Origin of the sequence: Campylobacter sp. CNRCH_2013_0671h (assembly GCF_025773055.1) — a bacterium.
GTDB lineage: Bacteria > Campylobacterota > Campylobacteria > Campylobacterales > Campylobacteraceae > Campylobacter_D > Campylobacter_D lari_D.
The window spans coordinates 1-115,343 of sequence record NZ_JAKMTG010000002.1 but is presented as its reverse complement, the minus strand read 5'-3'; the positions used below and the strand labels follow the sequence as shown (position 1 = coordinate 115,343).

122 protein-coding genes, 1 pseudogene and 1 riboswitch (1 of these 124 running past the window's edge) are annotated in these 115,343 nt (G+C 29.5%); of the genes and pseudogenes, 49 read left to right on the top strand and 74 right to left on the bottom strand.

Annotated elements, in window-relative coordinates; genetic code table 11:
* From L8X97_RS02215 to L8X97_RS02205, 3 genes are all read left to right on the top strand, one after another.
* Nucleotides 1–1,366 carry the 3' portion of a bifunctional anthranilate synthase component I family protein/class IV aminotransferase gene (locus L8X97_RS02215; RefSeq protein WP_263662521.1) on the top strand. 383 nt of this gene lie to the left of the window's left edge, so 1,366 of the gene's 1,749 nt are visible here — the last part of the coding sequence; the start codon falls outside the window, past its left edge; it ends in the stop codon at nucleotides 1,364–1,366.
* Nucleotides 1,363–1,929, top strand: a complete 567-nt coding sequence (locus L8X97_RS02210; protein WP_263662520.1) for an anthranilate synthase component II — start codon at nucleotides 1,363–1,365, stop codon at nucleotides 1,927–1,929. The genes L8X97_RS02215 and L8X97_RS02210 overlap by 4 nt, the downstream gene beginning before the upstream one ends.
* A gap of 93 nt (nucleotides 1,930–2,022) precedes the next feature.
* The gene (locus L8X97_RS02205; RefSeq protein ID WP_263662519.1) at nucleotides 2,023–4,335 is read left to right on the top strand and encodes an autotransporter outer membrane beta-barrel domain-containing protein; all 2,313 of its coding nucleotides are present in this window, start codon (nucleotides 2,023–2,025) and stop codon (nucleotides 4,333–4,335) included.
* A 52-nt stretch (nucleotides 4,336–4,387) separates the two neighbouring features.
* On the opposite strand, the gene L8X97_RS02200 is transcribed toward L8X97_RS02205, so the two are convergent.
* The 18 genes from L8X97_RS02200 to L8X97_RS02115 form a co-directional block, all read right to left on the bottom strand.
* The gene (locus tag L8X97_RS02200) at nucleotides 4,388–4,717 is read right to left on the bottom strand and encodes an ArsC/Spx/MgsR family protein (RefSeq protein WP_263660983.1); all 330 of its coding nucleotides are present in this window, start codon (nucleotides 4,715–4,717) and stop codon (nucleotides 4,388–4,390) included.
* The gene (locus L8X97_RS02195; protein WP_263662518.1) at nucleotides 4,711–6,051 is read right to left on the bottom strand and encodes a class II 3-deoxy-7-phosphoheptulonate synthase; all 1,341 of its coding nucleotides are present in this window, start codon (nucleotides 6,049–6,051) and stop codon (nucleotides 4,711–4,713) included. Before L8X97_RS02195 ends, L8X97_RS02200 begins: the two co-directional genes overlap by 7 nt.
* Nucleotides 6,052–6,104: 53 nt before the next feature.
* Nucleotides 6,105–6,458, bottom strand: coding sequence for a cupin domain-containing protein (locus L8X97_RS02190; protein ID WP_243705616.1), 354 nt, complete (start codon nucleotides 6,456–6,458; stop codon nucleotides 6,105–6,107).
* Nucleotide 6,459: 1 nt separating this feature from the next.
* Nucleotides 6,460–6,816, bottom strand: coding sequence for a 50S ribosomal protein L19 (gene rplS, locus L8X97_RS02185; protein ID WP_012661698.1), 357 nt, complete (start codon nucleotides 6,814–6,816; stop codon nucleotides 6,460–6,462).
* 11 nt (nucleotides 6,817–6,827) lie between these two features.
* Nucleotides 6,828–7,532 carry a tRNA (guanosine(37)-N1)-methyltransferase TrmD gene (gene trmD / locus L8X97_RS02180; RefSeq protein ID WP_133318752.1) on the bottom strand — a complete coding sequence of 235 codons (705 nt, stop codon included), beginning with the start codon at nucleotides 7,530–7,532 and terminating at the stop codon, nucleotides 6,828–6,830.
* Nucleotides 7,529–8,053, bottom strand: coding sequence for a ribosome maturation factor RimM (gene rimM / locus L8X97_RS02175; RefSeq protein WP_263659062.1), 525 nt, complete (start codon nucleotides 8,051–8,053; stop codon nucleotides 7,529–7,531). Before rimM ends, trmD begins: the two co-directional genes overlap by 4 nt.
* Entirely contained in the window at nucleotides 8,043–8,288 is a 246-nt protein-coding gene (locus L8X97_RS02170; protein ID WP_043019956.1) for a KH domain-containing protein, read from the bottom strand. Before L8X97_RS02170 ends, rimM begins: the two co-directional genes overlap by 11 nt.
* 2 nt (nucleotides 8,289–8,290) lie before the next feature.
* Nucleotides 8,291–8,518 (bottom strand): 30S ribosomal protein S16, encoded by a 228-nt coding sequence (gene rpsP, locus L8X97_RS02165; protein ID WP_012661702.1) that lies wholly within the window; start codon nucleotides 8,516–8,518, stop codon nucleotides 8,291–8,293.
* Nucleotides 8,519–8,589: 71 nt separating this feature from the next.
* Nucleotides 8,590–9,927 carry a signal recognition particle protein gene (gene ffh / locus L8X97_RS02160; RefSeq protein WP_220566836.1) on the bottom strand — a complete coding sequence of 446 codons (1,338 nt, stop codon included), beginning with the start codon at nucleotides 9,925–9,927 and terminating at the stop codon, nucleotides 8,590–8,592.
* Between the two features lie 64 nt (nucleotides 9,928–9,991).
* Nucleotides 9,992–10,744, bottom strand: coding sequence for a pseudouridine synthase family protein (locus L8X97_RS02155; protein WP_263662517.1), 753 nt, complete (start codon nucleotides 10,742–10,744; stop codon nucleotides 9,992–9,994).
* Entirely contained in the window at nucleotides 10,725–11,909 is a 1,185-nt protein-coding gene (waaA, locus tag L8X97_RS02150; protein ID WP_263662516.1) for a lipid IV(A) 3-deoxy-D-manno-octulosonic acid transferase, read from the bottom strand. The genes L8X97_RS02155 and waaA overlap by 20 nt, the downstream gene beginning before the upstream one ends.
* The gene (locus L8X97_RS02145; RefSeq protein ID WP_263662514.1) at nucleotides 11,906–12,625 is read right to left on the bottom strand and encodes a zinc ribbon domain-containing protein; all 720 of its coding nucleotides are present in this window, start codon (nucleotides 12,623–12,625) and stop codon (nucleotides 11,906–11,908) included. The genes waaA and L8X97_RS02145 overlap by 4 nt, the downstream gene beginning before the upstream one ends.
* Before the next feature lie 11 nt (nucleotides 12,626–12,636).
* Nucleotides 12,637–13,362 (bottom strand): Nif3-like dinuclear metal center hexameric protein, encoded by a 726-nt coding sequence (locus tag L8X97_RS02140; protein WP_263662513.1) that lies wholly within the window; start codon nucleotides 13,360–13,362, stop codon nucleotides 12,637–12,639.
* The gene (glyQ, locus tag L8X97_RS02135; protein ID WP_258107574.1) at nucleotides 13,352–14,212 is read right to left on the bottom strand and encodes a glycine--tRNA ligase subunit alpha; all 861 of its coding nucleotides are present in this window, start codon (nucleotides 14,210–14,212) and stop codon (nucleotides 13,352–13,354) included. Before glyQ ends, L8X97_RS02140 begins: the two co-directional genes overlap by 11 nt.
* On the bottom strand, nucleotides 14,209–14,715 hold the full coding sequence (locus L8X97_RS02130) for a DUF3972 domain-containing protein (protein WP_220566839.1): 507 nt from the start codon (nucleotides 14,713–14,715) through the stop codon (nucleotides 14,209–14,211). Before L8X97_RS02130 ends, glyQ begins: the two co-directional genes overlap by 4 nt.
* A 9-nt stretch (nucleotides 14,716–14,724) precedes the next feature.
* A complete protein-coding gene (purE, locus tag L8X97_RS02125; RefSeq protein ID WP_133318743.1) occupies nucleotides 14,725–15,219 on the bottom strand; it encodes a 5-(carboxyamino)imidazole ribonucleotide mutase in 495 nt (164 codons plus the stop codon).
* Nucleotides 15,216–16,472, bottom strand: coding sequence for a peptidase U32 family protein (locus tag L8X97_RS02120; RefSeq protein WP_263662512.1), 1,257 nt, complete (start codon nucleotides 16,470–16,472; stop codon nucleotides 15,216–15,218). Before L8X97_RS02120 ends, purE begins: the two co-directional genes overlap by 4 nt.
* The gene (locus L8X97_RS02115) at nucleotides 16,469–17,176 is read right to left on the bottom strand and encodes a protein phosphatase CheZ (RefSeq protein ID WP_263659057.1); all 708 of its coding nucleotides are present in this window, start codon (nucleotides 17,174–17,176) and stop codon (nucleotides 16,469–16,471) included. The genes L8X97_RS02120 and L8X97_RS02115 overlap by 4 nt, the downstream gene beginning before the upstream one ends.
* Before the next feature lie 215 nt (nucleotides 17,177–17,391).
* Here L8X97_RS02115 and glnA point away from each other — a divergent pair, with 215 nt between their 5' ends.
* Nucleotides 17,392–18,822 (top strand): type I glutamate--ammonia ligase, encoded by a 1,431-nt coding sequence (gene glnA, locus L8X97_RS02110; RefSeq protein ID WP_263660992.1) that lies wholly within the window; start codon nucleotides 17,392–17,394, stop codon nucleotides 18,820–18,822.
* 24 nt (nucleotides 18,823–18,846) lie between these two features.
* Here the strand turns inward: glnA and purU are convergent, their stop codons facing one another.
* The 14 genes from purU to L8X97_RS02040 form a co-directional block, all read right to left on the bottom strand.
* Entirely contained in the window at nucleotides 18,847–19,674 is an 828-nt protein-coding gene (purU, locus tag L8X97_RS02105; RefSeq protein WP_133318739.1) for a formyltetrahydrofolate deformylase, read from the bottom strand.
* A gap of 2 nt (nucleotides 19,675–19,676) precedes the next feature.
* Nucleotides 19,677–20,780: a CCA tRNA nucleotidyltransferase gene (locus L8X97_RS02100; RefSeq protein ID WP_263662510.1), complete on the bottom strand. Its 1,104-nt coding sequence runs from the start codon at nucleotides 20,778–20,780 to the stop codon at nucleotides 19,677–19,679.
* Entirely contained in the window at nucleotides 20,749–21,186 is a 438-nt protein-coding gene (gene ciaD, locus L8X97_RS02095; RefSeq protein ID WP_263661821.1) for an effector protein CiaD, read from the bottom strand. Before ciaD ends, L8X97_RS02100 begins: the two co-directional genes overlap by 32 nt.
* Entirely contained in the window at nucleotides 21,183–21,431 is a 249-nt protein-coding gene (locus L8X97_RS02090) for a hypothetical protein (protein ID WP_087691144.1), read from the bottom strand. Before L8X97_RS02090 ends, ciaD begins: the two co-directional genes overlap by 4 nt.
* Before the next feature lie 61 nt (nucleotides 21,432–21,492).
* Nucleotides 21,493–22,665, bottom strand: a complete 1,173-nt coding sequence (locus tag L8X97_RS02085) for an MFS transporter (protein WP_263660995.1) — start codon at nucleotides 22,663–22,665, stop codon at nucleotides 21,493–21,495.
* Nucleotides 22,666–22,667: 2 nt separating this feature from the next.
* The gene (locus tag L8X97_RS02080; protein ID WP_087699327.1) at nucleotides 22,668–22,835 is read right to left on the bottom strand and encodes a hypothetical protein; all 168 of its coding nucleotides are present in this window, start codon (nucleotides 22,833–22,835) and stop codon (nucleotides 22,668–22,670) included.
* A gap of 2 nt (nucleotides 22,836–22,837) precedes the next feature.
* A complete protein-coding gene (locus tag L8X97_RS02075) occupies nucleotides 22,838–23,173 on the bottom strand; it encodes a chaperone NapD (protein ID WP_263662509.1) in 336 nt (111 codons plus the stop codon).
* Nucleotides 23,160–24,086, bottom strand: coding sequence for a WD40 repeat domain-containing protein (locus L8X97_RS02070; RefSeq protein WP_263661823.1), 927 nt, complete (start codon nucleotides 24,084–24,086; stop codon nucleotides 23,160–23,162). Before L8X97_RS02070 ends, L8X97_RS02075 begins: the two co-directional genes overlap by 14 nt.
* 4 nt (nucleotides 24,087–24,090) lie before the next feature.
* Nucleotides 24,091–24,609, bottom strand: a complete 519-nt coding sequence (locus L8X97_RS02065) for a nitrate reductase cytochrome c-type subunit (protein WP_133318733.1) — start codon at nucleotides 24,607–24,609, stop codon at nucleotides 24,091–24,093.
* The gene (gene napH / locus L8X97_RS02060) at nucleotides 24,599–25,390 is read right to left on the bottom strand and encodes a quinol dehydrogenase ferredoxin subunit NapH (protein WP_263662508.1); all 792 of its coding nucleotides are present in this window, start codon (nucleotides 25,388–25,390) and stop codon (nucleotides 24,599–24,601) included. The genes L8X97_RS02065 and napH overlap by 11 nt, the downstream gene beginning before the upstream one ends.
* Nucleotides 25,387–26,136, bottom strand: coding sequence for a ferredoxin-type protein NapG (napG, locus tag L8X97_RS02055; protein WP_133318731.1), 750 nt, complete (start codon nucleotides 26,134–26,136; stop codon nucleotides 25,387–25,389). The genes napH and napG overlap by 4 nt, the downstream gene beginning before the upstream one ends.
* Nucleotides 26,137–26,138: 2 nt before the next feature.
* Complete coding sequence (napA, locus tag L8X97_RS02050) at nucleotides 26,139–28,913, bottom strand: periplasmic nitrate reductase subunit alpha (RefSeq protein WP_263662507.1); 2,775 nt, start codon at nucleotides 28,911–28,913, stop codon at nucleotides 26,139–26,141.
* Nucleotides 28,914–29,081: 168 nt separating this feature from the next.
* On the bottom strand, nucleotides 29,082–29,876 hold the full coding sequence (flgG, locus tag L8X97_RS02045; RefSeq protein WP_133318729.1) for a flagellar basal-body rod protein FlgG: 795 nt from the start codon (nucleotides 29,874–29,876) through the stop codon (nucleotides 29,082–29,084).
* A 17-nt stretch (nucleotides 29,877–29,893) separates the two neighbouring features.
* On the bottom strand, nucleotides 29,894–30,706 hold the full coding sequence (locus tag L8X97_RS02040) for a flagellar hook-basal body protein (RefSeq protein WP_133318728.1): 813 nt from the start codon (nucleotides 30,704–30,706) through the stop codon (nucleotides 29,894–29,896).
* Between the two features lie 134 nt (nucleotides 30,707–30,840).
* Here L8X97_RS02040 and rpoD point away from each other — a divergent pair, with 134 nt between their 5' ends.
* Complete coding sequence (gene rpoD, locus L8X97_RS02035) at nucleotides 30,841–32,718, top strand: RNA polymerase sigma factor RpoD (RefSeq protein ID WP_263662506.1); 1,878 nt, start codon at nucleotides 30,841–30,843, stop codon at nucleotides 32,716–32,718.
* 21 nt (nucleotides 32,719–32,739) lie between these two features.
* On the opposite strand, the gene L8X97_RS02030 is transcribed toward rpoD, so the two are convergent.
* Complete coding sequence (locus L8X97_RS02030; protein ID WP_263662505.1) at nucleotides 32,740–34,830, bottom strand: RNA degradosome polyphosphate kinase; 2,091 nt, start codon at nucleotides 34,828–34,830, stop codon at nucleotides 32,740–32,742.
* A 227-nt stretch (nucleotides 34,831–35,057) separates the two neighbouring features.
* Between L8X97_RS02030 and nrfH the strand changes: the two genes are divergently transcribed.
* Together nrfH and L8X97_RS02020 are read left to right on the top strand one after the other, a co-directional pair.
* A complete protein-coding gene (nrfH, locus tag L8X97_RS02025; RefSeq protein WP_039618639.1) occupies nucleotides 35,058–35,552 on the top strand; it encodes a cytochrome c nitrite reductase small subunit in 495 nt (164 codons plus the stop codon).
* A gap of 16 nt (nucleotides 35,553–35,568) precedes the next feature.
* A complete protein-coding gene (locus L8X97_RS02020) occupies nucleotides 35,569–37,386 on the top strand; it encodes an ammonia-forming cytochrome c nitrite reductase subunit c552 (protein WP_263662504.1) in 1,818 nt (605 codons plus the stop codon).
* Between the two features lie 27 nt (nucleotides 37,387–37,413).
* Here L8X97_RS02020 and thiC read toward each other — a convergent pair whose 3' ends face one another.
* The 3 genes from thiC to rpe all read right to left on the bottom strand — a co-directional run bounded on the left by thiC (nucleotide 37,414) and on the right by rpe (nucleotide 40,301).
* The gene (thiC, locus tag L8X97_RS02015) at nucleotides 37,414–38,712 is read right to left on the bottom strand and encodes a phosphomethylpyrimidine synthase ThiC (RefSeq protein WP_263660121.1); all 1,299 of its coding nucleotides are present in this window, start codon (nucleotides 38,710–38,712) and stop codon (nucleotides 37,414–37,416) included.
* A 43-nt stretch (nucleotides 38,713–38,755) separates the two neighbouring features.
* Nucleotides 38,756–38,860, bottom strand: a riboswitch (TPP riboswitch).
* A 32-nt stretch (nucleotides 38,861–38,892) separates the two neighbouring features.
* Nucleotides 38,893–39,657 (bottom strand): 3'-5' exonuclease, encoded by a 765-nt coding sequence (locus tag L8X97_RS02010; protein WP_263662503.1) that lies wholly within the window; start codon nucleotides 39,655–39,657, stop codon nucleotides 38,893–38,895.
* Nucleotides 39,654–40,301: a ribulose-phosphate 3-epimerase gene (gene rpe, locus L8X97_RS02005; protein WP_220566854.1), complete on the bottom strand. Its 648-nt coding sequence runs from the start codon at nucleotides 40,299–40,301 to the stop codon at nucleotides 39,654–39,656. The genes L8X97_RS02010 and rpe overlap by 4 nt, the downstream gene beginning before the upstream one ends.
* Nucleotides 40,302–40,443: 142 nt before the next feature.
* Between rpe and rpmB the strand changes: the two genes are divergently transcribed.
* From rpmB to L8X97_RS08370, 5 genes and pseudogenes are all read left to right on the top strand, one after another.
* Nucleotides 40,444–40,638: a 50S ribosomal protein L28 gene (gene rpmB, locus L8X97_RS02000; protein ID WP_012661734.1), complete on the top strand. Its 195-nt coding sequence runs from the start codon at nucleotides 40,444–40,446 to the stop codon at nucleotides 40,636–40,638.
* Nucleotides 40,639–40,663: 25 nt separating this feature from the next.
* Nucleotides 40,664–41,791, top strand: a complete 1,128-nt coding sequence (locus L8X97_RS01995; RefSeq protein WP_220566855.1) for a potassium channel family protein — start codon at nucleotides 40,664–40,666, stop codon at nucleotides 41,789–41,791.
* A 52-nt stretch (nucleotides 41,792–41,843) separates the two neighbouring features.
* On the top strand, nucleotides 41,844–42,059 hold the full coding sequence (locus L8X97_RS01990) for a YdcH family protein (RefSeq protein WP_133318720.1): 216 nt from the start codon (nucleotides 41,844–41,846) through the stop codon (nucleotides 42,057–42,059).
* A 431-nt stretch (nucleotides 42,060–42,490) separates the two neighbouring features.
* Nucleotides 42,491–42,775: pseudogene (locus tag L8X97_RS08375) on the top strand (methyl-accepting chemotaxis protein); the annotation flags it as partial.
* Nucleotides 42,761–43,222, top strand: a complete 462-nt coding sequence (locus L8X97_RS08370) for a CZB domain-containing protein (RefSeq protein ID WP_412175450.1) — start codon at nucleotides 42,761–42,763, stop codon at nucleotides 43,220–43,222. The pseudogene L8X97_RS08375 and the gene L8X97_RS08370, both read left to right, overlap by 15 nt.
* Before the next feature lie 12 nt (nucleotides 43,223–43,234).
* On the opposite strand, the gene L8X97_RS01980 is transcribed toward L8X97_RS08370, so the two are convergent.
* From L8X97_RS01980 to groES, 3 genes are all read right to left on the bottom strand, one after another.
* The gene (locus L8X97_RS01980; RefSeq protein WP_263662502.1) at nucleotides 43,235–43,804 is read right to left on the bottom strand and encodes an NUDIX domain-containing protein; all 570 of its coding nucleotides are present in this window, start codon (nucleotides 43,802–43,804) and stop codon (nucleotides 43,235–43,237) included.
* Nucleotides 43,805–43,932: 128 nt separating this feature from the next.
* Nucleotides 43,933–45,570, bottom strand: a complete 1,638-nt coding sequence (gene groL / locus L8X97_RS01975) for a chaperonin GroEL (protein WP_263659042.1) — start codon at nucleotides 45,568–45,570, stop codon at nucleotides 43,933–43,935.
* Between the two features lie 13 nt (nucleotides 45,571–45,583).
* Complete coding sequence (gene groES, locus L8X97_RS01970) at nucleotides 45,584–45,844, bottom strand: co-chaperone GroES (protein WP_039626536.1); 261 nt, start codon at nucleotides 45,842–45,844, stop codon at nucleotides 45,584–45,586.
* A 162-nt stretch (nucleotides 45,845–46,006) separates the two neighbouring features.
* On the opposite strand from groES, the gene L8X97_RS01965 reads away from it, so the two are divergent.
* A complete protein-coding gene (locus L8X97_RS01965; protein WP_263662501.1) occupies nucleotides 46,007–48,550 on the top strand; it encodes a hypothetical protein in 2,544 nt (847 codons plus the stop codon).
* A 34-nt stretch (nucleotides 48,551–48,584) separates the two neighbouring features.
* Here the strand turns inward: L8X97_RS01965 and hpf are convergent, their stop codons facing one another.
* The 13 genes from hpf to yajC all read right to left on the bottom strand — a co-directional run bounded on the left by hpf (nucleotide 48,585) and on the right by yajC (nucleotide 62,653).
* Nucleotides 48,585–49,103 carry a ribosome hibernation-promoting factor, HPF/YfiA family gene (gene hpf, locus L8X97_RS01960; protein ID WP_133318716.1) on the bottom strand — a complete coding sequence of 173 codons (519 nt, stop codon included), beginning with the start codon at nucleotides 49,101–49,103 and terminating at the stop codon, nucleotides 48,585–48,587.
* Between the two features lie 79 nt (nucleotides 49,104–49,182).
* Nucleotides 49,183–49,863: an endonuclease III domain-containing protein gene (locus tag L8X97_RS01955; RefSeq protein WP_263662500.1), complete on the bottom strand. Its 681-nt coding sequence runs from the start codon at nucleotides 49,861–49,863 to the stop codon at nucleotides 49,183–49,185.
* On the bottom strand, nucleotides 49,860–52,799 hold the full coding sequence (locus tag L8X97_RS01950; RefSeq protein WP_263662499.1) for a DEAD/DEAH box helicase: 2,940 nt from the start codon (nucleotides 52,797–52,799) through the stop codon (nucleotides 49,860–49,862). Before L8X97_RS01950 ends, L8X97_RS01955 begins: the two co-directional genes overlap by 4 nt.
* Nucleotides 52,789–53,193, bottom strand: coding sequence for a bactofilin family protein (locus tag L8X97_RS01945; RefSeq protein ID WP_263660127.1), 405 nt, complete (start codon nucleotides 53,191–53,193; stop codon nucleotides 52,789–52,791). Before L8X97_RS01945 ends, L8X97_RS01950 begins: the two co-directional genes overlap by 11 nt.
* Complete coding sequence (locus L8X97_RS01940; RefSeq protein WP_243705623.1) at nucleotides 53,121–54,032, bottom strand: M23 family metallopeptidase; 912 nt, start codon at nucleotides 54,030–54,032, stop codon at nucleotides 53,121–53,123. Before L8X97_RS01940 ends, L8X97_RS01945 begins: the two co-directional genes overlap by 73 nt.
* Nucleotides 54,019–55,188: a Mur ligase family protein gene (locus L8X97_RS01935; protein ID WP_263661012.1), complete on the bottom strand. Its 1,170-nt coding sequence runs from the start codon at nucleotides 55,186–55,188 to the stop codon at nucleotides 54,019–54,021. The genes L8X97_RS01940 and L8X97_RS01935 overlap by 14 nt, the downstream gene beginning before the upstream one ends.
* Nucleotide 55,189: 1 nt before the next feature.
* On the bottom strand, nucleotides 55,190–56,557 hold the full coding sequence (locus L8X97_RS01930) for a hypothetical protein (protein ID WP_263662498.1): 1,368 nt from the start codon (nucleotides 56,555–56,557) through the stop codon (nucleotides 55,190–55,192).
* Nucleotides 56,558–57,055 (bottom strand): LPS assembly lipoprotein LptE, encoded by a 498-nt coding sequence (gene lptE, locus L8X97_RS01925; protein ID WP_133318709.1) that lies wholly within the window; start codon nucleotides 57,053–57,055, stop codon nucleotides 56,558–56,560. It lies immediately after the preceding gene.
* Nucleotides 57,052–59,481: a leucine--tRNA ligase gene (gene leuS, locus L8X97_RS01920; protein WP_263662497.1), complete on the bottom strand. Its 2,430-nt coding sequence runs from the start codon at nucleotides 59,479–59,481 to the stop codon at nucleotides 57,052–57,054. The genes lptE and leuS overlap by 4 nt, the downstream gene beginning before the upstream one ends.
* Before the next feature lie 8 nt (nucleotides 59,482–59,489).
* The gene (locus L8X97_RS01915) at nucleotides 59,490–59,831 is read right to left on the bottom strand and encodes a DUF6394 family protein (protein ID WP_133318707.1); all 342 of its coding nucleotides are present in this window, start codon (nucleotides 59,829–59,831) and stop codon (nucleotides 59,490–59,492) included.
* A gap of 2 nt (nucleotides 59,832–59,833) precedes the next feature.
* Entirely contained in the window at nucleotides 59,834–60,805 is a 972-nt protein-coding gene (secF, locus tag L8X97_RS01910; RefSeq protein WP_133318706.1) for a protein translocase subunit SecF, read from the bottom strand.
* Complete coding sequence (gene secD, locus L8X97_RS01905) at nucleotides 60,805–62,385, bottom strand: protein translocase subunit SecD (RefSeq protein ID WP_039628546.1); 1,581 nt, start codon at nucleotides 62,383–62,385, stop codon at nucleotides 60,805–60,807. The genes secF and secD overlap by 1 nt, the downstream gene beginning before the upstream one ends.
* Nucleotides 62,378–62,653, bottom strand: a complete 276-nt coding sequence (yajC, locus tag L8X97_RS01900) for a preprotein translocase subunit YajC (RefSeq protein WP_039618686.1) — start codon at nucleotides 62,651–62,653, stop codon at nucleotides 62,378–62,380. Before yajC ends, secD begins: the two co-directional genes overlap by 8 nt.
* Between yajC and L8X97_RS01895 the strand changes: the two genes are divergently transcribed.
* Nucleotides 62,623–63,945 (top strand): apolipoprotein N-acyltransferase, encoded by a 1,323-nt coding sequence (locus L8X97_RS01895; RefSeq protein WP_263659037.1) that lies wholly within the window; start codon nucleotides 62,623–62,625, stop codon nucleotides 63,943–63,945. The genes yajC and L8X97_RS01895 overlap by 31 nt on opposite strands.
* A 10-nt stretch (nucleotides 63,946–63,955) precedes the next feature.
* Here the strand turns inward: L8X97_RS01895 and metK are convergent, their stop codons facing one another.
* Entirely contained in the window at nucleotides 63,956–65,149 is a 1,194-nt protein-coding gene (metK, locus tag L8X97_RS01890) for a methionine adenosyltransferase (protein WP_133318704.1), read from the bottom strand.
* A 129-nt stretch (nucleotides 65,150–65,278) separates the two neighbouring features.
* Between metK and sstT the strand changes: the two genes are divergently transcribed.
* The 18 genes from sstT to L8X97_RS01800 all read left to right on the top strand — a co-directional run bounded on the left by sstT (nucleotide 65,279) and on the right by L8X97_RS01800 (nucleotide 81,223).
* A complete protein-coding gene (gene sstT / locus L8X97_RS01885; RefSeq protein ID WP_263659036.1) occupies nucleotides 65,279–66,505 on the top strand; it encodes a serine/threonine transporter SstT in 1,227 nt (408 codons plus the stop codon).
* Nucleotides 66,506–66,514: 9 nt separating this feature from the next.
* The gene (locus tag L8X97_RS01880; protein WP_263662496.1) at nucleotides 66,515–67,393 is read left to right on the top strand and encodes an aspartate carbamoyltransferase catalytic subunit; all 879 of its coding nucleotides are present in this window, start codon (nucleotides 66,515–66,517) and stop codon (nucleotides 67,391–67,393) included.
* A 4-nt stretch (nucleotides 67,394–67,397) separates the two neighbouring features.
* The gene (locus tag L8X97_RS01875) at nucleotides 67,398–69,119 is read left to right on the top strand and encodes a M3 family oligoendopeptidase (RefSeq protein ID WP_263662495.1); all 1,722 of its coding nucleotides are present in this window, start codon (nucleotides 67,398–67,400) and stop codon (nucleotides 69,117–69,119) included.
* A complete protein-coding gene (locus L8X97_RS01870) occupies nucleotides 69,112–69,558 on the top strand; it encodes a hypothetical protein (RefSeq protein WP_133318700.1) in 447 nt (148 codons plus the stop codon). Before L8X97_RS01875 ends, L8X97_RS01870 begins: the two co-directional genes overlap by 8 nt.
* On the top strand, nucleotides 69,555–71,618 hold the full coding sequence (locus L8X97_RS01865; protein WP_263662494.1) for an ATP-dependent helicase: 2,064 nt from the start codon (nucleotides 69,555–69,557) through the stop codon (nucleotides 71,616–71,618). The genes L8X97_RS01870 and L8X97_RS01865 overlap by 4 nt, the downstream gene beginning before the upstream one ends.
* Nucleotides 71,615–72,433, top strand: coding sequence for a tRNA pseudouridine(55) synthase TruB (truB, locus tag L8X97_RS01860; protein WP_263662493.1), 819 nt, complete (start codon nucleotides 71,615–71,617; stop codon nucleotides 72,431–72,433). Before L8X97_RS01865 ends, truB begins: the two co-directional genes overlap by 4 nt.
* A complete protein-coding gene (gene csrA / locus L8X97_RS01855) occupies nucleotides 72,427–72,654 on the top strand; it encodes a carbon storage regulator CsrA (RefSeq protein WP_012661763.1) in 228 nt (75 codons plus the stop codon). Before truB ends, csrA begins: the two co-directional genes overlap by 7 nt.
* Nucleotides 72,651–73,406 carry a 4-(cytidine 5'-diphospho)-2-C-methyl-D-erythritol kinase gene (locus L8X97_RS01850; RefSeq protein ID WP_263659032.1) on the top strand — a complete coding sequence of 252 codons (756 nt, stop codon included), beginning with the start codon at nucleotides 72,651–72,653 and terminating at the stop codon, nucleotides 73,404–73,406. Before csrA ends, L8X97_RS01850 begins: the two co-directional genes overlap by 4 nt.
* Nucleotides 73,406–73,861: an SsrA-binding protein SmpB gene (smpB, locus tag L8X97_RS01845; RefSeq protein ID WP_257399249.1), complete on the top strand. Its 456-nt coding sequence runs from the start codon at nucleotides 73,406–73,408 to the stop codon at nucleotides 73,859–73,861. The genes L8X97_RS01850 and smpB overlap by 1 nt, the downstream gene beginning before the upstream one ends.
* A gap of 12 nt (nucleotides 73,862–73,873) precedes the next feature.
* Complete coding sequence (locus L8X97_RS01840; RefSeq protein ID WP_220566879.1) at nucleotides 73,874–74,491, top strand: TlpA family protein disulfide reductase; 618 nt, start codon at nucleotides 73,874–73,876, stop codon at nucleotides 74,489–74,491.
* A complete protein-coding gene (locus tag L8X97_RS01835) occupies nucleotides 74,475–74,768 on the top strand; it encodes an ATP-dependent Clp protease adaptor ClpS (RefSeq protein ID WP_220566880.1) in 294 nt (97 codons plus the stop codon). The genes L8X97_RS01840 and L8X97_RS01835 overlap by 17 nt, the downstream gene beginning before the upstream one ends.
* Nucleotides 74,765–76,894, top strand: a complete 2,130-nt coding sequence (locus tag L8X97_RS01830) for an AAA family ATPase (protein ID WP_133318694.1) — start codon at nucleotides 74,765–74,767, stop codon at nucleotides 76,892–76,894. The genes L8X97_RS01835 and L8X97_RS01830 overlap by 4 nt, the downstream gene beginning before the upstream one ends.
* Nucleotides 76,869–77,510 (top strand): leucyl/phenylalanyl-tRNA--protein transferase, encoded by a 642-nt coding sequence (aat, locus tag L8X97_RS01825; protein ID WP_263660139.1) that lies wholly within the window; start codon nucleotides 76,869–76,871, stop codon nucleotides 77,508–77,510. The genes L8X97_RS01830 and aat overlap by 26 nt, the downstream gene beginning before the upstream one ends.
* A 92-nt stretch (nucleotides 77,511–77,602) precedes the next feature.
* Nucleotides 77,603–78,034 (top strand): flagellar basal body rod protein FlgB, encoded by a 432-nt coding sequence (gene flgB / locus L8X97_RS01820; protein WP_263659028.1) that lies wholly within the window; start codon nucleotides 77,603–77,605, stop codon nucleotides 78,032–78,034.
* Nucleotides 78,035–78,044: 10 nt separating this feature from the next.
* Complete coding sequence (flgC, locus tag L8X97_RS01815) at nucleotides 78,045–78,539, top strand: flagellar basal body rod protein FlgC (RefSeq protein WP_133318691.1); 495 nt, start codon at nucleotides 78,045–78,047, stop codon at nucleotides 78,537–78,539.
* Between the two features lie 3 nt (nucleotides 78,540–78,542).
* Entirely contained in the window at nucleotides 78,543–78,839 is a 297-nt protein-coding gene (gene fliE / locus L8X97_RS01810) for a flagellar hook-basal body complex protein FliE (protein WP_133318690.1), read from the top strand.
* 3 nt (nucleotides 78,840–78,842) lie between these two features.
* Complete coding sequence (locus tag L8X97_RS01805; RefSeq protein WP_220566884.1) at nucleotides 78,843–80,651, top strand: peptidoglycan D,D-transpeptidase FtsI family protein; 1,809 nt, start codon at nucleotides 78,843–78,845, stop codon at nucleotides 80,649–80,651.
* A 263-nt stretch (nucleotides 80,652–80,914) separates the two neighbouring features.
* Entirely contained in the window at nucleotides 80,915–81,223 is a 309-nt protein-coding gene (locus L8X97_RS01800; protein WP_318529405.1) for a BspA family leucine-rich repeat surface protein, read from the top strand.
* Here L8X97_RS01800 and hemH read toward each other — a convergent pair.
* From hemH to L8X97_RS01785, 3 genes are read right to left on the bottom strand one after another with little or no spacing between them, the layout of a single operon-like run.
* Entirely contained in the window at nucleotides 81,198–82,103 is a 906-nt protein-coding gene (gene hemH, locus L8X97_RS01795; RefSeq protein WP_263660142.1) for a ferrochelatase, read from the bottom strand. The two genes, L8X97_RS01800 and hemH, sit on opposite strands and share 26 nt — an antisense overlap.
* A gap of 2 nt (nucleotides 82,104–82,105) precedes the next feature.
* Nucleotides 82,106–82,963, bottom strand: a complete 858-nt coding sequence (locus L8X97_RS01790; protein ID WP_263662492.1) for a Gfo/Idh/MocA family protein — start codon at nucleotides 82,961–82,963, stop codon at nucleotides 82,106–82,108.
* The gene (locus L8X97_RS01785; RefSeq protein WP_263662566.1) at nucleotides 82,960–84,036 is read right to left on the bottom strand and encodes a DegT/DnrJ/EryC1/StrS family aminotransferase; all 1,077 of its coding nucleotides are present in this window, start codon (nucleotides 84,034–84,036) and stop codon (nucleotides 82,960–82,962) included. The genes L8X97_RS01790 and L8X97_RS01785 overlap by 4 nt, the downstream gene beginning before the upstream one ends.
* 108 nt (nucleotides 84,037–84,144) lie before the next feature.
* Between L8X97_RS01785 and alaS the strand changes: the two genes are divergently transcribed.
* The 5 genes from alaS (at nucleotide 84,145) to L8X97_RS01760 (ending at nucleotide 90,681) form a co-directional block, all read left to right on the top strand.
* Nucleotides 84,145–86,682, top strand: coding sequence for an alanine--tRNA ligase (gene alaS, locus L8X97_RS01780; RefSeq protein WP_263659027.1), 2,538 nt, complete (start codon nucleotides 84,145–84,147; stop codon nucleotides 86,680–86,682).
* Nucleotides 86,682–87,224 carry a septum formation inhibitor Maf gene (maf, locus tag L8X97_RS01775; protein WP_263659026.1) on the top strand — a complete coding sequence of 181 codons (543 nt, stop codon included), beginning with the start codon at nucleotides 86,682–86,684 and terminating at the stop codon, nucleotides 87,222–87,224. Before alaS ends, maf begins: the two co-directional genes overlap by 1 nt.
* Complete coding sequence (locus tag L8X97_RS01770) at nucleotides 87,224–89,155, top strand: PBP1A family penicillin-binding protein (RefSeq protein ID WP_263660161.1); 1,932 nt, start codon at nucleotides 87,224–87,226, stop codon at nucleotides 89,153–89,155. Before maf ends, L8X97_RS01770 begins: the two co-directional genes overlap by 1 nt.
* A gap of 84 nt (nucleotides 89,156–89,239) precedes the next feature.
* Nucleotides 89,240–90,133, top strand: a complete 894-nt coding sequence (gene msrP / locus L8X97_RS01765) for a protein-methionine-sulfoxide reductase catalytic subunit MsrP (protein ID WP_263662491.1) — start codon at nucleotides 89,240–89,242, stop codon at nucleotides 90,131–90,133.
* Complete coding sequence (locus L8X97_RS01760) at nucleotides 90,133–90,681, top strand: sulfite oxidase heme-binding subunit YedZ (RefSeq protein ID WP_263662490.1); 549 nt, start codon at nucleotides 90,133–90,135, stop codon at nucleotides 90,679–90,681. The genes msrP and L8X97_RS01760 overlap by 1 nt, the downstream gene beginning before the upstream one ends.
* 70 nt (nucleotides 90,682–90,751) lie before the next feature.
* Here the strand turns inward: L8X97_RS01760 and L8X97_RS01755 are convergent, their stop codons facing one another.
* From L8X97_RS01755 to L8X97_RS01740, 4 genes are all read right to left on the bottom strand, one after another.
* Complete coding sequence (locus tag L8X97_RS01755) at nucleotides 90,752–91,276, bottom strand: DUF2165 family protein (RefSeq protein ID WP_263659025.1); 525 nt, start codon at nucleotides 91,274–91,276, stop codon at nucleotides 90,752–90,754.
* Nucleotides 91,277–91,342: 66 nt separating this feature from the next.
* On the bottom strand, nucleotides 91,343–93,463 hold the full coding sequence (locus tag L8X97_RS01750; protein ID WP_263662489.1) for a heavy metal translocating P-type ATPase: 2,121 nt from the start codon (nucleotides 93,461–93,463) through the stop codon (nucleotides 91,343–91,345).
* Complete coding sequence (locus L8X97_RS01745) at nucleotides 93,453–93,644, bottom strand: heavy metal transport/detoxification protein (protein ID WP_263662488.1); 192 nt, start codon at nucleotides 93,642–93,644, stop codon at nucleotides 93,453–93,455. The genes L8X97_RS01750 and L8X97_RS01745 overlap by 11 nt, the downstream gene beginning before the upstream one ends.
* On the bottom strand, nucleotides 93,645–94,190 hold the full coding sequence (locus tag L8X97_RS01740) for a GNAT family N-acetyltransferase (protein ID WP_263662487.1): 546 nt from the start codon (nucleotides 94,188–94,190) through the stop codon (nucleotides 93,645–93,647).
* Between the two features lie 80 nt (nucleotides 94,191–94,270).
* Here L8X97_RS01740 and L8X97_RS01735 point away from each other — a divergent pair, with 80 nt between their 5' ends.
* From L8X97_RS01735 to L8X97_RS01710, 6 genes are all read left to right on the top strand, one after another.
* Nucleotides 94,271–94,978 carry a YebC/PmpR family DNA-binding transcriptional regulator gene (locus tag L8X97_RS01735; protein ID WP_263659021.1) on the top strand — a complete coding sequence of 236 codons (708 nt, stop codon included), beginning with the start codon at nucleotides 94,271–94,273 and terminating at the stop codon, nucleotides 94,976–94,978.
* 9 nt (nucleotides 94,979–94,987) lie between these two features.
* Complete coding sequence (locus L8X97_RS01730) at nucleotides 94,988–95,470, top strand: peptidylprolyl isomerase (RefSeq protein WP_133318677.1); 483 nt, start codon at nucleotides 94,988–94,990, stop codon at nucleotides 95,468–95,470.
* Between the two features lie 48 nt (nucleotides 95,471–95,518).
* Nucleotides 95,519–95,947: a trehalose-6-phosphate synthase gene (locus tag L8X97_RS01725; protein ID WP_263659020.1), complete on the top strand. Its 429-nt coding sequence runs from the start codon at nucleotides 95,519–95,521 to the stop codon at nucleotides 95,945–95,947.
* A 50-nt stretch (nucleotides 95,948–95,997) separates the two neighbouring features.
* Nucleotides 95,998–96,603 carry a DedA family protein gene (locus L8X97_RS01720; RefSeq protein ID WP_263659019.1) on the top strand — a complete coding sequence of 202 codons (606 nt, stop codon included), beginning with the start codon at nucleotides 95,998–96,000 and terminating at the stop codon, nucleotides 96,601–96,603.
* 127 nt (nucleotides 96,604–96,730) lie between these two features.
* Nucleotides 96,731–97,507, top strand: coding sequence for a threonine/serine ThrE exporter family protein (locus L8X97_RS01715; protein ID WP_220566900.1), 777 nt, complete (start codon nucleotides 96,731–96,733; stop codon nucleotides 97,505–97,507).
* A complete protein-coding gene (locus tag L8X97_RS01710) occupies nucleotides 97,504–98,022 on the top strand; it encodes a threonine/serine exporter family protein (protein WP_133318673.1) in 519 nt (172 codons plus the stop codon). Before L8X97_RS01715 ends, L8X97_RS01710 begins: the two co-directional genes overlap by 4 nt.
* Here L8X97_RS01710 and argS read toward each other — a convergent pair.
* The 12 genes from argS to mnmG all read right to left on the bottom strand — a co-directional run bounded on the left by argS (nucleotide 98,019) and on the right by mnmG (nucleotide 110,296).
* Nucleotides 98,019–99,617: an arginine--tRNA ligase gene (gene argS / locus L8X97_RS01705; protein WP_412175781.1), complete on the bottom strand. Its 1,599-nt coding sequence runs from the start codon at nucleotides 99,615–99,617 to the stop codon at nucleotides 98,019–98,021. The genes L8X97_RS01710 and argS overlap by 4 nt on opposite strands.
* A gap of 6 nt (nucleotides 99,618–99,623) precedes the next feature.
* The gene (locus L8X97_RS01700; RefSeq protein ID WP_133318671.1) at nucleotides 99,624–99,863 is read right to left on the bottom strand and encodes a twin-arginine translocase TatA/TatE family subunit; all 240 of its coding nucleotides are present in this window, start codon (nucleotides 99,861–99,863) and stop codon (nucleotides 99,624–99,626) included.
* Between the two features lies 1 nt (nucleotide 99,864).
* Nucleotides 99,865–100,479, bottom strand: coding sequence for a guanylate kinase (gene gmk / locus L8X97_RS01695; protein ID WP_263662485.1), 615 nt, complete (start codon nucleotides 100,477–100,479; stop codon nucleotides 99,865–99,867).
* Nucleotides 100,476–101,906 (bottom strand): hypothetical protein, encoded by a 1,431-nt coding sequence (locus L8X97_RS01690; RefSeq protein ID WP_263662484.1) that lies wholly within the window; start codon nucleotides 101,904–101,906, stop codon nucleotides 100,476–100,478. The genes gmk and L8X97_RS01690 overlap by 4 nt, the downstream gene beginning before the upstream one ends.
* Before the next feature lie 58 nt (nucleotides 101,907–101,964).
* Nucleotides 101,965–102,735, bottom strand: coding sequence for a flagellar biosynthetic protein FliR (gene fliR / locus L8X97_RS01685; RefSeq protein WP_133318669.1), 771 nt, complete (start codon nucleotides 102,733–102,735; stop codon nucleotides 101,965–101,967).
* Nucleotides 102,722–103,357, bottom strand: a complete 636-nt coding sequence (locus L8X97_RS01680) for an ABC transporter ATP-binding protein (protein WP_133318668.1) — start codon at nucleotides 103,355–103,357, stop codon at nucleotides 102,722–102,724. Before L8X97_RS01680 ends, fliR begins: the two co-directional genes overlap by 14 nt.
* Before the next feature lie 2 nt (nucleotides 103,358–103,359).
* A complete protein-coding gene (gene tsf / locus L8X97_RS01675) occupies nucleotides 103,360–104,436 on the bottom strand; it encodes a translation elongation factor Ts (RefSeq protein ID WP_263661736.1) in 1,077 nt (358 codons plus the stop codon).
* Complete coding sequence (gene rpsB / locus L8X97_RS01670) at nucleotides 104,436–105,221, bottom strand: 30S ribosomal protein S2 (protein ID WP_087700911.1); 786 nt, start codon at nucleotides 105,219–105,221, stop codon at nucleotides 104,436–104,438. Before rpsB ends, tsf begins: the two co-directional genes overlap by 1 nt.
* A 173-nt stretch (nucleotides 105,222–105,394) precedes the next feature.
* Entirely contained in the window at nucleotides 105,395–106,522 is a 1,128-nt protein-coding gene (locus L8X97_RS01665) for a c-type cytochrome (RefSeq protein WP_263662483.1), read from the bottom strand.
* Nucleotides 106,523–106,524: 2 nt separating this feature from the next.
* Nucleotides 106,525–107,769 (bottom strand): cytochrome b, encoded by a 1,245-nt coding sequence (locus tag L8X97_RS01660; RefSeq protein ID WP_220567136.1) that lies wholly within the window; start codon nucleotides 107,767–107,769, stop codon nucleotides 106,525–106,527.
* Nucleotide 107,770: 1 nt separating this feature from the next.
* Nucleotides 107,771–108,274, bottom strand: a complete 504-nt coding sequence (gene petA, locus L8X97_RS01655; RefSeq protein WP_133318665.1) for a ubiquinol-cytochrome c reductase iron-sulfur subunit — start codon at nucleotides 108,272–108,274, stop codon at nucleotides 107,771–107,773.
* Nucleotides 108,275–108,439: 165 nt separating this feature from the next.
* Nucleotides 108,440–110,296 (bottom strand): tRNA uridine-5-carboxymethylaminomethyl(34) synthesis enzyme MnmG, encoded by a 1,857-nt coding sequence (gene mnmG / locus L8X97_RS01650; RefSeq protein ID WP_263659992.1) that lies wholly within the window; start codon nucleotides 110,294–110,296, stop codon nucleotides 108,440–108,442.
* Nucleotides 110,297–110,419: 123 nt separating this feature from the next.
* Here mnmG and ribE point away from each other — a divergent pair, with 123 nt between their 5' ends.
* From ribE to L8X97_RS01635, 3 genes are read left to right on the top strand one after another with little or no spacing between them, the layout of a single operon-like run.
* On the top strand, nucleotides 110,420–111,028 hold the full coding sequence (gene ribE / locus L8X97_RS01645) for a riboflavin synthase (protein ID WP_263659993.1): 609 nt from the start codon (nucleotides 110,420–110,422) through the stop codon (nucleotides 111,026–111,028).
* Nucleotides 110,992–111,660 carry a peptidoglycan editing factor PgeF gene (gene pgeF, locus L8X97_RS01640; protein WP_263659995.1) on the top strand — a complete coding sequence of 223 codons (669 nt, stop codon included), beginning with the start codon at nucleotides 110,992–110,994 and terminating at the stop codon, nucleotides 111,658–111,660. Before ribE ends, pgeF begins: the two co-directional genes overlap by 37 nt.
* 1 nt (nucleotide 111,661) lies before the next feature.
* A complete protein-coding gene (locus L8X97_RS01635; RefSeq protein ID WP_133318661.1) occupies nucleotides 111,662–111,868 on the top strand; it encodes a hypothetical protein in 207 nt (68 codons plus the stop codon).
* A gap of 2 nt (nucleotides 111,869–111,870) precedes the next feature.
* Here L8X97_RS01635 and L8X97_RS01630 read toward each other — a convergent pair whose 3' ends face one another.
* Both L8X97_RS01630 and L8X97_RS01625 read right to left on the bottom strand, forming a co-directional pair.
* On the bottom strand, nucleotides 111,871–113,094 hold the full coding sequence (locus L8X97_RS01630) for a sensor histidine kinase (RefSeq protein ID WP_263659996.1): 1,224 nt from the start codon (nucleotides 113,092–113,094) through the stop codon (nucleotides 111,871–111,873).
* On the bottom strand, nucleotides 113,087–113,752 hold the full coding sequence (locus L8X97_RS01625; RefSeq protein WP_133318659.1) for a response regulator transcription factor: 666 nt from the start codon (nucleotides 113,750–113,752) through the stop codon (nucleotides 113,087–113,089). Before L8X97_RS01625 ends, L8X97_RS01630 begins: the two co-directional genes overlap by 8 nt.
* Before the next feature lie 129 nt (nucleotides 113,753–113,881).
* Between L8X97_RS01625 and L8X97_RS01620 the strand changes: the two genes are divergently transcribed.
* The 3 genes from L8X97_RS01620 (at nucleotide 113,882) to L8X97_RS01610 (ending at nucleotide 115,342) form a co-directional block, all read left to right on the top strand.
* Nucleotides 113,882–114,469: a bacteriohemerythrin gene (locus L8X97_RS01620; protein WP_220567131.1), complete on the top strand. Its 588-nt coding sequence runs from the start codon at nucleotides 113,882–113,884 to the stop codon at nucleotides 114,467–114,469.
* A 77-nt stretch (nucleotides 114,470–114,546) separates the two neighbouring features.
* A complete protein-coding gene (locus L8X97_RS01615; RefSeq protein WP_263659997.1) occupies nucleotides 114,547–115,110 on the top strand; it encodes a bacteriohemerythrin in 564 nt (187 codons plus the stop codon).
* Nucleotides 115,111–115,120: 10 nt separating this feature from the next.
* Nucleotides 115,121–115,342 (top strand): ribbon-helix-helix protein, CopG family, encoded by a 222-nt coding sequence (locus L8X97_RS01610; RefSeq protein ID WP_263659998.1) that lies wholly within the window; start codon nucleotides 115,121–115,123, stop codon nucleotides 115,340–115,342.
* Nucleotide 115,343 lies beyond the last annotated feature (1 nt).

Below are 115,343 nucleotides of genomic sequence, written 5' to 3'. Positions count from 1 at the left end.
AAATCTTAATGTGTATGAGAGTTTTTTAAGCCTTTATCCTAAGCAAAATACCCCCTATAAAGCTTATATGAAAAATGAATTTTTAGAATTGGCTTCATTTTCACCTGAACTTTTTTTTAAAATCAAAAATAAAAAAATCATCACAAAACCCATGAAAGGCACAATCAAACGCTCAAATAATCCAAAAGAAGATGAAAATCTAAAAAACTTTTTAAAATGCGATGAAAAAACTATTAGCGAAAATGTAATGATAGTTGATTTATTACGCAATGATATTTCAAAACTCATCAAAAAACATTCTTTAAAATGCAAACTTTTTAAGATTAAAACCTACCCTACCTTACACCAACTCATTTCAAAAATAAGTGGGAAATTAAAGCCAAAAAATGATTATTTTAAAATTTTCAAAGCCCTTTTTCCATGTGGATCTATCACAGGTGCACCCAAAATAGAAACTATTAAACTCATAGAAAATTTAGAGCAAAGAAAACGCGGGATTTATTGTGGAGCGATAGGCTTAATCCATAAAGATAAAGCAAAATTTAGCGTAGCCATACGCACTTTAGAGAAAAAAAATAATGATGATTTTTTAAGATATGGTGTAGGAAGCGGACTTGTGTGGGACTCACAAAAACAAGATGAATTTGAAGAATTAAAACTAAAAAGTAAAATTTTAAAACCTAACTTTTATTTATTTGAAACAATGTATTATAAAAATCATTCTATTTTATTTTTCAAAGAACATTTGACAAGAATTTTAAACTCAGCTAATTTTTTTGGCTTTGATACTCAAAGATTAAAACATGATTTTAAAAATATACTAGAGAGTAAAGATAAAAAATTCCATTTTAAATCTTTACAAAATTTTAACAATTTTGTTTTCAATCATCATCATTTTTTTACAAAAAGTAATTTTGCTCAAAAAGGCTCAAAGACTATTAAATTAAAACTTTTTGAAAATGGCCTTTATGAGTTTGATTTTAGCAACATACAAGAAAATTCAAGCAAAAAACTACTCATAAGTAAAGACATCATAAAAGTAAATCTTTTAACACACCATAAAACTTCTCTGCGTAGTTTATATGAGACAAATTCTCATCTATGGAAAGAAAATATTTGCTATGACATAGTTTTTTTTGATGAAAAAGGCATACTTTGTGAGGGTTCAAGAAGTAACATTATTATAAATTTAAATGATGAGTATTTTACCCCTTATGCTAAAAACTGCCTAAATGGTATTTATAGACAAACACTCTTAAAACACAAGCTCATCAAAGAAAAAGATATCACTAAAGATGAGCTTTTAAATGCTAAAGAAATTTATGCTATTAATTCTTTAAGAGGCTTAAAAAAGGTATTTTTGTGAAAGTTTTGATTATAGATAATTATGATTCTTTTACCTACACCATAGCCTTTTATTTAAAGGAATTAAATATTGCTTATAAAATTATTAAAAACGATAAATTTAAAAATCCAAAAAAGCTTAAAAAATATGATTTTACCCATCTTCTAATCTCCCCTGGACCAAATTCTCCAAAAGAATCAAAGTTAAGTTTAAAAGCTATAAAATATTTTAAAAAAGATAAAAAAATTCTTGGAATTTGTCTAGGACACCAATGTATAGCACATGTTTTTGGTGGTAAAATTTCTAAACTTCCAAACCCAACTCATGGTAAGGTAAAAACTATAAAATTCAAACCAAACCCACTTTTTAAAAATCTTAAACAAAATTTTAAAATTTGTTTATATCACTCTCTTTATGTTAATCATATAGGTAAAAAATGTGAAATTTTAGCCCATAGTGAAGATAATATCATCATGGCTTTAAAACATAAAAAATACGATATTTATGGAGTTCAATTCCACCCTGAAGCCATACTGAGTCAAAATGGCAAAAAGCTACTTAAAAACTTTCTTACTTTGCAATAATCTAATATTTATATTTTTTTCATTTACTTTAAACTTAAATTTAGGGGGGGGGTATAATGCTTTTTTCAATTTAAATTTACAAGGAGTAATCAAATGAAACTTTCTTATTACACAAGTAAAGTTTTAATGGGAGTTAGCATTAGTGCTTTATTAAGCGGTGCTGCTTTAGCTCAAAATATTGACATACAATATACAGGTTTTGATCAAAATAATGCTAAGAATTATTTTAATGAAGAAACCAATGGAAATTTTACATTAAAAAATGAATACACCAATAATGATTTAACATTAAATATTAAAATATGGGATATTCCAAATGAATTATTAGAAAAAAACTCTCAATTATATGATAAAGCTGGTGTTAAAATTGACTTGGGAAATAACGATCTTACAATCAACAACATAGATATGCATTCTAACACTTCTACAGATGAAGATAAAGCTGCTTATATAGGAAATTTCAATATTAGTGCAAAAAATATTTATGCAAATGATATTATTTTTCAAGTATTACATAAAGAATCTGTTATCAATGGAAATATCTATTTACAGGGAAGTAAAGATGTTGATATAAAAAATATAGCTGGTGCTCATGATGATAGACGAGGTTCTACTATTTTAATAGGAAATGGTATAGCTGGAACAAGTGGCTCCTTAAGTATAAATGGAGATCTAAATGCAGATAAGACTGGTTTTGTTTATCAAAGTGATAATAGAAATCAAGTAGCTATAAAGGTTAATGGCAATGTTAATATCACAAATTCTATTTTTTCTGTGGGAACATCTAGCTTTAGCAATCTAAAATTAGATAACTTTACCTTTATACAAGCAGACAACTTCAATAAAAACATCATAGAAAATCAAATAACAGCTAGCCTTGGTAAAGATATTTATAGTGTTTTAGAAAATAAAGAAAAACTTGAAATAGATGAAACACTTGTGCATATATTAGATTTAAGTAAATTTGTTAATTACAACCTTTCTATTTCAAATGATGGAAAACATCTTTTAGTAAATGGAGGAGCCAATGATAATATAAACAATAACAAAATGATTTTAGAATCTGAAAAAGAATATTTATCTTATTTCAAAGAAAGACTAAAAGAAGAATTAGAAAGTGATAAATGTAATAATGATATAAAAAAATGTGAAAATATTTATAACGCACTTAATGAAATTAAAAATAAAATACAAAATATTAATGAAATTATAGCAAGCAATAGCAATGTTGGAAGTGGAGAAATCTCTAATGATGATTACATTAAAAACGATTCTAGTGTTTCAGCTTCTAACAAAGACTTTGTTTCTAAAATTTTAGATGGACTTGCACTCGGTAAAGATTTAAATGCAATAGGTAGTATTAAATTTGATAAAGTCGGAGAACAAGTAGCAAATGATATAAAAGATTCAGCTAAATCTATCTCAAATGTAAATCAAGCCTCATCAGGTATAAACTCGACTATCAATGTATCAAATGATGTATCTATAGGTTCTCGTGTAGCTATGTTAAATAATCCTTATGGAAATTACGCTACAAAATTATCTCAAATAAGATTTGCTACTAATGATTATAGAGGAAATTATGTTGATAATTATAATAACAGCATTTGGGGTAATGTAATAGGCGGTGCAAACATCATAGATGGAGATAGTGGTGCTTTATATGGAGCCACTATAGGTATGGATAGAAAAGTCAATGATGATGTTATTATTGGTGCTTATTTTACTTATGCAAACGCTGAAATAAAAGATAATCTTTTAACCCAAAAATCAGATAATTTCCAATTTGGTGCTTATTCTAATATCCATATAAGTCCAAAGGTAGAAGTTAATGTTAAGGCTTATGCTCAAATTTCTCCAACAGATCAAGATATTGTAAATAGAGGATTTAACACTACAAATAGTGCTGACTTTAATAGAAAATTCCTTGGTTTGAGTGCTAACATGGGATATATTTTTGATTTTAGTAATAATACCTTATTTATCAAACCTTTTGCCGGAGCAAACTACTACTATGCATATACCCCAAGCTATAAAGAAAATGGAATTGCAGGAAAAGATGTCAATAGCGCTAGCAATAATTCTATTTCTTTAGAACTTGGTGCTGAATTTAGAAAATATATGAGCGAAACATCGTATTTATTTATCACTCCAAAAATAGAACAATATGTAATGAATAATGGAGATGATTATGTAGCGAGTTTAAATGGAGTAGCGCTACCTAGCGTAAAAAGTGATGATAAGAAAAAAACTTATGGACAAATCATCATAGGTGGAAATGTAGATATTAACGAGCAATTTAGCCTAAATGCAGGTGTTGGAACTAAACAAATACTAGCTGGTAAAACAGATGGTAAAAATGAAACTTATGTAAGTGATCAAGTAGGTTTTAAATACAAATTCTAAAAAAATATTTTTTGAGAAACTCCTAAATGCTAGAGTTTTTCACTCTAGCATTTTAAAAACTCTCATACTCTTTAGCTATAAAAACTTCATCATCTTCTATAATTAATGGGCGTTTTATAAGCGTTGGGTTTTGCAAAATCATCACTTTAATTTCATCTTGGTTTAAATTTTGAAGTTTTTCTTTATTTAACCCTAATTTTCTAGCACTCATACCCGCTGTATTTACAAGCTCTAAAACACTCCTTTTGCTAAACCAAAAATTTAAAGTTTCTTCATCTAGCTTTTTAATGTCTAAAAATTCAAATTCAATTTGCTTAGAATTTAAATAATCCATGGCCTTTTTAACACTATTACAATTTTTAATACCATAAAATTTTAACATTTTCTTGCCTTTTTAACTAAGTCTGCTATGATAAATGCTAATTCTAAAGCTTGGTCAGCATTTAATCTTGGATCACATTGTGTTTCATAGCGTTTAGAAAGTTCTTCTTGAGTGATATTTAAAGAGCCTCCTACACATTCTGTTACATTTTGCCCTGTCATTTCCAAATGTACCCCACCAGGATACACTCCTTCACTCATAGCTATCTCAAAAAACGCACGCACTTCTTGAATAATTTTATCAAATTCTCTTGTTTTAAAATTACCTGATTTAACCGTATTTGCATGCATAGGATCTATGCTATAAAGTATATTAAACCCTTCTTGTTCTAACTCTTTAAATAATTTTGGCAAGGCATTTTCTATCTTATCACATCCCATACGGATGATGAAATTTAATCTTCCTGCTTCATTATGTGGATTTAAAATACTTGCTAGCTTTTTTATCTCACCTAAATCATAATTAGCGCTAAGCTTAACACCGAGTGGATTTTTTACTCCACTTAAAAAATGCACATGTGCTTCATCTGCTTTTCTAGTACGCTCGCCTATCCAAAGCATATGTGCTGAACAATCATAAATTTCCCCGCTTAAACTATCTACTCTAGTTAAAGCTTCTTCATAAGGCAAAAGCAAGGCTTCATGAGAAGTATAAAAGGCTGTTTGAGAAAGATTTGGGGTATCAGTGATACCACAAGCTTGCATAAAAGCTAAAGCTTGAGTGATTTTTTCACTAAGTTCATTATATTTTTTCCCAAGCTCTGCTTTTTTTAAAAAACCCAAATTCCACTTATGCACTACTCTTAAATCCGCTAAACCACCTCTTGAAAAAGCTCTTAATAAATTTAAAGTTGTAGCACTTTGATAATACGCTTCTAGCATTCTTTTAGGATCGGCTATTCTTGATTTTTCATTAAATTCAAAACCATTAATAATATCCCCACGATAACTTGGAAGTGTTACTCCATCTACTTCTTCAAAATCACTACTTCTTGGCTTTGCAAATTGTCCTGCAACACGCCCTACTTTAACAATAGGACAAGATCCTGCAAAAGTAAGTACTATGGCCATTTGAAGCATAACTTTAAACATATCTCTTATATTATCAGCACCAAAATTTACAAAACTCTCTGCGCAATCTCCTCCTTGGAGTAAAAATGCTTGAGAATTTACAACATTAGCAAGGGATTTTTTTAACTTATCTACCTCACCTGCAAAAACAAGTGGTGGTAATTTTTCTAATTTTTTAACAACATCTTGTAATTCATTTTCATCAGGATATTGCGGCTGTTGCTGAATTTTATAATTTTTCCAAGAATCTTTAGTCCATTTCATAGCTTAACTTCCTAATTTTAAGTAAGCTAAAATTATACAAAATGAGACTTAAATTAAGATTTCAAAACACTCTCAACGCGTTCAAGGCTATCTTGTTTATATAGAGTTAAACGCACTATAGAATCTTCTAGTGCTAAAAGATTATGAATTTCATTAGCTTTTAAACTAATGCTATCTAAAGATTTAAGTAGAATTTGCTGATTTAAAACTCCAAAATCAATAGAGCCTTTTAATACTTGTATAGTAATATCAAAAGGTGCTTTATGATCTTTCATAAAGCTATCCTTTGACATATTTATGCATATTTCCTTAGCATAAGCATTTTCTATTTTTTTAGATATATTTATGCCATTTTCAATTTCTTGTTCCCAAGAAATTACTTCATGCATTTGAGTTCTAAATTTCATTTTATTTTTTAAGTTCTTTAATACGAGCAGCCTTACCTCTTCTATCTCTTAAATAGAATAATCTAGCACGGCGTACACGACCTCTTCTTAATACTGTAATACTTTCTAAACTTTCACTATAAATAGGGAAAATTCTTTCAACACCTACATTATTAGCGCCTATTTTACGCACGATGAAAGTTTCATCTACACCATTTCCTCTACGCGCTATACAAATACCTTCAAAATTTTGAATTCTTGTTTTATCGCCTTCTTTAATGCGAATAGCAAGTCTTAAAGTATCTCCAGCACGAAATTCTGGAACATTTTTACCTTCAATTTGTTTTTGCTCAAATTGCTCAATGTATTTATTTTTCATAACGATATTCCTTAAAATTTGCGTTCATGCTTTTGATACAAATCAGGACGAAAATATTTCGTTTTGCAAGACGCCAAAGTAGTTTTTAAAGCTGTGATTTTAGCGTGATTTCCCTTTAAAAACTCTGAAGGAACATAAAATTTTTTATTTTCCTTTTCAAAAACAAATGGCTTAGAAAATGATGGTGCTTCTAATAAATCATTTTCAAAACTTTCTTCACTTAAACTTTCACTATTTCCAAGAACATCTTGAATATTTCTACTAATAGCATCACACATCACCAAAGATGCTAACTCTCCACCTGTAAGTATAAAATCTCCTATAGAAAACACTTCATTAGCAAATTCTTCCACAATACGCTCATCTAAACCCTCATATCTACTACATACAAAACAAATATGCTCTTTGACGCTTAATCTTTTAGCATCTATTTGCTTAAAAGTTTTAGCACATGGTAAAAGAAAAATAAAATGCGTATTTTTATCTTGGCTTTTAATATGCGTTAAACAATCATATAAAGGCTGAGCTTGTAATAAAAGTCCCGCACCACCGCCTATTTTATAATCATCTACTTTTAGATGTTTATTTGTAGTAAAATTTCTAGGATTAACAAAATCAAATTCTAAAATTCCTTTTTCTTTTGCCCTTGCCAAAATAGAAGTTTTAAAATAAGGCTCAATAAGCTCTGGGAATAAACTTACAAAAGTATATTTCATGAATTTTCTAAAATATCTAAAGCAGATTGTGTGAATATTTTTTTATTTTCTATATCAACTTTTTGAATATATTTATCAACATAAGGAATATAAAAGTTTTTAACCTTTGTCTGTAGTTTTTCATCGCATTTTATATAGAATAAAAATCCAGCTCCATTTTCTAAAATATCTTCAACTACACCTAATTTTTGTTCATTTTCAAAAATTTCACAGCCTATAATATCAAAATAAAAATACTCATCTTTTTTTAACTTACAAGTTTCTTTTGTAGTTTTTATGCTTTGAAATAGTGTAATATTAGTTAGTTTTTTTGCAGATTCTAAATTCTCAAAATCTTCAAATAAAACCAAAGATCTTGTTTTATCAAAAGCTTTTATGGTGTAAATTTTTTGATTACCATCAAAAAATTTAGCACCTGCTTTAAACTGCTCATAAAAATCACTTAAGTTATGTAATTTCACATAACCTTTCAAACCAACACTTTTCCCAAGTTTAGCAACTTGGACCAAATCATTCTTCAATAGCTTTTACCGTTATACGATATGAAGTTGCATCTTTAACTTTATAAGCCATAATAACTGTTTTTATTGCGTTGATTAATTTCCCGTTTTTTCCGATCAACTTACCAGTATCAGTTGGATCAACATAAATGATAATTTCAGCAAAATTGTTTTCTAAATTTTGTTTTTGTATATCAACTTTTTCAGGAAAATCAACAATTAATTTTGCGTATTCTCTTAAAAAATTTTCAACCATTTTTATTTGCTTGTAATAGCTGCTACTCTATCGCTTAATTTAGCACCTACGCTCTTCCAATAAGCTAAACGCTCAGCATCAAATTTTACTACTTCAGGTTCAACCATAGGATTATAATATCCAATGCTTTCTATCCAACTACCATCGCGTCTTTTTCTACTATCAGTTACAACTATACGATAAAATGGTCTTTTTTTGCGTCCCATTTTTGTAAGTCTGATTACTGTCATTTTAATACTCCTAAAAAAATTAAAATTTTGTTATAGATATTTTAACTCATATATCCATAAAAAAGCTTTAATTATTGCGGTCTTTTAGCTTGCTGCAACATATTCATAAAATTTTCCATTCCTTTTTTGTTTGAAAATTTCTTTGCCAACTTAGCCGCATTACTAAATTGTTTTAAAAAGCGATTTACTTCCATTTGAGATAAACCAGCACCCTCTGCAATACGACGCTTTCTTGCGTTGTTTAACAAATCAGGATTTTCTCTTTCTTTTGGCGTCATTGATGAAATCATTGCTTTAATATGAATAATTTCTTTAGAATTATCCAAATCAATATCTTTAATATTTGCTGCCATAGATGATAAACCAGGTATCATACCAATGATTGATTTCATACTACCAAGTTTTTTAACACTTTCCATTTGATTTAAAAAGTCATTGAAATTAAATTCACCTTTTTTGATTTTTTTATTAAGTTTTTTTGCTTCTTTTTCATCTATAATAGCGGCAGTTTTTTCAGCCAAAGTCGCCAAATCACCTTCACCCATAATACGATTAACAATCCTATCAGGGATAAATACTTCTAAATCAGCTACTTTCTCACCAACACCAATAAATCTTAAAGGCACACCAATTTGTTTAGCTATACCTAGCGCAACACCACCTTTAGTATCTGCATCAAATTTACTTAAAATAACCCCAGTGATTTCTAAAGCTTCATTAAAGCTACTTGCTGTTTTAACTCCATCTTGACCACTCATAGCATCAGCTACATAAAATACTTCATCAGGATTTAAAATAGCTTTTACTTCTTTAAGCTCATTCATCAAAGCTATATCAATTGCCAAACGGCCGGCAGTATCTACAAGCAAAACATCATACATAGAATTTTTTGCTTTTTCTAAAGCTTGTTTAGCTACATTTAAAGGATTACTTTCATTTTCTATGAAAAATAAATCAAGCTCATTAGCTTGAGTGAGTTGTCTTAATTGCTCTACTGCAGCTAATCTTTGCAAGTCACATGCAGCAATTAATACTTTTTTATTTCTTAGTTTTAAGTAATTAGCAATTTTTACCGTAGTAGTTGTTTTACCACCACCTTGCAAACCACACATCAAAACAACCGTAGGTGGCTTACTAGCAAATACAAAACCTTGATTTTTACCTTTAACACTAAGAATTTCTTCTAAATTTTTCTTAATTGAGTCTAAAAATTGCTTTTGGCCTATGCCATTAGTTTTTACATCATTTTCTACTAAAGTGAGTAATTCTTTCGTAACTTTATGATGTACATCTGCTTTTAAAAGGGCTTTTTTTAAAGTGTCAAGAGCATTTTTTAAAGCTTTTTCATCATCAACAAAACGAAGTTTATTAACCGCGGATTTAAATGACTCACTAACTATTTCAAACACTTTATTTTCCCTTTATTAAAATTTTAAAAAGCTAAATTATAAACCCTTTTAGCTTTAAACGCCTTTAAAAATTTAAATTTTTTATTTCAAAACCATAAGCATTAAAACTCTCATCAAGTAAAGCTTTAAATTGATAATCAAAAATATGCGTTTCATAAGAATGCAAATACATTCTAGAAGAGCTATTTTTTGCATATTTTTCATCGCCAATAATACCATGTTTTATATGATTTAAATGCACTCTGATTTGATGTGTTCTACCTGTTTTAATGACTGCTTTTATTAAAGTTTTTTTTGCATTTACCATTAAAGGTATAACCTGAGTATGAGCTTCTAAGCCAAATTTATCGATTTTACTAAAAGCTCCGGATTTATTTTTTATAGTAGTTATTTTTTCACAAATTTCAAGTTCTTCAACAATTACTCCATCGACAATAGCTAAATAGCTTTTATAAACATTTTGTTTTTTATACTCTTGAATGCATTTTAGTCTAAATTCCTCATCTTTGCTTAAAAGCAAAACTCCACTTGTTTCTTTATCAAGCCTGTTAATTAATTTAGCATTATAAACACCTTCTAAATTCTCGCTAATTTCCCCATAAGGCTTATTTAAAGCTATGATTTTATCATCTTCAAAAAGTATTTTTGCTTTTTTTATTTTTTGCACGACGAATCTTGTTTTTGAGCTCATCAAAGCTCTAGCTATAACAACCTTTTTTCCCATAGCAAAAACACAACCTTTATCAATCAAATCTTTTGCTGCATTATTGGAAATTTTTTCTTGCATTGCAAGCAATTTATAAGCTTTTTCTTGCATCTAAACCTTCTTTTATACTTAATATAACTTCATTTAAATCATTTTGCTCTTTGACTCGTGCTTGTGATAATTTTTGCTTTAAAAAATCATTTATATCTTTTACACTCTCACAAATATACAAATCATCAACTTCTTGATATAAACTTTCTTGATTAAAATAATATTTCCCCGAGATAATAACATTATTCCATCTAGCTGCCTCTATAGGATTATGCCCGCCTATATTATTTACAAAAGAGCCGCATAAAAAAACCACATCACTAATCTTATAAAAACTTTCTAGCTCACCCAAAGTATCTAGTAATAAGCACTTGGTCTTAAAAAAATTTGCAAAATCATTTTCACTTAAAGTAAAGTCTGAAAATTTTTGCATATTATAATGATTTTTTTGGCAAAAATCTTTTAAAATCCCCTCAACCTCGCCAAAACGCTCCGGATGTCTTGGAGCGATAATTAATCTATCGTTTTCTTCTAGTTTAATCTCATTAAGCAATAATCGTTCTTCATTTTCATGCGTACTAGCAAATATAATAACCCTAGCCTTAGGTTTTGAATAATTTTTCACTTGTTCTTGTTTTATATATGCTTTGATATTTTTATATGCTACAACATTTTTAGCACCCAAGCATTCTAATCTTTCTTTGTCTTTTTGACTTTGCGCAAACACAACATCAATATATTTAAAAATCAAACGATAAAAAAAGCTAAAACGCTTGTAGTTTTTTAAAGATCTATCACTAATCCTAGCATTTAATAAAATAACTTTTGCATTACAAAATTTAGCCATCAATACAAGCATAAGCCAAAGCTCTGCTTCAAAAATAATCAAAACTTTGCAAGGTTTCATCCAAAATGGTATAAAAATTTCAAATGGTAAAAAATTTACTTTTTTAGAATGTCTTAAAGCTTCATTAAATCCGGTTTGCGTGATAGTTGAAATTTTACAAGTTGGAAAAAGTTTTATTAAGGGAACAATGCTTTTAATCTCCCCAAAGGAGCAAGCATGAAAATATATATCTCCTTGTTCTTGTTTTAAGTTTTTGTAAAGAAAAAATCTAGATTTTAGAGATACTTTATATTTTTCTTTACAAAAACTTAAAATCAACAAAAAAGGAACTGCGATTACATATATAATCACAGCAAAAATGTAATAAAAAAAAATCAATTTTGATTTTCTTCTTTTTCTTTATATAAAATTCTTCCACAATGCGGACAAGTTACGATTTCATCACCTTTTAAAACTGCTAAATAAGTTTTATCATAAATTCTCATAAAACAGCCATAACAAGCATGTTTTTTCACAGGAACTACAGCACTATTTCCCGCCCATTTTCTAATTTTCTCATAAAAAGTTAAAACTTTTTGATTTATTTCGCCAACCAGCTTTACTTTTTTATCATAAATCTCTAATCTTTCTTTTTCAATATCAACTAATACAACTTTTGTTTGAGCATCTATTTGATCCACTTCATTTTCAAGTTCAGTTCTCTTAGTTTGCAATTCTTGTATAAATTTTTCTTTGTTTTCTAAAATTTTATCTAATCTTTCTATCTCTTCATTTGCTGCATCAAGTTGCTCTTTAGCTATATCTTCTTCGATTTTTAAAGCATTTGCTTCTTTTTCAGTTTTCACTGCAGCACTTTTTTTGGCTATTTCTTTAATTTTCACACCAAATTCTGCAATATGGTTATTGTTTTGTATTTTTTGATTTTCTATATCTTTAATATCTTTTTCAAAACCTGCAATTTCTTCTTCAGTTTTATCAAGCAAATTACGCTTTTCTTTTAAATCCTTTGTAGCATCTTCTACTTTATTTGCAAAACTATCTAACTCTTTATCAATTTGCGATAAAGCTATAAGTTGTTCTAAATATTTATTCATTGATTTTTTCCTTAAAAATATTGAAATGGATTTTTTGAAACTGATATTATAACTTCTAAATGAAATTTTTGCAAATCTTTTGCTAAAATTTCACCAAAGTATGACTCACTTTCATAGTGACCTATATCAATCAAATTGAGTTTATTATGATAACTTTCTAAGGCCTGATGATACTTAAAATCTCCACTTAAAAAACAATCTGCTTTTACACTAGAAATCAAATCTCCACCACTGCCTGTACATATTGCTAAAGTTTTTATTTTTTCTTGATGAGCATTAACAACCCTAATATGATTAAGCTTTAAACACTTTTTAACATGATCAACTAATGTATCTAATTGAAAATCTACATCACAATAGATCAAAAATTCATTTTGTTCTTTGATCTTAAAACCCAAAATTTCGCTAGTAAAATAAGTATTTAAATGACTTAAATCAAAATTTGTATGTATAGCAATCAAGGCTATATTTTTTTGTATCATTTTTGTAAGAAGATTTTGCGGATAAAGCACTCCACTTAAATTCTTCAAACCTTTAAAAATTAAAGGATGATGAACTATAAAAAGTGAATTTTCGCTTGCATTTTCAATTAAATGCATATCTACATCAAGCGCAAGATAAATCTTATTTACATCTTGATCGAAATTTCCAAGCAATAAACCACTATTGTCCCATGAACTTTGCGTATTAAATGGACTAATAGTATCTAAATAATCATAAATTTCTTTAATTTTCATCTAAACTTTCTTTATATACTAAAGCACAATTTTTAGATAATTCTCTAATTTTAAGCATAAAATCTTGTCTTTGAGTTACTGAAATAGCTCCTCTTGCATCAAGCAAGTTAAAAGTATGTGCTGCTAACATACAATAATCATATGCTGGTAAAGCAAGTTTTGCATCTAATGCATTTTTACACTCATTGTAAGCATTTTCAAATTGTACATTTAAAGTTTTTACATCACTTACTTCAAAATTATATTTACTAAATTCAAACTCGCCTTGCTTATGAACATCTTTATAGGTAATTTTTTCGCCGTTAAATTCATTCCAAACTATATCATATACATTATCTACATCTTGTAAATACATTGCAAGTCTTTCCAAGCCATAAGTAATTTCAGCACTAACTAAATCTACGCTTATACCACCAACTTGTTGAAAATAAGTAAATTGTGTAACTTCCATACCATCAAGCCAAACTTCCCAGCCCAAACCCCAAGCACCTAAACTTGGACTTTCCCAATTATCTTCAACAAAACGAATATCATGTGATTTCAAATCAAAGCCTAAATTTTCTAAACTTTTTAAATATAATTCTTGGATATTATCAGGACTTGGTTTAATTAAAACTTGAAATTGATAATAAGCACCCAACCTATTAGGATTTTCACCATATCTTCCATCAGTTGGTCTTCTACTTGGTGCTACATAAGCAGCCGCCCAAGGTTTTTTACCTAAACTTCTTAAAAAAGTTGCCGGGTGAAAAGTCCCTGCACCTGCTGGAAAATCATAAGGTTGCATAATAGCACAACCTTGCTTTTGCCAAAATTCTTGTAAATTTAAAATCATTTGAGAAAAAGTCATTTTTCTTCCTTTAATTCTTCAGACTTCTCAGGCGAATTTGCATATAATTCCACTGTTTTATTCCACATCATTTTATATTTTCTTTTTAGAAATTCAACTTCATTGCGCGCATATTTAAGTTGCTCGTTAAGATTTTCTATAGTTTTTCTATCCTCATCATAAAGCTCTTGCATAGAATAAAGAGCATCTTTTAAAAATTTATTTTCACCCTTTAAAGCTTCTAAGGTTTCATCCTTAGCATCAAGAACTTTTTCATGTAAATTTAAAATAGTCCCTATAGTTTTTTCTACAAAACTTTCTCCTGCCAAGGTCATAGAATTTACCATAGCAGGTTGCTTTGAACTTGAAGGAACTACACTAAAAGTACCTTGATTAGCTTCTATATAAATTTTACCTTCTTCTTCTTTGAAATTTAAAGCACCATTTGCCATCATTCCTTTTACAACATCTTCGGATAAATGAACTAACTGACAAAATTCTTTTAATTCCAAGTAAGTTTGCATATACGCTCCTTAAAGAAAAACTTCAATTGTATTAGAATCTTGGATTAATTTTTCTTGTTGTTTTTGTCTATCTTCTAATAATTTTTGCGCTAAAGACTCATCTTCTATTGCTAAAATTTGCACTGCCAAATAAGCTGCATTAATAGCCCCTGCTTTACCTATAGCCACAGTTGCTACAGGAATTCCACTTGGCATTTGCACAGTAGAAAATAAAGAATCCATGCTAGCTAAATTACTTCCTGGCATAGGTATACCTAAAACAGGTTTTGTTGTATGTGCTGCAACAGCTCCTGCTAAATGAGCTGCCATACCCGCTGCAGCAATAAATACTTTTGCACCTTTTTCTTCAGCATTTTTGATGTATTCTTGGGTTCTTTGAGGGCTTCTATGAGCTGAAGTGATCAAGACTTCATATTTTACATCAAATTTTTCCAAAATTCCTAAAGCTTCTTTTACTATATCATAATCACTCTTACTTCCCATCAATATGGAAACAAATTTCATTCAACACTCCTTCTTAAAAAGCTAAATTCTGGAAGTTTAAATGGCAAAGTAATTTCATTTTCATTACCACTATGAATTTCACTAAATTCTTTATTGTTTTTTGCTAATAATTGTTTAAACACTATGAATTTTTTTCCTTCATTTTCATATACTAAACCTAGTTTATTTTCCCCTAATTCTATATTAGAATCAACCGGAGCTAGAATTTCATATTCTTTGTTTAATTCTATCCTACCCTTACATTTAAAAAATTCACCATCTTCGCTAATAGCATACACTTGATGGGTTCCTTCTTCTATACTTGTATTATGATTTATTGAATCGGTTTTTTCATAAGCTCTTGAAACTAAATATCCATCTGTAAAACCTCTGTGTTTTAAAGTATGAATTTCTTTTTCATACTTAGCCGCATCAAAAGTATTTTGCAACACATCTTGCACTGCCATTTTATAAGTTCTTGTAGTCAAAGCTACATAATACTCACTTTTCGTTCTTCCTTCTATTTTAAAAGCATGAATGCAATCTTCTTGCATAATTTTTTGAATATACGAGCTTAAATTTAAATCTTTAGAATTAAACACATGCGTGCCATTCTCATCTTCTTCAAGTCTAAAAAGTGTATTAGTTTCTGGGTTCTTTGCATAAAGTTCATAGTTAAATCTACAATCATTTGCACATGATCCACGATTACTCATGCGTCCACTTTGCACTGAGCTTATCAAACATCTGCCAGAATACGCAAAACACATAGAACCATGGACAAAACTTTCAAGCTCTACGTCACAATTATTTTTCAAATCTTTTGCATCTTTTAAACCAAGTTCCCTTGCTATAACAACACGCTTAGCTCCCATATCTTTATAAACTTGAGCGTCTAAGTAATTTAAAATATTAGCTTGGGTTGATACATGAAGATTGATTTCAGGTGCAAGCTCTTTAACCAAACGCATAGCACCTACAGAAGCTACTATAAAAGCATCAGGTTTCATTTCTTTTAGTTTTAAAATATGCCTTTTCAAACCTTCAATTTGCGAACTAAAATGAAATCCATTAATCGTTACATAAATTTTTTTTCCTTTTGCATGCGTATAATCAATAGCTTCTTTAAAAGTTTCATAATTAAAATCTCTAGCAGTTCTTGCTCTTAATGAAAAATTACTCACTCCTGCATAAACAGCATCAGCTCCATAAGCTAAAGCTATTTTTAATTTTGTAAAATTACCTGCAGGAGCTACTATTTCAGGAATAATCATTTTTTTCCTAAACTTGCGATTAATGCCTCAATATCATCATTACTTACAACATCTGCAGTTGTATCTCCTTCGATATGCACAGCAGATCCCACGCGTTTTTCATCATCAATTTTACCTTCAAACAAACTACTCATATATCTACTTAAAGCTCTCATAACATTAATAACACGCTCAATTTTTTGACGATGAATATCTTGATATTGCATAGCATCCATTGCCATCATAACTTCATCTTGTCCAGTTTGCAAACAACCTGTAATCTCATCTATGATATTTTTAGCATTGTTATTTATTTCAATAGCTTCTTTAAAGCTTACCACATTAGGAAATTTTGCATTTAATTTTTCAAAAATTTCTATATTTTTATTTAAAGCATCACTGATTACACAAAGATCACTCTCAGAATTTGCAAAAAAGTCGTTAATAGCTTCTAATTTTTCCATCATCTCTGTGGCTTTTATTTCACTATCTCTTGTAACATCATCAAGTTGATGTACAACTTTATGTTCTTTACTAGGTGGTGGTGGTGGCCAAGCCATATCCGCTCTTGCTTTATAATCACCATTAATCATATCATTAACAATTTGCTTATTTTTTTCCTCATCTTCATAATCTGTATCTGGTTTTTCTTCTGTTTCTTCTACAGAATCAAGATCTAAGTCTTCAGTGCCATTCATTAAAGCATCTAATTCTTCTTGGGTCATTGTTACACCTTTTTTAATAAAAAAACTAATGCGAGATTATATTACAAAAAAATATAAATCAACATTAATTTTACCAACTTAATTATTTTTTTACACAAAATAATCTTTTTTTTAATTTGATTATAAAAAAAATATTAATTTAAACTTAATTTAAAAAAAATATACTACAATCTATAAAATAAATTAAAAAACCCAAAAAATAAAAAGGAGAAAAAATGGGTAAATTTGTAAATAACATTGATGAGTTTTTTAGTTATTGTCAAGAACATGAAGTTTTATTTGTTGATTTTAGATTTACTGATATGATAGGCACTTGGCATCACATCACTTATAATATAAAAGCAATTGATGATAAAACCTTTGAAAACGGAATTCCTTTTGACGCAAGCTCTTTGCATGGTTGGCAGCCTATAGAAAAATCAGATATGATTTTAAAACCTGATGTGAAAAGTGCGTTTTTAGATCCTTTTACAGCTGATCCTACTATCATAGTAATTTGCGATGTATATGATATTTACAAAGATCAAATGTATGAAAAATGCCCAAGAAGTATTGCTAAAAAAGCAATGCAACACTTAAGCACAAGCAATATCGCTGACACTGCTTATTTTGGTCCTGAAAATGAATTTTTTATTTTTGATAATGTAAAAATAGTTGATTCTTCTCACTGTGCAAAATATGAAGTAGATACTGAAGAAGGTGAATGGAATGATAATAAAGATTTTACAGATAGTTACAATAGTGGACATCGCCCAAGAAATAAAGGTGGATATTTTCCTGTAAGTCCTATTGATTCTAGTGTGGATATTAGAGCTGAAATGGTACAAGTTTTAGAAAGAGTTGGTTTAAAAACTTTCGTACATCATCATGAAGTAGCACAAGGACAAGCTGAGATTGGTGTAGAATTTGGGAATTTAGTTGAAGCTGCTGATAATGTACAAATTTATAAATATGTAGTTAAAATGGTAGCGCATTTAAATGGAAAAACAGCGACCTTTATGCCAAAACCACTCTATGGAGATAATGGAAGTGGTATGCATGTGCATATGAGCCTTTGGAAAGATGGAGTAAATTTATTTTATGATAAAGAAGGATATGGAAAATTAAGTGAATATGCGATTAATTACATCGGTGGAATTTTAGCTAATGCAAGAAGTGTTGCTGCATTTACCAATCCTAGTTCAAATTCTTATAAAAGAATAGTTCCAGGTTTTGAAGCACCTTGTATACTAACTTATTCTTGCCAAAATCGCTCTGCAAGTTGTCGCGTGCCTTATGGTATTAATGAAAAAAGCGCAAGAGTTGAAATAAGATTTCCTGATAGCACTTCCAATCCTTACCTAGCTTTTACAAGCTTGCTTATGGCAGGACTTGATGGTATTAAAAATAAAACCATACCGGTAGGCCCTATGGATGAAAATTTATTTGCACTAACCCTAGATGAGATTAGAGAAAAAGGTATAGAGCAATTACCTCACACTTTAAGAGGATCTTTGGAAGCACTCATTAGAAAAAATGCCTTCTTAAAGCCTGTTATGAGTGATGTATTTATTGATGATTATCAACATATGAAATTTGAAACCCAAGTATGGCCTGTAGAAGCTAGACCAACTGCATATGAGTTTAAAACTTGCTATTCATGCTAATCTTGATGCTTTTTAGCATCAAGATTAAAATACTATTGTTTTATTATCATATATAAAAATCCTATCATCAAACACTAAATCCAAGGCCTTAGAAAAAACATTTTTTTCTACATTGCGCCCTGCTTGTTGCATAGCTTGCCAAGAATATTCATGAGTAACTGGTATAACATCTTGGGTAATAATTGGCCCCTCATCTAAGTTATTATTTACAAAATGTGCTGTTGCGCCTATAATCTTTACCCCTCTTTCATAAGCTTGCTTATAAGGATTAGCTCCTATAAATGCAGGTAAAAAAGAATGGTGGATATTAATAATCTTTCCCTCAAAATTCTCTACAAAAGATGGAGATAATATTCTCATATATTTTGCTAAAACAATATAATCAAACTCATATTGTTTTAAACACTCTAGTAGTTTTTTTTCATGCTCTTGTCTGCTTAAATCCTGTGCTAAAATAGTATGAAAAGGTATGTTAAATTTATCCACTAAAGGTTTTAATACATCATAATTTGCAATAACTGCCTTAATATTTGCATTAAATTCTCCACTAAATTGACGGATAAGTAACTCACCTAAACAATGAGTTTCTTTAGTAGCTAAAACAATAATATCTTTTTTTCTCTTTGAAGTAATTTCAATTTGTGCATTATCAGGAAGCATAGCTTCAAGCGTTCCTTTAAAAGCTTTTATATCAAGCTCACCTTCTAAATGTGCCCTAAAGAAAAAACGATTTTCTCCAACAAATTCATCATTTTTTATAATATTGATTCTATATTTAAAAATAACATCTGAAATTCTATAAATCAATCCTTTTTCATCGCTGCATGAAATTTTTAAAATATACTCATTCATTTTTACTCCTTTATATAGTTTTTTAATTCTTGTAATTTTCTTTTTTCAAGTTCAATTCCAAGTTCTTTCCCGCTAAATCCTTCCTTTAGTAAGTCATTGGCGCTAATTTTACTTTCAAAAGCATGATGATATAAATTTATTTTTTTTGCTTGTGTTATACGCTCATTATTCCAAAGCCCAAGCCATTTGCAAAGTGGTATTTTTAAAGCAATTTTAGCTAAATTAAAATCATCAATTTTACCTAAAATAAATTCTTGTTCGCATTTTTTTAAAAGCTCTTTTTTTAATTTTGTTTTTTTGAAAAATTCCTCTTTATTTATATGAAAAAAATTCAAATACAAATACAAAAACAAAGCCTCATCACAAATTAACTTTTGGCTATACTCTAAAAGTCTCTCAAATTCTTTATTACAGCTTTGATAAAAAAAGATTTTTTCTTCTAAATTTAAAATTTTAAAATACTCATAAGCTTTATTTAGTCTTGAAGTTTTAAAAATTTTATAAAGTTCATTATTAATACGCTCTTTAGATAAATCGCTTATATCCATAGTTTGCATTAATTTTAAACTTTCTTTTGCAATTGTTAAATCAAACCTACATGCAAAAGAAATTCCACGAAGCACTCTTAAACTATCTTCAATAAAACTTTTATCATCAATATGTCTTATAATCTTTGCTTGCAAATCTTGCAAACCATTAAAAAAATCCAAAAATTCAAAATCAAAAATATTTACCATCAATGCATTAATGGTAAAATCTCTTCTTCTTGCTCCTTCTTGCTCATTATTACAAACTTTAACTTCAAAACCTCTATGGCCTGTAGAAATTTTATTTTCATAGCGTGCTAGAGCTAAATCAAATTTTTTATATTTATATACAAAAAAACTTTTTCCTACTCCATTTGCACCAAGTTTTTGCATAAGCTCATCAAAAAGCATAGGCTCAATATCATAAATTTCTATATCATAATCATCACTAGATAAATCTAAAAAAGAATTCCTTACACAACCACCTACTAAATAAACCCTTTGTGTGTAAGGCTTAAGTATATTTTTAATTCTTAAAAAATCTTGGTCATTTTTTAAGTCTATCTTCAATCTTTGCAAGTAAAAACTCTAAAAAAGTAATGGTCATATCTAGTCTTTTTTCCATATGCTCATCTTTGGTATTTTTTAATCCTTCAAATAAAACCAAAATACGCTCTCTAAGATTTTTCAAGAAAAATTCTTCATTATTTATAATGCTTTCTTCTTTTTCTTCTAAAGCTTCAACCTTAATAGCGACATTTTGTTTATCATCTTTTACTTTTACTTCTAAATCATCTAGTTCTTGGATTAGCTCTTGTGTAACCTTACTAATTTCTTCTTTGATTTTTTTCTCTTGAGTATTAACATTTTTTTCTTGAGTAATTTCTTCTACCATAGGAGCAAATTCATCGTTTTTATTTTTTTTATTATCTAATTGCGAATTAACTTCACTAATAGCCATTTTTGCTAAATCTTCTATATTCATAGTTTTATCAACCACCTTTTAAATTCATTAATTTCTTCTTCACTTTTCATATTGACAAAAAAATCAAGCATATCATAATTTAAATCTTCATGATTAGAACGCAAGCCACTCAAACGCCTTATAGCATCAATGGCATTTTTATTTTGCGGATCTTGTTTTAATATATTTTTATAAATCTCCAAAGCCTCATCTTTTAAGCCTTGTGCTTCATAAATAGAAGCCTCTGTTACTGTATATCGCATTATTAACTCACAAAAATAAAATCCTAAAATTCTAACAAAAAAGGCTTTAATTTATTTTTAATTTTCACTTAATCACAGGAGCCTTATATGCCAAAAATACAAAAATGTTAAGTATTATAGCTACTATAATAAGCATAATAAAGCCTGAAGTGAAATTTCTAAAATTATCATGAAGCATGCCTATAATCCAAGGTGATTGAGCAGCTATTAAATACCCTATACCTTGTGACATAGCAGAAAGTTTAGCCGCTATGATAGAATTTGAGCTTTTGATAGCAATAAATAATAGCGAAATTGTAAAAACTCCACTAGAAGCAAAACCTAAAAAAATAGCCGCTAAAAACAAAATCGCTTTTACTTTAAAAAGAAAAATCATCATAAAACTTAAAAAATACAAAAACCCTAACATCACTATAGCAAAACTTTTAGCACGAGATCTAAGCTTTCCTAAAATGATAGGTAGTAAAAATGCCACAGGCATTCCTATGATTTGAGATAATAATAAAACATTAGAACCAAAGTCAATTCCAAAGCCCTTTTCACTAATCATCACACTAAGCCATGCAAAAAGACTATAAGATAAAAAACTTTGTAATCCCATTACAATAGTAACTTTCCAGGCTGTTAAGTTTAAAAAGATATTCACTTTATTAATATTTTTCTTTTTAGGGCGTAATAATCTTTTATTTTTCAAATGTGGAAAATAAAAAATCAAAGCAATTAAAGCCAATATAGCCCAAAAAAACATAGCTTGAGGTACATCAAAAAATTTAAGCAAAGGAAGTGATAAGGCCACGCCAGCAATTGAAGATAAGCCTATAATTGATCCATATAAACCCATTATCTTATAAGTATTTTTAGAAAATTTTTCTTTTACAAAAGAAGGTAATAAAACATTAGCTATTGCAATGCCTGCTCCTATCAAAAAAACCCCAGAAAATAAACCTATAGTTCCTCCATAACTTCTAATAACTTCTCCAAAGACAATCAAAATTAAGGCAAAAAACAAAGCTTTAATTTGTGAAAAATACGCTACAAAAAACGATATAAGACCAAAAGCTATTAAAGGTAAGGTTGTTAGCATACCTGCTAAAGTAGAATTGATATTGTAATATTCTTGAATATGTTCTATCATAGGACCTATGGAAGTTATAGGTGCTCTTAAATTTAAAGCAAGAGTAATCACAACTAAAATATTAATCCAAAAGAATTTTTTATATGAAATTTGTGTGTGCATGATTATTTTTGATTTAATATATTTTCAAGATATCTTTGTTTATCAGAATCGGTATTTTTTTGCACTACTTGTTTTTTTTCTTTTACAACTTCATTCTCTTTGGAAAAATAAAAGTGATCAATGATAAAAATAGAAGAAATAATCACAATTAAAGGAATTAAAAAAATCATAATCAATACTTTCTAAAAACATTACCATAGTATTCTAAATTATCTTTTTTTAAATTTTCATCAAAAGTATTTGCCTCAAAATTTGCTTTTAAAATTTTTTCTCTTTTTTCATCCAAATCCTGATACGAAAATACCATATTAATACTTATCACCCCATCAAGCTGTTCTAATTGTTTATATGCTTTTAACTCATCATCTAAATTTTCACTTTCTATTACCACTATAATTTTTTCTTCTTGAGCCAATTCCACACTACAACATGGTGTTTGTTGAATTTGCTCTTTAAGTTTTTCTAATTTTTCCTCTTTAGTTAAAATCAATACACTAGAAAGATTCATCTATACTCCAAAATATAATTTTATCTTCATAACCAGCACTAATAAATTCATGCTCGTTTAAAAATATAAGATATTCTAGCAAAAAATCTTTATTTTGGAATTTTTTTATTGTTTTTAAATTTTTAGTATCTATAAGCTCTATAATATTTTTTTCATTATCTCCAAAAACCGCTATAGAACCACTTTTATTTAGACTACAAGCATATATTAAAAAGTCTCTTTCTATGCTTTTTTCTTGATCATTTCGCACTATGCCTAATTTTCTATCAGTGCTACAACTTGTAATAATTGCATTTTTAAAATCAAGTTGATAAATATTATCTTTATGAAGATTTTTATAACTTTTTATTTTTTGCCACTTTTTCACATCAAAAAGTATTATTTCACCACTTTCAAAACCTGCTACTAATTGAGTTTTTGCCTCATTTAAAACCACATCACTTAAACTTGAGTTAGAGAAAGTAAAATTTTTTATAATATTTTTTGTTTTTAGATCAAAAAGCTCTATATTAGAACCTAGCAAGGCTAATAAAATAGTATCATCATCTAAAAACAAAGCTTTTTTTACTCCATCACTTAAAAGCTTATAGTTGTAAAGTTGTTTATTTTTATAAATACTAAGCCTTTTACTACCAAAATCACCTTCACTTAAAATCAAAATAGCCCCATTTAAGTAATCAATACTATAAATTCTAGGGCTAAGATTTTCTTCGTAAAAATTTTTAATCTTATCAAGTTGAGTGATTTTTTGCATTTTTTTGTCTTTAATAAAGTACTGATTTAATTCTCCATTATCAAGTCCTATAAGCAAACTACTATCAACAAGTTTTAAGGCATTTAAATTTGAATCAAGTTTAAGCTCATAACTAAATACATATACACTCATTAGTAAGATTAAAAATATTTTTTTCATAGTTTTATTTTACGCCTTCATTTAAAACATCTAAAAGATTAGATTTTTTCTTTAGTTCCTCATTTTTAAATTTAGCTTCAAAACTATTTCCTACTAAAGGTTTTGCATCGCTTTGTGGTACATGGCATTGTGTACAATTAAACCTTGCATCACTTATCATATCTTTAGTAGATTTGTTTTTTCTTAAGTCAAAATAATGGCTACTTGGAAGCGGAGTGGCTCCAACATCTTTAGCTATGGCTTTATCATGACAGCTTAAACAAATATTATTATCTTTAGTAATTGGAAGCATATCCTCTAAAGTATGTGGAATTAATGGCGGAGCATTTTCAAATGATCTCTCAATTAAAACAGACTCTCCAGCCATTGCTTGAGAATACTTTGCATCCAATAACTCTACATTTTCACTTTCTAAACTTGTTTTTCTTAAACCTATATCTTTTGAATCAACACTTTTAACAGCAAGTCCGCAAGCACTTATTAAAACAGCTGCTGCTAAGGATAAAAAGATTTTATTTTTCATTTTCTCTCCTTAAATTTATTATACTAAAACCTAAAGCATCATCACCGCAAACATCAATACATTTTCCACATCTTATACACTCACCTGATTTTACATCTTGATTTTCTTTACCTATCATCCAAAGCACTTGCTTTTCAGGACATACTCCAAGGCATTTATAACACTTAGTGCATTTTTGCAAGTTATATCTTACTTTTAGTAATGAAAAATGCGAACTTAAAGCCCAAAAAGCTCCTAAAGGACAAAAATGCGAGCAAGTAAATCTTGGACTAAAAAATATATCTATACAAAAAACAATCAAAGCTACAAAAAGCCCAGAAATACCACCGAAAATAATTCCTCTTTGGATTATTCCTATATAAGAAAATTCCTCAAAAACAGGAAAGGAAAAAAGAAAAGAAAAAATCAAAACAAAAGCCAAAACATAATAACGCAAATTTTTATTTACATTAAAAATCCTTGCTTGATTAAAACCTAATTTACTTCTAATAAAATAAGCAAAATCAGTAATGATATTTACAGGACAAACCCAAGCACAAAACGCTCTTCCAGCAAAAATAGCATAAAATAAAAATACTATCAAAGCACCACTTAAAGCCATTAAATCTACTTGCAAACTTGCTAACACAAGTTGAATAAATGCAAAAGGATCACTTAAGGGCACCGAAGAAAATAAAACTGAAGAGCTTAAATTTCCTTTTAATATAAAATTAAATACACCAAAAGAAAAAAAAGTTAAGATAGACAATTGCACTATTCTTCTTAAAATAAGATATTTCATAACAATTCTCCATCATTAAGATAATCTTTAGCCTTGTTTTTATTGAAATTTTTATCTGTGTTTACATCTTGCAAGCGTTTTTCATCTTTTTCATCCCAACCTTTGATGTAATTATCCCCAGCTTTTCCTAAGACAAATTCTCTAGGTAAAACTCTAATAGCAGCTTTTTGCGTTATACAGGCTTTCTCACAAATCCCACATCCCACGCATACTTCATGATCTACTACAGGTAATAAAAATGCGTGCTTTGCAGTTCTTTCATTGCGTTTTATTTCAAGCTTTAATGCTTTATCTATCAATGGACAGGCTCTATAACAAGCATCACATTGAATTCCCCAATAAGCAACACAACTTGCACTATCAATTATAGCTATACCCATTTTTGTTTTATAAATTCCATCATTTTGCTCTAAATATTTATGATCTAGCGCATTTGTAGGGCAATCTCTTATACAAGGTATATCCTCGCACAATCTACAAGGATTTTCTCTTGCTATAAAAAAAGGTGTGCCATTTTTAGCACTATTTTCTAAATTTGCTAGTTTTAAAACATCATAAGGACAAGCTTTTACACAAAGTCCACATCGTATACATTTTGATAAAAATTCTTTTTCATCATCTGCCCCAGGAGGTCTTAAAAAATACTCCTGATTTGAGCTAAATGCTAAACTTGCTAAAAATGCACTTCCGCTTCCTATACATAAAAGCTTAAAAGTAAAGGCTAAAAATTCTCTTCTATTTTTCATTTTTATGCTTTAGTAATTTTTACGGCACATTTTTTGAAATCTGTTTGATTAGACAATGGACAAGTTGCATCTAATGTAACTTTATTAATATACACATTCTCATCAAACCAAGGCACATACACAAGCCCTTTAGATGGTTTATTTCTACCACGAAAATCTACTCTAGCTTTTACTTTACCACGGCGTGATTGTACCCATACGATATCACCTTGATTAATTTTCATTGCCCTAGCATCATCTTCATTCATATAACAAAGTGCTTCAGGCACTGCACGGAAAAGCTCAGGAACTCTCATAGTCATAGTTCCACTATGCCAATGCTCTAAAACCCTACCAGTACATAACCAAAATGGATACTCTTCACTCGGTCTTTCAGGAGCTTTCATAAATGGTCTAAAGAAAATTTTCACTTTGTTTTTCAAGCTATATTTTTCTTTAGTCTGCGGAGCCAGCAAATCTCCTTTTGGCAGTTCTTTAGCGAATTCACCATAAAATGCAAAATCTGAATTTGGAGCTGCTTTTTTAGCATAATAATCAAATTTAGTATTAAATCTCCATTGTGTTTCTTTACCGTTTACCACAGGCCATCTTAAACCTCTTACTTTATGATAAGTATCAAAATCAGCTAAATCATGCCCATGACCTAAACCAAATTTACGGTATTCTTCCCATAGATATTTTTGAACGAAAAAGCCATAACCCTCAAATTCTTTACCATCACTACCTATAATTTTTCTTTCATCGCCATTAACATCACTATTATCAAATCCTTTTGCAATAGAATCGTTTGCTTTGAAAGATTTTGCTTCTTTGTTTGCAAATAATACATCATATAAAGTATCATCTTCACTATAACCCATAGCTTTAGCTTCTTCTAAAACACTTGGCAGAGTAAGTTTATCATTTACCTTAGTTTCACCCCAAACTTCTTTTAATTTAAAGCGTTTTGCAAATTCCATAATTTGCCAAGTATCACTCATAGCCTCACCTACAGGCAGCACTTGCTGTTTCCAGTGTTGAGTTCTTCTTTCAGCATTACCATAAGCACCCCATTTTTCATAAATCATAGCACTTGGTAAAATTAAATCTGCCACCTTAGCACTAATTCCTGGGTAGCAATCACTCACAACGATAAAATTATCCATTTCTCTAGCTGCTGCTATCCAGTGATTTGCATTAGCAGTGTTTTGCCAAGGATTATTTACTTGCACCCAAGCAAATTTGATATTTCCATCTTCTAAATCTCTCATGATTTTTAAGTATGGAGCACCTGGTTTAGGATTGATTGTTTTTGCCGGAACTTTCCAAATTTTTTCGCTAATTTCTCTGTGTTTAGGATTTGCAACGACCATATCAGCAGGTAAACGATGTGAAAAAGTCCCTACTTCTCTTGCAGTTCCACAAGCACTTGGTTGCCCTGTCAATGAAAACGCACCACTTCCTGGCTTAGCTTGTTTGCCAAGTAAAAAATGCACCATATAAGCTTGCTCATTTACCCAAGTACCTCTTGTGTGTTGATTAAAGCCCATAGTCCAAAAACTTACAACTTTTCTATTTTTTTCTATATATAAATTTGCTAATTCTTGAAGTTTTTTCTTAAATTCTTCAATGCTTTCATCTTCATTACCTTTAGCAACTTTAGCAACATAATCAAGCGTATAAGGCTCTAATGCTTTTTTGAAATCTTCAAATGAAATTTCCCAATGCGCATCAGGAGCACTTTGGTGTTTCATTTCAAATTTATCACCTGCTTTTACTCCTAAATAAGCCAAAGATACCGCTTCTTCTTCATCTACAATAATAGCATTTTGTTTTGCTACTGTATCTTTCTCACTTGCTTTAAATTTAGGATGGTTTGGATTATTTCTCATTCCATAACCAATATCAGCATAGCCTGTTGTAAAGATACAATGTTTTTCAATAAATTCTTTATCCATAGCTTCAGGATGATTATAAATAATCTCTCTAGCGATATAATTCCAAATAGCTAAATCAGTATTTGGCTTGAAGATGATTTCAGTATCTGCTATATGAGAAGTTCTATTAGAAAAAGTAGATAAATTTACAATTTTGACTTTATCTAAATTACTTAATTTTCTATCACTTACCCTTGACCATAAAATCGGATGCATTTCTGCCATATTTGCACCCCAAGTAATAATGGTATCAGTAAGCTCTATATCATCATAACAGCCAGAAGGCTCATCAACTCCAAAAGTTTGCATAAAACCAACAACCGCACTAGCCATACAATGGCGTGCATTTGGGTCTATATTGTTTGATCTAAAACCAGCTTTTACTAATTTTGCAGCAGCATATCCTTCTTGTATAGTATATTGACCGCTTGCAAAAATTCCAATTCCTTCAACACCTTTTTCTTTGTAAGCTTTTTTAAATTGTTTTTCCATTTCATCAAAGGCTCTTTGCCAAGAAACTTGTTGAAATTTTCCATTTTTATCAAACTCACCTTTTGCATTTACGCGAAGTAAAGGTGTTACTAAGCGATCTTCTCCATACATAATTTTTGCATTAAAATAACCTTTAATACAATTTAATCCACGATTTACAGGAGCTGCTGGATCTCCTTTTACAGCAACAATTTTACCATCTAAACTTGCAACTAAAATTCCACAGCCTGTACCACAAAATCTACAAACAGCCTTATCCCAACGCCATTTATTCTCAGTATTAGCAAGTACACTACTTGGAACACTAAGACCTGCAACACCACAAGCACTAGCAATAGCGGTGTTTTTAATGAAGTCTCTTCTGTTCATTATATCCCTCGTTATTGTTTATTCAATGTATTTTAATACATCTAAAAAATATTACTACATTAATGATAAAATTTAAATTATAAAAAAGAATATTTTATAAGTATTTATAAATAGGAGTTTTTTAGTATATTTTTAAATATTTTTACATATTATAAACGCTAGTTAATTCTAGCGTTTTAATTGATTTACAATTCCAAGCATATCATCACTTGTAGTGATTGCTTTTGAGCCTGCTTCGTAAGCTCTTTGTCCTGTAATAAGATCAGTCATTTCCTCTACAAGTTGAACATTACTAAGCTCCACAAAGCCGTGTTTGATGACAGAAAAACCGTTCTCGCCCGCTATACCTGCAATAGGCGCCCCACTTGCATCAGTTTCTACTAAAAGGTTATCCCCTAAAGCATGTAAACCTGCAGGATTGATAAAATTTACAAGTTCAATTTGTCCTATTTGAGTTTCAGCTGTATTTCCTGGCTGCATTACTGAAACTGTTCCATCGCTTGCAACATTTATAGCAATAGCATCTTCAGGTATAGTCATTTCCGGTAAAAGTCTATAACCATCTGAATTTACTATGTTTCCTTCAGCATCTTTAGTAAATTGACCATTTCTAGTATAAGCTATAGTTCCATCAGGCATTTGAATTTGGAAAAAGCCATTATTACCAGCAATTGCCATATCAAGACCTGAAGTTGATGTTTGTTTTAAACTACCTTCACTAAAAATTTTACTTACAGCTGTTACTCTTGCTCCAAGCCCTACTTCAATGCCGCTTGGATGTTTTGTGGTGCTTGAGGTTGAAGTTCCTGCATATTTCATCGTTTGATACATCAAATCTGCAAATTCTGCACGCGATTTTTTATAACCTACTGTATTAACATTTGAAATATTATTTGAAGTCACATCAATTTGTGTTTGTTGCGATACCATCCCTGATGCTGCTGTGTATAATGATCTTAACATTTTATCTATCCTTAGTTTTATTTAGTACTTGCTAATTTATTAATAGCTTCTTGATTTAAATCATCCATATGAGATGTCATAACTTTTTGATACATCTCAACCATTCTATTTGCCTCAATTAACCCTACCATTTCTGTAACTGGATTAACATTTGATCCTTGAGTAAAACCTTGCTTAATGGCATTTGAATTTGGTAAATCTCTAATCTTGTTTAAATTATCAATTTTATACATATTATCGCCATCTTTTTGTAAATCTCTTAAATCATCAACTTGTGCTACAAATAATCTTGCAATATTTTGATTAGCTGCACTGATAATTCCATTTTTATCCACATTAATAAAAGAAGTAGAATCTCCTATGCGGATGCCATCATTTTCGGGATTATTAAAATAATCACTGCTTAAAACTCTGTATCCTTGACGATTTACCAAATAACCCTCATCATCAAGTTGGAAATTTCCATCTTGACTTAATCTTATTTCGCCATTATTTGTTTTAATCAAGTAAAAAGTATCTTCGCGAGTAAGAGCTAAATCCAAAGGATTATGCGTCATTTTCATAGAACCTACACTAAAATTTGTATAGACATGATTAACCTGCGGAACTCTATCTATAGTTGTATTAACAAATCTTGCAGCATCTCTTGTGTGATTTTGTATAGGTAACTCATCTTGAGTTTCTTTAAAAATCCTTTTAAAATCTGCAATAACAACATTATCTCTTTTATAGCCACTTGTATTTACATTTGCTAGATTGTTAGTTACAACATCTAAGCGATTAAATTGCGTAACCATAGCACCGGTGGCTTGATAATACCCATTTTGCATTATTTTTCCTAACTAAAATCTTAATTTTTCACTAACAAAGCAAAAGTCGTTCCAAAATATTTTTATTTGTTTTTAATTAATTTTTAGGCATAATATTTAGTTTTACACTCATTACTTAAATACAAGGGGTATCCATGGCTAATGAAACTAATGTTTTAGAAGAACTTTTCAAAGAAAATTCTAAAGATTATATCACATATGAAAAACTTGTCAAGTATTTTGCAAAGCTTCCAAACGCAACAAGTGCAAAAAAAATCCGTGATCTAATGGATAAATATAAAGTAGAATTAATCTCTTCAGCTGAAATTGCCAAAAAAAGAAATTTAGAAGAAGCAAAAAAGCTACAAGAGGAAAAACAAAAATTACAAGATACAAGTTTGGAAAATGAATTTGATTTAGCCAATGAAAATGATTTACTTGAGTGGAGCAGGTCAGACTCTCCTGTAAGAATGTATTTAAGAGAAATGGGACAAATTGCTCTTTTAAACAAAGATGAAGAAATTGAAATTTCTAAAAAGATTGAGCTAGGTGAAGACATTATCATCGATGCTTTTTGTTCTGTGCCTTATTTGATTGATTTTATACTTGATTATAAAGAACCTTTAATTAATAGAGAAAGAAGAGTGAAAGAGCTTTTTAAAAGCTTTGAGGATGATGATAAAAGCGATGATGATAAAAACGATGAAGAAATAGATTCTGAAGAAGAAAACGAAAATGAGGAAAATGAAAATTCTAATGAAAAAAAACCTAAAAAAACAAATAAAAAAGAAGATGAAAGAACTTTAAAAGTCATAGAAAGCTTTAAAGCATTAGAAAAAGCAAAAAAAGAATGGTTAAAAACTATATCTACTATTAATGCAGAAAAAAATGATGATGAACTATTAGATAAACTCATAATTGCTTTTAAGAAAAATATACTAAAAGAAAAACTAATGGATCTAGGTCCAACATCAAAACTTATTTCTGAAATAGTAAAATCTATGGAAACGGCATTAAAAAGTGATGAGGAATTTGATAAAGAATTAAAACGCTTAGAGTATCGCTTACCGATGTTTTCAGAAGAATTAAAACAAAGACACCAAGATATTTTAAAAGATATTACCAAACTTAGCAAAGAAGAAATAGCCGAGCGTGCTTTAGAAACTACCATGGTAAGCACTTATATGGAGATTAAAAAACTTATTCAAACTAAAGAGGCCAGCCAAAATTCTTTTGATTTAGAAAAAGATCAATTAAAAGAAATTCTAGAGCAAATCAAACGCGGTAAAAAAATATCTGATGAGGCTAAAACTAGAATGGCAAAATCAAATTTACGCTTAGTTGTAAGCATTGCCAAAAGATATACTAACCGCGGATTACCATTTTTAGATTTAATCCAAGAAGGCAACATAGGCTTAATGAAAGCGGTAGATAAATTTGAATACAAACGCGGTTATAAGTTTTCAACCTATGCAACTTGGTGGATTAGACAAGCTATTTCAAGAGCAATTGCTGATCAAGCAAGAACTATAAGAATTCCTATTCATATGATAGAAACTATCAATCAAATCAATAAAATCATTCGCGAGTATTTACAAAAAGAAGGTAAAGAACCGGATGTAAGTATTATTGCAAAAGAAGTAGGACTTAGTATAGATAAAGTAAAACAAGTTATTAAAATTACTAAAGAACCAATTTCCCTAGAAGCACCTATTAGCAACGAGGATGATGGTAAATTTGGAGATTTTGTAGAAGATAGAACCTCAATTTCACCTATGGATCACATCTTAAAAGATGATTTAAAAGAACAAATTGATGAAGTTTTAGATCAGCTTAATGATAGAGAAAAGGCTGTTATTAGAATGCGTTTTGGCTTAATGGATGATGAAAGTGATAGAACTTTAGAAGAAATCGGTAAAGAATTAAATGTCACAAGAGAAAGAGTAAGACAAATAGAAAGCTCAGCTATAAAAAAACTTAAACACCCAAAAGTTGGTAGAAAACTTAAAAACTACATAGAAGGTTGGAAATAATCCTTGCCAAAAAAGCAAGGATTAGCTATCCCTAAAAAGCTTCGTTGCTAAGTGCGTCGCCCTGCTGTGATCAGTATCTTTTTTCAAGGTATTAAAAATTCTACTAATATACTCTTCTAAAGTTTGTTGAGAATTGTTGATTTTTTCTGTCTCATAAACAACCTTACGATATCTTCCCTCGCTATCTAACTCATAAGCCAAATCATTATCGCTTAATTGTAATTTTAAAATTTGAGCTAACTTTGCACGAGAATGCTCATCAAAAATAGGAGTCATTAATTCTAGTCTTCTTTCTAAATTCCTTGGCATCCAATCAGCGCTTGAAATAAAATAATTTGGTGTTGTATGTTTAAAATATAAAATTCTAGCATGTTCTAAATATTTTCCCACTATACTTCTAACTCTTATATTTTCACTATATCCTTTTACTCCAGGTCTTAAACAACAAATTCCACGCACAATAAGATCTATTTTAACACCTTTATTTGAAGCTTCATATAAAGCTTTAATCACATCACCATCTACCAAAGCATTCATTTTGGCTATGATTACTCCATCTTTTCCATAGCTTGCTTCAGTAGCTATCATATCTAAAATTCTTTCTTTGATTTGCTTTGGACTCATTGATAAAGTCTTTAAACGACGACTTTTACTATATCCTGAAAGTATGTGAAAAAAAGTTGTAGTATCTTGAGAATATTCTTCTTTTGAAGTAAAATAACTCACATCAGTATAAATTTTAGCTGAACTTGCATTGTAATTACCCGTACTTAAATGATTATAAATTTTTAATTTATCCCCTTCTTTTCTAATCACTTGAGCTACTTTTGCATGCACCTTAAAACCAGTGATTCCATATACCACATGAGCCCCTGCATTTTCTAATGATTTTGCCCAATGCAAGTTATTTTCCTCATCAAAACGCGCTTTTAATTCTACCATTACAGTAACTTGTTTGCCATCGCTTGCTGCATCAATTAAAGCTTGAACTATGTTTGAATTTTTTTCTACTCTATAAAGAGTCATTCTTATAGAAACAACCTTAGGATCTTTACTTGCCTCTTTGATAAATTGATATACAGGCTCAAAACTCTCATAAGGCTGTATAGCCAAAATATCTTGTTTATCTATTGCACTAAATATAGATACATTATCCCCAAAAGGTGGTAAAATTTTTGGTGTATACATAGGATTTAGCAAATGTGTAAATTCTTTGTTGGAAATGATTTGCCATAATGAAGCTAAATTTAAAAGTATATTATACTCATAAATATCTTTATGAAAAATATTCATATGAGAACTTAAAAATTCAATCAACTGCTCATCTGCGCCTTTTTCTATTTGCAAGCGTATAAAAGCACCTTTTCTACGAAGTTTTAAACCCTGCTCTAAAATCAACATAAAATCATCAGCTTCTTCTTCTTCTATTTCCATATCTGCATTTCTAGTTACTCTAAAAGCAGCAGAAGATAAGAGCTTGTAGCCAGGAAAAATATGCTCAGTATGATAGCGTACTATACTTTCTATAGGCACATAAATATTAGAACTTACTTGATAAAATCTTGGTAAAACCCTAGGTATGCGTATCATGCCAAATTTTAAAAGTTCAGGGTGCATAGGATCACAAAGTTTTACCGCTAAAGAAAATGAAAGGTTATTTAAATGCGGAAAAGGATGAGTTGCATCAACTGCAATAGGCACTATCACAGGAAAAATATTAGAAAAAAAATGCTCATTACATTGCTGTTTTAAATCCTCATCAAGTTCTTCGTATGAGCGAATAAATAAATTTTCTTTTTCTAAATCTTGGGTAATTTTAGTAAAATACTGTTCTACTACATATTTTTCTTCATGTAGATAATTTCTAATAGCTTTAAGTTGCGCAAGAGGAGTCATTTCATCATTGCTTGTTGTGCTTATTCCTGCCACAAAAAGTTGTTTTAATCCAGCCACTCTTATCATATAAAACTCATCTAAATTTGTACAGTATATAGCAATAAATTTAAGTTTTTCAAGCAAAGGAAGATCTTTAGAGCATTGATCTAAAACACGAGAATTAAACGCAAGCCAAGAAAGTTCTCTGTTAATATACATTGATGGTTGAATTTGCATGATATACCTACCTTTATTTCTAGATATTTATATTTTAGTATTTCTTTCATTAAAATTTATTTTATTTGTATAATAGTAAATATAATTATATAAAAAAATAATACTTTTTTTATCTTATTAAAAAAATAATAAATGATTAATAAATATATATTTACTTTTTTGCCTTTATGGTGTTATATAATTATACACAAGTTCTTGTAACTTAAACTTCATTCAAAGGAGAGACTTTGAAAAAAGCAAACTCAAAACTTTTTGCTGTTTTCCTCTTCTTACTTGTAATTTTAGCAGGAGTTGGAATGTATACTTTCCATAATGCTAAGGGCACTTCTTATTTTAGCGATGCTAGTGAAAGCTGTAATAATTGCCATATTATGAACGAGGTTTATAATGATTATTTAAAAGCTTCGCACTCTAAAGAAGTTGATGGTAAACCAAGAGCAACCTGTAATGATTGCCATTTGCCACATAGCTTTTTTGAAAAATGGATTGCTAAAGCTCAAAGTGGCTTAGGACATGCTTATGCATTTACTTTCAAACTAGATTCTTTACCTACACATTTGAGTGCAAATGCAAAAAGTAAAGAAATAGTCCAAAATAACTGTATAGAATGTCACAAAGAAATTGCGAGTAACACTATCAACCCTACCCTAGATCCACATAAAGATAATGCTTTAAGTTGTGTATCTTGCCACCAAGGTGTTGGTCACAAGAGAGGATTTTAAATGAAAGGAGTATTTAATGAATAACAGAGGCATTTTATATAGTGCTATAAGTGCTACTATAGTAGCTATTGCAGGTGTATTATGGCTTAATCAGGACATTACAGCTAAAACAAATGATTCAGTAGGCGGGATCATTTCACAAGAAATTGTAAAACTTGGTGATGAAAATCCTACTTTTGATTACTGGGGAAAGAACTTTCCTGATTATTTAGACATGCACACAGCAGTAGAAAAACAAACACCTAATGCAACAGAATTTGGTGGAAATTTAGCTTATTCAAAGCTTATTCGCTATCCACAACTAACTGTTCTTTGGGCAGGTTATCCATTTAGCATTGATGCAAATGAAGAAAGAGGACACTTTTGGGTTCAAGTAGATCAAATGGATACAGCTAGAAATAATAAAGATTTCTTAAATGCACATGGTTTTACAGGATTTGGCGGTCAACCAACAGCTTGTATGAACTGCCATAGCGGATGGACTCCATGGCTTTTAAACAACACTGCAAAAGGCGATTGGGTAGCATTTAACTCTGCAAAATATTGGACTATGGTTAAAACTATCCCAGCTGTAAATGGAGCTAAAGAAAACTCACCTGAACACAGCGGACCTCATGGTGGAAAAAGAATGGGTGTAACATGCGCAGATTGCCACAACCCAACAGATATGAGTTTAAGACTTACAAGACCAGCTTTAATTAAAGCATTAATTTCAAGAGGTTATGAAGCAGACGAAAAACAAGGCATTAAAGCTTCAAGAAGCGAAATGAGAACTTTAGTATGCTCTCAATGTCATGTTGAATACTACTTCAAACCAACAGGCACTAAAGTGAAAACTATAGGCGAAAGTATTGCTAATGATAGTTCTAAAAAATGGTGGAATGGCACTCAAAAAACTTACGATGAGTTTGATTCTTGGAGAGATGGTAACAAGCCAGTTGAAATCGAAGTTGATGGTATAGAGCTAGCATTTCCATGGAGTGAGTGGAAAAAAGGAGAGCCATTTAGAATAGAAATGATTGATGATTATTATGAAAAAAATAGAGAAAATTTTCCAAGTGATTGGGTTCATAAAATCACAAAAGCGCCAATGATTAAAATTCAACACCCAGAAAGCGAACTTTATAGTGGTGGAGTGCATGCTGCAAATGGTGTAAGTTGTGCAGATTGTCATATGCCTTATATTAGAAAAGGTGCAAAAAAAGTTACTAACCACAATATTACTTCACCTTTAGTTGATATTAACTCAGCTTGTAAAACTTGTCACACTCAAAGCGAAAGCTATCTAGCTAAACAAGTAAAAGATATTCAAAATTCAGTAGCCCATGATTTAAGAACAGCTGAATATTCTTTAGTAAGCTTGATTAAAGATATAGAAACTATTCGTGCAGAACTTGGAAAAATGCCTAAATTTCAAACTGATGGCAAAGCAGATGATGCTAAAATTTCGGCTGAATTAAAAGAAGTATTAGAACTACATAGAAAATCTCAAATTAGAGCGGACTTTGTAGGTGCTGAAAACTCAACAGGTTTCCACAATCCTAGAGAAGCTTCAAGAATGCTTTTACAATCAGTTGATATGTCAAGACAAGGACAAACTAAGCTAGCAGAAATTGCAGCCAAAAATGGCATTAAAGATTTCAAAACTTCAAATTTAGGTTTTGAAGATATTCAAAAATTAAATCCAGGTGAAATTCACTATAAAGTAGATCTAAATGGCAATAAAGCAGGTGATCGCTACTATAAACACCAAGAAGTAAATGGTAATCCACCAGCAAAACTTCTTGAAGATGATAAAAATCTAAAACCTTATAATTATAAAGTAATAGATTAATCAAAATAAACCCTCGCAATTGAGGGTTTATTCTTTTATCAAACTTACATCCTCACCTTTTAAAATTTTATTCATAGTGTTCATAGCACACATTTTTCCACACATTGAACAAGAATTAAGCTCTTCAGGCTTTCTTTCATTAAACATTTTCTTAGCCTTTTCTCCATCAATTGCTAATTTAAACATTTTTTCCCAATCAATATCTTGTCTTGCTTTACTCATTTCATCATCTATTTTTCTTTCTTTGGGAAGCTTGGCTATATCTCCTGCATGAGCTGCTATTTTAGTTGCTACTATACCATCTCTTACATCTTCTAAATTTGGAAGTCTTAAATGTTCAGCAGGAGTTACATAACAAAGTATATCAGCGCCAGCTGCTGCTGCAACTGCTCCACCAATTGCTCCACTTATATGATCATATCCTGCACCTATATCAGTAACTAATGGTCCTAAAACATAAAATGGAGCTCCATTGCAAATTCTTTTTTCAAGTTGCATATTAGCTTCTATTTCGTTAATAGCCATATGACCAGGTCCTTCTATCATCACTTGCACATCTTGAGCCCATGCTCTTTTGGTTAGCAATGAAAGTTCTATAAGTTCAGCAATTTGAGCTCCATCACTTGCATCATGAGTACAACCAGGTCTTAGTGCATCACCCAAAGAAAGTGTCACATCAAATTCCTTACATATAGCAAGCAAATCATCATAATATTCATAGAATGGATTTTCAGCATCATTCATTTGCATCCAAGCATAAAGAACTGAACCTCCTCTTGAAACTATATTAGTAATCCTATCACACTCTTTAAAAACCCTAGCAGCACGAGAATTTATCCCTGCGTGAATTGTCATGAAATCCACTCCACTTTTAGCATGATGATATACTACATCTAAAAAATCTTTTGCTTTAATATCTTTTAAATCTTTTTCCAAAAAACCTACCGCATCATAAACAGGCACAGTTCCTATCATAGCTTTTGAAGTAGCAATTAGCTCATCTCTAAAACGACTGGTTTTACCATAATTACTAAGATCCATAATAGCTTCTATATTAAATTTGTGAGCCAATTCTACCTTTTTCATCTCTTCACTATAATCTACACAATCATTTGAAACGCCTAAATTTACATTTACTTTCGTTTTAAGTCCATAGCCAATACCATTTGGATCTAATGCTTTATGGTTGATATTTGCAGGAATGATGATTTTTCCACATGCTATATTTTCAAGTAAAAAACCTTCACTTACTTGTTCTTTTTGTGCAACAATTTGCATTTGCTTTGTGAAAATTCCTTCTTTTGCATAAGACATTTGAGTTTTCATTTGAATTTATCCTTGAAATAATTTTGGATAAATGAAGGGTATGTGAGTAGTTGATAAATTATCCCAACGCTAGTATTACCTAGTTCTGGTGCGGTCTAAGCTTTTAGCTTACTCTCAGCCTGTATCACAAGCTCCCGTCATTTATGCAAAAGAAGTATAGCAATAAATACAAAACAAAGTTTATTTTTTTGTTTGATTTTTAGCTTGCTTGCTAAAATGTAACAATTCTTCAGTAGTTTTAATGTAAAAAGGAATTTTTTTAAGACAGTATTTCAAAATTTCACTTGCGGCCAAAGCATCGCTTAAAGCTCTATGATGCTTACTTTCAATACACAAAAACTCTTTTAGAGCATCAAGGCCGTATTTGGGACTTTCAATGCATTTTTTAGCTAAATCAATAGTACATAATCTTCTATTTAAAAGTACTCCAAAATCATTTTCATACATAGCTTTAGATATAAAATGATAATCAAAACGCACATTGTGTGCTACAAAAATGCTATCTTTTAAAAATAACTTAAAATCATTTAACACAGCTTTCAAAGAAGGAGCATTTTCTACCATATCTAAACTAATCCCAGTTAATTCTGTAATATTTTCAGGTATGCTTTCTACTTTTACAAAACTTTCAAACCTATCAATTTCTTTATAATTTTGAATTTTTACAGCACCTATTTCTAAAATTTGACCACTTTTTATCCCGCCGGTACTTTCAATATCTACAACACAAAATATCTCATCTTTTATTTTTTTATTTTTACTTTTTAAACACAAACAATTTTGTGCATTAAGCTCTACCCCTAGTCCTAAAAGCTCAAAAATATATAAATCAAAATCATAGTGGTTTAATTCTTCTATTTTTGCAAGTTCTTTTAAAACCCAAGGAAAAGGTTTGTTTTCTTTGCTTAGCTTGATGATTAAATCATCGATTTGTTGTTGGCTCAAAATTCAAGCTTTAAAGAATTAATTGCTGTTTTTTTATCTTGCGAAGAAAAAATATAACTACCCGCGACTAAAATATCAGCTCCTGCTTCATCCAAATCAGGTGCATTTAAGCCATTTACCCCACCATCAACCTCTATAAAAACTTTAAGATTTTTCCTATCTATCATTTCTCTCAACTGGCGAATTTTATTATACACCAAAGGTAAAAAACTTTGCCCGCCAAAGCCTGGATTAACACTCATTAAAAGCACCATATCTACAAATTCTAAAATATGTTCTATGCTTGAAACTGGAGTATGTGGATTTAATACAATAGCAGGATGAATGCCGTTTTTTCTTATATACTCACACACCCTAATAGGATGGTTTTCAGCTTCTAAATGAAAACTAATAAATTTTGGTTTTATAGGTATAAATAAATCTACAAAACTACTAACATTATGCACCATTAAATGCACATCTAAAGGTACTGAAGTAATTTTTGAAATATTTTCAATCACACAAGGACCAAAAGTAAGATTTGGCACAAAATGTCCATCCATCACATCAATGTGCAACAAATCAGCTCCCGCTTGAGATACTTCTTTAATCTCATTTTCTAAGTTTAAAAAATTTGCAGACAATAAACTTGGCGCTACATACATTATATATCTCCAATAAAATAAAAAATAATTTTATCATACTTATTATCAAATTTTCTTTATGTATTTTTAATAATATTTGATTTTTTTAAGCTTGCTTTAGATATAATGCTAAAAATTATTTTTATTTCATAAGGAAAAATTTATGTCAAGAATTTGCCAAATTACAGGAAAAGGACCTATGGTAGGTAACAATGTTAGCCATGCTAACAACAAAACTAAAAGACGCTTTTTGCCAAATTTAAGAACAGTTCGTATTACTTTAGAAGATGGAACTACTAGAAAAGTTAGAGTTGCTGCTTCAACTTTAAGAACACTTAAAAAACAGAGTAGCAAATAATCCTTAATATAAACGAGGAATTATTATGTCTTTTTTGAAAAAGCTACAAAAATTCCTCAATTGGTCCCCTTCTCCAAAACCTTCAATCAACCTCAATGACGAGCTTTACGAGCAACTTAGATTTTTAAGAATTCCTCTTATTGCTGTCGTAATAATGACACTAATTGGAGCTTTTGGTTATATGCTTACAAGTAATTATAATCTCAATGATGCTATTTACCAAGCTGGTATGACATTTACCACTTTAGGCTACACTGAAGTCAATCCCATACCAACAGCGGGTAGAATTTTTACCGTTATATATGTATTATTAACTTTTACAATATTTACTTTTTGCATGGGTTTAGTGATAGAAATAGTAAAAAAAGGAATCTTGTCTAAAATAATCAAGGAGAGAAGAATGCTTCATAAAGTTGCAAGATTAAAAAATCATTTTGTAATATGCTATCACAATGATTTTACCATAGAACTAGCACAGCAATTCAAAGAAAATCACATTCCTTTTGTTGTTGTTGATGAAATAGAAAATTTTAGCGAGATAGCTGAAAAATACAATTATCCTTATTATATAGAAAGTGCTCCACATACAAATATAGCCTTTTTAAAGACCAATCTTTCTAGCGCAAAAGGTGTAATTACTCTTAGCAATAACATAGCAGATAATATAGCCATCATTGCTTCAGTGAGATTGTTTGAAAAAGAATTACAAAGAATCAATCCTTATTTTATACTAGCTAGCTCAAGCAATGAAGACGAAACTGAAAAACTAAAAAAACTTGGAGCAAATTCCATAGTTTCTGCTACAAAATTGGTCGCACAAAGACTTAGTGCTATGTCAGCAAGACCTGATATGGAAAATTTATTAGAAAATTATCTTTACAAAAAAAATAGCCCTATTGATTTAGAAGAGGTTAAAATTCCTGACGAGTCATGGGTGAGATTTAAAAGACTAAAAGAAATCCATTTAAGAGATATGGCAAATGTTAGCATAGTAGGAATTTTGGAAAATAAAAAATTTACCCCTATGCCAAGAGGAGACACTTTAATAGGCACTGGTGCAAAATTGTTAATCGTTGGTACAGCAGATAGTATAAAAATAGCTAAAAAGATTATTAAAAATAAACAAAAACCTGACGAGTTAAAATACATTTAACTTATTTAAGCTATAATCAATAACAATAAAATTTCAAAAAAAGGAGGCTTACATGCTACATGAATTTAGGGATTTAATCACCGAGTTAAAAGGCAAGGATATGCATTTTGATAAGTTGTTTGAAGAGCACAACAAACTTGATCACAAAATCAAAGATGCAGAAGAAGGTAGAATTCATCTAGATAGCTTAGAAATAGCAAATCTAAAGAAAGAAAAGTTAAAATTAAAGGATGAATTAAATACTTATTTATCAAATTATAAAAAATAATTTCTACCGATTTTTTTAACTTTTAAGGATTAAATATGTTTGGGAAAAAAAGTCAATTATCACAAGACTTTGAAAATTTACAAAATAAAATCAAAGAACTAGAAGAAGAAAACAAAAGACTTCTTTCAGAAAAACAAGAATTAATTAAAAATTATGAAAAACAACTTCAAGGAAATTGCGGAAAAACTGAACTTGAAACAAATCTTTTGGAAATGCTATTAAATGGTGTTTTAAAAGGTATTGCAAATGTTCAAAGTGATATGCAGGAAAATGTTAATAAAGCGGAAATGATTTCTCAATATTCCGATTCCTCTTTAAAAGATATGCAAGAGTTAAATTCAATAACTCACTCTATCATATCTTCACTTCAAAGCATTATAGAATCAGCTAATCGCTCAAGAGATACAGCGGGAAATTTACACCGCAGCGTTGATGAGATCACTAATGTTATTAACTTAATCAAAGATGTATCCGATCAAACCAATCTTTTAGCACTAAATGCCGCAATCGAAGCTGCTAGAGCAGGAGAACACGGCAGAGGCTTTGCTGTTGTTGCTGATGAAGTAAGAAAACTTGCTGAAAAAACACAAAAAGCAACTTCTGAAGTAGAATTAAATATTAACCTATTAAAACAAAATGCTGATGAGATGTATGGACAAAGTGAACAAGTAGAAAAAGTATCATTAGAATCTAATGAGCATATAGTAAAATTCTCTAGTAATTTTGCTCAATTAATTTCTAATGCAAATTCAACTAGTTCTCACGCTAAAAGCATTACCTCTGAAATATTCATATCACTAGCAAAACTAGATCATATTGCATTTAAATTAAATGGATATAATGAAATTATTCATGCTTCAGGAAAAACTTTATCTGATCATTTAAGTTGCAGACTTGCAAAATGGATTGCTGGTATTGGCAAGGAAAGATTTTCTGGTGGAAGAGCTTTTGGTAAGTTAAATTTACCACATCAAAAAGTACATGAAAATATGAACCAAGCCGTTGCTTTAGCACATAATGAAGATACAAGTGATAAACTAGTACAAAATCAAATTTTAGATAAATGCTCTAATGCTGAAAAGGCTTCTGAAGATTTATTTGGAATCTTTAAAGAAATGCTTGATGAAAAAGATCTAAATATTGAAAATAAAGAGGAAAAATAAAAAGAGGTAAGATTAATTCTTACCCTTAAACCACAAATACGCATACTCAAGTAAAGGAGTTTTTATAGGATTTTCTTTAGAAAACTTTTCAAAATATTTTCTTTTTATCCATACTGCTTGGATATCTTCCCCCTCAATTCCACCACCATTACCAATTTTATCATCTTCATTAATTTCAGCAAAAAATAAAAATTGTCTACTAACACCTGAACCAAAACCTGTATAAAATTCCCCTATTTTTTCTACAACCTTAGGAGCATAACCTAGTTCTTCAATACATTCTTCTTTAGCTATTTCCTCTAAACTCAAATCTTTATCAACAAGCCCTGAACAAAGCTCTATACTAAATCCCATCTCGTTTAAATTTAAGTTATTGCGTTTTTGATAATCCCATAAAGGAATTCTAAATTGCTTTACAAAAACAAAAGAATCTTTTTGAGTATGATATAAAAAAACAGAAACGCTATCTAATGCTTCTATAAAATCCCAAGTGTATTTTTTGTTATCTTTACCTATATAAGTATATCTTTTAGGCTTAATATATTTTGAGTTAGAAAATTGCTCTTCTTGTAAATTTTTCATGTAAAATCCTTATAATTTTACATCTATTATAACAAAATAAAACGAGTATGAAAAAAAATGAAAGAATTTAAAAGAGTTGCTACAAAAAGCAACTCTATAAAGAAAGCTAAAAAATATAAAGGCGGTTATTACATCATACCACCCATGCCTCCCATACCACCCATGCCACTCATATCAGGCATAGCAGGTTTGTCTTCTTTAATTTCGCTAATTGTAGCTTCAGTTGTTAAAAGCATGCTAGCTACTGATACCGCATTAAGCAAGGCTACTCTTTCTACTTTAACAGGATCGATAATACCGCTTTCAAGCATATTTACATATTCACCTTTTGCAGCATCAAAACCAGTATTTTCTTCTTTACTATTTTCTACTGTATTTACAACTACACCAGCATCAAATCCAGCATTTTCAGCAATTTGTCTTAAAGGTGCTCTCAATGCTCTTTCTACAATAGCTGCACCAATAGCCTCATCGCCTTGCAAACTCAAGCTGATTTTTGATTTTGCTTTGATTAATGCAGCGCCACCGCCTATTACTATACCTTCTTCAACTGCAGCTTTTGTAGCACTTAATGCATCATCAACTCTATCTTTTTTCTCTTTCATTTCAGTTTCAGTAGCCGCACCAACTTTAATCACCGCTACACCACCGCTTAATTTAGCTAATCTTTCTTGTAATTTTTCTCTATCATAATCTGAACTTGTTTCAGCAATTTGAGCTTTGATTTGGTTAATTCTTGCATCAATATTTGCTTTTTCACCTGCGCCATTTACAATAGTTGTATTGTCTTTATCAATAATCACGCTTGAAGCTTGACCTAAATCTTGAATACTAGCACTTTCTAAAGTTCTTCCAAGCTCTTCAGAGATCACTTCACCACCTGTTAAAATAGCAATATCTTCAAGCATAGCTTTTCTTCTATCGCCAAAGCCAGGAGCTTTAACTGCTGAAATATTTAAAACACCTCTTAATTTATTTACAACTAAAGTTGCCAAAGCTTCGCCTTCAATGTCTTCAGCTATAATTAAAAGTGGTTTTCCTGTTTTTTGAATTTGTTCTAAAATTGGTAATAAATCTTTTAAGTTGGCAATTTTTTTATCAAATAACAAAATAAAAGGATTTTGCAATTCAGCTGTCATTTTTTCAGTATTTGTAATGAAATATGGGCTTAAATAACCTCTATCAAATTGCATACCTTCAACTACATTTAATTCATCATTGATTGATTTTGCTTCTTCAACAGTGATAACACCATCTTTTCCAACTTTTTCCATAGCATCAGCGATTAAATTTCCGATTTTCTCGTCTGAATTTGCAGAAATTGTCGCAACTTGAGCTATTTCTTTTTTATCTTTAACTTCACGAGAAAGTTTTTTAAGTTCAGCTACTATAGCTTCGCAAGCTTTATCCATACCTCTTTTAACTTCGATAGGATTAGCACCTGCTGTAATATTTCTCAAACCTTCTTTAAAAATAGCATGCGCTAAAACTGTTGCTGTTGTTGTTCCATCGCCTGCTTGATCAGCTGTTTTACTAGCTACTTCTCTAACTAAAGAAGCACCCATATTTTCTAAAGAATCTTTTAATTCCACTTCTTTAGCTACACTCACACCATCTTTTGTGATAGTTGGAGCACCAAAACTTTTTTGGATTAATACATTACGACCGCGTGGCCCCATAGTGACTTTTACAGCATCATTAAGTTTTTTAACACCTTCATAAAGTTTATTTCTTGCTTCATCTGAAAAAAATATTTCTTTTGCCATTTTTTATCCTTTTTTATTTAATAATCCCTAAAACATCTTCAACATTAAGAACTAAATACTCTTCATTATCAAGTTTAATTTCAGTTCCACCGTATTTTGCAAACATTACTTTATCATTTACCTTAATATCTTCTATTTCTTTGCTTACTGCAACAACTTCACCATTTAATGGTTTTTCTTTAGCATTATCTGGTATAATAATCCCAGAAGCAGTAGTTTTCATTTCTTCTAAGCGTTTTACTAAAATACGCTTTCCTAGAGGTTGAAAATTCATTTTTTATCCTTTCTAAAATGTGCCATTTTTAGCACTCTTTGTTTTTGAGTGATAGAATTATACATTAAAGAAAGTTAATTGTCAATAAATTAAGTAAAATATATCATATAAGTTTAGTCTATATAACTAAATTTATATGATATATCATTATAAAGGTTTCTCATGAAAAAAATTCTTTACATTCTTTTAGGTGTAGTGTGTATAGCATTTCTAGCTATATATACATTATTATTTACAAGCATGGGTAATGCTTTTTTAAAGCCAAGAATCGAAACGATTATTGCTCAAAAAAGTGGTATGAATGTTAAATTTGAAAATTTTAAAATTAGTTTTTCACAACTTGACATTAAAGCAAATATTGATGATAAATTTTTTGCTAACATAGAAGGTGGTATATCACCTTTAAGACTAGGATTTGATTTAAACTATCTTTTAGGACTTAAACAAAACTATATTCAAAATCTTGGCTTAAAAAGTGATAAAGATTTTACATTTAAAGGTAGTGTTGTAGGTAAAAGTAGTGATTTTTTAGTAAAAGGTAATGGGTTTTTGTTTGATTCCAATCTTAGCTTAAATGCAAAAATTGTTGATTTTTCTCCTATAAATCTTGAATTTATTGGTAAAAATATAGATTTGGCTCAAATTTTAGATTTTGCTAATCTACCAAGATATGCTCAAGGAAAAATTAGTATTATCAGTGATATACAAGCTAAAGATTTAAAACCAAATGGTAACGCTTTGATTAATTTTTACACAAGTTCTATCAACAATACTCTCATTGAAAAAGATTTTAATCTAAGCTTACCAAAACAAAGCTATATAAAGGGTGAAATAAGATCTTTAATCCAAAGCAATGAAGTTATTTCTAAAAGTGAAATTTTAAGTAACTTCTTCAAACTTTATACACAAAAAAGTATTTATGATATAGCAAAACAAAGCTTAACTAGTGATTTTGATATCAAAATAGATGATTTTAATCAATTTTCATCTCTAGCCAAAATGAAACTCCAAGGTAAAAGTCAAATTCAAGGTAATTTACTTTTTGCAAACAATCAATTGCAAAAATTAGATGCTGACTTACTTGGATTTGGTGGTAGCTTAAAAGCTGTTTTAGAAAATAATAATCTTAATATCAATACAACTAATATAGAAGTAGCAGAACTTTTAAAAACCATATCCATACCTGCTTTTATTAATTCTAAATTAGTTTTAGATTTAAAAGCACAAGGGCTTGATTTTAAAAATTTCAATCTAAACACTAGGTTAAACAATGCAAATATAAATGTTATGGAATTTAAAAAACTAAGCAATCTTGATTTTCCAAAAACAAATTTTAACTTACAAGCTAAAGCAAATGCGAAAAATTCTTTGATTGATTATGAAGCTTTACTTGATTCAAACATAGCAAAAATACCTCAACTAAAAGGTTCATATAACCTTACAAACAAAGATTTAAATGTACAAATTAGTGCTTTTATAGATAATCTTAACAAATTAAAACCTTTAACCAAACAAGATCTCAATGGACCTTTAAATTTAGATGCCAAAGTTGATCTTAAGTCAAATCAAATTCAAAATCTTGATGCAAATATTAAAATCATGCAAGGGCTTATCAATGCAAAATCCAATGGAAAAAGTTTACAAGCAAAGATTGATAATATAAAATTAGAACAACTTTTTCCTTTGATAGGACAAAAAGTTTTAGCATTTGGTGATGTAAATGCAGATATTGACTTAAAGTCACTTGATTTTAACAATATTAATGGTGATTTTAAAGCAATCATTAATTCTTCTTTTAATGAAGTAGAATTATCCAAGCTTTTAGAGAAAAAATTTCCAAAGAATACTTCAGCAAAAATCAATCTTGATGGAAAAATTTCTAAATCAATCATTGATTTTAACGCTAAAGTTCTAAGTTCATTTGCAAATATTAATTCATTAAAAGGTAAATTTGATCTTAATCAAATGGCTCTAGTAAGCACTTATAATATATCATTGCAAGATTTTTCTAAGCTAGGATTTTTAGTTGATAGAAACTTAAAAGGTAAGGCTGATTTTGAAGGAAAATTTGATTTTAAAAACGCTTTAATAGATGCAAGTATTAATAGTAAAAATATATTTAACGGCTCATTAAATGCCACTTTAAAAAATAATATTTTTAACGCTAAAATGCAAAATACCGATCTTTCAAATTTAACTCAAAGCTTAGATTTACCTGATTATTACCAAGCAAAATCAAATTTAAGCATTGATTATAATCTTTTAAAAGAAAGTGGTGTAGTGCTAATGAATTTAGCCGATGGGCAACTTAAGAAAAATCTCATCACAGGTGCTTTAATGTTACTTTTACAAAAAGATATCACTCAAGATGTATATCGCAACGGTGAAGCCAAAATAAATATCAACAAAAATCTTATAGATTTAAATTTAAACCTAGTGGCTGATAGAAGCAATATAAATATTAGCAAAGGTAAGGTTGATACAAAAAGTACCAAATTAAACATTCCTTTTAATATCGTCATTGATAGAGCAAACTTCAAAGGTGTTATAAAAGGAACAACACAAGATCCTAAAGTAAGTCTTGATACAAAAAGTGTTGTAAATTCCATTGTTAATACAATAGGTGGAAATGCTAGTGATGGCGCTAAAAATACAGGTAAAAAAGTAGATCAAGCAATAGATAAAATTTTTAACAAACTCTTCTAATAAATCTAGCCTTTAAAAAAAGGCTAGATTTTTATTAAAATAAACCAAATTTACCATCTTTTTTCTTATATAACACCCTCATTTTTGCATCTATGTCATTAAAAACTAAAAATATATCTTTACTTGCTTTTAATTTTTCCAATGCTTCTTCAATTTCCAAAGGCTTATATAGCTCAAGTTCTGTTGGAACTATCTCATCTTCCTCAATCAAGCTCGGTAATACTAAATTTTCTTTTATCTCATCTTGATGTTTATGGGTAATATTTTTATCATGCAATCTTCTTAAAACCTTAGAAATTCTATCAATAGCTAAATCTATAGCAGCATATAAGTCTTTATCTTTTTGCTTTACAACCACTGTATTAATACCGGCTAGATTAATGCTAAATTCAGCCCAAAATCCTTTCTTTCCATGCCTTTCATCAGCACTTATAACACAACGCGCAGAAATCACATCTAAGCCATATTTACTTAAAGCATCAAAGCTTTTTTCCACATACTCTTTTATAGACTCAGTTAGCTCAAATTGCTTTCCAACTATACTTGTATTCATTACTTCTCCTTTTTATGAAGTTAAATACATTATAGCACTTTAATCGTAAAAAAAATAACTTTTTAAATAAAAAATAAATTTAAAATTTTAAAGGATCTAGAATAAGCACACCATCCTCTGAAAGTTTTTTACCTTGAAAGTGTGTTTTACAAAAAGAAACAATTAAAGCATGAAAAATTTGATAAAGCTCATATAATTTACATTCTTTTTTTAATAAAACACACAATTCTTGTTGATTTTTAGCTATGTCTTTTTTTAAAAAATCTGCCAACTCATCATAACTTTGACACTCATAGCCTAAATAATTAGCTATTTTTGCACTATAAGCATCAACTACTAAAACTTCTTTTTTGCATATATAATTTAAAATTCCATCAGCACTTTCTTGACCAAAACCCTTAATATCCAAAAGCCATTCTCTATCAACTTCTTCTTTAAAAAGCTCAAAAGAATTAAAATATTGAAAATATTTTTGAGTAAAATTTTTAATATATTTTGCCTTAGTATTATAAAATCCACTTGGCTTTATTAAAAACGCTAAATCTTGAGTATTTAAATTTGATAAATCTTCTATCTTAGTAATATTTGCTTGTTTTAAATTTATCAAAGCTTTCAATACATTTTTCCAATTTGTATTTTGAGTTAAAACTACAGAAATTAAAATTTCAAACTCACTTAAAGTATTATTTTCTAGCCATTCAAAATCTTTATAAACAATATTTGCATTAACTAAAGCTTTAAAAATTTCATATCCACTCATGCTTTTTCACTCTTTCTTAAATGCATCAAAATAGCCTCAATTACATCATCATCGTCTTTACTTTTTGCCTTAATGACTTCCTTGCTCTCATCATCTTTTACAAAACAAATATTTTGCTCATAATTACTCACTAGTTTATAATGCTTGCTAGCTAAAATTTTTATGATGATTAAATCCAAAAACTGCTTTGTGAAGATATCAGGCCTTCCAAAACGATCATTCATCTCACTTTCTATCTCATAAACTTCATTAACACTCATACATTTACTAAGTCTTCTATAAAGTTCTAATCTCAAACGATCTTCGCTAATATACTCACTATTTAAAAAAGCATTGATATTAAGCTTTAGATCTATTTTTTTCTCTTTAATTTCTTCTTTTTTACTTAATTTATTAATCTCATCTTCTAACATTTTAAGATACAAACTATAACCAATTTGTTCTATATGTCCACTTTGATCTACGCCTAATAAATTTCCACCACCACGAATTTCTAAATCATGGTAAGCAAGCACGCTTCCTGAACCTAAATAAGAATTACTCTCTAAACTCGTAAGTCTTTTTAAAGAATCTTTTGTGATTTTTTCCTTATCTTCAATCAAAAAATAACAATATCCTTGCTTAGCACTACGCCCTACTCTTCCTCTAAGTTGGTGCAAATCAGCCATACCAAAACGATCTGAATTTTCTACTATAATAGTATTTGCATTTGCTAAATCAATACCACTTTCAACTATAGAAGTACAAAGCAATAAGTCATATTCTTTATTTTCGAATTTAATCATTTCTTCTTCAGTAGTTTTTGCATCAATTTTAGAATGCAAGATTAAAATTTTTAAATTTGGAAACAAATCTAAAAGATATTTTTTACACCCATCAATACTTGCTATATGATTGTGTATATAAAAAATCTGTCCCGCTCTTCTTAATTCTCTTGAAATAGCTTCTTTAACCAAAGCATCACTACTTTCTCTAACAAAGGTACGCACATCCAAACGATCCTCAGGTGGAGTTTGTAAAACACTATATGACTTTAAAGAGCTAAGAGCTTGATTTAAACTTCTTGGTATAGGCGTTGCTGACATAGATAGAATATGTGAATTTTTACTTAGTTCTTTGAGTTTTTCTTTTTGTTTTACACCAAATTTATGCTCCTCATCTATCACGACTAAACCCAAATTTTCACACTTAACCCCTAAAAGAGAATGCGTTCCAACCACTACACAAGGCTTATTTTCTTTTAAAAATGCTAAAACTTGTTTTTTTTCTTTAGCACTAGTAAAACGATCTAGCTTAAAAACCTCTATATCAAAAGAATCAAATCTTCGTTTTAAGGTTTTAAAATGCTGGGCTGAAAGCAAAGTAGTTGGCACAAAAAATAAAGCCGTATAACCACTTTTTACACAAGTAAATATAGCGTTCATAGCAACTTCTGTTTTACCAAAACCCACATCGCCACTTAAAAGCCTATCCATCACCTGCATACTTTTTAAATCTTGAGTGATTTCTTGACAAACTTGACTTTGATCTTTAGTGTAAAAAAATCCTGCCTTATTGATAAATTCATCTTGTAATTCTTGAGAAATTTTTAATTCTTTTGCTTTTATCAAAGCTCTAGCCGCTGCTAAAGAAACTATATTTGAAGCAATGGCAAATAATTTTTCTTTTAATCTTTCCTTGATTTTTAAAAAACTTCCTTTTCCAAGCTTATCAAGTAAAGGCACGCCACCACTTGCACCGATATATTTATCAATCATATATAAATTTTCAACAGGCAATAAAAGCTTATCGTTATTTAAATACCCAAGAGCGACAAATTCTTTTTTTGCTCCTGCTATTGCAATAATCTCAAGACCTAAAAATTTAGCTACACCATAATCTTCATGCACAACAAAATCCCCAACCCTAAGCTCATCTATTACCAAACTTGCTTTTCTAACTCTTTTATTTTTTTCTTTTTTATTTAAAGATATGATAAGCTCATCTTGAGTACTTAAATTAATTCTTTCTTGGGATATTTTTAATTTAATATTTGAAAATTCTTGTAAATTTAAAGCTTTAAACAAAGCTTCATTTTTTGCCAAAATAGTAATTTTTTTATCTTTGTGAAAAGTGAAAAAATCATAATTATAAGAACTTACCAAATCTTTATAAAATTTTGGTTCAGGTAAAATATTTTGATTGATTTTACTAATATCTTCTTCAAAATCATTTACATCAAATTTTTTTATGCTTACAAAATTTAAATCTAAATAATCACAAAAATCATCAACACACCAAAAACCTAAAGAATTAACATCATTTATAATGCTTTGACTTTGGAAATTTTGAATTTTTTCTTGTAAATTTTCATATTGCTCTTGACTAAAAGCACTCAAAAAAGGACAAATTTCTATATTGGAGAGTTCAGTAGGGATTGATTTTTGTGTATGTATATCAAAATATCTTATACTTTCTATCTCATCTGAAAAAAGTAAAATTCTAAAAGGTTGTTCTTCATTAATCGCAAAAATATCTATAATATCCCCGCGTATTGAAATTTCACCCTTATCTTGAACTATATCTACAAACTCATATCCACTATGTAAAATTTCTTCTTTAAATTTCTCTAAAGCAAGAAGTGAATTTCTTTTAAGAATAATGTTTTTTAGATGCTTTTTACCTGGTAATTTTTGCAAAATTGTTTTTATGGGAGATATTAAAATTTTTTTTTCATTTTCTTTATGATAAACATTTAATACTTTACAAATTTCAAAAAGTTCTTTAGAAAAAGAGCGTAAATCGCTACCAAATTCTGCTCTAAAATCAGGTAAAATAAAAGTTTTTAATTTTAAAAATAAGCAAACTTGAGCTAATTCATCTGCTTCTTTATCATTCTCACAAATTATTAACTCAGTTTTATTACTTAATAAATATTCATATAATTTAGCTTGCATTTTCTGAATTTTCTATACTCACATCAATAGTTGCAAGCTCTTCTTCTTTTTCAATTATTTTACTACTTCCGTTAAATTTCCCACCATTTTCAATACTTAATTGTTTAACTATGATATTACCATTAAGTACACCGCCGGATAAAATTTCTAAAGAATCAACTTGCATTTCTCCCTCAAAAACTCCATTGATTACTATTTTACTTGCCTTAACTTGTCCTTTTAAAACACCACTTTTACCTATCACTATCACATTAGAAGAATTAATTACTCCTGTAATTTCTCCATCTAAATGAAGCATAGAATCAAAATAAAATTTTCCTTCTATTTTTGCTCCGTTTGAAATGACTGTAGTTTCGGATACTGCAGCAATAGAGCCTTTATTAAAGATTGCCATGGCACTCTCCTTTCTTTTTCAAAAATTTGTTCATAGTTTTTTCGGTTTAAATCTATAAAAATCTTAGGATCTAAAAGTTTATTAATAAATCTAACCTCATAATGCAAATGCGGGCCCGTAGAAAGACCTGTATTTCCCGTATAACCCAACAAATCACCTTTTTTTACAAATTGCCCTGCTTTGACAACATCCTGACGCGTCATATGCGCATAAACCGTTTTAAAACCAAAATTATGGATCAAAATCACTGAGTAACCATAACCATTATTGCTATATGCAGCGTATTCAACCACTCCATTTGCAGGCGCATAAATAGGAGTTTTTAAAGCTGCTCTTAAATCAATACCTGGATGAAATTCTTTTTTATTTAATATAGGATGATGACGCCATCCGAAATTACCTGTGACTCCATTATCTTCTATCACATGACCATTTGGAATTTGTGTTAAAAATAAATAAGCTTGATCATTAGTAAGTTTGACTTTTTCTAATCTTTCTGGTATATCTAAACTTTCATCTTGCTTTAAGCCTAAATTATCCTCAATATCTGCAAGTTGGGTTTGGAGTTCATCATATAAGGCTGTTTTTTCCTCTAAACTTTTTTGCATACTCTCATTTTGAGAAAACAATTTAGTATTCTTTGAAGATAATATTTCTTGTTCTTTTAAAAGCTCTGAACGCTTATCTGCTAGATAATTAATATATAAAGCACCTAAAACTATAACAACAAAAACAAAAGTAGTAAAATAAATTATTACTTTTTTTATAATCTGACTTAATAAAAAATGTCTAGAACCATTTACATCTGTAATAGTTAGCGTAAATTTATCTTTCATTATAGCCTCTTAAAAATTTTTCTACCAATACAAAAGAACCAAAAACTAAATATAACTCATCTTTTTTTATTTGTTCAAATTTTTGATAAACAATATCTAATTTTTCTAAATTTTCTAGCAAAACAGAACCCGCCAAAGGTCTATCTTTACTTTCATAATCATAAATTTCAACTATTTTTATTATAGGTTTTAAAACCTTTAAAATTTTATAAGAATCTTTATCTAAAAAGCAATTATAAACTAAATGAACTTTTTTTTCCTTGAAAATTTCAACTAAAGCTAAAGCCGCCATTTCATTATGTCCTACATCAATAAAAATATTTTGACTTATTTGCTCGCACCTTCCTTTTAAATCAAGTTTTGGTAGATTTTTGATACTTTGAATTAATTCTTTTTCATTTTTAGCACAAATTTTAGAAAAAGCTTCTAAAGCTAAAAAAAGATTATCTTTTAAAAAAGTCGCAAAATTATATTTTTGAATATATTCTTGTACATAAGGATAAATAAAATTATTTTTTTCTAGCAAACTGATACTTAAACTAGCTCGTTTTAAATTTGCTATTTTTTGAGCCAAATTTAATACTTTTGCTTCTTGCTTATGATTAATTAAAGCTTTGGCACTCATGGCTTTTAATTTTGTTCTTGCTATTTCTTCTAAATTTTTACCTAATAAATCTTGATGATCAAATCCTATTTTAGTAAAAATACTAAAATCTATTTCAAAAACACTTGTCGCATCATACTCCCCACCTACTCCGGCTTCTAAAATCACATAATCACAATCTTTAAAAATAAAAAAAGCTAAAAAAGTAGCGTATTCAAAATAACTAAGTTTTTTCACATCTTCCAAAAAAACACTTTCTAGTTTTTCATGCGCTTTTTCTAAAAGTTCATTGCTTGCAATTTTGCCATTTAACCAAAATCTTTCATTAAATTCAAAAATATGTGGACTTGTATAATGACCTACTTTATATCCTTGCTCTAAAAGTAAAAGCGCTAAAAATCTACCCGTACTTCCTTTACCATTAGTGCCAATAATTTGGATATTTTTAGTTTTTGGAATAAATTTTTTATACTTCTCATACATGCTAAACATAAAAAATCTACTAATTTTTTGCACATACATAGTTTTTTGTGAAAGTGTTTGTTGAAATTTCATGCTAAGCTTTTTGGATTAATTCTTTTAAAATATCACCATCTGGAAATTCTTTTTTTTCTATGCAAGAAGATGATAAAATAAGTTTAACTACTTCTTCTTTATAAATGAATTTATAATCATCTATAAGCTTTAAGGCTTTTTCTATAAAAATCTGAGCACTTTCTAAATTTTTACCTGGAAGTATAACCAAATAAGAACTTTCATCTAAAATCCAAATTTCACCCATATCTTTACATAAATCTTTAAGTATCTTTTTAAACTTTCCACTAATTGCCTTAAAACTATCAACACCATAAACATTAATAACATGCTCTATATTATTAATTTTAAAAAAACATAATGCATAATTAACAGCATAAAGCTTATAGTTTTCATCAAGTTTTTTAAGTTCTTGAGCAAGACTCCACTGCTCTCTTTGCTCATCATCACTTGTAGCTTGAATTTGAGTTTTAATTTGCGCTATTTGCTCGTTTGCATATAAAAGTTTATCTTTTAGTGTATCAAAATTAATTTGAACATTACCATTTTCATCTTTAGTTAAAGCATTAATAAATTTCACATCTTCTTGGCTGTTATCATACAGCTTTGATACCATTTCATTTAAGCTTTCTAAGTGCTGATTAAAAAAAGAAAGGTTTTTTTGTATATAATATTTATCTGTTGCTTCTTTTTTTTGCAACATTAAATAATACTCATGTGCAAATTCTTTCCTGGCAATTAATTTAGGATTTTCTTTTAAATTTTGTTTAAACTGCTCAAGCTCTTTACTTGCTCCAAACAAAGACTCCAAAGAAGCTAGTAAAAGTTCAGCCTGCTTCTCATAAGATCTCTCCTTTAACATAACAATGAGTTTTTCAACTAAAGTGTGAAAATCCAAAAACGCTCGAATATTAAATTCTTCTAATTTTTTTAAAAGCTCATAATCCTCATAAGATTTTTCAAGCTCTCTCCATTTAGCCCTTAAAAGATATATGGTTTCTAAATCCATAGCTTGAGATAATCTGTGTTGAGTAATTTTTGCTAATTCTTTGATTTTTTTATCTTTGCTAATACTAAGTTGTTGCACAATCAAATCAAGCAAAGCATAAACATCTTCATATTTTCTACTTACCTGCCTATTAAGCCTAGAAACTAAAAACATCAAAAACTCATCAATAGTTCGAATGCTTTTTCCTTTTAGCTCTTGCTTATAAATATCATCTAAAAGATTAGTATATTTTTCTATCCTTGCTTTATTAAAACTCATCACCCCCGCTTTTTTAGCACATTCTTCAAATACCTCACTATAATTTTCAGGAGTTGGATGCAACTTACGCTCTTTTAATTTTATCAATGTTTCTTTTGCAATCTCATTGATATGACTTGCCATTTATTTATAACCCCTAATAGCTATAATAGAAACAAATTCATCAAAAGCTTCACTTGATGCATTTTTAATTGCTTCAAATCTAGCTTGATCGCTAATAATAGAATTTGGATTAATATCAAAATTATAACTTCCCTTGGTATTTACAACTTCTTCTTTACCATTTTTATAACGCATAAGAAATTCCAAGTAAAGCTCTGCTTTATAATTAACTACATAGCCATTTCTATCATACACCATAGGATGAAATTCTAACTTTTTCATCGTAACTATAATAGAACTATCTGCATTATGCTCATCTGTGACTTTTCTGCCAAGCTTATTAAGCATAGCTTCTCTTAAAATATCTGTTATATAAACACTATTTTCGGGATCTTGTTTACTAATATTGATTTTCAAAAATACATTTTCACCCAAAACCCTACTTGCCATTTGAGATGATGGGATATATCCACAAGATATAATAAAAAAAGCAAAAAAAGATATTAAATATTTTTTCATTTAACCACCAAATTTACCAATTTCTTATCAATATAAATTTCTTTTACAATGGTTTTTCCTTCTAGCCATTTTGCAACATTTTCTTTAGCCAAAGCTAAAATCTCATCTTCTTTAGCCTCTGAATTTATTTCAATCTGTGCTCTTTTTTTACCATTAACACTAATAGCTATATTAAAACTATCTTTTACAAAAACTTCTTCTTTTATTTTTAATACTTTAAAATTTTCACATTTAAACAAATGCTCGCTAAGCTCAAAACAAACATGAGGGATAATAGGCTCTAAAATATTTAAAATAATATAAAAAGCTTCTTTTAAAACTTCTTTATGATTTATAGCATTTAAGGTATTTAAAGCTTCCATACATGCAGCTATTAAGGTATTAAAGGCAAAACTTTCTTCATAAACTTCAAAAGATTTTTTCAAAGCTTCATATACTTTTAATCTAGCATATTTTTCTTCTTTATTTAAACTTTGATGATCAATTTCTTGTAATTTTCCACATTCTAAACTCATAGCCTTTTCATAAAGCCTATTGATAAATTTAAACGCACCCTCTAGCGCACTATCGTTCCATTCAAGTTCTTTAGCAGGTGGTGCAGCAAACAATATAAACAATCTTGCACTATCTGCTCCATATTTTTCTATAATATAATCAGGATCTACTACATTACCCTTAGATTTACTCATCTTAGCACCATCTTTAGTGACCATTCCTTGGGTTAAAAGTCTATTAAAAGGCTCATCATCTTTTAAATAACCCAAATCTCTAAGTGCTTTTTGGAAAAATCTAGCATAGAGTAAATGCAATATCGCATGTTCAATCCCACCAATATATTCATCAACATTCATCCAATAATTAACACTTTTTTCATCTACCGCTTTTTCTTGCCATGTTTTATCATCACTTGCAAAACGCGCAAAATACCAAGAACTTTCAAAGAAAGTATCTAAAGTATCGCTTTCTTTTTGTGCTTTTTTACCACATTTTGGACAAATGCACTCTTTCCATATTTCATGCTTATCAAGTGGATTTCCCTCTCCATTTATAATCACATCTTCAGGCAAGGTAATAGGTAAATTTTCTATTTTTTGAGGAACTATGCCACAAGAATTACACTTAATCATTGGTATAGGAGCACCCCAATATCTTTGTCTAGAAACACCCCAATCACGAATTTTAAAATTGGTAACCTTTTTACCAATACCCAAAGATTCAATTTTTAAACTAATTTTTTCTCTAGCATCATCACATTCTAATTGATCAAATTCGCCACTATTGGTTAAAACACCTTCTTTTAAAGTGTAGCATTGTGCGTCATTTTCATCTTTATAAATTACTTTTTTTATAGCTAAATTATAAGTTTTTGCAAACTCATAATCTCTTTCATCATGAGCAGGCACACTCATAACAGCCCCACTACCATAATCACTTAAAACAAAATTAGCTACCCATAAAGGAATTTTTTCTTTACTTAGTGGATGGATTACATGAAGATTTAAAAAATATCCTTCTTTTGGTGCAGCTTGTCTTTGGCGGGGTGTTTGATTTTGTATATTTTGAATTTTTATGATAGTATCTTGATCTAGTAATTTTTTATCAATTAATTCATTTACTATTTCATGATCAGGTGCTAAAGCAATGTAAGATACTCCATAAATAGTCTCAGCTCTTGTTGTAAAAACATTGATCTTTTTTGCACTGATTTTATCATTTTCTTCTATATCAAAATCAAAACTAAGTCCTGTGCTTTTACCTATCCAATTTTCTTGCATAGTCAAAACCTGACTTGGCCATTTTCCTTCTAATTTTTTAAGATCTTGCAATAATTCATCTGCATAAGCGGTAATTTTTACATAATATCCTGGCATTTTTTTTCTAATGACTTCATGTCCACAACGCCAACATTTGCCATCTTCAACTTGCTCATTTGCTAAGACTGTTTTATCATTCTCACACCAATTAACTTCAGCTTCTTTAGTATAAACAAGTCCTTTTTCATACATTTTGATAAAAAATTCTTGCTCAAATTTAGTATATAGAGGATCAGAAGTAGCAAACATTCTTTTTTTAGAAAAGGAAAAGCCCAAAGAAGCAAGTTCATTTTGCATATAATCAATATTTTCATAAGTCCATTTCTTAGGATGAATACCGTGTTTTATCGCAGCATTTTCAGCAGGCATACCAAAACTATCAAAACCTATAGGATGTAAGACATTAAAACCTTTTTTTCTATAATATCTAGCCATAGCATCACCTATGCTATAGTTTCTCACATGCCCCATATGAATTCTACCACTTGGATATGGAAACATAGATAAAATGTATTTTTTTGGTAAAGAAAAATCATCTTTTGGCTCAAAATATTCTTTTTCTTGCCAAATTTTTTGCCATTTTTTTTCTATTTTACCTGCCTCATATGCCATTTTAACTCCTAATTTTCTTCTTGACTTTTTACTGAATCAACTATAACTAAAATCATTGAAAAGATATTAGCTATCAAAGCACCAATTGCTAAAGTATAAACCATAACATTAGCCTCTGGATTAATTTGTATTAAAGCAAAAGCTGGAATTAAATGCAAATCAGCCACTAAAGAACTAGCAAATAATTCAGCTGCTAAGAAATTTCTAACTCCGATTTTCAATAAAGTAGAAATTAAATTCACACAAGCTGCAATAAATAATGCAACTTCATTTTGATCATATAAAAATCCTGCGGTTGTAGTTAAGCTCATTAGAGCAAAAAAGATATAAATAACCTTACCCCAATTCATTTTTACACCGTTCCTTTTTCATACATCGCTCTTAATTTCTCTTTTTCTTGTTTTTTCTTTACTTTTTCTAATTCTTTTTGACGATACTGCGTAACACTAAATTTAAACCATAAAAGTGCTGGACTTGCTACAAATATAGAACTTGCAGTACCTGCTACAATACCCACTATCATAGTTAGAGCAAAACCTTCTATCATAGATCCACCAAAGAAATAAAGCACTACAACAGTAATCAAAGTTAATCCCGTTGTTAAGGTAGTTCTTGATAAAGTTGCAGAAACTGATTCATTGATAATTAAATCAAGTTTTGAATTTTTACTTGTTTTAACACCTTCTCTAATCCTATCAAAAATAATAATCGTATCATTTAAAGAATATCCAAGCACGGTTAAAACAGCCGCCAAAATATCTAAATTTACATCTATTTCAAACAACGCAATAGCGCCTAAAGTAATGACTATATCATGAATTTCACACACAATAGAAGCCATAGCAAAACGCCATTCAAATCTCACTGCTAAATAAATCAAAATAGCAATCAAAGAAATTCCAACCGCCATAAGACCTTTATTACGCAGTTCATCTCCTACTTTTGGACCTACTACATCCACACGGCGCACTTCAAATTTACCTGTATCTTTTAATAAATTTGCAATACTTACTCCAATGTCACTTCCCAAGCTATCGCTACTTCCTGAAAAACGAATAATCACTTCATTAGCACTACCAAATTCAGTAACGCTAGCACCTTTTAAATTTTCATTGATAGCTAAAGCTTTGCGAATTTCAGCCAAAGGAGCTTTTTGCTCGTATTGAAGTTGCACTAAAGTTCCACCGGTAAAATCAATACCAAAATTCAAACCCTTAGTAAAAAGGATAAAAATAGAACCAAAAAATAAAATAAAAGACAAAGAGATGGCTGCAAATCTCATTCTCATAAAATCATAAACATGTTTTTGACTAAAAAATTGCATTAAGGTCTCCTATATCCAAACCATAATCTTGTATTATTGCTTTTTTCCATACGGTTCATAAACATTTCAAACATACCATGAGTTCCAACAATAGAAGTAATCATCGAAACTAAAATCCCAATACTCAAAGTCACCGCAAAACCTTTTACCGCACCTGTTCCATAAGCATAAAGTACCACTGAAGTAATAAGCGAAGTAATGTTAGAATCTAAAATCGCGCTCATTGCATGCTTATAACCATTTTCAACACTTTGCCTTATGCTAGCACCTTCTCGCAATAACTCCCTAATTCTTTCATTAATAATAACATTAGAATCTACTGCCATACCCACAGTCAGTACAAGTCCTGCCATACCAGGTAAAGTTAAAGTTGCACCAAACATAGCCATTACAGCAATAATCACTAAAATATTTGCCACTAAAGCAATATTAGCAAAAATTCCTGCTATACCATAATACATCACCATAAATGCAATAACTAATATAGAAGCACCTGCTAGGGCTATCATACTCATTTTAATACTATCAGCACCCAAAGATGGTCCAACACTTCTTTTTTCAAGCATTTTAACCGGTGCTAAAAGCGCTCCACTTCTTAAAGCAATGGCCACATCATGAGCTTCTTCTACAGTAAAGCTACCACTAATTTGGCCACTACCTCCACCTATTCTTTCATTAATTCTTGGAGCTGAATATACTTTATTATCTAAAACTATAGCTAAGCGTTTGCCTACATTATTTCCTGTATAGTCTCCAAATTTTTTAGCACCTTCTGAATTTAAGGTAAAATTAATAACAGGAAGATTATTACTTTGCGCAAAACCTACTTTTGCATCTGTTAGCATAGAACCATCAAGAATAGGTATAGATTTTACTAGATATTTAATTTGAGGATTTTTTGCATCTTCAAAAATTAAATCTCCATATTCAGCAGCTTGAGCTGGAGTAAGATTATTTACCTGATCCATTCTAACATCATCTACTTCCATTAATTGCAAATGTGCAGCTTTTGCAATAAGTTCTCTAGCTCTAGCCTCATCTGCAGCAGTTTTAATACCTGGAAGTTCGACTAAAATTTTATCCTCACCTGATCTTGCTACATTTGGCTCTGCAAGACCAAATTGATCAAGTCTATTTCTAATTGTTTCTACAGCTTGCAAAATAGCTTGCTCATGAGTTAATTTAATTTCTTCTTGGGTTAAAGAAAGTGTGTAGTGTAAATTTTCGTGTGTAATAGCCAAGCCTTTAATGTCTTTTAACAACAAATCAACCTTAGCTACATCATTTTCATCCAATAAACTAAATTCAATACTAGTATCATTTACTTTGATTTTATCAACAATAATATCTTCTTTATTGATAGAATAACTAAGAGAAGAGGCTATGGATTTAACCTTTGACTTAACTGCCTCTTCCACTTCTACACCTAATAACATATGCAAACCACCTTGCAAATCAAGTCCTAGGTTAATCTTAGCACCACTTTGGGTTTGCATAAAAGAAGGTATAGAAAAAACAAGCCCTATAAGAAAAACTACAAAGAAAATAATACTTCTATAAGTAATTTTTCCACTACGCATCAATTTTCTTTGCTATAAAATCTCTAGAAATTTTTACAACTACATTTTCATCATTAAGCTTAACTTTGATAAAATCCTCTTCTGGTTTTACCACCTCGCAAATTATCCCACCATTTGTGATGATTTTATCTCCTTTTTCTAAAGATGAAACCATCAACTTATGGTCTTTTGCTTGTTTTTGTTGTGGTCTAATAACCAAAAAATAAAAAATCGCAAAAAGCACAATGAGAGGCAACAATGAAGTCCAAATATTTCCGTTTTCTGCCATTTCTTCCCCTTTTTTTTAAGTTCATAAATTCTAATTCTACCACTTTTAAAATAATAAAAGCCTTTTTTTCTGCACTTTTATTGTCAAATTTTATTTATTTTTCTTTTTTTGAAAATTTACTTTTCGAATTTATCTCACCGTTTTTAAGCATATATGGTTTAATTTTATTACTAAGAAACAAAAGTAAAGCAGGATATTTTTACACCGGTTTTTTTATAGGAATTTTATGGTTTTGGTGGATAGGTTTATCATCAATTTATTTCAATTTAGCTTATTTAATTCCTTTAGAAATTATCTTAATTGGATTAATTTATGGATTTTTGTTTTTTATATGTTTTTTTCTTAAATATGATTTTTTAAGACTTTGTGGAATTTTTTTACTTTGTTTTATTCATCCTTTTGGCTTTGATTGGCTAAATTGGGGTGTTTTAAGTGTATATGGAATCTTTGATGCAAGTTACCAAGGTATTATAGCTATGTTTTTGATTGCTTATTTTTATTATGAAAAATATATTTCAAGATATTATAAAATAGCAATTATTCTAATCCTTATTCTAATCGGTGCTCAATATAATCAAAAACAATCGCAAACGCTAAATTTAGACTATAAATTAATCCAAACTAATATCTCCCAAGATCAAAAATTCATACAAGAAAATTTACAAACTCATTCTAAAGATATATTTTATCAAATCAACAAGACTATAAAAGAAGGTAAAGAAATAATTATTTTTCCTGAAACTGCTTTTGCTTTTGCATTAAATAAAGCACCAAGTTATTTACAAGCCTTAAAAGATTTATCAAAACAAATCATCATCATCACAGGTGCTATAAGCACTACACCTAATCATCTATACAATAGTACTTATGTATTTGACAATGGCAACATACAAGTTTTTAACAAACATTATCTTGTACCTTTTGGAGAAGAAATTCCTATATTTAAAAACTTTTTTAAAAAATATCTTTTAAATATTGATGAATTTTCAAAAGGAAAAGAATTAAATCAATACACTCTAAATAATCAGCTCATCACTAATGCTATCTGCTTTGAAGCTACAAAAGAAAAACTTTACAAACACTCAAAAATCATCATCGCTATTTCAAACAATGCTTGGTTTAATTTTTCAAGTGAGTATAAATTACAAAATTTTCTAATGCGTTTTTATGCAAATAATTATAATGTAAGCATATATCATGCAGTTAATGGAAAAGAAAATGCGGTAATTAAGCCAAAAGAGATATTGATTTTAAAGATAAAAGAAAAACTTTTAAAGCAAAATGAAGCTTAAAAGCTTCATTTTATAATGCCTTAAATTCATCAAGTGCGTCTAATTTTTCCCAAGGATAATCAGCTTGACCCACTTGACCACGAGCAGCTACATCAGCATACATGAAAGTATCTTTACTTGGTTTATCAAGATTGAATTTATTTTTAATCCAATTTGGAGTTAATGGGAAAGTTTTCATCACAAAATCACTTAAAATATCATCATTTAATCTTGTATTTGTTCCCATGCAATCCACACTTACAGAAGTTGGTTTAGCCACACCTATAGCATAAGAAAGTTGTACTATACATTTTTTAGCAAGCCCTGCTGCTACAATATTTTTAGCAAGCCATCTTGCAGCATAAAGTCCGCTTCTATCAACCTTAGTATAGTCTTTAGAAGATTGTGCACCACCTCCTATTGGAGCATAGCCACCAAAGCTATCTACTATAAGCTTTCTTCCTGTTAAACCACTATCATGTAATGAGCTGTGATTTACATATTTTCCCGTTGGGTTGATTAAAATTCTTGTTTTTTCTGGGCAAAAAAGCTCTTTTGGTAAATTTGAATCCAAAATCAAATCCATCACCAAAGCTCTTAAATCTTCTATTTTCATACTTTCAACACAAGGAGCTGAAACTACAATAGTATGGATACTTTGAGGTTTGCAATTTTCAAAATTTTCTTTATTTGCATAATCAATTGTAACTTGAGTTTTAATATCTACTCCAAGTTTATCAGGATTGTTTTTTGCAAACTCATATACTTTATCACAAAGCATTCTAGCATAAGAAATAGCTGCTGGCATATATTCTTTTGCTTCATTGCTTGCAAAACCAAACATTATACCTTGATCACCTGCTCCAATCTCTCCATCTTCTTGATCAACACCTTGATTGATATCAGGACTTTGCTCATTTAAAAATACCATTACATCTAAATCATCAGGGTGCAAACATTGTTTTTTGCTAAAATGCGGATTTCCATTGTAACCAATATCTGCTAGAGCTTTTTTTACAATATTTTCATAATCTTGTTTTTCTAGTTTATATTTTGATTTAATCTCACCACCAATTACTACTTTATTTCCTGCTACAAAAACCTCACTAGCAACCCTTGAGTCTTTATCATGAGTTAAAAAGGCATCAACTATAGAATCAGCTATAATATCAGCACATTTATCAGGATGTCCTGCACTAACAACTTCAGAAGTAAATAAATACATATTTTATATTCCTTATCATAAAAAATTCTAGCTTTATTTTAACACAAGCTAACTTAAAAATCAAAAAGCTTATTTAAGCTTTACTTTGCTAGAATAAATTTAAATTTATCACTACAAAAAAGGTAAGAAATGAGTTTATTTTCTTATGCAATCAAACGCTATAAAGATGGAAATCTTATTTTACAAATTTGCATAGGTATTGTTTTAGGAATTTTAGTAGGTATTTTTTCTAAAGATTTAGCTATTTTTGCAAATATTTTTGGTGCTTTATTTACAGGAGCTTTAAAAGCTATAGCACCAATTTTAGTTTTTATTTTAATTTTAACAACCATTTGCACAAAAGAATTTAATCATGGAAGTGAGAAAATAAAACACATTATTTTCTTGTATATTTTTGGAACCTTTTTAGCTTCTTTAAGCGCAGTTAGTATAAGTTTTATCTTTCCTGTAGAATTAGTATTAACCGATATTGAAAAAGCTTCCACTACAAGCCCTGTGCATATAGGCGAAGTATTTAAAACCTTACTATTTCAAGTAGTAGACAACCCGATCCATGCCTTATCTTCAGGAAATTATTTAAGCATATTAGCTTGGGCTATTGGTGGAGGTTTTGCTCTAAGACATTGCTCTAATGATGCAAAACAACTTTTTACTGATATAAACGAGGGTGTATTAAAAATTGTTAAATTTATAGTCAAGCTTGCTCCTTTTGGAATTTTTGGACTTGTGGCTAATTCAGTTGCCCAAACAGGAGCAGCAGGACTTTTAAGTTATGTTAAATTATTAATAATTTTAGTTTTGACTATGTTTTTTGTAGCTTTTGTGATTAATGCTTTAATTGTCTTTGCTTATACAAAGAAAAATCCTTATCCTTTGATTTTTATTTGTTTAAAACATAGCGCTGTTTTTGCATTTTTCACAAGAAGTTCTGCAGCAAATATTCCTGTAAATATGGCACTTTGCTCCAAATTAAATATCAACAATAATCTATATAGCATTTCTATTCCACTAGGTGCTACGATTAATATGGCAGGGGCAGCTGTAACCATAGCTATATTAAGTCTTGCGGCAGCTCACACAGTAGGTATTGAAATAAATTTTTTACAAGCTATGCTTTTGAGTGTTTTAGCTGCATTTGCAGCTTGTGGAGCTAGCGGGGTTGCTGGAGGTTCACTCTTACTTATACCACTTGCTTGCTCTTTGTTTAATATTGATTATGACATAGCTATGCAAGTAGTTGCGGTTGGTTTTATCATAGGGGTTATCCAAGATAGTGTTGAAACTGCATTAAATAGCTCAACAGATGTTTTATTTAGTGCTATTTGTTCAGATAATGAGCTTAATTTAAAAATTTAAGGAGGACTTATGAGGCATTTAATTACTACAAAAGATTTTAACAATGATGAAATCTTGGCTTTATTTAAAGAAGCAAAAGAATTTTTGGATGAAAAACCGCGTACATTTTTAGAAGGAAAAAGTGTTACAACAATTTTCTTTGAAAATTCAACACGCACTCAATCAAGCTTTGAAACAGCCGCAAGAAGACTAGGTGCTAAAGTTTTAAAATTAGATGTTTCAAAAAGTAGTTCAAGCAAAGGTGAAACACTTTTTGATACTGCTGCGAATTTAGATGCAATGGCACCAAGTGCTATTGTAGTTAGACACAAAAACTCAGGTGTACCTCATACTTTAGCAAATTATACTCATTGTCCTATAGTTAATGGAGGTGATGGTAAACACGCTCATCCTACCCAAGCTTTGCTTGATCTTTTTACCATAATGGAGCATTTTGATTATAATGTTAAAGGTAAAAAAATAGCAATAGCAGGAGATATTAAAAACTCACGCGTTGCTGCTTCAAATTTAGAATTATTACCTCGTTTTGGTATAGACATTACCCTAGTAGCCCCGCCTCATTTTATGCCAAATTATCCTATTAAAAAAACAAATAAACTAAAAGAAGTTATTGATGATGTAGATATTATCATGAGTCTTAGAACACAAACTGAAAGACACAATATTCCAACCTATGCATCGCTTAAAGATTATGCAAATGATTTTTGTATTAGCAAAGATTTAATAAAAGATAAAAATCTCATTATCTTACATCCTGGTCCTGTACATAGAAATATCGATATTAGCGATGAAGTAATGGCTGATAAAAGATGTAAGGTTTTAACTCAAGTTAAAAATGGTGTTGCCATTAGAATGGCTGTATTAAAAAAACTCATTTTAGAAAGCTAAAATCATGCAAAATTGGAACTTAAATATATTATTTAAAGATGAGCAAGAATTAAATCTTTTTTTACAAAAAACTCAAGATGAAGCTTGTGAATTTAAAAAACAATATGAAAATAATCTTCATAGTTTAAGCAATGAGCAATTCTTGCAAGCTTTAAAAAACTATGAAGAATTAATCTTAAAACTTTCTCACATACTAACCTATGTGTATTTAAATTTTGCTCAAGATACTACCAAAGGTGCCTTTTATGCAAAATATGAAAATTTAAGTAAAAAAATAGAAGAAAATCTTTTATTTTTTGAACTTGAATTTTGTGAGTTAAAAGAAGAAAAAAGTAAAACTTTCATCACATTTTGCAAAGATTATGAGTTTTATTTAAATAATCTTATCAAACACAAAAAACACAATCTTTCTAAAAAAGAAGAAAGAGTTATCCTAACTCTATCAAGTACAGGTTCAAATGCATTTGCAAGATTATTTGATGAAACCTTTAGTGCTTTAAAATTTAATTTTGAAGGGCAAAAATTAAGCGAGGAAGAAATTCTAAGCAAGCTTTATGATAAAGATAGAAGTATAAGAAAAAAAGCTTCAAAATGCTTTAGTAAAACCTTAAAAAAACAAAACAAGCTTTTAATATATATTTTTAATATGATTAAAAGCGAACTTGCTAGTATTTGTGAGTTAAGAGCCTATGAAAGTCCTGAAACTCCAAGACATATAAGAAATCAAATTTCTAAAAAAAGTGTTGATGCGCTTATTAGTGCTAGCGAGAATAGCTTTGATATTGTTTCTAAATTTTATAATGCAAAGAAAAAAATTCTAGGGTATAAAAAGTTAAAAGATTATGATCGTTATGCGCCTATTGGAAAAGAAATGCAAGTTGATTTTGATCAAGGAAAGGATATAGTTTTAAAAGCCTTTGAAAAATTTTCTAAAGATTTTTATATGATAGCAAAAGAAGCTTTTGAGAATAACTGGATTGATATCTATCCTAAAGAATTTAAACAAAGTGGAGCATTTTCTCACTCAAGCACGCCGCTAAGTCATCCTTTCATACTTTTAAACTATACCAACCAAAGACGCGATCTTTTCACCCTGGCACATGAGCTAGGCCACACTATACATCAAAAACTTTCTTATAAAGTAAGTTTTTTAAATCAAGATACACCGTTAACTACAGCAGAAACTGCTTCAGTGTTTGCAGAAATGTTGATTTTTGATTATATTAAAGAAAATTTAGACAAAGAAGAGCTTTTATCTTTATATGCAGCAAAAATTGAAGATATTTTTGCTACTCTTTATAGACAAATTAATTTTACTACTTTTGAACGCAGATTTCATGCTAAAAAAGAAGAGCTAAGCGCGCAAGAACTAAGTGAAATTTGGCTTGAAGAATCAAGAAAAATGTTTCAAGATAGCGTAGTTTTAACCAAAAATTATGGCCTTTGGTATTCTTATATACCACATTTTATACACTCTCCATTTTACTGCTATGCTTATGCTTATGCACAACTTTTAGTTTTAGCACTCTATGGTCTATATAAAAGTGGCAAATGCTCTAATTTTACTTCAATTTATATTGAGTTTTTAAGTAGCGGGGGAAGCAAAAGCCCAAAAGAACTTGTAGCTATGTTTGGCTTTGATATAGAAAGTGATGAATTTTGGAATATAGGCTTAGAGCAAGTTAGGATACTAGTAGATGAATTTTTAAGGCTAAGCAATGATTGATAAAATTTTAAATAATAAAAATTTTATAACTTTAATGCAAAAAAGCATTTATGAATGTTTGCAAATTTTAATCCAAGAAGATATTGAGTTTAATATCATTGTAAATACTAAATTTGTTACACTCGAACCTCCTTTACCACCAGAATTAGATGTAGTGAGCAAAAATCCTTATTGTCTTTTTGCACTTGGTGGTTATACTTTTAAATCCATAGTTTTAACAAATGAGCATATAGAATTTCACGCAGGTTTTGGACCTGATGATTTTGCAACCTTTGTGAAAGTGGATTTAGGGGCAATTACTCAAATTCAAGTTGAAGATAATATCATTTTTGTCAATTTTTCAAACTATTTTAAAAAGCAAAATGATCAAAAGTTAAAAGAAAAATCCATGAATGCTTTTTTAAACAATCCCAACAATAAAGATTTATTTAAAAAATGAGTTTTTTTGAAGGTTTAAATGATAGCCAAAAAGAAGCTATCATGCATATTGATGGAGCTATGCTAATACTAGCAGGTGCAGGTAGCGGAAAGACTAAAACCATTACCACTAGACTTGCCTATTTAATCGATCATGTAGGTATTCCTGCGCAAAATACCCTCACGCTAACCTTTACAAATAAAGCTGCTAATGTAATGAAAACAAGAGCCTTAGCACTTTTACAAGATCAAAATTTACATAATCCCCTTTTATGTACTTTTCATAAATTTGGTTTGTTATTTTTAAGACTTTATAGCGAAAGAATTAGTAGAGCAAATAATTTTGTCATTATTGATACAGATGATAAAAAGAAAATACTAAAAGATTTAGCTAGCGAAAATTTGCAAAGCTCTTTAGCAAGCATAGGTGCTTATATTTCAAATTTTAAAAATCAAAGCAAAAGCGCTCAAGAAATACGCAAAGAATTAGAATTTTTAAAAGATGAAAAAAACAAAAATTACGAAGAAATCATTCATTTATATGAGCAATATGAGCATTTTTTAATCCAAAATAATTTCATGGATTTTGATGATTTACTCATGCTAACTAATAAAATTTTAGAAGATGAACAATTTGCACAAGAGCAAAGTCAAAAATATACTTATATAACAGTAGATGAGTATCAAGATACTAATGCCTTGCAATATCAAATTCTAAAAAAACTTTGCGTATCTCATGAAAATATTTGTGTGGTGGGTGATGATGATCAAAGTATTTATGGTTGGCGCGGGGCTAAAATAGAAAATATCTTAAATTTCAAAGAACAATTTAACAATGTAAAATTAGTAAAACTAGAGCAAAATTATCGCTCAACTAGCGCTATTTTGCAAGCTGCAAATGAGCTTATAGAGCATAATAGAAAAAGACTAGGAAAAACTTTGATTTGTACCAAAGATGAGGGCGAAGAAATTACAATTTTACAAAATGATGATGAAAAAATTGAAAGTTTTAAGGTTGCAAGAGAAGTTTCAAAACTTTTAAACTCGGGGATTAATCCTAGTGAAATAGCCATACTTTATAGAGTAAATGCCCTATCTCGTGCTCTTGAAGAAGCTTTTAGCAAAGAAAAAATTCCTTTTAAATTGCTAAGTGGAATTCGTTTTTATGAAAGAGCTGAAATTAAAGATATTATTTCTTATTTAAGATTACTTTCAAATTTAAATGATGATTATTCTTTTAAACGCATTATCAACCGCCCTAAAAGAAACTTTGGTAATGCAAGTTTAGAAAAGCTAGAAAATTATGCCAAAGAAAATCATTTGTCTTTATTTGAAAGTCTATGTGCTTTGCAAGGAAGTGGTTTTTTTAGTAAAAAAACAGACAAAGAGTTAGAAAAATTCATACTAAGCATACACAAAATCAAAGAAAAAGATGATTTGCTTGCAATGATTTTAGCCTTAGAAGAAGAATTTAAAATCAAAGAATTTTACAAAGATAATCCAGAGGGTGAAGATAAACTTTTAAATATAGATGAACTTTATGCTAATTTAAAAGATAAAATTACTCATGGAAATTATAATGGATTAGATGATATTTTAAATGAAATTTCTTTACTTAATGAGCAAGATGGACTTGATAAAGAAAGTATTTGTATTATGAGTATTCATGCAAGCAAAGGACTTGAGTTTGATTATGTTTTTATCATAGGTTTAGAAGAAGGATTTTTCCCACTCACTAGCGAATCAAGCAATATAGAAGAAGAAAGAAGACTTGCCTATGTAGCAATCACTAGAGCCAAGAAAAAACTTTATTTAAGTTATGCTAATTCTAGATTTTACAAAGGAAGTCGCACAAGATTAGAAAAAAGTAGATTTTTTGGCGAGAGTAATGTAATCAAAAAAGAATTAACACTAGATCATCAAAAAAATTGCTACAAGAAAGGCGATTTAATCAAACATAAAATTTTTGGCATAGGCAGAGTCACTGGGGTAAGTAAAATAGGTGCTGAAGAAAAACTCACGATTAATTTTGGAGGCATAGAAAGAATGATAATGTCAAGTTTTGTGGAAAAAGTGATATGAATAAACTTTTTGTAGCTTACAAACCAAGTGGTATGAGTTCTAATGCTTTTTTAGGTAAACTCAAGAAAAAATACAAAAATAAAAAAGCAGGTTTTTCAGGGACACTTGATCCTTTTGCAAAAGGTGTTTTACTCATAGCCTTTGATCAATACACAAAACTTTTTCGTTTTTTTGATAAAAATCCAAAAGTTTATAAAGCAACACTTTGGCTAGGCGCGCATTCACTAAGCCTTGATAATCAAAATATCAAAGAAATCAATCTTATAAATGCTTTTGAAGAGAAAGTTTTAGAACAAATTAAAAATGAACTTTTAGGTAAAATCACCTACACCCCACCCGCATTTTGTGCAAAAAAAATAGATGGGGTGCGCTCTTATGAGCTTGCAAAAAGAGGTTTTGAAGTCAATTTAAAACCCTGCGTTATGGAAATTTTTTATACTAAAATTTTACACTATAATCACCCCTTTTTAACCATAGAAATAGCAGTTAGTGAGGGTTCTTATATACGCTCTTATTGTGAATTATTTGCTAGAAAACTTGGTATTAAAGCCACACTAAGCTCATTAGAGCGTTTAAGCGAGGGAGGGTTTTTTTATGAGAATGAAAAAGAGTTAAATCCTTTAGCTTATTTAAATCTTAGAAAAAATACGATAAAATATCCCCAAAAATTACACAATGGACAAAAAATATTTTTGGACGATTTGGAAATTCAAGAAGAAGGTAGCTATATTTTAGAAGAAAAAGATTTTTTTTCTATCATTTCTATCCAAGATAATCAAGTGCAATATTATTTAAATAAGGTATTAAAATGTTAATTTTATCAAGAAAAGAAAATGAAAGTATAAAAATCGGAGATGATATAGAAATCAAAGTAGTTCAAACAGGCAAAGGCTATGCTAAAATAGGCATCGAAGCTCCAAAGTCTTTAATGATACTACGCAAAGAGCTTATCGAGCAAGTAAAAAGTGAAAATTTACATGCAATTAGTGATGAAACGATAAAACTTGACGATCTGAGTAAAAAGCTTAAAAAATGAAAGCTTACGCAAAAGCTAATATTTTTTTAAAAATCATAGGAATTGACTCAAGATCTTATCATTTATTACAATCACGCTTTGTTTTATTAAAAGATATTTTTGATGAGTTAAACTTTAGTGATGAAAAAACCAAAGAAGGGTTTGAAATCACTGGAAATTTTACCCAAGATACCATCATACACAAAGCTTATAAAGAATTAGAAAATTTAGGATTTTCTAATGAATTAAATGAATTTTTTAAAGACAAAAGTTTAAAGCTTATCAAAAACATTCCCATAGGTGGAGGCCTTGGTGGAAGCAGTACCGATGCGGTTGTATTTTTATTAATGATCAACGAAACTTTAAATTTAAAACTCAATCAACAACAACTTAAACAAATCTGCCAAAACCTTGGCTCTGATTTAATCTTTTTTTTAAGCGGATATGATAGTGCAAATGTTAGCGGGTGTGGCGAGATTGTAGAATATTTTGAAGATGATTTTGCCCAACTTGATTTTACTTTTCCAGCTATTGAATGCTCAAGTGCAAAAGTATATAAAGCATTTGATGAAAGTTCATATGATTTAACAGCGAATTTAAATTTAGCCAAAACACTTAAAACACTCAAAACAAGTGAAATTTTAGAGTATAAAAATACTGATTTAAACGACTTATTTGCTCCTTGTGTAAAAATTTATCCTAAAATGCAAACTTTTCTTAATGAGGCTTATTTTTTAAGTGGAAGTGGAAGTGGAGTTTTTAAGGCTAAATGATGAAAAAAACTATAGTAAAAAACAAAAAAGCTTTTTTTGATTATGAAATTTTGGAAAAATTTGAAGCAGGTATTGTTTTAAAAGGTTCTGAAGTAGTGGCATTAAGAGCTAGTAGAGCAAATTTGAAAGATTCTTTTGTGCGTATTATCAAAGGTGAAATTTTCTTACTTAATGCTCATATTTCTCATCTTAGCACTACACATTCTTTTTATAAGCATGATGAAAAAGGTGCGCGAAAACTTTTAATGCATAAAAAGCAAATCGATAGGCTTTTTGGTAAAATTAGCATCCAAGGCTTTACTATAGTGCCATTAGAACTTTATTTTAATGAAAAAAATAAAGCAAAAGTCTTAATAGCCTTAGCCAAAGGAAAAAACTTACACGATAAAAGAGAAAGCTTAAAGAAAAAACAAGCAGATCTTGAAGCAAGAGCTGCTATGAAAAATCATTATTAAAAAAGGATTTTGATGAAAAAAATTACTTATTTATTTTTTACATTTGCTTTTGCATTTTTAATAAGTGCTTGCTCAAGTGAAGAAAAAATCGAAAATGAATTTGCATTTGCTGAGTATAAAATGGGTGATGAAATTCTTTTAAAAAGTGTCAATGGTGGCGAGAAAACCCTAGTAAGAACACAAAATGGTTTTGTAGTAAAAGGTGAAGAGGGTAAAATTTTAATGTTTGATTTTTTTGGAACCTTTTGCACACCTTGTCAAGAAGAAGCCACTCATCTAACAAGTTTGTGGCAAAAAAATGCTGACAATTTTATCATCATAGGACTAAGTCATTTTGAAAATGTTAGCGATCAAGCTGTAAAAGATTTTGCCATTAAATATGGAGCGTATTATTTCTTAAGCAATTCTAAAGAAAATGATAGAATTGTTGCACAAGCATTAAAAGATATCAACTATCAAAGCATGGAACAACTTCCTTTTAAAGTAGTTTTAAAAGATGGAAATTATCAAGATCTAACAGATTTTTGGAATAAAGACTCAAAAAGTTATGTGAAATATTATCTTGGAAAAGTTTCTACTGAGATTATGCAAGAAGATATTACTAGGATATTAAATGAGTCTAAAAAATGAAATTTTAGAACAACAAAAACTAGCAGAACCTAAAATGTTTAAGGTTTTGCTTTTAAATGATGATATTACCACCATGGATTTTGTAATTGAAATTTTAATGAATATTTTTCATCATGATTTTGAAAAAGCAAGTGCAATTATGCTTGAAATCCATCATCAAGGAAGCGGAGTTTGTGGCATATACACAGAAGAAATTGCGCTTAGCAAAAAACAGCAAGTTGACATGGCAGCAAAAAATAATGATTTTCCACTCCAAACAAGGATAGAAGAACAATGAAATATAAAGAATTGATTGACTCATTTATACCAAATGCAAGACATTTAAGCTTTATCAATCATCATGAATTTATCACTTGTGAGCATTTACTTTTTGCTTTAGTTAAGCTTAGCAATGATTTTAAAAATCTACTTGAAGAAATCGGAGATGGTGATTTACAAGGCTTTGAAAATGAATTAAAAAATTATCTAGCTAAAAATAATGAAATTTTAAAAAAAGAAATAGAACCTATTTTTTCTGTAATCTTGGAAAATATATTACACAAGCTAAATGCAAAAAATCAAACAAGTGTGATTGATTTTATCATTGCACTTTGCAAAGAAGAAAAAGCTTATTCTTATAATATCTTAAAAAAACACCTAATAGAAGAAGAAAAAATAAAAGAATTGTTACAAAATGCTGAATTTGAAAATTTAAAAACCCATACCATAGAGCTAGTTGAGCTTGCAAAAAAAGGCAAAATAGATCCTGTTATAGGTAGGAAATTTGAACTTGAAAGAATGATGCAAATTTTAAGCCGTCGTAAGAAAAATAATCCTATTTTAGTTGGTGAACCAGGTGTTGGTAAAAGTGCCATTATAGATGGGTTAGCGCTAGCTATAGCTGAAGAAAAAGTACCAAAACATTTAAAAAACTCAAAAATTTATAGCCTTGATATGACAAGCTTGCTTTCGGGGACAAAATATAGGGGTGATTTTGAAAAAAGGTTAAAAGATATCATTAAAGAATTAGAAAATATCCCTAATGCTATTTTATTTATAGATGAAATTCACACCATAGTAGGAACCGGCGCAAGCAATGAAAGTCATGCAGATATGTCAAATTTATTAAAACCTGCATTAAGTAATGGCAACATCAAATGCATAGGTGCAACTACTTTCATAGAATACAAAAATACCTTTGATAAAAACAAAGCTCTAAGTAGAAGATTTGCAAAAATTGATATAGATGAGCCAAGCGAAGAAGAGTGTTTTTTGATCTTGCAAGGCTTAAAAAGCAAATATGAAAATTTTCACAAAATCAAAATCAGTGATGAAATTTTACAAACAAGTATAAAACTAGCAAAACAATTTTTACATGATAAATTTTTACCCGATAGTGCAATTGATTTAATTGATGAACTTGGTGCAAGCTTTGCTTTAGAAGATAAAAAAAGTAAAAAAATAGTAAAAATAAAAGATTTAGAAAATACTTTAGCAAGAATGACACATTCTCATAAAATTTATGAAAGTGATCAAGGTAAAATCTTAAAAAATTTAGAGCAAAACTTAAAGCAAAATATTTTTGGACAAGATGAAGCCATTAAAGCTTTGTGTTCTATTTTAAAACAAAGCTATGCGGGGTTAAAAGGCAAAAATACCCCAAAAGGCGTGTTTTTATTTACCGGTTCAAGTGGAGTTGGTAAAACCGAACTTGCAAAAAATTTAGCACAAATTTTAAACCTTAATCTTGAAAGATTTGACATGAGTGAATACTCGCAAAAACATGATGTAAGCAAACTCATAGGAACTTCAGCAGGTTATGTGGGCTATGAAGATGGCGGCTTGCTTAGTAACAGCATTAGAAAAAATCCTTTTAGCGTAGTCTTATTTGATGAGATAGAAAAAGCTCATCCTGATTTAACTAATACCTTTTTACAAATTTTTGATAATGCAAGTTTAACAGATAATAGTGGATTAAAAGCTGATTTTAAAAATACTATTATCATTATGACTTCAAATTTAGGTCTCAAAGAAAGTAATGAACTTGGTTTTTTAAGCAGTGATAAAGAAAAAAGTAATAAAGCCATAAAAGATTTCTTCGCACCTGAATTTATCAACCGTATAGATAAAATCATTCATTTTAATGACTTAAGTCAAGAAATTTTAGAACAAATCGTTCAAAAAGAACTAGATTTAATGGCAAAAAATTTAAACAACATCACCATGGAAGCTGATAAAAAAGTAAAAGAATTTCTTGCTAAAAAAACTAATAATAAAGAATTTGGAGTCAGATTATTAAAACGCATTATTGCCGAAGAATTAGGCGAGAGATTAAGTGATGAAATTTTATTTGGAAAATTAAAAAATGGTGGTAAATTAAAACTCAAACTTTCCAAAAATGAAAAAATTGAATTTGTATTCTAAACTTTTAAAAAGCCCTGATGATGCGCCTGTTTTTATTAGTGAAAAACTAGAAGTAAATTTTATACCTCATGCTTATAGCTTAGGACTTTTTCCATGGACTAGCAATCCTGTTACTTGGTGGTGTCCTTCTCCTAGAATGGTACTTTTACCTGATGAAGTGCGCATACAAAAAAGCATAAAAAAAGCTTTAAGAACTTATGAAATAAGACTTAATTTTGATTTTAACTCGCTTATCAAACATTGCGCAAAAAGAAAAAAAACTTGGATAAGTCAAGAATTTATACAAGTTTATACAAATCTTTTTGAGCAAAATTTAGCTCATAGTGTTGAAGTTTATGAAAATGATGTTTTAATCGGCGGTTTATACGGACTTATAATAGGTAAAATATTTTTTGGTGAAAGTATGATAAGTCTTAAAAAAGATGCCTCAAAAGTAGCCCTAATAAGACTTTGTGAGCTTTTAAAACCATATGATTTTTTAATAGATTGTCAAGTGCCTAATGAGCATTTAAAATTTATGGGTGCTAAAGAAATGACAAAAAAAGATTTTTTGAAAACACTAGAAAAAAAAGTTTCACTTGAAAGTGGCTTTAAAAATTTCAAAAATTTACTATAAAAAGATATACTTATACATAAATAAAATTGCATAAATATTTTGGAATGATTTTTGCTTTTAGTCTATAAAAGCTTTATTTTAAAGGAAAAATTATGATAAGCCCTTTTAAGTCAAAAGAACTTATTGTTGATGCTTTAGCAGGAAGAAACCTAAGAAGTCAAATGATTAATTCTAACCTTGCAAATGTTGATACTCCTTTTTATAAAGCAAGAGATATAGAATTTGAAACTGCTTTAGTTGATAGAGCAAATGAAATTTTCAAAAAAAAAGATACTAAAGAGCTTGAATTAGCAAGCACAAATACAAATCATCAAAAACCTTGGAAATTTCCAGACCCTAATAAATCAACTATTTATTTAAGAGATGGGCATTTGGCAAGAAATGATGCAAATACAGTAGATCTTGATGTAGAAACTACTGAAATGAGCAAAAATACTATGATGATTTCTGCTTTAGATGGTGTTTTAAGAAGACAAAGTAATATTTTTTCAACCATCATAGAAACAAGCTCTAAATTAGGCTAGGAGAAAAATAATGGCTTATTTAAGTGATTTTGATATTAGTGGATATGGACTTAGTGCTCAACGCTTTAGAATGAATGTAATTAGCTCAAATATAGCTAATGCTAATACTACTAGAACAGCAGAAGGTGGTCCATATAGAAGAAGAGAAGTGATTTTTAAAGCAACTGACTTTAACGAATTGCTAAACAAGCAAATAGCTAAAGATAATAATTTTTTAGAATATGAAAATCCTTTAAATGATCCTGCTTCACAAAAAGATGCAAAACCTGCTATAATGAGCGTAGTAGTTGATAAAGTTGTAAGAGATGATAAAGATTTTCGTATGAAATTTGACCCATCTCATCCAGATGCGAATGAACAAGGTTATGTTGCTTATCCAAATATAAATCCTGTTATTGAAATGGCCGATTTAATAGAAGCAACAAGAGCTTATCAAGCTAATGTAAGTGCCTTTACTAGCACCAAAACTATAGCACAAAGTGCAATAGATTTACTAAGAGGTTAATAAATGAACACTATTAATGGTATAAATCAATTTAACAATGTTAATAACAAAAACAATAATAACAACACAAGCAACATAGGAGATGAGTTTTCGAGTTTATTAAAAAATTCCATCAACGATCTTAATAAAACTCAAGAAACCGCCGAAGCTGCTATGGTAGACATTGCAACAGGTGAAGTAAAAGACTTACACCAAGCTGCAATTGCGATTAGCAAAGCTGAATCAAGTATGAAATTTATGCTTGAAGTTAGAAATAAGGCTATAAACGCATATAAAGAAATTTCAAGAACTCAAATTTAATATATGCTTTCAAACACCATTAGAAATAGGGTTTCAAAAGTAGCTTTTGCTTTTTGTATGGCTCTGTTTTTTATGGCCTTATTTTTACTTTCTACTTTTTTTCTAACCTCAAAACGCCATATACCAAATACTCAAAAAGAACAATATTTTTCCGCTCTTAGAGGTAATATCATCACAAGCGATAATTTTACCGTAACTTCTAGTAGGCAAATTTATAGAGCTGAAATTGATCTAAGGAGCTTAAATCCCGATAAAAAGGATTTGTTTTTAACTCTTTTTCAAATTTATAGTGGTGCAAGTGATGAACAAATGCAAGATATAAAAAAAAGAATGCTTGCAAAGAAAAAAAGAAGTTATAATTTTATTTTACTCCAAGATATTAACTCAAAAGACGCAAGTTATTTAAAAGAACTAGCTAAAAAACTTTATACTCAAGGTTTTTTTAAATCTTTCACAAATAATAATGGCAGAGTGGAGACAAGAGGGCTTGATATTATAGAACATAAAGAAGATCGTGTATATATGCCAAAAGATTCACTTACTCCAATCATAGGCTACACAAGAACCTATATGGATGAGCAAAGTGAAATTTTTAAAAATGTCGGCATAAAAGGTTTGGAAAAATACTATAATGAATGTTTAAATCCTTTGCAAAATGCTAAAATTCAAGGTTTAAGAGATATAGGTGGTAATATCATCTTGAATTTGCATTCTTATGAACAACGCAAAATAGATGGTTGTAATTTATACTTAAATATTTCCTTAAAACTTCAAAAAGGTTTAGAAAAAGCTATCGATAAAAGAAATGAAGATCTAAAAGCCAATGAAATTATAGTTGCCATCATGGAAAGTAAAAGCGGAAAAATTCTAGCACTTGCTAGCTCAAGAAGATACGATCCGCAAAATCGCGGAAAAGATCTATCTGTGCTCAATGCAAGCGCCATAGAATATGGCTATGAAGCAGGATCTGTTATAAAACCTTTTATATTTACCACTGCATTAATGCTTGATAAAATCAAAGTTGATGAAATCATTGATACTCAAGGTGGACAATACAAACTTGGTCGTTTTACTATACGTGATGATCACAAAAAAAATAAAATGAGCATGGAAGAAGTTATTACTTACTCTTCAAATGTCGGTATGATTAAAATTGCCCAAAGATTAAGTAATCTTGAAATCATCTCAGGGCTTAGAATTTTTCGTTTTGGAGAAAAAAGCGGTATTGATCTTCCTTATGAGCAAAAAGGAGAAATACCAAATCCAAAAAGATTAAGAGAAGTTGAAAAATCTGTATTAAGTTATGGTTATGGCTTGAAAACAACTTTTATACAACTTTTAGCTGCTTATAATGTATTTAACAATGATGGAATTTACATCACCCCGCAAATTGCAAATAAAATTTATCAAGATGGGCGTTTAATAAAACTTGATGATGAAGTTAAAAAAGAAAAAATTCTTTCAAGCAAAGCTGCCAAAGAAATGCAGCAAATTTTAATTAATGTTATAGAAAAAGGAACCGGTAAAAAAGCACGAACTCAAGGTATCATTATAGGTGGAAAAACGGGTACAGCTAGGATTGCTGAAAGAAAAGGCTATACTTCAAATCGCTATAATGCCTCGTTTTTTGGCTTTGCAAATGATGAGAAAAATACCTATACCATTGGAGTTTTAGTAAGACATCCTACCAAAGCTTATAGTTATTATGCCGCACAAAGTGCTTTACCTATGTTTAAAGATACAGTAAATCTTTTGATTAAAGAAAGTTATTTAAAACCAATAGAAAACAAAAACAATGACATTAAAAAATAAAATTACAATAATAATCTTTTTTTATATTGATTTTTTGTTTCGCTTATTTAAAACATTGGGTTTTATTATTTATAACTTTACTTGTGTTTTTAGTTATATTGTATTTACTCAAACTGCAATCAAAAAATATAATACACAAACCAAAAACAAAAGAAACTCTTAAATATTTGATACTACCAGATATTCCGCTTAAAAATATAGATACAAGCAATGTTGACAATACTGAAGGAGTGTTTTAGGATATAAGATCCAACAAGCTCTAAATAACTACAACAAAAAAGCTTAAAATTCATTGCTGGGATGTTTCAAATGTATTATGGATGGAATATGCATTTTTTTGTGAATCTATTTTCAAAATTCCTTTTTCAAAAACTCCAAAATTTAATCAAGATTTAAACAATTGGAATATTGATAGTGTTATAAGCACACAAAGTATGTTTAGTGGATGTATAAATTTCAATCAAAAACTATCAAACTGGAATTTAGAAAATATCCCGAGAAAAAAAATATATGTTTTTAATACCGCTATAAAAATTAATATAAAAACTATATTTTTACTTGATTTAAAATAAACTCTATAAACTCATCGCTATCATTAGGACATTTAATAAGCTCATAATCGCTTTTTGCTAAGTGCCTATATTCAACTCCAAGCTCAAAAATCGTTTCAGAGCAATCTATACAAAAAGATACAGGATAAATCAAAGCTTTTTGATCTAAACTTTCTAAAATATCACTTGTATTAGGCTCAAGCCATTTAACTGGGCCTAGTTTTGATTGATATGATAAAATGATTTGGTCAAATTTATTTTTAAGTTTTTCTTTTAAAATATCCACATGCTCTTGCACATGTTTTTCATACAAATCACCTTTTTTAATCACTGAAAGCGGTAAAGAATGCGCAGAAAAAATCAAAATTTTATAATCGTATTCTCTCTTTTTTTCTAAAATATGCTTTATAATCATTTCATTATAAAGTTCATCTTTATAAAAAACATCAATGATTTTTACATTAGCTTGGTTTTGGATATTTCTTAGCTCATTTTCCACTACTTCTAAAGAACTAGTTACAGTGGTTTTAGAATGATGAGGATACAAAGGAAATAAAATAATTTCATCATTTTGCTTAAAATCATATTTTGAAAAAACCTCATTTGCAAAAGGTGGTACATAAAGACTAATAAAATCGAATTTATATTCTCTAGTTTTAGAATTTAATTTATCACATAAACTTTGTGTGATTTGAGTAAGTGGGGATTTTCCACCCATTTTTTCATAGTTTTGTTTCATAGCTTTTAATCTTGATTTTCTTATCATAAAGGCTACAAATTTTCTTAAAAAAACATTTTTTATCCCTAAAATATAAGGATCATTAAACATATTTTTTAAAAAAACTTCACATTCATCAAGTTTATTAACCCCGCCCATATTTAAAAAAAATACATATTTCACTATCAAACACCTTCTAAAATTTCTTGCACTCTCAAAGCATCTTCAATGCTAGCTAAATTTTCACAAACCCCATTTTGTAAAAACTCAAAAAAAGCCTCATGCTCAGCATATAAAGGAGAATTTTTATATAAATTTGGAATTTTTTGCATATTAATAAAAAGTTCAAAATTTTTAAGATCAAGTTCATAAGTACGTTTTTTACCTAAAAGTGTGATCTTTCTTATAATACATTGTCCATTCCAACTATCATGGATATTTGCTAAAATATTTTCCAATTTTAAACCTATCATTACCTCATCTTCAAATTTATCATGATGAAAGCTTTTATAAATATTTACTTTTAAAATTTGTTCTTGACTTAAAAATCTAACTAAGTCAATATCATGCACACTAAGATCACTTAAAACACCCACATCATTTATTCTTTGTGGATAAGGAGAAATTCTTTGTATATTAATACTTATAATCTCATCTTCTAAAAGTTTTTCTTTTAAAGCTAAAATAACCGGATTAAATCTCTCGCAAAAGCCCACCCCTACTCTGACTTTATTTTCTCTAGCTTTTTGCTCTAAAATTAAAATTTCATCTACATTTAATGCCAAAGGCTTTTCTATTAAAACATTTTTTATTTTAGGAAAAACCTTTAAAGCTATATCTAAATGCGTATGAGTAGGCGTAGCAATGATAACACCATCAAGATTTTGTGCTAAAAAATCATCAAAATTTTTATGAAAAAAGTGTTTAAATTTATCTTTACAGAAAGGATCATAAAGATGAATTTCTTTTACTTTTAAATTACGCTCGAGTTCTCTTAAATGGTTTTTACCCATTTTACCAAGGCCTATAAGCCCTATTTTCATTTAAAAGCCTCAATCACTCTAATTTGGTGTTCTTCTTTTAAAAACGCACTCATAGGTAAGGATAAAATTTCATCACTTAATAGTTCTGTATTTGGCAAATCACCTTTTTTATAAGCAAGATAATCGAAAGCTTCTTGCAAATGAAGCCCCAAAGGATAATGCACCGCAGTAGGTATACCTTGCTCTTGTAATTTTTGCATGAATTTTTCTCTATTCTTTACACGCACGCTATATTGAGCCCAAGCACTCACAAAATCATCTTTTCTTGGCGGTAAAATACAATTTTTTAAATTTTCATCATAAACTTTTGCTATTACTTCTCTTTTTTTAATCTCTTCATCTAAGTATTTTAATTTCACATTTAAAACAGCCGCTTGGATGGTATCAAGCCTTCCATTAATACCGATGTATTTATGCTTATATCTTTGCACTTGTCCATGATTTAAATAAATTTTTATTTTTTGCGCTAACTCATCATCTTGGGTAAAAATCGCCCCGCCATCTCCATAAGCACCTAAAGGCTTAGACGGAAAAAAGCTTGTGCAAGATATATCAGCTATAACACATGATTTTACACCCTTTTGACTAGCTCCAAAACTTTGTGCGCTATCTTCTATCAAAGCGATGTTTTGACTTTTACAAAGTTCTTTTAAAGCAAACATATCAGGCATAAGCCCAAAAATACTCACAGCAATTACAGCTTTAGTTTTAGGCGTGATAGCACTTTGAACTTTTTCTAAGCTAAGATTATAATCTTTAAAATCAATATCTACAAAAACGGGCTTAGCGCCGATTAGAGCAACCATTTCAGCTGTAGCTATAAAGGTAAAACTTGGCACTATTACCTCATCATCCCTACCCACACCCAAAGCCATTAAGGCTAAAAATAACGCACTTGTGCCACTTGAACAGCCTATTGCATGTTTGACACCTGCATATTTAGCCAAATTATTTTCAAATTCTTCTAATTTTGCACCACCTATAAAAGAGGTGCTTTGTAAAACTTCGCCAATAGCCTCATCGATTTCATTTTTATAAGCATTATATTGAGCATTTAAGTCTATAAAAGGAATTTTCATTATATTAACCTTATAAATTTAAAATCATGATTATAAGATAGTTTTACTTAATTTAAAGTATTTTTGGTATTATTTTAAGTAAAAAACTAGCTAGGAAAATCTATGGATATAAGAAAAGAATATTTAGAATTTTTTAAATCAAAAGGACACGAAATCACTCCTTCAAGCCCTTTGGTGCCTGATGATGCAACTTTACTTTTTACTAATGCAGGTATGGTACCTTTTAAAAGCATATTTACCGGAGAAGTACCACGCCCTAATCCTCCGCGTAAAACAAGCTGTCAAACTTGTATAAGAGCCGGTGGAAAACATAATGACTTAGACAATGTAGGCTATACGGCAAGACATCATACTTTCTTTGAAATGCTTGGGAATTTTAGTTTTGGAGATTATTTTAAAGAACAAGCCATTGCTTATGCTTGGGAATTCGTAACTGAAGTTTTAAAATTACCTAAAGAAAAATTATATGTAACCGTTCATGAAAGTGATGATGAAGCATATGAGCTTTGGCAAAAGCATATAGAAAAAGAAAGAATTTATAAATTTGGCGATAAAGATAATTTCTGGCAAATGGGCGATACTGGACCATGCGGGCCTTGTAGTGAAATTTTTTATGATCAAGGCGCTGAGCATTTTAATTCTAGTGAAGATTATATGGGTGGAGATGGAGATAGGTTCTTAGAAATTTGGAACCTAGTTTTTATGCAGTATGAAAGAAGTGCAGATGGAACGCTTACTCCATTACCAAAACCAAGTATTGATACAGGCATGGGGCTTGAAAGAGTTAGTGCTATAAAAGAAGGAAAATTTAGTAATTTTGATAGTTCTTTGTTTATGCCTATTATTGAGAGTATTGCAAAACTTTGCGGTAAAACTTATACTTATGAAAGCGGAGCTAGTTATAGAGTAATTGCTGATCATATAAGATCAAGTGTATTTTTACTTGCTCAAGGAGTTGGGTTTGATAAAGAAGGCAGGGGCTATGTTTTAAGAAGAATTATGCGTCGTGCCTTAAGACATGGATATTTGTTAGGTCTTAAAAGAGCTTTTATGTATGAGCTTGTAGATGTAGTTTGTGAGTTAATGGGTGGGCATTATACTTACTTAAATGAAAAAAAAGAATTTATTAAAGAACAAATCAAACTAGAAGAAGAAAGATTTTTAAGCACTATTGAAAATGGTATAGAAATTTTTAACGAAGAACTTAAAAAAACTAAAGATATTTTTAGTGGTAAAGTAGCTTTTAAACTTTATGATACTTATGGTTTTCCGCTTGATTTAACCCAAGATATGCTAAGAGAAAAAAATCTTAGTATAGATGAGGCTAAATTTAATGAGCTTATGCAAGAACAAAAAGATAGAGCTAAGGCTTCTTGGAAAGGAAGTGGGGATAAAGCAGTTAGCGGGGACTTTAAAGTTTTATTAGAGAAATTTGGTAAAAATGCTTTTAGTGGCTATGAAAATTATGAAGAAAAAACTAAAATCATGGCTATTTTGGATGAAAATTTTAAAATCATAACCGAAACTAAGGCAGGAGATATAGCGTGGTTAATGCTTGAAAAAACTCCATTTTACGCAACAAGTGGAGGGCAAAGTGCTGATATAGGTTTTATCAATGAAAATGAGGTTTTAGATACACAAAAATTCTTTGATATTAATCTTAGTCAAGTGAAATTAAAACAAGATCTTAAAACAAACGATGAAGTGTTAGCTTGCATAGATACTAAAAAAAGAGAACAAATTGCTAGACATCATAGTGCGACACATTTATTACACCATGCTTTAAGAGAAATTCTTGGCTCACACATTAGCCAAGCAGGCTCTTTAGTAGAACACAATAAATTAAGATTTGACTTTACTCATCCAAAAGCCCTAAATAAAGAAGAATTAAAGCAAATAGAAGCTTTAGTAAACACTTACATCATACAAGCAAATGAAGCCAAAATTGAAATTTTAGCTTTAGATGAAGCTAAAAAAAGCGGTGCAATAGCTTTATTTAGTGAAAAATATCAAGAAAAAGTAAGAGTTTTAACCCTGGGAGCTAGCAAAGAGCTTTGCGGTGGTACTCATGTGAAAAATAGCTCTGAAATAGGAAGTTTTTACATCATCAAAGAAAGTGGTGTTAGTGCTGGGGTTAGAAGGATAGAAGCGGTGGTGAGCAAAGCTGCGCTTGATTATGTTAGTGAAAATTTAAAAGAGCTTAATCAAGCCAAAGAAGAGTTAAAAACTCATGATATTTTAAGCTATGTAGCAAAATTAAAAAATGAAATAGCTAGTTTAAAAAATGAATTAAAAAATTCAAGCAAAGCAGAATTAAATTCTAAAGAACTAAATGGCATTCAATATTGTGTACAAAAAATAGATAGTGGTGATATAAAAACTATGATAGATGAGTTTAAAAACAAATTTAACAAAGCTGTAATTTTACTTTTACAAGAAAAAGAAGGTAAGATTATCATAGCAGCAGGTGTTAAAGACACTTCGTTAAAAGCTGGTGTTTTGGTAAAAGAAATTGCACAAATGCTTGGTGGAAACGGTGGCGGTAGAGATGATTTTGCAACAGCTGGTGGTAAAGATACAAGTAAAATAAAACAAGCGCTTGATCATGCTAGAAAAATCATAGAAGAAAGTCTTGCTTAATGCTTTATTTAGCTTCAAGTTCGCCTTCACGCGTTGCTTTATTAAAAGAAGCAAATATCACTTTTGAGCAAATTATTATCGATTATGATGAGAGTTTAATAAAAAAAGATAATCCAAGCTCTTATGTGCAAAAAATTGTTTTAGAAAAAGAAAGACAATTTTTTACAAAATATCCTGATTTTAAAAATGTTTTATTTGCTGATAGCATAGTTTGTGCTCAAAATATCATTCTTACTAAAGCTAAAAGCGATAATGAAGCTTTTAATATGCTCAATTTACAAAGTGGTAAAAGTATTAGCGTTTTAAGCGCGATGATTTTAGTTTTAGAAGATAAAAAGATTTTTAATCTTAGCAAGTGTGATTTGATCTTAGATAAATTTGATTTAAAAGATATGCAAGAATACATTGAGTCAAAACTTTATCAAGGTAAAGCCGGAGCTGTGATGTGTGAGGGATTTCATAAAAAATACATTAAAAAAATCATAGGTCATCAAAGTACAGCGCTAGGGCTTAATATAGAACTTTTGAAAGCATTTTTATGATAAAAATTTTAAAAATATTTCTTTCTTTTTGTATAATGTGTGCGGTTGGAGTTTTTATATTTATTGCATATTTATTTTCTGATTCTGATTTAAATCAATACACTTTTAAAGATTATAAACCACCTCTTACAACACAAATTTTTGATAAAAATGGAAAATTAGTTGCAAATGTTTTCGAGCAACACCGCTTTTATGCTCCTTATGAAGAACTTCCACCAAGACTTATAGAAGCTTTGGTAGCCATTGAAGATACTAGCTTTTTTGAACATGGCGGGGTTAATATAGATGCAATTTTTAGAGCAGCTATTAAAATCATAAGAAGCGGTGGAAAAACTATGGAAGGAGCTTCCACTCTTACTCAACAATTCATAAAAAATACAGAATTAACTCCTGAGCGTACTTTGAGCAGAAAGCTAAAAGAAGCTTTGCTTGCATATAAGATAGAAAATACTTTAACTAAAGAGCAAATTTTAGAAAGATATTTAAATTTCATCTTCTTTGGACATGGATATTATGGAGTAAAAACTGCTGCGCTTGGGTATTTTAGAAAAAATTTAGATGAGCTTAGTTTGAAAGAGATTGCTATTTTGGTAGGTATGCCAAAGGCTCCAAGTACTTATGATCCTACTAGACATTTAGATCTTTCTTTAGCTAGAGCAAATAGCGTAGTACAAAGAATGTATAATCTTGGTTGGATTTCTAAAGAAGAGTATGAAAACGCCTTAAAAGAAATTCCAAAAGTATATGATGATACTTTAACACAAAATGCAGCCCCTTATGTTACTCAAGAAGTTTTAAAACAACTAAGCGGGATTAAAGACTTAAAAAGTGGTGGCTACAAAATAGAGCTTGCCATTGATCTTGATGTGCAAAATATTGCAAGAGAAGCTTTAAAATTTGGCTATGATGAAATAGTTAAAAGAGATAAAGATGCAAATTTAAGCACACTCAATGGAGCTATGATAGTAGCAAATCATCAAAATGGAGACATTTTAGCCTTAGTTGGCGGGGTAAATTACACAAAAAGTAATTTCAACCGCGCCACTCAAAGCTTAAGACAACCGGGGAGTTCTTTTAAGCCTTTCTTATATCAAATTGCCATTGACATGGGCTATTCTCCTATGAGTAAGGTTGCTGATATTTCAAGAATTTTTGAAAGTACTAAAAAAGATGAGAAAGATTGGAAACCTAAAAATTATGGTGGAAAATTTCTAGGACTCATAAGTTTAAAAGAAGCGCTAACTGGCTCAAGAAACCTAGCTACCATAAATTTAGCTCTTGCCCTAGGACTTGATGTAATCCACGATAAGCTTCAATTTATGGGCTTTGAAAACATACCAGTTGATTTATCTATAGTTTTGGGTAGCTTTGGAATTTCCATTTATGATTATGCTAAACTTTACACGGTATTTGGAAACTATGGTGTGCAAAAAGACTTATTACTCATTAAAAGAGTAATCGATAAAAATGGTAAAATAGTAGTAGAATTTAATTCCGGAGAAAGAAAAATCAGCGAACCTGAACAAGCCTTTTTAGTCAATGATATGATGCAAAATGTTGTAAAAAAAGGCACTGGGCGTAATGCTAGAGTAGAAGGGATTGAAATAGCTGGAAAAACAGGCACTTCAAATAAAAGCATTGATGCGTGGTTTTGTGGCTTAACTCCTGAAATAGAAGCTATCATTTGGTATGGAAATGATGATAATAAGCCTATGAAACAAATAGAAGGTGGTGCAAGAACTGCCGCTCCAGTTTTTAAAGAATTTTTAACAAAATACTTAGAACTTTATCCTGATAGCGCTAGAAAATTTATCATCCCAAAAGGGGTTTATCAAGGAATTTATGAAAAACAAAGAGAGTACTACACCAATACTTCTCCATTTCCAAAAAACAACCCTGCTCTATCTGAAAATAATGAGGTAATTTTTTAAAAATATTTTTTATAAAATAATAAAAATTATCCTTCTATTTTCCTTTATATGTTTTAATATCACAAAATATATAAAGGATGCTTCATGAATATCACAAACGAACAATTATATAACAAAAGACGCCATTTTTTAAAACTAGGTGCTGGAGCTTTAGTTAGTTCAGCTTTAGTTCAATCTGAATTAATGGCATTAAATTTCTTTCCTGATCCTAACAATGAAAAATTAAATTTAAGTGAAGAAAAAATTGCAACTAATTATGTTAATTTTTATGAATTTTCTACTGATAAAAAAAGAGCTGTTGAGCTTGCAAAAAATTTCAACACAAATGGTTGGAAAATAGAAGTTAGCGGGGAAGTTGAAGAACCTTTGACTTTAACTATGCAAGATTTATTGGCTTTTCCATTAGAAGAGAGAATTTATAGATTTCGCTGTGTTGAAACTTGGTCTATGGTGGTGCCTTGGGTTGGTTTTGAATTGCGTGCTTTAATAGAAAAATGTAAAGTTAAGAGTGAAGCTAAATTTATAAAATTTACCACTCTTTTTGATAAAAATCAATTTGCTGATCAAGCCTCATTTTTTCCAACTCTTAATTATCCTTATGTAGAGGGCTTAAGATTAGATGAGGCTATGCACCCACTAACACTTATGGCCGTGGGCATGTATAAAAAGCCTTTATTAGGACAAAATGGAGCACCGATTCGCCTTGTAGTTCCATGGAAGTATGGCTTTAAAAGTATAAAATCTATTGTAAAAATAGAATTTACCAAAGAACAACCCAAAAGCACATGGGAGTTAGCAAACCCTAGAGAGTATGGATTTTATGCTAATGTTAATCCAAATGTCTCTCACCCAAGATGGTCTCAAGCAAATGAGCGTCCTTTGGGAGATTTTTTCACTAAGCCTACACAGATGTTTAATGGCTATGAAAAAGAAGTAGCGCATTTGTATAAAGATATGGATTTAAAGGTTAATTTTTAATGAGCAAAAAAGTTTATAATATCAGTGGATTTTTAGCTTTTGTTTTAAGTATTGTTTTTAGTGTTTATCAAATCATGCAAGAATTTGATATTGTAAAATCTGTATATTTTTATAGTGGTGTATTTGGCTTAATCTTTTTTGGATTAAGCCTATTTTTTTCACTTTTAAAGTATAAACACACAAAAGATTACCCTAAATTTTTAGGTTTTTATGCGTTTTTTTGGGCTTTGATTCACTTTTTTAATTACTTTGCTTTTAGTAAAAATTTAGATTTAATGCTTTTTTTCAAAGATGCTTTTAGTAAAAATTTAGAATTTAGTGGTTTTATAAGCTTTTTCATACTCACACTTATGTTTATAAGCTCATTTAAGCTTTTTAAAAAATTAAGTAAGATAAGAAAATTTGGCTATTTTTGCTTTTTACTAGTATCTTGGCATTATTTTTTATCTGCAAAAATACCGCAAATTCCACATTTTTTAGCACTGAGTCTAGCTTTAATTTTTTTGTTTTTTAAATTATGGAATAATTACAAAAAAAAGAAGAAATAAATATTTACAAGCTCAATTATTATAAAAACATTTTATATTTTCCACAAACCCTCAACAGAGAGTTTGTGATTTAATCATCGTTTTTAATACTAATATAAACTAATGCTAAAAGCATATAGGTTACTAATCTAGTAGCATCAGGCAAACCATTCCAAGTTTTACTCATCCACATGCCAAACCACTCTGCAGCCACCACTTGAAAACCAAAAAACCATAACAAACAACAACAAGTTAAAGCAATGATTCCAATTTTTTTAGCTTCATGGAAAGTTTTTGCATCTAAATTTCTTGCTTTAAACATATCTAAAGCACCTTTTAAAGCAGTCAGCATAATAAAAGCTTCAAAACAAATAATAAAGATATAGGCAATATGATGGATCGTAGAATTTGTAATAGCCCTATAAATAATAGCATTACCTAAATAATCAGGCTTAGTATCCATACTCATAACATGTTTTACAAACTGAAAATTTGAATTATAATCAGTTATATTACCAAAAACAACAATAGCAGCCAAAGAGGCAACGGTAAGCAAGATAATCATTTTAGAATATCTTATTACACTCATCATAGAAAAACTACAATTGCAATTCATTAAATACTCCTTTTTGTTAAAATTATATTAATATAATACAACAAATATTAAATAAAACTGAAATATCTAACGCAATCTTAAAGAATTGACTACAACCGTTACCGAACTAAAACACATTGCTAAAGCTGCCAAATGCGGACTAAGACTTATAAATGACACAAGACCTGCCGCAATGGGAATACATAAAGCATTATAAACAAAAGCCCAAAAAAGATTAAGTTTGATGATATTTTTAGTTCTTTGAGAAAGCTCAAAACAATAAGCTATTAAAGATAAATCATCTTTTATCAAAATCAAATCTCCGCTTTTTTTAGCAAGCTCACTTGCTTTAGAAAAACTTATGCTTGCGCTAGCTAAATTTAAAGCAGGAGCATCATTGATACCATCTCCTATAAAAAGAACTTTTTCTTTTTTGATTTTTTCTTTTATGAAATCAAGTTTTTGCTCAGGTTTTAAATCAGAATAATATTCATCAACATTAAGTTCATTTGCTATTTTAGTAACACTTTTTTTATTATCACCACTTAAAATAATACTTTTTATACCTTTTTGTTTTAAATTTGCTATCAAATTTTTAGCTTCGTTTTTAAGTTCATTTTTTAAACAAACCCCACCAAGACAAATATTATTTTTTGCAAAATACAAACATATAGGTGCTTGATCTTCAAATTCTTGCAAAAATTGCTTGCTTTTTTGTATATCAACACTATTTTCAAGCATTAATTTTTCATTGCCTATTAAATATTTATCATCATTTTCCTCATAAAGCAAACCACTACCCACTAAAACACTTAATTTTCCTTGTAAATTTAAATTTACATTCAATTTTTTAGTAAAAGCCTTTGCGATTGGATGTGAGCTTAAATTTTCAATTTGCGTGAGTTTTTGAAAATTTTCTTGAGTTAGATCATGCTTATAAACACTTAAATCATCTTGACTTAAAGTGCCTGTTTTATCAAAAATAGCAAGTTTTATACTAGCTAAATTCTCTAATACCGCTGGATTTTTTACTAAGATAAAATTTCTTGCACCATTTGCTAAAGCACTAACTATGGCTATAGGGGTTGCTAAGCCCAAAGCGCAAGGACAAGAGATTAAAAGAGTGGCACAAGCATGTAAAAATGCTGCGTTGACTCCTTCTTTAAAATACCAAAAAACAAACACAAAAAGCGATAAAACAATAATACAAGCTACAAAATAAGCTGAAATTTTATTAGCTAAATTTGCTAAAGGTGTTTTGATATTGCCTGCTTTAAAAACAAGATCTTTAATTTGTTCTAATGAGCTTTCAATCGCCTTTTTACTAGCTTTAATCTTTAAGCTTCCATTAATCAACACACTTCCTGCTAGAATTTCATCATTTTGCTTTTTCAAAAGTGGTAAAAATTCTCCTGTTAAAAAACTCACATCAACCTCAGCCTCGCCTGCTATAATCACCCCATCAACAACAACGCTTTCACCCTCTTTTACTAAAATCACATCATTTTCTTTTACAAAAGCACTAGGTATGCTTTTTATACTTGCATCTTCTAAGATTATATTAGCTTTTTTAATATCTATATTTTTTAGTTTGTTTTGATATTCTAAGGATTTAAATTTAGCCTTTTCTTCTAAGTATTTACCTAATAAAACAAAGCTTACAATCATCGCTCCGCCACTAAAATACAAATAACCATCTTTACTAAATACCTCAAAATACACAAAAAAAGAATATATAAAAGAAGTAAAAGCACCTAAGGATATCAAGGTATTCATATCTAAATTTTTATGTTTTAATCCTTTAAGAGCGTGGATAAAAAAACCTTTTCCACAATAAAAAATCGCTACCATAGATAAAAACATTTGAATTAAAGCAGAAACTTTTCCTTGAACAAACATTTCAAAATACATCACAATAGAGCTTAAAATTATACTCATAATAAGCTTTGTTTTCATATTTTTAAGCTCTTTGAGTTTAAATTCGTATAAATTTTGTTCTTCGTGCAATATCTCAAAACCCAAAGCTTTGATTTTTTCTTTGATCTTTGCTTCTAAAGATAAATCTTTAAGCAAAAACACTCCACTAGAATTGACATAAGAAACACTTACATCTTCTACCCCATCAATTTTTGCACAAACTTTTTCTATAGCATTAGAGCAATTAACACAAGTCATATTGCCTATTTTTAACTTTAACTCATGCTTCATCTGTCTCAAAACCTAAATCTTGCAATTGTTTTTTAAACTCTTCAACTTGCTCTGCTTTTAAATCAATCTCTATACTTTTATTTTTAACACTTATTTGCATAGCACCAAATTCATCTTCCAATGAAACTTTAATTAAATTTACACAACTTTGACAATTAATATTTTTAGTTTTTATAATCATTTATTCTCCTTTTTCTCTGTATTCATATTTATGAGTGTGAAAAATTTTATTTTTTATCAATTTAAAACCCATTTTTTCATAAAGCATTTTTGCATTTATATTTTCATCTTCTACGATTAATGAAAGCTTTTTACCATTTTTTAAAGCTTCATTGAAAGCACATTCAATCAATTTCTTAGCAATACCTTTTCCTCTTACTTTTTCATCCACACAAATACTATCTAAGTAAAACTCATTTTCACATTCTTTTAAAACTTTTTCATTGATTCCTAAAAATTCTAAATGCTCATTTAAAGGCTTATCTAGCTCATCCGCCAAAGCCCCATCATAAAAACAAATCGCACCTAAAATTTCCCTATCTTCTTCATAAACATATATATTTTCATAGCTTAAACGATTATTTTCTTGAGTGAAGAAATTTTCTAAAACCTCTATGGCTTTTTGATGATCATTATAACCACTAAGTTTGTATATAAAATGATCCATTGCTAAAGCAAGCAATTGTATGCATTTTTTAACATCATCTTTTCTAGCTTTTCTGATCACTCTTTTACTCCTTTAAAATCAAATTTAGACTTCTTAGTTTATACTTTTAACTTTAAAACAATATAAGAAAGAGAGAATTTATGGGAAGAGCGTTTGAATATCGCAGAGCCTCTAAAGAAGCAAGATGGGATAAAATGAGCAAACTTTTTCCAAAACTTGCAAAGGCTATACAAGTAGCAGCAAAAGAAGGCGGAGCTGATCCTGATATGAACCCAAAGCTTCGTAGTGCCATAGCTACTGCAAAAGCTAATAATATGCCAAAAGACAATATCGATGCAGCTATTAAAAGAGCAAGTGGAAAAGATAGTGCTGATATTAAAAATATCCACTATGAGGGAAAAGCAGCACATGGGGCTTTAATCATTGTTGAGTGTATGAGTGATAATCCTACACGCACAGTGGCTAATGTAAAAGCAATTTTTAGCAAAAATGGTGGAGAAATTTTACAAAATGGCTCTTTGACTTTTATGTTTTCACATAAAGCTGTTTTTCATCTTGAAAAATATGATGGAGATCTAGAAGAACTTGAACTTGAACTCATTGATGCGGGACTTGAAGAACTTGAACAAAATGAAGAAGAATTACTAATTATAGGTGATTACACTGCTTTTGGTGAACTTAGTAACGCCATAGAAAAAAAAGACTTAGTGCTTAAAAAAGCAGGACTTGAATATCTTGCTAATAACCCCGTAAGCTTTAGCGAAGAGCAACTTCTTGATATTGAAAAATTGCTTGATAAATTAGAAGATGATGATGATGTACAAGCAGTTTATACCAACATAGAATAGGAGCAAAAAATGCTTAAAAAAATCGACATAAAAGATGCAAAAAAATACAATTTTGCTATCATTAGCACCGAAAAAGGTGATATGAAATTAGAATTATTTCCCGATGAAGCACCACAAACTGTGTGTAATTTTGCCAACTTAGCCAATGAAGGTTTTTATGATGAGCTTGTTTTTCACCGCGTGATTCCAAATTTTGTAATACAAGGTGGTTGTCCTTATGGTATAGGTTCAGGTGGCCCTGGTTATGAGATAGAATGTGAATGTGACGATCAAAAACACAAGCACTTAAGAGGTAGCTTATCTATGGCTCATGCTGGTAGAGATACAGGTGGTTCACAATTTTTTATTTGTCACAGCCCACAACCTCATTTAGATGGAGTGCATACTATCTTTGGACAAATCAATCCTGAAGACAAAGAAAGTTTAGAAGTACTAGATAGCATTAGAGCAGGAGATAAAATCAAAACTATCCAAATTTTAGAAAAACTTTAATTTTACATCTCCTTAAAATTGTGCTATGATTTTTTAAGGAGATTAGTTATGCATTTTATTTTTATTTGTATTCATCTTATCTGTGCTATATTTTTTATAGCCTATGTATTTTTTGATGTTTGTGTTTATTGCTTTGCTTATAAACACGAAAGCAAAGAAGATTGCGATAAAATTAAAAAAGCCTATGCCAAATCAAGTATTTTTATTTTTGCTAGTATTTTTATCTTACTTTTATTGAGTGGTTTTTATCTTTTAAGTTTTTATGAATTTAATTCTTTTTGGGATTTTTTTGCAAGCAATTTTGGAGTATTTTTATTTATCAAGCTTTTGCTACTAATAACAATGTTAGCTTTAACTTGTTATTCTTTGTTTTTTATAAGAATTTTAAAAAGAAAAGATCCTTTAAAATCTCACTTGATTGCTTTGATTTTATGTATTTTAATAGTCATTTGTGCAAAAGCCATGCTATATTTTTAAAACATTAAAACTAAATTTATATCATTAGTTTAAAAAATTAAAGGGTATTTATGCTTGGTGATATTATAGATTTTTTACTTACTCTTACAAAAGATTGGGGTTACTGGGGGATTATCTTTCTTATGTTTATAGAAAGCTCCTTTTTTCCTTTTCCTAGTGAAGTAGTGATGATACCTGCTGGATATTTAGCTCATCAAAACGAACTTAACTTTTGGCTATGTCTACTTTGTGGGACTTTTGGAGCTCTTTTGGGTGCTTTATTAAATTATTACTTATGTTATTTTTTAGGGCGTAATGTTATTTTAAAAATATGTAAATATTTTGGAGTTAATGAAACAAAATTTGCTCAGTTTGAAGCCTTTTTCAATAAACATGGTGAAATATCAACATTTAGTGGTAGATTAATCCCTGGATTGCGTCAATACATTTCCTTACCTGCTGGACTTGCAAGAATGAATTTGAAAAAATTTATATTTTATACTAGTTTAGGAGCTGGAATTTGGTGTTTAATTTTACTTATATTAGGTTATATTTTAGGTAAAAATGAAGACTTACTTAAAGAATATCTACATTTTGTTATTATTGCTTGTATTATTTTTATAAGTATGCTTTTAACTATCTATATTTATATACAAAAAAAGAAAAATCACACTTAAATTTTATTAACTTCCTTAAATTACCTAGTGCATATGTTTTTAATATTTTTACAAAAATATTTTAAATTTATAAGATTTTATATTTTAATTTTGATAAAATCTTTAAAAACTATTTTAAAGAATATTTATGCAAAAACCATCAATTCAAAATTTAACTAATTTTTTAATCGAATATATTAGCGTTTTTCTAAGTGCAGGAACTTACACAGCAAGAGTAGCAAAATGCGTTGGAAGGATAGCTAATGCGTATGGTTATGAAATTAATATGAATTTTTTCTTTCATCATACTACGCTAAATATTTTTGATAAAGATGATAACTCTATACAAAGAACCTACATCATACCTAACAAACACAACCATATTAATTTTAAACTTATTTTAGAACTTAGTGCATTAAGTTGGCAAATTCATGATCATAAATATAACCTAGAAGAAGCCAAAATTTCTCTTTTAAAACTCAAACAAACCAAAAGAAATCCTTTTTTAGCTAATTTATTTTTAGTTTCAGCAGCAAATTCGGCCTTTTGTAAGCTATTTGGGGGAGATTTTTATGGATGTTTATTTGTATTTTTAGCTACTTTGGTGGGTTTTAGTTTGAGAGTTTTACTCACTAGAATAAAAATTGATTTAAGAATTCAATATATTTTTTGCTCTTTTTTATCTTCTTTTATTGTGTTTTTTGGAGTGGATTTAAAGCTTATACAAGAAGCAAATATTGCTTTGGGTTCTAGTATCTTGTATTTAATACCTGGAGTTTATTTTATAAACTCAATTATAGATATTTTAAAAGATCACATACTTATGGGTTTTAGTCGTATTATTAGTGTGGCGATATTGGTATGCTGTATTGCTATTGGAATTTATACCACTCTTAGCATTAGTGACTTTGGAATTTTAAGATGATTGATTATTCTTCTATACTTTGGGATATGTTTTTTGCAGCTTTAACAGGATTTGGTTTTGCTTATGTGTGTAATCCGCCCTTTAAAACACTCATACTCTCAGCCATATTAGCCGCCATAGCACATGGTATGCGTTTTACTCTAATGGGGTATTTTGGCTTTCAAACTTTAGCTATTGCGACCTTTATAGCTTCTTTTAGCATAGGTTGTCTTGGTTTGTTTTTGGCTAAGATTTTTAAAACACCTGCTGAAATTATAGCTTTTCCTGCTCTTATCCCTATGATACCCGGAATTTACGCATACAAAGCTATATTGTATTTGATTTCTTTTATACGCTCAGAGGATATTGGCGAAAAAACTAATTTTTTGATTCATTTTTTTGATTATTTCTTTACAACACTTTCGGTAACATTAGCTCTAGCAGTAGGAGTAAGCATAACCTTGCTTTTATTTTTTGAACAAAGCTTTATGATGACAAGAAGTATTAAAAAAAGCAAAAATCACGATCAAAATTAATCGTGATTCATTTTATTCTTTGCCTCTATTCCCATGAGTGCAAAAGCTGTTTTAATACTCAAGGCACATATAGCAAAAAGTTTTAAAAGCTCATCTTCATTGCTTGAGCCAACAACTTTATTTTCATTATAAAATTTATGAAATAAAGAGGCTAAATTTTTTAAATAATCAGGAATTTTTTGCAAGGCTCTTGATTCGAATGCATCATTAAGTACTGCTTTTAAATTTAAGCTTTCAAACAAAAGATTCATACCATCTTCATTTAAACTCTCAAATTTAGCATATATAACATCATTTACACTCTTACCTGCTTTGGCAAATACTTGATGAATTCTCGCATGAGCATAATTAATATAATACACAGGATTAGAGCTGTCTTCTTTTTTAAACTCATCTACATCAAATTCCAAATGCGTATCACATTTTTTACTGATAAAAATATATCTTAGCACATCACTACCAAGTTCTTCTAAAACATCACCCATTAAAATGAAATTTCCTGCTCTTTTACTCATCTTATAAGGCTCGCCATTTTTTAAGAGTGAAACCATTTGTGCTAAGATAATTTCAAGATTTTGACTATCATGACCTAAAAATTCCATAGCAGCTTTCATTCTAGCTATATAGCCGTGATGATCAGCCCCCCATATATTGATACACTTATCATAACCACGACTCATTTTATCTTTATGATAAACTATATCAGCAGCTAGATAAGTTCCTCTTCCATCATCTTTAATAACCACACGATCTTTTTCATCACCTTTAGCACTTGATGTAAGCCATATTTTACCATCTTGCTCATAAGTACCACCATGCTCTTTTAAGACTTTTAAAGTATTTTCTAATTCACTATAATAGCTTGTTTCACTCACATAAGTATCAATAAATATCTTAGCATCGGCTAAATTTTGCTTAATAATTTTTAGCATTTTATCCTTAGCCCAAAGCGCTAATTGTGGAATATTTCCTTCTATAAAAAAATCTTTTTCAAATTCAGCAAAAGCCTCTTTTGCCACATCTATGATATATTCACCTTTATAATACTCATCAGGATATTGAACTTGCTCTTTTAGGCAATGTTCTTTTACTGCAAGCAATATAGAAAGACCTAAAAGATAAATTTGATTACCCGCATCATTAACATAATATTCTGTATCAAATTTATATCCTAAATGTCTAGCAACCCTAGTTAAAGTATCACCAAAAATAGCCCCTCTAGCATGCCCTATGTGTAAAGGTCCTGTTGGATTTGCACTAACATATTCAAGTAAAAAACTCTGCTCTTTTTTTTCATCTTTTGCAAAATTTTCACTATCACTCAAAGCTTGCGTAGCCAAAGAATTTAAAAAAGCCTTTGAAAGCTTAAAATTTACATAACCATTTAAAGCCTCTACACTTTCAAAACAATCACAATCTTTTAACTTAGCAACAATATCATTAGCAATTATTACAGGGTTTTGCCTTAATTCTTTAGCTAAAGAAAAAGCCAAAGGTGTAGCAAAATGGGCTAGATTTTTATTTTTAGGATTTTCTAAGATAAAATCTCTTCCTAGTTTCTCTTTAATTTCTTTATAAACTAAAGTTTTCAACATATCGCCTTAAGCTTTTTTTGTTTCTTCATTATTTTCTTTTACTAGCACATCTTTTTCGTTGATTTTTTCAATTTTTTGTGCATCTTCTTGAACGATTTTTTTATCATCATCAGTATTCATTTCATCTTTAAAAGTTTTAATACCTTTTCCTAAACCTTTAGCAAGCTCTGGAATTTTTTTAGCACCAAAAAGTAATACTACAATAAGTAATATGATTAACCATTGGGTTCCACTTGGCATATGCATTTTATTCTCCTTTATTCCATTGAATTTGAATTTGTTTTAAATCATGTTTTGCACTTTTTAATTTTGAAGCTTCAAAAACTGCTTCTAACTCCCTATAACTTTTTTCTAGATCATCATTTATGATTAAAAAATCATATCGATCCAAATAAGCCATTTCATCACTAGCATTTTCTAATCTTTTGCTAATATCTTCTATTTTATCAGTATTTCGCTTAAGCAATCTTTTTTCAAGTTCTTTTTTGTTTTTGGTTGTAATAAAAACAGAGGTAATATATTCAGGCATTTTTTCTTTAGCTATGCAAAAACCTTGTACATCAATATCAAAAACGACACTTTTACCCTCTTGTAATGCTTTTTTTACAGGGATTAACGAAGTACCATAGTAATTTTTATGCACCAAAGCCCATTCTAAAAAATCGCCTTTTTCTATACCTTGTTTAAATTCTTCTTCGCTGATAAAAAAATAATCTACTCCATTTTTTTCATTTTCTCTAGGAACTCTTGTTGTACTTGAAATAGAAAAATAAATATTATCTTTTTCTTTAAAAAGCCTTTGAAGCAAGGTGCTCTTCCCTGCTCCACTTGGTCCTGAGATGATTAAAATTTGACCACTCAATGTTTATCCTCATCAAAGCTTATATTAATGTTTATATTCATTTTCATGCCTTTTAAGGCTGCTTTTAAAGTATCATCAGTAATACTTGAAGTAATGGTTTGAGCTATACTCTTACTAAGCTCATTTACCATTTCATCTTCTTGTAAATTTTCTATTTTTTCTTGAGTGCTTAATCTATTTTCTTCTTTCTTTTCTACAATAGCTGGAGCAAGCTCTTCACCTAAAGCCAACATAATATCATTTTCATTTAAATTTGCAAACTCATCTTGTGTATCGTCTAAAATTTCGCTCATATTTTCCTCTATATTTTCCTCTATATTTTCCTCTATATTTTCCTCTATATTTTCCTCTATATTTTCCTCTATATTTTCCTCTATATTTTCCTCTAAATCAAAAGCTTGCGTATTTTCATTGTTATCTGTTTCTTGAGTGTCAAAATTTTGCATTAACTCCCCATCAAGACCATTAAATTCTTCATCAAGCTCATCAATAGCGGCCAATTCTTCTTTTATCTTATCTTGAGTACTTAGCTCTTCTTCTAGTTGAAAATCATCTATACTTTCATTTTCAAATATTTCTTCAACCATAGGCTCATTTTCTTCTAAAGCCATTTTTTCTTCTTTTTCCTCACCAATAAATTGAGCATCTTCAGGTAAATCATCAAAGCTCATTTCTTTTTCACCTATCTCTTCAACCATAGGTAGTGTATCAAAAGAATCAAATTCAACAGGGGTTTCTTCTATATTTTCTTCTATATTTTCTTCTATATTTTCTTCTATATTTTCTTCTATATTTTCTTCTATATTTTCTTCTATATTTTCTTCTATATTTTCTTCTATATTTTCTTTATCTAAGCTATCTGAAAAAACTAAATCATCTTCTGTTTTCTCTTCATCTATTAACTCACTTGTTGCATCAAACATATCATCATTTTTTAATCCATCACCTAAATTCTCTTCAAAAAAATCTTCTTGTAAATTTAAATCATCTTCACTCAAATTTTCTTCATGTTCAGACAAATCAATACCTTCTAAAAGTTCATTTCCATCCAAAGGCATATCTTTACCAACAACTTCCTCATCATCAAAATTTAGTTCATCTTCGCTCAAAGCATCTTTTTGAATATCATCCAAAACCCCATCTCCGCTTAGAAGATTTATAAAATCGGTAGGTAAAAACGGTTTATACAAACACTCTATACCTTCTTTTTGTTCTAGGTTTCTAGGTAACAAATAAATCAATCTATCACATTTACTTTTTAAATCATCTAAATCAGCCTCAATATCATGATCTATAATAATTACATCATAAAATCCCTCAAGCTCCTCAATACCCGTGAGCTCCTCAAAATCATAACCTAATTTTTGAACTCCCAAACTAATTAATTTTGAAACAGCTATATTGGAATTTATTAGCAAAACCCTCATTATCATCTCCCAAGAATAAAAAATACATTATTTTAAAACATTTTTAATTATTTAATGCTTATATATTAAAAAATAACAACTCCATATGCTCAAAACTTTTTACTATTAAATTTTTAAAATATTGCATCATAATAAGTAAAATAGCAATAAGAACCGCGAAAGACAAAAATATCTTGATAGGATAACCAACCACTAAAAGATTAAATTGCGGCATAGTTTTCATAAGCATGCCAAAAATCACATCTGATAGCAAAGAAATAGCTAAAACAGGAAAAGCCATAGAAAAACCAAGCACAAAAATATTTACCATAGCTTTATTTAAATAAAGCATTAAATTTTCATGTGGATAAAATCCACCTAAACTAATATATTCCAATGAATTAGATATAAAAAGCAAAATCAAATGATGTCCATCAAAAGCTAAAAATACAAGCAAAGCTAATAAATTTAAAACTTGTGAAATTACAGGAGTATTTGCACCTGTTGTGGGATCCATAACACTAGCCATTGAAAAACCCATAGTAAAAGAAATCTGCTCACCTGCCATTTGCAAAATGGCAAAAGTCATTTGCAAAATCATTCCTGCTATCATCCCAAAAATAACTTCACTTAAAAGATATAGAATAAAAAAAGAATCAGGTGTATTATTTTCAAGTTTAGCTAAAGGGTATAAAAACATTGTTAAAAACATTACCAAAGTTGTTTTTACCACCAAAGGAATACTATTATGAGAAAAAAAAGGGAAAAAAACTATCAACCCACTCATTCTAGCAAACAAAAGCATGAAAATAACTACATTTTCATCACCTAAATATTTAACAAATTCCATGGTTGTTTAAGTGAAAAACCTTATCACATTTTTTAGCAAGCTCTTGATCATGCGTAACAAAAATTAAAGCTGCATTGTTTTCTTTGATATAATCAATCAAAATATCCATTACATTTAAAGCATTTTTAAAATCTAAATTTCCGGTAGCCTCATCTGCAAAAATAATTTTTGGCTTCTTGCTTAAAACCCTAGCTATACTTACTCTTTGCTGTTGTCCACCGCTTAATTTTGTGATTTTTTGATTCATTAAATCTGCAATATCAAGTTTTTTTAATAATTCATAATCAATATTCTGCCCACTTAAAACACTCGCAAGTTCTATATTTTCAAAAGCCAAAAAACCTTTAAATAAATAATGCATTTGAAAAATAATACCAAAATCTTTTCTACGAATTTCTAGCAAAGCTTCATCATCTAAGTCGTATAAATCTTGATTATTATAAAAAACTTTTCCCGATTGAGGTTTTAATAAGGTAGATAAAATATGCAAAAGAGTAGATTTACCACATCCACTGCTTCCACATACTGCAATACAATCTTTTGTATTTAAAGTAAAATTTAAATTTTCAAAAAGCGGAATATCAAAACTATGGTTTAAATTTTCCGCTTTTAAAAGTTCCATTTTTAACCAATTTGTGCAGCAACTTCAGCAGCAAAATCTTCAGTTTTCTTTTCTAGGCCCTCACCTACTTCAAAACGAATAAATTTGACTATTTTGATAGTTCCGCCTAGTTCCTTTTCTTTATCAGCAATTACTTGTTCGATAGTTTTTTTATCATCCATTACATAAAACTGACCCATTAAAGTAAGTCTGCTATCAAGTTGAGAGTTATCTGCTATAAAACTATTCAACTTACCTGGGATAATATTAGGCCAAATTTTTTCTGGCTTACCTTGTGCTTGAAGTTCAGCCTTAATAGCTTCTTCAGCTGCTTGAATTACCTCTTGAGTTAATTGTTTTCTGCTTGCATATTTTGGAATTTTATGCTCTGGTTTATTAGGATCTTTTAATCTTCTTCTTTCTTCATTTTCTTTTTCTAACTCAGCAACTAAAGCTTTATACTCATTTTCTACAAAATCCATATCAAGCTCTTCATAAGATAAATAACTTGGCTTCATTGCAGCAATATGCATACAAATATGTTTTAAAAATTCTCCACACTTGCTAGCCGTAGCTTCACTATCGCAAGCTGCAGCAATAACTACACCAACACGACCATTGGTGTGAATATAACCATTTACTATGCCATTAGCACCTTCTTTTAAAGTAGCAAATCTTCTAACAACTAAATTTTCACCAATAGTTGCAATTTGGCTTTTTAAGTACTCTTCAAATTTAACACCATTAATCTCACTTGAATGTAATTCTTCAACATTTTGAAGACTCTTAGCTTGAATATGTGCTGTTGTATCTTTTGTTAAAGCAATAAATTGTTCATTTTTAGCAACAAAATCTGTTTCTGAGTTAATTTCACTTACAGTTGCACATTTAAAATCATCACTTACTTTTACACTTACTAAACCTTCAGCAGCTAAACGATCAGCTTTTTTATCAGCTTTTCCAAGCCCTTTTTCTCTTAAAAGCTGCACTGCTTTTTCAAAATCACCATCTGTATCTTTTAAAGCATTTTTACAATCCATCATACCTGCGCCAGTACTCTCGCGCAGTTCTTTTACCATTTGTGCAGTGATTTCAGCCATTACTCTTTATCTCCTTCAAAATCTTCTTCACTCATAGCTTCTTCTAAAACTTCTTTTTTCTCTTCTTCAGAAATAGGCTGTTCTTCGCTAACTTCACCATCTTGCTCTCTTAATGCTTTACCTTCATTGATTGCTTCAGCCATTTCTTGACAGAAAAGTTGAACCGAACGAATTGCATCATCATTTCCTGGAATTGGAAAATCAACTAAATCAGGATCGCAGTTTGTATCTAGTGGAGCAACTACAGGGATTTTTAATCTATTAGCTTCTTGTACTGCAATTTTTTCTTTAACAGTATCAATAACAAAAATCATATCAGGTTGAGTTTTCATATATCTAATACCACCAAGATATGCTAGTAATTTTTCTTTTTTTCTAGTAAGCATTAATGCTTCTTTTTTAGTTAAAAGTTTAATACTTCCATCTTCTTCCATTTTTTCTATAACTTCTAATTTTCTAATTGATTGGCGGATAGTTCCAAAATTTGTCATCATACCACCAAGCCATCTGTGATTTACATAAGGCATACCACATTTTTCAGCGTATTCTTTAATCGCTCCACCTGCTTGTTTTTTAGTTCCAACAAATAAAATTGTCTTACCTTCTGCTGCAGCGTCACGAACAATGTTATATGTATATCTAAAATATCTAAGCGTTTTTTGCAAATCAATTACATAAATACCTTTTCTTTCACCAAAAATAAATTTTTTCATTTTTGGATTCCATCTTCTTGTTTGGTGTCCAAAGTGTACACCACACTCTAATAAATCTCTCATGCTTACCATGAAATTCTCCTTGAAATAAAATAATTAGGTTTATTCCTCCGCATTCTTTAACCCATAAGCAACCTAATAAGGAAATTAATGCGTGTGAAATGAAAAAATATTATATCAAATTTTATTTTATATTTAGCTTATTATTGAAGAAAAAGAACGCCACAAGGCGTTCTTTGAGTAAATTAGTGTAGTTTAGACCAAACTGATCTTTTCCAACCTATAGCAAAAATACTTAAGATAGCAAAGAATATCATAATATAAATTCCTGTTTGTTCTCTTTCTTCTTTTTTACTATCACCAACTTTTTCAAGATAACTAATAACTTGAGTTTGTGCTTTTTCATTTAGACCAACTCTTGGCATAGCAGTTCCATGAATTTTCTTTTGAGGTTCATTGATAAAGATTTCAAGATAATGCGCGCCTTTAGAACGAATCATCATAGATAAATCCGGAGGCGTCATACCAAGATAATTTTTTAAATCACTCATATTTGAACTTGAAACAAAACCATCATACTTTACATCATGGCATCTTCCGCAAGCATTTTCAAATGTATGTTTGTTTTTAGCAAAATCAAATTCTTTTGCAATTAAAGCCGTTTTTGCTTGCTCTGAAAGCTCTTGGTTTTTAGCATATTTTTCTTCTAAATCTGCTTTTAATTTTGTATCAAATTCCTTCTCATACTCACTAGCTGTATTTTTAAAGAATGCAATTAAATCTGCTAAATCTTGATTATCTTGTGCTTCATCACCACTTAAAGGATAAGCAGGCATTAAGAATGGATTTTCATCATTAAATTTATGTGAAATTTGCAAAGCCTTAACTGGATCAACAATCAGTGCTGCTAAAAATTTCTCATCATAAATAGCACCCGCATCACTTAAATCAGGAGGTGTTACACCTAAAGAAGAATCTGTAATAGTAGCAGGAATTCCGACGGCTTTCACACCATGACATGCAATACAATTTCCTTCAAAAAGCTCTTTTCCTTTTTGTGCATTACCTTTACTAAAATCAATTTTTGCGATTTTTTCCCATAATTGCTTAGTAGCTTCTTCTTGGCTTTTAGCAAGCTCTAGTGCTTTTTGAGCATTAGCTATAGCTTTTTCACTTCCTGAAGCATTAGCATCTATTGCAGCTTTTTCTTTTAAAGCAACTTCGCCTTTGGTAAATTCTACATCAGCTTTTGCAAAGTCAAAATTAACCGGAGTTGAAGGAGGATTCATCACTGAATGTGCATAAGGCTCAACCCCCCAATAAACTAAACCTGTGAAAAAGACAACTACAAAAAATATTTTTAATTCTCTCATTATTAGCCCCTTTTTCTTTCCATGATAGTAATAATTGGTAAGACTACTAACAGTAATAGTAAAAATACCATAGAAGCATAAAATCCTATCCAAGCATTAATTCCTGTTGGAGGAAGCTTTCCATAAACTGTTAGTACAATTAAATCTATCAATAACACCCAAAACCATACAAAAAACATTGGTCTTTCGTGTGCTGGTTTTACAACATCACTTCTATCAAGCCAAGGTAACAAGAAGAAAATAATTTGTGCTATACCAAACGCTGCAAGACCTATATCAAAAGCTTTAATGCTTCCAACATCAAAGAAAAATCCTCTTAAAACTTCATAACTCCATAAGAAATACCACTCAGGATAAATATGAGGAGGTGTTTTTAAAGAATTTGCTGGGTCAAAGTTAATTGGATCCATTGCGAAATTAAATTTAAAACACACCAAATAGAAGAAGAAAATCATAAATAACGCAATATACATAAAATCTTTAGCTAAAAATCCTGGCCAAAAAGGAATAACTTTAGAACCTTTTGTATCACCTGCTAAATATTTTTCAGCTTCCAAATCAAAATCAATTTCTTCTGAAATTTCATTATTTACATGAGGAATTCTTAAAGAATAAAAGTGGAATGCAATAATTGCTAAAATTACAATAGGTAATAAACACACATGCAGCATAAAAAATCTAGTTAAAGTTGGATCTGATACTGCAAAATCTCCTCTTATCCAAATAACTAATGCATCACCTATAAAAGGAATTCCGCCAAAAAGCTGAGTAATAACTTGAGCAGCCCAAAAACTCATCTGTCCCCAAGGTAACATATACCCACTAAATGCTTCTGCTGAAAATACAACAAACAAAAGCATACCGCTAATCCAAATCATCTCACGACCCTTTTTATAAGAGCCATAATAAATTCCCGTTAACATATGGATATATATGATTAAAAACACAACTGAAGCAGCCACACCATGCATATGACGCCAAAGCCAACCATACTCTACTTCTTGCATGATAGTTTTATTAACACTATCAAAAGCCAAAGCCACATCTGGCTTATAATACATTACTAAAAATAGACCTGAAATAAATAAAATAGCAAAAAGAGTTGTCAAGATAACACCCATTGCCCATAAGAAGTTAATTTGTTTTGGTATCCAATACTGAGCCATTAAAACATTAAAAAGCTTATTTACAGCTAATCTTTGATCAAGCCAATCTATAATACCACTAGCTTTTTTTATCTGTGCCATATCAAGCCTCCGCAATCATTTTTTTATATTCTGGACCTTCTTCGCCTAACACTAGTTTAGTTCCATCAATTCTAAAAGGAGGAATGTCCAAAGGTCTTGGAGGAGGACCAAATACATTTTTACCACTAGTGTCAAATTCGCCACCGTGGCATGCGCACTTAAACAATTTCTCACTTGGAGCATAAGCCGGAATACAGCCTAAATGCGTGCAAAGACCAATAACTACAGTATATGCAACATCACCCACAATAACATCCCTACTGCTATCTTTTGCCATATCCGCATCTTTTTTTAAGATAAATATAGGCTTTTTACGCCACTCGATTGTTCTTAATTCGCCTTCTTTCATACCAGAAAGATCTACGGTAGTAATACCTGCTGCTTTTACACTTGGGAGCGGATCCCATGTTTTTTTCATTGCAACTAATGAAAAAGCACCACCCACAGCAGCTACCGTTCCAAAGGCAAAGCCCATAAAGCTTCGTCTACTTTCAGATGTAGCCATTTTACTTCCTTTGTTTTGATTTATTTGTTGTAAAGTATAGCAGTTTATCTAAAAAATAATAAATTTTTTCTTTATATAAAAAAGCTTTATTTAAGATATGCAAGTATTTATTTAAAATAACAGAAGTGTATTTATTTTCAAATCAAAACAATAGATAAGTTAATATCATCTATTGTTTTTCATTTTGATATAAATATGCAAAATATCTAAAGCAGCAGGGGTGATGCCACTAATTTGCGAAGCAGCAAAAATAGTTGGCGGATTAAATTTTTGCAGTTTTTCCACCACTTCATTACTCAAACCACTTACACTTTTAAAGTCAAAATTTTCAGGAATTTTTAAGTCATTTAAGTTTTTCATTTTTTCTATTTGTGCTTTTTGCATTGCTATATAATGATAATATTTTGCTTCATTTAAAATTTCATTTAAAGAATACTCATCCATTTTTGCAAACATTTCATCTAGAGCTTTTAATTTTTCTATATTAAAACTCGCCCTTGCAACAATTTTTTGCAAACTTACTATTGAGGTAATTTTTTCTTCTTTAATGCTTTGCAAAAATTCATTATTTTGATTGCTTGGTGTCCATGTAGTTTGAAGTAAAAACTCAAGTCCTTTCCTAACATTTTGCTTTATATTATCAATATATGCATAGTCTTCTTGACTTAAAAGTTTAAAATTATGTCCATATTCTCCAAGTCTTAAAATAGCATTTTCTTCTCTTAAGAGCAGTCTATATTCAGCTCTTGAAGTAAACATTCTATAAGGCTCTTTTGTGCCTTTCATTACTAAATCATCGATTAATACCCCTATATAAGCCTCATCGCGTCTTAATACAAAAGGCTCTTTTTCATCAATTGCTAAAACCGCGTTCACTCCTGCCATAAAACCTTGTGCAGCTGCTTCTTCATAACCAGTAGTTCCGTTAATTTGCCCAGCACAATACAAATTTTTAATCTTTTTAGTTTCTAAAGTATGTTTTAACTCCGTTGGATCAATATAATCATACTCTATGGCATAACCAAAACGCGTGATTTTAGCATTTTCAAAACCTTTTATACTTCTTAACATCGCAATTTGCACTTCATAAGGAAGTGAAGTAGAAAAGCCATTGATATAATATTCAGTAGCATCTTTAGTTTGTGGCTCTATAAATAAATGATGACTTTCTTTATCACCAAAACGATTAATCTTATCTTCTATAGATGGACAATATCTTGGACCTATACCTTCAATTTGTCCTGTAAAAAGCGGAGCTCGGTAAAAGTTACTTTTTATAATCTCATGTGTTTTTAAATTTGTTCTTGCTATATAACATGGAAGTTGATTAGGATTGAAATTTTTTGTTTTAAAACTAAAGGCCTTAGGATTTTCATCTCCGGGTTGAATTTCTAAAACACTAAAATCAATACTTTTAGCATCTACTCTTGGACAAGTTCCTGTTTTTAACCTCCCTACTTTTAAACCACTTTGTTTTAAATACTCACCCAAATTTGCAGACGCAAGCTCACCTACCCTACCTGCTTGAAGCTTAGTTTCACCTATATGGATAAGTCCATTTAAAAAAGTTCCTGTTGTAAGTATGATTTTTTTAGCAAAATATGTATTTTCTAAATTAGTTTTAACGCCCTTAACTTCATCATTTTCTATAAGTAAAGACAAAGCTTGCTCTTGAGAGATTTCTAAATTTTCAAGTTTTAAAAGCTTATTTCTAGCACAAATTCTATAAGCGTCCATATCAATTTGCGCTCTACTTCCACGCACTGCAACACCTTTGCTTTCATTTAAAATTCTAAATTGAATTCCAGCCTCATCAGTGATTTGTCCCATAAGTCCACCCATAGCATCAAGCTCTTTTACCAAATGTCCTTTTGCTAAGCCGCCTATAGCAGGATTACAACTTGCAGCACCAATTTGCTCGATTAAAGTAGTTAAAAGTAAAGTTTTTTTGCCCATTCTAGCGGCAGCAGCACTAGCCTCAACTCCAGCATGCCCGCCACCTATTACGATTATATCATACATATTTTGACCTCATTTTTATAAAAAAGGCAAAAATTATATAATATTTTTTAAAATAAAACACTAAAAATACTTTTTGAAATTTAAAAGTTTTAGATAAAATCTCATAAAAATTAAAGGTATTGAATGTTTAATGGATTAATCCGCGAATTAGCCTTTGTCAAATCATATCAAAACAACACTTTAAGATTAAAAGCAAGTTACAAACCAAAACTAGGTGATAGTATAGCAGTTAATGGTGCGTGCTTGAGCGTAACAAAACTTTTTGATAATGGCTTTAATCTTGAACTTTCTTATGAAACAAGAACTCACATAGCTATTGAAAATTTAAAAGACTATGTGCATATTGAACCTGCATTAGCTTATGGCGATAGAATAGATGGGCATTTAATGCAAGGACACATTGATGGTATAGGTGAAATTACTAATATTTCTAAAAAAGAAAACGGAGTTGATTTTTATATTAAATGCCCTGATAATATACAAATTTATATGGCAAATAAAGCAAGTGTAGCTATAGATGGAGTAAGTTTAACTATCAATGAAGTTTTAAAAGATAGTATTCGTTTGACTATTATTCCTATAACCTTTAATGAAACCTTGTTTAAAAATTACACCATAGGAAGACGCGTCAATATAGAAAGTGATCTTTTAGCAAGATACATACACAGACAATTAAATTATAAAAAAGAAATTTCATGGCAACAAATAGACAAGATTACATCACTTTATTAGAAAATGATTTCGCAAAAGCTTTTGTAGCCTTTGATCAAGATTATAATATTTTTAGAGCAAAAATTTGTAATAATATTTTTCCTCGTGAAAATTCTATAAAAAAGTGTGTATTTTTAAATCAAATTCATTCTAATATCATCACTCAGTATAATAAAAATTTTCATTTTAACGCTGATGGGATAATTAGCAATGAAAAAAATATAGCTTTATGTATTTTAAGCGCTGATTGCCTGCCTTTGCTTTTATATGATGATAAAAATAAAACCATAGCAGCTTTGCATTCAGGCAGAAAAGGTTGTTTTGAAAATATCTTAAAAGAAGCTGTTTTGAAAATGCAAGAAAGTTTTAACACTCAAACCAAGAATTTAAAACTCATCATTTCAGCAGGAATTTGTGTTAAAAATTATGAAATTAATGGCGAGGTTTTAAACCACAGCAAAGAAAATTTTGCGCATTTTTTACATGAAAATAAGCTTGATTTAAAAGCATTAGTTAAATTTCAAGCAAAAGAATTAGGTATTAATGATATTTTTGATATCAATCTTTGCACCTTTGATGATGAGAGATTTTTTTCTTATAGAAAAAATCAAACTCCAAAGCGCATTGTTAGCGTGATTTATTTAAAGGATTAAAATGTATGAAGTAAAAAATCTACTTGCTTTAAAAATTCTACAAAAAGCTAGAGAATTTGGCGATAATGACTTAAGCAATGAACTTTTAATCACTCAAATGCTAAATCATACCCCACAAACTCTAAATCAAAACGATACTAAAAATTTAAATGAATTTATCACAACGCTTATAAATGCTAAAGAAAAAGCTAAAATGAGCAATAAATAATTTTAATTTTTCCAAGTTAAAATAAATTTTGTTCCTTTCTTTAACTCACTTTCTACTTTTATTTTTATATTATGTTCTTTACAAATTTTATCCACCAAAGAAAGTCCTATACCAAAACCACCTTGATTTTCATTAAATCTTGAATAACGCTCAAAAATATTAGCCAAATTTTCCTTTGCTATGCCACAACCACTATCTGCTATTATAAGTTTTTGCTCTAAAAGTGCTATTTTAATATGTCCATTTTTTATATTATATTTTATAGCGTTATTAACAAGATTATCAAACATTTTAAAAAATTGCTCTTTATTAGCATAAATTTTTCCATTATCCTCTAAAACAAGTTCTAAGTCAATATTTTTTTGCTCTAAAAATATCTTAAAATACTCCATTCTTTCTTTAATCAAATTTTTTAAAAATATCCAATCTTTTTTTGCTTCATAAGCTTGAGAAAAATTTAAAAAAGTTAAATCTGAATACAAATGACTCAAAGTCAAAGCAGCTATTTTCACACGCTTTAAAGCTTTAATTTCTTCAAAATTCTTTTTTCTTTCTAAACTCTCTACACTCATTAATATTGCACTAATTGGGGTATTAATCTCATGAGTGGTATCTTTTATAAAATTATTTAAAAACCTTATTCTTGCTTCTAAAGGCTTGAGTGCAAATTTAAGTATTAAATATCCTACCAAACTAACAAAAATCAAAGAAAGTACCATAGCTAAAGCAACTTTAAATCTTATAAATCCAAGTTCTTTAGAAATATCATCACCTTGTATTAAAACTCTTAAACGATTTACATCTCCTAATATTTCTAAAGCACTTTGATTTTGATTATCAGCAAGTAACAAGCTATTTAAATTTATATCAGCTACATAAATCAAAGTGTTATTGTTATAAATATTCGCATTATTTGATTTAAAAAAAGTTGTTTGAGCGGGTAAATCAAGATTAGAAAAATAAACCTTAGTTCTATCAAATATTGCAAATTTTATATTAGAAATTTGAGCTATTTTCTTAGCACTTTTTTCTATGGGTTCAAAACGCGATTTTTCCATTTGCAAAATCACAAAACGATGTTCTTGTCTTAGCTTTATGCTATATTCGCTTATTAAATCTTCTATTAACTTAGCATACCATATACCAAAAAGCACTATAAGAATACTTCCTATACTTACTAAATACAAAGAAAGAATTTGCCATGCAACGCGCTTGGCTTCATGCATAACAATACCCTCTTCCTCTTTGATTGATAATGCTTTCTTTTCCTAAAATTTTTCGTAAATTTTTCACATAAGCTCTCAGACTAAGCTCACTTGGCTCTTGATCATATTCCCAAATTTCTTCAAAAATATAAGCAGTATCTATAAATTTACCTTTATTTTTCAAAAGTAATGATAAAAGTTTTAATTCTTTTAAGGGTAAAGACAATGGCTTATCGTTTTGATATAAAGTTTGCGATATAAAAGCAAATTTAAAACCATTTCCCAAGTCCTCATAATCTTCATTTTTATGCGCAAAAGAACGCTTTAAAATAGCATTAATCCTTATTTTTAACTCCTGCAATTCAAAAGGCTTTTTGATATAATCATCACAACCACATTCAAATCCTTGTTGTAAATCCATAGTAGTATTTAAAGAGGTCATAAAAATAGCTGGGGTATATCTACCTGCTTCTCTTAAATTTTTAAGCACACTAAAACCATCTCCTAAAGGGACTTTTACATCCAAAATCCATAAATCAAAATTTTTCTCATAAGCTTTATCTTGTGCATCTTGAGCATTATCCACCAAAACCACTTCAAAGCCTTCTTCTTCTAAAAACTCACTAACAATTTCCCCTAAGTTAATATCATCTTCTAGTAAAAGAATTTGCGTAGCCATTTTAAGCCTTTTATGCTATTTTAATTTGGATTATTATATTTTTTTTATGTAAATTTAGTGTGAATTTAGCATATTTAAAGGCAAGTATTTATAAAATATTAACTATTTTATTGAATTTAGGATTTTATTATGTTGCCAAATTGGGATCAAAAATATAGTATTAATAATGAAAAAATTGACGAACAACATAAAAAACTTTTTGAACTTGCTGCCAAAGTGGAAGAAATTTCAGATAGGCCAGTTTATCAAGTCGAGCTTAAAAAGATAGTTGCTGAATTTTTTCACTATATTAAAATTCATTTTCAAGATGAAGAATCCTATATGGCTGAGATTAATTACCCTTATCTAAATCAACACAAACTCATGCATAAACAAATCACAAAATCCATGATAAAACTCATACAAAGTATAAAAAGTACAAATGATTTAAAAGAAAAATTATATATAGTAGTTAATTCATGGTTGATAGAACACATCATTCAGCATGATATGATGATAGAACATTGGCGTCAAAACACCCAAGCAAAGAATTCTTCAGATACTTTTGAAGAAGAAGCTCCAAAACCAAAAAAATTCTTATATCAATGTCAATGCGAAGGAAAAACACACAAGGTTCCTTATGATATTCATTTAAAAATGCAATATTCTAAAGTGCAGTTTAAATGTAAAGAATGCTCTGCGAATTTAATACAATACAAAGAAAAAATAGAAATCTAATAAAAATTAATAATAATTTAAAATATAGTAAACTATAATGCTTATAAAACTCTTCTAAATATAAACAAGGAGCTAACATGCTACCAAAATGGTGTAGTAAATATAGTATCCATAATGAAGAAATTGACAGACAGCATAAAAAACTTTTTGAACTTGCTGCAAATGTCGAGATGATTTCAGATAAACCTGTCCATAAAGGACAAATTAAATTTTTACTTGCAGATTTTTTTAATTATATGAAAGAACATTTTGCCGAAGAAGAAAAATACATGGCAAAAATAGGTTATCCTGAACTTTCTAACCATCAAAAAATTCACAAAAGTATCATCCAATCTATGATTGATTTAATTCAAAATCTCAAAAGCACAAATGATCTCAAAGAAAAACTTAATGTCATTGCATCAAAATGGCTTTTAGAACATATTTTAAGAGAAGATATGAAGATAGAAAAATGGCATCAAGCACAACTAAATAAAAATGCCAATACTACAACTTTTCAAGAAAATCAAGAAATTTATGAATATATTTGCTCTTGTGTAAATAAAATTCACAAAGTTCCTTGCGAAATTCACCAAAAAATTCAATTAAACAATGCAAGTTACAAATGTAAAACTTGTCAAGAAGCTATCAAACTAAAATAAAGGTTATAAAATGAATAAACGCTACACTTTAACTCTTCCATTAGAGCTTTATGAACGCTTAAATCAAACTGCGAAATTTTCTAAAAAGAAAAAAGCTGAAATTTTACGCAATGCTTTAGAAAATTATCTTGATGAAATAGAAGACTTTGCTCCAGCCATAGAAGCTTTAGAAGATTTAAAAGATGGAAATAGTAAAAAGTTAGATAACATTATAAAAAAATTAAAATGTTAAC

Excerpts from the sequence above, each read along its gene's own strand:
- leuS (WP_263662497.1), bottom strand. The coding sequence starts at position 59,481 with ATGGCATATGAGGCAGGTAAAATAGAAAAAAAATGGCAAAAAATTTGG.
- ribE (WP_263659993.1), top strand. The coding sequence starts at position 110,420 with ATGTTTAATGGATTAATCCGCGAATTAGCCTTTGTCAAATCATATCAA.
- L8X97_RS02085 (WP_263660995.1), bottom strand. The coding sequence starts at position 22,665 with ATGCACACACAAATTTCATATAAAAAATTCTTTTGGATTAATATTTTA.
- glyQ (WP_258107574.1), bottom strand. The coding sequence starts at position 14,212 with ATGACTTTTTCTCAAATGATTTTAAATTTACAAGAATTTTGGCAAAAG.
- rpsB (WP_087700911.1), bottom strand. The coding sequence starts at position 105,221 with ATGGTAAGCATGAGAGATTTATTAGAGTGTGGTGTACACTTTGGACAC.
- smpB (WP_257399249.1), top strand. The coding sequence starts at position 73,406 with ATGAAAAAAACTATAGTAAAAAACAAAAAAGCTTTTTTTGATTATGAA.
- tsf (WP_263661736.1), bottom strand. The coding sequence starts at position 104,436 with ATGGCTGAAATCACTGCACAAATGGTAAAAGAACTGCGCGAGAGTACT.
- napH (WP_263662508.1), bottom strand. The coding sequence starts at position 25,390 with ATGAAATATCTTATTTTAAGAAGAATAGTGCAATTGTCTATCTTAACT.
- L8X97_RS02140 (WP_263662513.1), bottom strand. The coding sequence starts at position 13,362 with ATGAAAATTAAAGAAATTTATGATTATTTAGATACTATTAGTCCATTT.
- sstT (WP_263659036.1), top strand. The coding sequence starts at position 65,279 with ATGAGTTTATTTTCTTATGCAATCAAACGCTATAAAGATGGAAATCTT.
- flgC (WP_133318691.1), top strand. The coding sequence starts at position 78,045 with ATGGCTTATTTAAGTGATTTTGATATTAGTGGATATGGACTTAGTGCT.
- groES (WP_039626536.1), bottom strand. The coding sequence starts at position 45,844 with ATGAATTTTCAACCTCTAGGAAAGCGTATTTTAGTAAAACGCTTAGAA.
- aat (WP_263660139.1), top strand. The coding sequence starts at position 76,869 with ATGAAAAAATTGAATTTGTATTCTAAACTTTTAAAAAGCCCTGATGAT.
- L8X97_RS01955 (WP_263662500.1), bottom strand. The coding sequence starts at position 49,863 with ATGAGTGGATATGAAATTTTTAAAGCTTTAGTTAATGCAAATATTGTT.
- L8X97_RS02020 (WP_263662504.1), top strand. The coding sequence starts at position 35,569 with ATGAATAACAGAGGCATTTTATATAGTGCTATAAGTGCTACTATAGTA.
- L8X97_RS01945 (WP_263660127.1), bottom strand. The coding sequence starts at position 53,193 with ATGGCAATCTTTAATAAAGGCTCTATTGCTGCAGTATCCGAAACTACA.
- L8X97_RS02070 (WP_263661823.1), bottom strand. The coding sequence starts at position 24,086 with ATGAAAAAAATATTTTTAATCTTACTAATGAGTGTATATGTATTTAGT.
- thiC (WP_263660121.1), bottom strand. The coding sequence starts at position 38,712 with ATGAAAACTCAAATGTCTTATGCAAAAGAAGGAATTTTCACAAAGCAA.
- napA (WP_263662507.1), bottom strand. The coding sequence starts at position 28,913 with ATGAACAGAAGAGACTTCATTAAAAACACCGCTATTGCTAGTGCTTGT.
- L8X97_RS01710 (WP_133318673.1), top strand. The coding sequence starts at position 97,504 with ATGATTGATTATTCTTCTATACTTTGGGATATGTTTTTTGCAGCTTTA.
- L8X97_RS01930 (WP_263662498.1), bottom strand. The coding sequence starts at position 56,557 with ATGGCAAGTCATATCAATGAGATTGCAAAAGAAACATTGATAAAATTA.
- L8X97_RS01840 (WP_220566879.1), top strand. The coding sequence starts at position 73,874 with ATGAAAAAAATTACTTATTTATTTTTTACATTTGCTTTTGCATTTTTA.
- L8X97_RS01735 (WP_263659021.1), top strand. The coding sequence starts at position 94,271 with ATGGGAAGAGCGTTTGAATATCGCAGAGCCTCTAAAGAAGCAAGATGG.
- L8X97_RS02065 (WP_133318733.1), bottom strand. The coding sequence starts at position 24,609 with ATGAAAAATAAAATCTTTTTATCCTTAGCAGCAGCTGTTTTAATAAGT.
- L8X97_RS02030 (WP_263662505.1), bottom strand. The coding sequence starts at position 34,830 with ATGCAAATTCAACCATCAATGTATATTAACAGAGAACTTTCTTGGCTT.
- L8X97_RS01935 (WP_263661012.1), bottom strand. The coding sequence starts at position 55,188 with ATGAAATTTCAACAAACACTTTCACAAAAAACTATGTATGTGCAAAAA.
- L8X97_RS01730 (WP_133318677.1), top strand. The coding sequence starts at position 94,988 with ATGCTTAAAAAAATCGACATAAAAGATGCAAAAAAATACAATTTTGCT.
- ciaD (WP_263661821.1), bottom strand. The coding sequence starts at position 21,186 with ATGAATATAGAAGATTTAGCAAAAATGGCTATTAGTGAAGTTAATTCG.
- flgB (WP_263659028.1), top strand. The coding sequence starts at position 77,603 with ATGATAAGCCCTTTTAAGTCAAAAGAACTTATTGTTGATGCTTTAGCA.
- L8X97_RS01665 (WP_263662483.1), bottom strand. The coding sequence starts at position 106,522 with ATGAGAGAATTAAAAATATTTTTTGTAGTTGTCTTTTTCACAGGTTTA.
- L8X97_RS02080 (WP_087699327.1), bottom strand. The coding sequence starts at position 22,835 with ATGATTTTTTTAATTCCTTTAATTGTGATTATTTCTTCTATTTTTATC.
- L8X97_RS01630 (WP_263659996.1), bottom strand. The coding sequence starts at position 113,094 with ATGCATGAAGCCAAGCGCGTTGCATGGCAAATTCTTTCTTTGTATTTA.
- L8X97_RS02075 (WP_263662509.1), bottom strand. The coding sequence starts at position 23,173 with ATGAATCTTTCTAGTGTATTGATTTTAACTAAAGAGGAAAAATTAGAA.
- L8X97_RS02145 (WP_263662514.1), bottom strand. The coding sequence starts at position 12,625 with ATGAATAAATATTTAGAACAACTTATAGCTTTATCGCAAATTGATAAA.
- L8X97_RS01690 (WP_263662484.1), bottom strand. The coding sequence starts at position 101,906 with ATGAGGGTTTTGCTAATAAATTCCAATATAGCTGTTTCAAAATTAATT.
- napG (WP_133318731.1), bottom strand. The coding sequence starts at position 26,136 with ATGAAAAATAGAAGAGAATTTTTAGCCTTTACTTTTAAGCTTTTATGT.
- rpmB (WP_012661734.1), top strand. The coding sequence starts at position 40,444 with ATGTCAAGAATTTGCCAAATTACAGGAAAAGGACCTATGGTAGGTAAC.
- L8X97_RS01990 (WP_133318720.1), top strand. The coding sequence starts at position 41,844 with ATGCTACATGAATTTAGGGATTTAATCACCGAGTTAAAAGGCAAGGAT.
- maf (WP_263659026.1), top strand. The coding sequence starts at position 86,682 with ATGCTTTATTTAGCTTCAAGTTCGCCTTCACGCGTTGCTTTATTAAAA.
- L8X97_RS01760 (WP_263662490.1), top strand. The coding sequence starts at position 90,133 with ATGAGCAAAAAAGTTTATAATATCAGTGGATTTTTAGCTTTTGTTTTA.
- pgeF (WP_263659995.1), top strand. The coding sequence starts at position 110,992 with ATGGCAACAAATAGACAAGATTACATCACTTTATTAGAAAATGATTTC.
- groL (WP_263659042.1), bottom strand. The coding sequence starts at position 45,570 with ATGGCAAAAGAAATATTTTTTTCAGATGAAGCAAGAAATAAACTTTAT.
- purU (WP_133318739.1), bottom strand. The coding sequence starts at position 19,674 with ATGAATGAGTATATTTTAAAAATTTCATGCAGCGATGAAAAAGGATTG.
- rpsP (WP_012661702.1), bottom strand. The coding sequence starts at position 8,518 with ATGACAGTAATCAGACTTACAAAAATGGGACGCAAAAAAAGACCATTT.
- L8X97_RS01750 (WP_263662489.1), bottom strand. The coding sequence starts at position 93,463 with ATGAAGCATGAGTTAAAGTTAAAAATAGGCAATATGACTTGTGTTAAT.
- L8X97_RS01680 (WP_133318668.1), bottom strand. The coding sequence starts at position 103,357 with ATGGAACTTTTAAAAGCGGAAAATTTAAACCATAGTTTTGATATTCCG.
- L8X97_RS01980 (WP_263662502.1), bottom strand. The coding sequence starts at position 43,804 with ATGAAAAATTTACAAGAAGAGCAATTTTCTAACTCAAAATATATTAAG.
- L8X97_RS02205 (WP_263662519.1), top strand. The coding sequence starts at position 2,023 with ATGAAACTTTCTTATTACACAAGTAAAGTTTTAATGGGAGTTAGCATT.
- L8X97_RS01865 (WP_263662494.1), top strand. The coding sequence starts at position 69,555 with ATGAGTTTTTTTGAAGGTTTAAATGATAGCCAAAAAGAAGCTATCATG.
- L8X97_RS01875 (WP_263662495.1), top strand. The coding sequence starts at position 67,398 with ATGCAAAATTGGAACTTAAATATATTATTTAAAGATGAGCAAGAATTA.
- L8X97_RS01835 (WP_220566880.1), top strand. The coding sequence starts at position 74,475 with ATGAGTCTAAAAAATGAAATTTTAGAACAACAAAAACTAGCAGAACCT.
- secD (WP_039628546.1), bottom strand. The coding sequence starts at position 62,385 with ATGCGTAGTGGAAAAATTACTTATAGAAGTATTATTTTCTTTGTAGTT.
- truB (WP_263662493.1), top strand. The coding sequence starts at position 71,615 with ATGAATAAACTTTTTGTAGCTTACAAACCAAGTGGTATGAGTTCTAAT.
- L8X97_RS02120 (WP_263662512.1), bottom strand. The coding sequence starts at position 16,472 with ATGATTATTCCTGAAATAGTAGCTCCTGCAGGTAATTTTACAAAATTA.
- argS (WP_412175781.1), bottom strand. The coding sequence starts at position 99,617 with ATGTTGAAAACTTTAGTTTATAAAGAAATTAAAGAGAAACTAGGAAGA.
- rpe (WP_220566854.1), bottom strand. The coding sequence starts at position 40,301 with ATGTATGTAGCGCCAAGTTTATTGTCTGCAAATTTTTTAAACTTAGAA.
- L8X97_RS01850 (WP_263659032.1), top strand. The coding sequence starts at position 72,651 with ATGAAAGCTTACGCAAAAGCTAATATTTTTTTAAAAATCATAGGAATT.
- L8X97_RS01790 (WP_263662492.1), bottom strand. The coding sequence starts at position 82,963 with ATGAAAATAGGGCTTATAGGCCTTGGTAAAATGGGTAAAAACCATTTA.
- rpoD (WP_263662506.1), top strand. The coding sequence starts at position 30,841 with ATGGCTAATGAAACTAATGTTTTAGAAGAACTTTTCAAAGAAAATTCT.
- lptE (WP_133318709.1), bottom strand. The coding sequence starts at position 57,055 with ATGAAAAAATATTTAATATCTTTTTTTGCTTTTTTTATTATATCTTGT.
- L8X97_RS01725 (WP_263659020.1), top strand. The coding sequence starts at position 95,519 with ATGCATTTTATTTTTATTTGTATTCATCTTATCTGTGCTATATTTTTT.
- alaS (WP_263659027.1), top strand. The coding sequence starts at position 84,145 with ATGGATATAAGAAAAGAATATTTAGAATTTTTTAAATCAAAAGGACAC.
- metK (WP_133318704.1), bottom strand. The coding sequence starts at position 65,149 with ATGTATTTATTTACTTCTGAAGTTGTTAGTGCAGGACATCCTGATAAA.
- L8X97_RS01635 (WP_133318661.1), top strand. The coding sequence starts at position 111,662 with ATGTATGAAGTAAAAAATCTACTTGCTTTAAAAATTCTACAAAAAGCT.
- L8X97_RS01700 (WP_133318671.1), bottom strand. The coding sequence starts at position 99,863 with ATGCATATGCCAAGTGGAACCCAATGGTTAATCATATTACTTATTGTA.
- L8X97_RS02040 (WP_133318728.1), bottom strand. The coding sequence starts at position 30,706 with ATGCAAAATGGGTATTATCAAGCCACCGGTGCTATGGTTACGCAATTT.
- L8X97_RS02130 (WP_220566839.1), bottom strand. The coding sequence starts at position 14,715 with ATGCAAACTTACTTGGAATTAAAAGAATTTTGTCAGTTAGTTCATTTA.
- L8X97_RS02155 (WP_263662517.1), bottom strand. The coding sequence starts at position 10,744 with ATGCAAGAAAAAGCTTATAAATTGCTTGCAATGCAAGAAAAAATTTCC.
- L8X97_RS01745 (WP_263662488.1), bottom strand. The coding sequence starts at position 93,644 with ATGATTATAAAAACTAAAAATATTAATTGTCAAAGTTGTGTAAATTTA.
- secF (WP_133318706.1), bottom strand. The coding sequence starts at position 60,805 with ATGCAATTTTTTAGTCAAAAACATGTTTATGATTTTATGAGAATGAGA.
- flgG (WP_133318729.1), bottom strand. The coding sequence starts at position 29,876 with ATGTTAAGATCATTATACACAGCAGCATCAGGGATGGTATCGCAACAA.
- L8X97_RS01915 (WP_133318707.1), bottom strand. The coding sequence starts at position 59,831 with ATGAATTGGGGTAAGGTTATTTATATCTTTTTTGCTCTAATGAGCTTA.
- fliR (WP_133318669.1), bottom strand. The coding sequence starts at position 102,735 with ATGGAATTTGTTAAATATTTAGGTGATGAAAATGTAGTTATTTTCATG.
- L8X97_RS02190 (WP_243705616.1), bottom strand. The coding sequence starts at position 6,458 with ATGAAATTTAGAACTCAAATGCATGAAGTAATTTCTTGGGAACAAGAA.
- rplS (WP_012661698.1), bottom strand. The coding sequence starts at position 6,816 with ATGAAAAATAAATACATTGAGCAATTTGAGCAAAAACAAATTGAAGGT.
- L8X97_RS01620 (WP_220567131.1), top strand. The coding sequence starts at position 113,882 with ATGTTGCCAAATTGGGATCAAAAATATAGTATTAATAATGAAAAAATT.
- glnA (WP_263660992.1), top strand. The coding sequence starts at position 17,392 with ATGGGTAAATTTGTAAATAACATTGATGAGTTTTTTAGTTATTGTCAA.
- L8X97_RS01895 (WP_263659037.1), top strand. The coding sequence starts at position 62,623 with ATGAAGTCCAAATATTTCCGTTTTCTGCCATTTCTTCCCCTTTTTTTT.
- L8X97_RS01950 (WP_263662499.1), bottom strand. The coding sequence starts at position 52,799 with ATGCAAGCTAAATTATATGAATATTTATTAAGTAATAAAACTGAGTTA.
- L8X97_RS01615 (WP_263659997.1), top strand. The coding sequence starts at position 114,547 with ATGCTACCAAAATGGTGTAGTAAATATAGTATCCATAATGAAGAAATT.
- L8X97_RS01715 (WP_220566900.1), top strand. The coding sequence starts at position 96,731 with ATGCAAAAACCATCAATTCAAAATTTAACTAATTTTTTAATCGAATAT.
- petA (WP_133318665.1), bottom strand. The coding sequence starts at position 108,274 with ATGGCTACATCTGAAAGTAGACGAAGCTTTATGGGCTTTGCCTTTGGA.
- purE (WP_133318743.1), bottom strand. The coding sequence starts at position 15,219 with ATGAAATTTGTTTCCATATTGATGGGAAGTAAGAGTGATTATGATATA.
- L8X97_RS01610 (WP_263659998.1), top strand. The coding sequence starts at position 115,121 with ATGAATAAACGCTACACTTTAACTCTTCCATTAGAGCTTTATGAACGC.
- L8X97_RS01830 (WP_133318694.1), top strand. The coding sequence starts at position 74,765 with ATGAAATATAAAGAATTGATTGACTCATTTATACCAAATGCAAGACAT.
- fliE (WP_133318690.1), top strand. The coding sequence starts at position 78,543 with ATGAACACTATTAATGGTATAAATCAATTTAACAATGTTAATAACAAA.
- L8X97_RS01625 (WP_133318659.1), bottom strand. The coding sequence starts at position 113,752 with ATGGCTACGCAAATTCTTTTACTAGAAGATGATATTAACTTAGGGGAA.
- csrA (WP_012661763.1), top strand. The coding sequence starts at position 72,427 with ATGTTAATTTTATCAAGAAAAGAAAATGAAAGTATAAAAATCGGAGAT.
- L8X97_RS01755 (WP_263659025.1), bottom strand. The coding sequence starts at position 91,276 with ATGAATTGCAATTGTAGTTTTTCTATGATGAGTGTAATAAGATATTCT.
- L8X97_RS02195 (WP_263662518.1), bottom strand. The coding sequence starts at position 6,051 with ATGAAATGGACTAAAGATTCTTGGAAAAATTATAAAATTCAGCAACAG.
- L8X97_RS02200 (WP_263660983.1), bottom strand. The coding sequence starts at position 4,717 with ATGTTAAAATTTTATGGTATTAAAAATTGTAATAGTGTTAAAAAGGCC.
- L8X97_RS02170 (WP_043019956.1), bottom strand. The coding sequence starts at position 8,288 with ATGGTTGAAAATTTTTTAAGAGAATACGCAAAATTAATTGTTGATTTT.
- L8X97_RS01965 (WP_263662501.1), top strand. The coding sequence starts at position 46,007 with ATGAAAAAAATTCTTTACATTCTTTTAGGTGTAGTGTGTATAGCATTT.
- yajC (WP_039618686.1), bottom strand. The coding sequence starts at position 62,653 with ATGGCAGAAAACGGAAATATTTGGACTTCATTGTTGCCTCTCATTGTG.
- msrP (WP_263662491.1), top strand. The coding sequence starts at position 89,240 with ATGAATATCACAAACGAACAATTATATAACAAAAGACGCCATTTTTTA.
- L8X97_RS01870 (WP_133318700.1), top strand. The coding sequence starts at position 69,112 with ATGATTGATAAAATTTTAAATAATAAAAATTTTATAACTTTAATGCAA.
- hpf (WP_133318716.1), bottom strand. The coding sequence starts at position 49,103 with ATGAATACAAGTATAGTTGGAAAGCAATTTGAGCTAACTGAGTCTATA.
- L8X97_RS02115 (WP_263659057.1), bottom strand. The coding sequence starts at position 17,176 with ATGACCCAAGAAGAATTAGATGCTTTAATGAATGGCACTGAAGACTTA.
- L8X97_RS01805 (WP_220566884.1), top strand. The coding sequence starts at position 78,843 with ATGCTTTCAAACACCATTAGAAATAGGGTTTCAAAAGTAGCTTTTGCT.
- L8X97_RS01995 (WP_220566855.1), top strand. The coding sequence starts at position 40,664 with ATGTCTTTTTTGAAAAAGCTACAAAAATTCCTCAATTGGTCCCCTTCT.
- trmD (WP_133318752.1), bottom strand. The coding sequence starts at position 7,532 with ATGAAATATACTTTTGTAAGTTTATTCCCAGAGCTTATTGAGCCTTAT.
- L8X97_RS01880 (WP_263662496.1), top strand. The coding sequence starts at position 66,515 with ATGAGGCATTTAATTACTACAAAAGATTTTAACAATGATGAAATCTTG.
- L8X97_RS01720 (WP_263659019.1), top strand. The coding sequence starts at position 95,998 with ATGCTTGGTGATATTATAGATTTTTTACTTACTCTTACAAAAGATTGG.
- mnmG (WP_263659992.1), bottom strand. The coding sequence starts at position 110,296 with ATGTATGATATAATCGTAATAGGTGGCGGGCATGCTGGAGTTGAGGCT.
- L8X97_RS01660 (WP_220567136.1), bottom strand. The coding sequence starts at position 107,769 with ATGGCACAGATAAAAAAAGCTAGTGGTATTATAGATTGGCTTGATCAA.